The following is a 112,943-nucleotide window of genomic DNA, read 5'->3' as shown; positions in this document are numbered from 1 at the left end:
GCGTGAGATGCCGGTCATGTCTGCCTTTCGAGCGGAGGCGGGTTCAGGAGGGCTGCTCGAGCGTCTGCGACAGCTCCGACAGCAGGTCGTCGATCTGCGGTTCGACGAGACGCTCGACGGCGTCGCCGATGCGCTCCCGCTGAGCGACGAGGGCGAAGCAGAGGCTGGTGCCGACCGACTGCGCGTGGTCGTCGGCCAGCGCGACTTCCCGACGCAGCGCCTCCTTGGCCTCGTCGGAGTACTCGACGGGGTCGACCGTGCGGGACCCGGCAGGAGGCGCGTCCTCCTCTGCGAGACCGGCCAGCGTGAACAGGAACGGCTGAGCGGGGTCGGGTTCGGGGTCGACGTCGAGTCCCTCGAACTCGGGGTCGAGACCGACGTCGGGGCGGTAGCCGACGTCGACGACGCCGTCGGCCTCGCGACGCAGCTCCCGGTCGACGAGTGGCAGGTTGCGGGCCGTGTAGATCTCGACCTCGTCGTCGACGATGTGACGCAGCCGGTTCAGCAGCGCGTGCTGGACGGCGTGCGGCACGTCGCGGTCGAAACCGGCGGCGACGGCGACGGGCGACCCGAAGCAGAGTCGGCACACGCGGGTGCGCCCGCGGGCCGTGCCGATGCGCCAGCGGGGCAGCCAGCGCAGCCAGGCGTCGACGGCGCTCTGCACGCGCCCCTCGATCGATTCCGCCATGCCCCGAATCTACGGGCATCGGGCGGTGATAACCGCGTACCCCCGGGCGATTCACCGGGTCGGGGCCCGGGTGCCGTCAGTCGACGGTGACGAAGTCGATCAGTCGCTCGACGGGGCCGAGCAGAGCGGGTTCGAGGTCGGCGAAGGTCCGCACCCGCCCGAGGATCCGCTGCCAGGCGGCGGCGATGTCGGCCTGGTCGTCGTGCGGCCAGCCGAGCGCGTCGCAGATGCCGTGCTTCCATTCGATCGAGCGGGGCACCGCGGGCCACTCGGCGAGACCGACGCGCGCGGGTCTGACCGCCTGCCAGACGTCGACGAACGGGTGCCCGACGACGAGCACGCCCGCCCCCGACGGCCCCGCCATGACGGAGTCGGCGATCCGGCTCTCCTTCGAGCCGGCGACGAGGTGGTCGACCAGCACGCCCACCCGCCGGGTGGGCGACGGACGGAACTCCGCGAGCACCTCGGCCAGGTGGTCGACGCCCTCGAGGTACTCGACGACGACGCCCTCGATCCGCAGATCGGAGCCCCACACCTTCTCGACCAGCTCGGCGTCGTGACGTCCTTCGACGAAGATCCGGCTCTCGCGGGCGACCCGGGCACGGGCCCCGTCGACGGCGAACGATCCCGACGCGGTGCGTGCCCGGCCGGCCGGCGCCGCCCGCGGCACCCGCAGCGCCACGGGCGCGCCGTCGATCAGGAACGATCCCGACAGCGGGAACGCCCGCACGCGGCCCTTCCAGTCCTCCAGCTCGACCAGGCCCGCCGAGACCCGCACGACGGCCCCGGTGAAGCCGCTCGCGGAGTCCTCGACGACCAGATCGCGGACGGCGTCGGTCGGCGTCGCGACCGGCCGCTTCGAGCGCTTCCAGTCGCCGCTCAGCACGTCGTCTCCGTATCGGTCGTCAGTCACGGGGCGATGGACCTCTCTGCGGTGGTTCGGGTCGGGTTCGGGGTTGCGGTCTCGGTGATGGCTGGTAGGGGCGAGGCGGGCTCTTCGACGCCCCGGCCTCGTCGGACCGGCGACGCTCGCCGGGCCGCGGCGAGGTGCGACCCACGGGGGACGCGGCCTTCGCCCCGACCGCGCGGGGCTGAGCCGCGCGGGCCTGAGCCGCGCGGGGCTGAGCCGCGCGGGCCAAAGCATCTCGGGACGGAGCGTCACGAGGGGGCCCGTCTCGAGGGGGTGACCGGCGTGAGGCTCCCTGCGCCGCGCCTCCGGCGGCGCGTGCGGGAGTCGACCGCGCGGCCGTCGTTCCCGTCTGCGCCGATCGCCGCGGCGGAGCGAATCCGCCGGTGAGCACCCAGGTGAGCCAGACGAGCATCCCCACGACGTAGACGACGGACACCGCGAGCGGGATCCACCAGGCGGCGACGGCACCACCGGACTGGCCGACGAGTGCCACGACGATCAGCGCGGCGACGAACCAGAGCCCGGCCGCCGTGCCTCGGGCGAGGTGGCTGGCGAGTCGACGGCGCAGCTCACGGCGTCGGGACTCGTGCTTCCAGTAGGAGGCGCGGGGCACGAGCAGGTGCCGTGCGGGCGTCCAGGCGAGCGCGGCGGCCGAGACCAGATACGCGATCAGGATCACGACGGCGACCGCGACGGCGACCAGGAGGAGGTCCGACCTGCTCGCGAACGCCGCCCCGGCACCGTCCGTCGTGCGGATGACGACGACGCGCAGGGGCAGCCACGTCGCCGCGACGGCCACGACGACGGCGAGACCCATGACCGCCACCCCGACCGGGGCGGCGGGTCGGATCCACCGGGGCACGCTCATCGGTCGCCGTCGCGCTCGTGCCGACGCGCAGGCACCTGCTCGATCACGGCGGCTCCCCCGTCGACGGCGATGCTCGTGCCGCCGGTCGTCAGGCCTGAGCGCGCTCGAGCACCAGCTCGCGCACGCGGGCCGCGTCGGCCTGGCCCTTCATGGCCTTCATCACCGCGCCGATGACGGCGCCGGCAGCCTGCACCTTGCCGTCGCGGATCTTCGCGAGGACGTCGGGCTGACCGGCCAGGGCCTCGTCGATCGCCGCGATGAGCGCGCCGTCGTCGGAGACGACCTTGAGCCCGCGCTTCTCGACGACCTCCCCGGGTGCGCCCTCGCCCGCCACGACGCCTTCGAGCACCTGACGCGCGAGGCGATCGGTCAGATCGCCCGACTCGACGAGCGCGATGAGCTCGCTGACGTGCAGCGGGGACACGAGGGTCGACGGTTCGACGCCTCGGGCGTTCGCCAGACGGGCGATCTCGCCCGTCCACCACTTGCGGGCCGCCTGCGGGGAGGCGCCGGCCTGGACGGTCTCGACGAGTTCGGTCAGCATGCCCGAGTTCACGACGTCCTGGAACTCGAGGTCGGCGAAGCCCCATTCGGCCTTCAGCCGGCGACGGAGGGCCACCGGGGCCTCGGGCAGGGCGAGCCGGAGCTCTTCGATCAGCTCGCGGGGAGGCACGACGGGCAGCAGGTCGGGCTCGGGGAAGTAGCGGTAGTCGTCGGCGTCGCTCTTCGGACGACCCGCCGACGTGCGACCGGTGTCTTCGTGCCAGTGGCGGGTCTCCTGGGTGATGGTGCCGCCCGAGGCGAGGATGGCGGCCTGCCGCTGGATCTCGTAGCGCACCGCGCGCTCGACCGAACGGAACGAGTTGACGTTCTTTGTCTCGGTGCGGGTGCCGAGCTTCTCCTGGCCGTGGGGGCGCAGCGAGACGTTCGCGTCGCAGCGCAGGTTGCCGCGCTCCATGCGCGCCTCGCTGACACCGAGCGAGCGCACGATGTCTCGGATGGTCGACACGTACGCGGCGCCGAGCTCGGGGCCCAGCGCGCCCGCGCCGATGATGGGCTTGGTCACGATCTCGACGAGCGGGATGCCGGCGCGGTTGTAGTCGACCAGCGAGTACTCGGCGCCCTGGATGCGCCCGGTCGAACCGCCGACGTGCGTCAGCTTGCCGGCGTCCTCCTCCATGTGGGCCCGCTCGATCGGGATCCGGAAGACGGTGCCGTCGGGCAGCTCGACCTCGACCTCGCCTTCGTAGGCGATCGGCTCGTCGAACTGGCTGACCTGGTAGTTCTTGGGGTTGTCGGGGTAGAAGTAGTTCTTCCGGGCGAAGCGCGAGCTCTCGGCGATCGAGCAGCCCAGGGCGAGCCCGAGGCTGATCGAGTAGCGGACGGCCTGCTCGTTCACGACGGGCAGCGAGCCCGGCAGGCCGAGGTCGACCGGGGTCACATTGGTGTTCGGGGCACCGCCGAAGAAGTTCGGGGCGTCCGAGAACATCTTCGTCTTCGTGGCGAGCTCGACGTGCACCTCGAAGCCGAGCACGACCTCGAACCTCTGCAGCGCCTCGTCGTAGTCCATCAGGTCTGCCTTGGCCATCAGATGACTCCCTCGGTGGCGGCGTGCTGTTCGGTGCTGCTGAGATCGGGTGCCTGCGAGATGAGGGTGCGTCCCCAGCTCTGCTCGAGCAGCTGCTCGAGTGCGGCGCCGTAGGTGTAGAGGCGGGCGTCCTCGCGGGCCGGAGCCATGAACTGCAACCCGACGGGCAGACCGTCTTCGGCGGCGAGCCCCATGGGGATCGTGATGCCGGGGATTCCTGCGAGGTTCGCCGGGATCGTCGTGATGTCGTTCAGGTACATCGCCAGCGGGTCGTCGATCTTCGAGCCGAGCGGGAACGCCGTGGTCGGAGCGGACGGCGACACGAGCACGTCGACCTCGGCGAACGCCTTCGCGAAGTCGCGCTGCACGAGGGTCCGGACCTTCTGGGCGCTGCCGTAGTAGGCGTCGTAGTACCCCGCGCTCAGCGCGTAGGTGCCGAGGATGATGCGGCGCTTCACCTCGGGGCCGAAGCCGGCCTCGCGGGTCGCGGCCATGACGTCCTCGACGGTGCCGCCGCCCTCGGGCACGACGCGCATGCCGAAGCGGACGGAGTCGAACTTGGCGAGGTTGCTCGAGGCCTCGGCCGGCAGGATGAGGTAGTAGGCGCTGATCGCGTATTCGAAGCTCGGCGCCGAGATCTCGACGATCTCCGCACCCGCCGCCGTGAGCAGATCGAGGGCCTCGGTGAAGCGCGTCTTGACCCCGCCCTGGAACCCCTCGCCGTTCAGCTCCTTGACGACGCCGATGCGGACGCCCTTCAGGGCGCCGCCGGCGAGACCGGCGCGAGCGGCGTCGGTGAACGACGGCCATTCGTCACGGAGCGAGGTGGAGTCGCGCGGGTCGTGGCCCTTGATGACGTCGTGCAGCAGGGCGGAGTCGAGCACGGTGCGGCTGACCGGACCGACCTGATCGAGCGAGCTGGCGAGAGCGATGGCGCCGTACCGGCTGACGGAGCCGTAGGTGGGCTTGACGCCCACGGTGCCGGTGACGGCGCCCGGCTGACGGATGGAGCCGCCGGTGTCGCTGCCGAGAGCGAGGGGCGCCTCGAAGGCGGCGACGGCCGCGGCCGAGCCGCCGCCCGAGCCACCGGGGATGCGGTCGAGCGACCACGGGTTGTGCGTCGGGCCGTACGCCGAGAACTCGGTCGACGAGCCCATCGCGAACTCGTCCATGTTCGTCTTGCCGAGCGGCACGAGATCCGCGGCGCGGAGCTTCTTGACGACCGTGGCGTCGTAGGGCGGCACCCAGCCCTCGAGGATGCGGCTGCCCGAGGTCGACGGCATGTCGATGGTGCAGAGGACGTCCTTGACGGCGATCGGCACACCGGCCAGCGGCCCGAGGGGCTCGCCGGCGGCGCGACGGCGGTCGACGTCGGCGGCCGTGGCGAGGGCGGCGTCGCTGACGTGCAGGAAGGCGTGGACGTCGCCGTCGACCGCGGCGATGCGGTCGAGGTGCGCCTGCGTGGCCTCCACGGACGAGACCTCGCCGGAGCCGAGCTTGACGGAGAGGTCGGCCGCGCTGAGGCGGATGAGGCTTGCGGTGTCGGTCATCTCTACTGCTCTTCTCCGAGGATGGCGCTCACTCTGAAGCGCGAGCCGTCGTGGTCGGGGGCGCCGGACAGCGCCTGCTCGGCCGTGAGCGTCTCGCCCACGACATCGGGGCGGAAGACGTTCTCGAGCGGGATGGGGTGGCTCGTCGCGGGGACGTCGTCGGTGGCGACCTCGGCCACCTTCGCGACGTTGTCGACGATCTGCCCGAGCTCTCGGGTCATCGTGTCGATCTCGTCGGCGGTGAGGGCGATTCGGGCGAGACCGGCGAGGTGCTCGACCTGCTCGCGCGTGATGTCAGACATGGTGCTCCGTCACAGGGATCGTGTGGGGGTACTGCGCTTGGGGGTCGCCGTCGATTCTACGGGGAGGCTCCGACCGAGGAGGCGCGGTGCGAGTCGACCCGCGCCTCCTGCGCCTTCTCAGTCGCGGGCGTAGAGATCCTGCGGGCGCACGAGCGTGATGTCGGGGAGCACCGGGCCTCCGGTGCCCGGGGTGCGTTCGTCGGAGTCGACGAGGTCGCCGCGACCGAGCCCGATCAGGGCGATGCTGCGGAGCGACTCGGTGCCGGGGCGCAGGTAGTCGTTGTGCCCGAGCGCCGCGGCGAGGGCCTCTCCGGTCACGCCGTCGAGGCCTCCCCCGGTGTGCAGCATCACCGCGCCGAACCCGGGCGACCCGGGGTCGGCGCCGAAGACGCCGCTGCCGGCCACCGGGTCGAAGCTGCCCGCCGCCGCGTAGACGTCGCTGCCGTGCACGGCGAGCTGGGTCGACGTCTCGACGACGCTTCCGGGCGAGCCCAGCAGCACGAGCGAGTCGACGATGGTCCGCCCGGACGACAGCGCGAGGGTCGCGGTCGTCGAACCGTACGAGTGCGCGACCACGGTGACCCTCGCGGGGTGCGCCGAGCGTGCGGCGTCGAGCCCGGCGAGCGAGTCCACCAGGTGCCCGGCGCCGACCCGGGCGAGGTCGAGCGAGTACACGTTGGTCAGATCGGGCGTGCGGTAGCCCATCCACGCGACGACGGCGGTCGAGGGGGCGTCGGCGGCCGCCCGTCCGGATGGCAGGCCCGCCCAGCTCGACTGCTCGTCGTAGAGCCCACCGGCCGTGATCGACCAGTCGACGACCTGACCGGTCACCCCGTAGAGCATCCCCGGCACCAGGATGCTGACGTCGTCGGCCGCGTCGAGATCCCCGATCGACACGGCGACCCGACCCGGCATGACCGTGTCGAGCAGGACGAGCTGCCGGTCGGCCGCTCCGCTGGTGCGATCGGCGAGGGCCTCGCCGACGGCGGCGAGCATCGCGGCGCGGGCGACGTCGTCAGGGCCGGCCTCGCCGCTCGCGAGACGGTCGTCCACGGCCGCCACGGCCTCGCTCAGGAAGACCCGGTTCGCTCCGTCGCGCACGCCGTAGGGCACCCCCTCGAGGTTGCCCACGAGACCGGGTGCCAGCGCGATGAGCTCGTTCCGTCGCGACGGGTCGAGGGCTCCCCACCAGTCGCCGACGACGTCGGCTTCGACGTCGGCGGTCACCGCGGCCGACAGTGCGCTGACGTCGTCTCCCGCGGAGTCCAGGTGCGAAGCGAACGACCGCACGGACTCCGAGGAGGCGCGGGTCAGCTCACCGAGGCAACCCGCCCCGTCGACGCCCTCGGTCGTCTCTCCACCGCACGCCAGGGCGACCGCGTCGGCGGACTCCCCCGCCTCGGGTCCCGCCCAGGCCGGAACCCGTGCTGGCACGGTCGCGCTCGCGGAGACGAGAGCGGTCTCGACCTCGGCGTGAGCCGTCGACACGGCCTCGGACGGCACGACCGATGTCGCCGGTGCATCGATCGCTCCGAGGAGGTGGATCGATGCGGAAAGGATTGCTGTAGCGAGGAACAGCACGTCGGGTCTTCCCCCTCGAGGCACACCTGTACCCCGAACCCCCTACAGCCCGAAGACGATGTGCGCTCATATCGTAGGGGGAGCCGATGACGCCCCACCAGATGCGCTACGCCTCGATGTCGGTATCGTCCCCCGTTTCGGGCTCGGCCAGCCCCGTCGGGCCCTCCTTAAGGAGGACATGGAACTGCGCTGCGTCGATGATGCGGACGCCGAGGGCCTCCGCCTTCGTCAGCTTCGAACCGGCCCCCGGCCCGGCGGCGACGAAGTCGGTCTTCTTGCTGACGCTGTTGCCCGCCTTGCCGCCGGCGGCGAGGATGGCCTCCTGGGCGCCCTCTCGACTGAACCCCTCGAGACTCCCGGTGGCGACGACCGTCAGCCCGGAGAGCACCCCGCCGGCCGTCTCGGCAGCCCCCGGCCCCGGATGCCCGGGCGTGGCGAACTGCACACCAGCGGCGGCCCACCGGTCGATGATCTCGACGTGCCAGTCGACGGAGAACCAGTCGATCAGGGCGTCGGCGATGATGCCGCCGACGCCGTCGACGGCCGCCAGCTCGTCGCGGTCGGCGGATCGGATGGCGTCGAGCGAGCCGAAGTGGTTCGCGAGGGCTCGTGCGGCCACCGGACCGACGTGGCGGATGCTGAGACCCACGAGGATGCGCCAGAGCGGGCTCGTCTTCGCCTTGTCGAGGTTGCCGAGCATCTCGAGGGCGCTCTTGGACGGGACGGACGTCTCGTCGCCCGAGAACCCGTCGGCGTCGGGGTCGAACGGGCCGTCCCGCTTCGTCCGCCGACGCCGGAACGGCGTCACCAGCTTGGGAGCCCCGTCGGCCTCGAGCTTCTGCATGCCGGTCTCGGAATCGCGGACGACGACCCTCACCGGGAAGATGTCGGCCATCGTGAGGTCGAACAGCCCCGCCTCGGTGCGGAGCGGCGGCTCGGCGGGCTCCACGGGCTGGGTCAGCGCCGCGGCGGCGACCTCGCCGAGCCCCTCGACGTCGAGCGACCCCCGCGACGCGATGTGCTCGACCCGACCGCGCACCTGCGCGGGGCAGCTCTGGGCATTGGGGCAGCGGAGGTCGATGTCGCCCTCTTTGGCGGGTCGGAGCGGTGTGCCGCACTCGGGGCAGTCGGTCGGCATGACGAACTCGCGCTCCGTGCCGTCCCGAAGCTCGATGACCGGCCCCAGCACCTCGGGGATGACGTCGCCGGCCTTGCGCAGCACGACGGTGTCGCCGATCAGCACGCCCTTGGCCTTGACGACCTGCTGGTTGTGCAGTGTCGCCTGCCGCACCTCGCTACCGGCCACCTCGACCTTCTCCATGACGGCGAACGGCGTCGCCCGACCGGTGCGCCCCACGCTGACGACGATGTCGAGCAGAGTCGTGTTGACCTCTTCGGGCGGGTACTTGAACGCGGTGGCCCATCGTGGCGCACGACTCGTCGAGCCCAGCTCTTCGTGCAGCGCCAGGTCGTCGACCTTGATCACGATGCCGTCGATCTGGTGCTCGACCGACGCGCGCCTCACTCCGTAGTCGTGGATGAACGCCTGCACGTCGGCGACCGTGTCGAACACCCGATGGTGCGTCGAGATGGGCAGACCCCAGCCACCCAGCAGCTCGTAGACCTCCGACTGCGAACGCACCTCGGTGGCGCGTTCGAGGTCGCCGACCGGCCACGCGCCGATGCCGTGCACCAGCATCCGCAGGCGACGGAGGCGGGCGTGCATCAGCTCGCGCTTCTCGGGGCTCTTGCCCTCCTCCTTCTGACGGAGCGACCCGGCGGCCGCGTTGCGGGGATTGGCGAAGACCCGCTCGCCTGCCTCGCGCTGCTGCGCGTTCAACTCGTCGAACTGGCTGACGGGGAAGAAGATCTCGCCGCGCACCTCGACCAGGGGCGGGTGACCCGTGCCCGACAGGCGCTCGGGGATCGAGCCCATCACGAGCACGTTGCCCGTGACGTCCTCGCCGACGACGCCGTCGCCGCGGGTGGCGGCGGTGACGAGCACGCCGTTCTCGTAGCGGAGGTTGATGGCGAGACCGTCGATCTTCAGCTCGGTCAGGAACCGGACGCGCTCGGACCCCGAGTCGCGCTGCACCTTCGCGGCCCACTCGGCCAGCTCGTCGTCGCTGAAGACGTTGTCGAGGCTGAGCATGCGCTCGGCGTGCTCGACCGGGGCGAACTGCGTGGTCTCGGCCCGGCCGCCGACGGTCTGCGTGGGGCTGTCGTCTTTCTGGAGCTCGGGGTGCGCCCGCTCGATCGCGTCGAGCCTCCGCACCAGGGCGTCGTACTCGGAGTCCGACACCGTCGAAGCGTTCGACTCGTAGTACTGGTCGCGGAGATCGAGGATCTGTGCGGTGAGGCCCTCGGCCTCGTCACGTGCCTCGGCGAGGTCGGCGGGAACGGCGTCGCTGTCGCTCATGGCCCGGTGCTCAGGCGACGACGGCCGGGACCGGCACGGCGCTGACCGTGCGGTCGATGGTGCACTGGCCGAGCACCCGGGTGCCGACGTAGACGACGGCGGTCTGCCCGGGGGCGACTCCGTTGAGGGGTTCGCGAGGTGTGATCACGAGTTCAGTCTTACCCTCGACCACCGACACCCGCGCGACTGCGGGCACGGGGTCGGCGTGCGCGCGGATCTGCACATCGCAGTCGAACGCGGTGGTCGGGTCGACCGGCGGCAGACCGGCCCAGGTGAACGAGCCGCCTGCGATCTCCGCGATGTCGAGGGCCTCCTTCGGCCCGACCACGACGGTGTTGTCGACCGGACGCACCTCGAGCACGAACCGGGGCTTGCCGTCGTCCGCCGGGAACCCGATGTTGAGCCCCTTGCGCTGACCGACGGTGAAGGCGTGCGCGCCCTCGTGGCTGCCGATGACGGTACCGCTGCGGTCGAGGATCTCGCCCGTCTCGGCCCCGACCCGGTCGGCCAGCCAGCCGCGGGTGTCGCCGTCGGGGATGAAGCAGATGTCGTGGCTGTCGGGCTTCGTGGCGACGCTGAAGCCGCGCTCGGCGGCCTCGGCGCGCACCTCGGCCTTCGACGGCGTCGCCCCGAGCGGGAACATCGAGTGCGCCAGCTGCTCGGTCGTCAGCACCCCGAGCACGTACGACTGGTCTTTGGCCCACGCGGAGGCGCGGTGCAGCTCGCGATTGCCCTGGTCGTCGGTGAGGATGGTCGCGTAGTGCCCCGTGCAGACCGCGTCGAAGCCGAGGGCGAGCGCCTTCTCGAGCAGGGCGGCGAACTTGATGCGCTCGTTGCAGCGCATACAGGGGTTCGGGGTGCGGCCCGCCGTGTACTCGGCGACGAAGTCGTCGACGACGTCGAGCTTGAACCGCTCGCTGAAGTCCCAGACGTAGTAGGGGATGCCGATCTTGTTGGCCGCCCGTTGCGCGTCCATGCTGTCTTCGATGGTGCAGCAGCCGCGGCTGCCCGTCCGCAGGGTGCCCGGCATCCGGCTGAGCGCCAGGTGGACCCCCACGACGTCGTGACCGGCCTCGACGGCCCTCGCTGCGGCGACCGCCGAGTCGACGCCGCCACTCATCGCTGCAAGAACCTTCATCCGACAAGTGTACGCAGCGGACGGGCCCCCGCCGGGGCGGAGCTAGTCTGGCCGACGACATGACCGACTCCGCGCCCGACTTCAGCATGCGGTCGGTGGCTCTGGCCGCCTTCCTCCCCGCGGCCCTGTTCGCGATCGGCGAGGGCGCCATCATCCCGATCATCCCCGTCGTCGCGAGCGGACTCGGCGCCTCCCTGCCGTTCGCCGCGTTCGTCGCCGCGCTCATCCTCGTGGGCGAGCTGATCGGCGACATCCCGAGCGGCTGGCTGGTCTCGCGGGTCGGCGAGCGCAGCAGCATGATCGGCGCCTCCCTGGTCAGCATCGGCGGGCTGGTGACCTGCCTCCTCGCCCCGAACGAGGTCGTCCTGGCGATCGGCGTGCTGGTGATCGGTCTGGCGACCGCGGTGTTCGCCCTGGCTCGGCACGCGTTCATGACGAGCTTCGTGCCCGTAGCCATCCGCGCCCGCGCCCTGTCGAGCCTCGGCGGCGTCTTCCGGCTGGGCTACTTCGTGGGGCCGTTCCTCTCGGCGGGGGTGATCGAGCTCACCGGCAGCGTGCAGTCCGCGTTCGTGGTGCACATCGTCGGCTGCCTCGGGGCGGCCGTGTCGCTGCTCGTCCTGCGCGATCCGGCGGCCGCGTTCGGCGAGCGCCCCGACGCGCGTCGGGCCTCCGACGAGCCCGATCTCGTCGCCCTCGAGCGCCAGGGGCTCTTCGCGACGCTCTGGCGACACCGCGGGGTGCTGGTCAAGCTCGGCAGCGGTGCGGCGCTGATCGGGGCCATGCGCTCCGGCAGGCAGGTGATGCTCCCCCTGTGGGCCGTCAGCATCGGACTCGGGGCGTCCGAGACGGCGATCATCATCGGCGTCGCGGGCGCGGTGGACTTCGCGCTCTTCTACACGAGCGGTCAGATCATGGACCGTTTCGGCCGCCTCTGGAGCGCCGTGCCCTGCATGGTGGGCCTGGGGGTCTCGTACCTGGCCCTCTCGCTGACCCACGACCTCGACGCCCGGGTGGGGTGGTTCGTCGCCGTCGCGGTCTTCATGTCGCTCGCCAACGGGGTGGGCAGCGGCATCCTCATGACCCTGGGCGCCGATCTCGCCGACGAGCGCGACCCTGCGCCGTTCCTCGGCGCCTGGCGCTTCACGGGCGACGCGGGCAGCGCCGGTGCGCCCCTGCTGATCTCGGCCGTGACGGCCCTCGTCTCGATCTCGGTGGCCAGCGGCGTGATGGGCGTGCTCGGGCTGATCGGCGCGGCGATCCTGGTGCGCTACGTGCCCCGGTACTCGCCGCACGTCCCCCGCTCGCAGCGGTAGCGCCTCCTGCCCGTCCGGGGCCGGCAGGCGATCGCGTTCCCGTCGAGCGGCTCGCTACACTGACCCTGCCGCGGGAGTGGTGGAATTGGCAGACACGCAGGATTTAGGTTCCTGTGCTTTCGAGCGTGAGGGTTCAAGTCCCTTCTCCCGCACTCGACCCGACCGGAGAACAACCCGATGCTGCCCCTCGTCTCCATCCCCTGGCTCGACCCCGAGTACCTCCTCTCGGCGTTCGGCCCGTGGGCCGTGCTCGGCGTCTGCGTCCTGGTCTTCGCCGAGACCGGACTGCTCATCGGGTTCCTGTTCCCGGGCGACACCCTGCTGATCATCACGGGCATCCTGGCGGCCACGAACCCGGGCGCCCTCGGCATGCCGATCTGGCTGATCGCGATCCTCATCAGCATCGCCGCCTTCGCGGGGGGCGAGCTCGGCTATCTGATCGGACACAAGGTCGGGCCCCGCATCTTCGAGCGGAAGGAGAGCGGTCTCTTCAGCGTCGCGAACGTGAACCGCACGAACGCCTTCTTCGAGCGGTTCGGCCCGATGGCCGTCATCATCGCGCGGTTCGTGCCGGTCGTCCGCACCTTCGCGCCGATCATGGCGGGCGTCGGCCACATGAGCTATCGCCGCTACTCGCTCTTCAACGCGATCGGGGCGGTCGTCTGGGGAATGGGCATCACCCTGCTGGGCTTCGGCATCGGGCACATCCCCCCGATCGCGGACTTCGTCAGCTCGTACATCGATCTGATCCTGCTCGGCGCGGTGCTGGCCACCGTCATCCCGATCGCGATCCACTACCTCCACGGCGTGCGCCAGGCCAAGAAGGCCGGGCCGACCGGCGGATCCGACGACGTCGACCTGTCCGGCGCGTCCGAGGTCTCGGGCACGCCTCACCAGGGCTGACGCCGAGGAGGCGCGGGTCGACTCAGTCCGCCAGCGCCGCCACGTAGGGCGCGATCGCCCGGAACGCCCTCGCGCGGTGACTGACCGCGTTCTTCTCGTCGGTCGTCAGCTCGGCCGCGCTCCGGGTCTCGCCGTCGGGGCGGAAGACCGGATCGTAGCCGTGTCCGTTCGAGCCGACCCGCGCCTCCAACAGGGTCCCCCGCCACTCCCCCGACTCGACGTGCTCGGACGCCTCCTCGCCGGGTACGACGAGCGCGGCCGCGCACGAGAACCAGACGGAGCGGTCGTCGTGGGCCGAGACCTCGCGGAGCAGCTTGTCGATGTTGTCGTCGGCGTCTCGGGTGCCGGCGTAGCGCGCCGAGTGGATGCCCGGTGCGCCGTCGAGGGCGGCGGCCGAGATGCCGCTGTCGTCGGCGAGCGCGGGGAGCCCGGTGTGCTCGGCGGCCGCCCGCGCCTTGATCAGCGCGTTGGCCACGAAGCTGTCGCCGTCTTCGACGGGCTCCGGTCCGTCGTAGGCGACCAGCTCGACGCCCGGCGCCGTCTCGGCCAGCAGCAGTCGGAGCTCGGCCACCTTGCCCTGGTTGTGCGTGGCGATGACGACCTTCGTCACTTGCCGAGCACCTCGAGCTGGATGCGCGTGAGATCGGCGGCGCCCGCGACGGCGAGGTCGAGCAGCTCGCCCAGCTCGCGACGATCGAAGGGCGCGCCCTCGGCCGTGCCCTGCACCTCGACGAAGAGACCGCTGCCCGTGACCACGACGTTCATGTCGGTCTCGGCGCGGACGTCCTCGACGTAGGCGAGATCGAGCATCGGCTCGCCGTCGATGATGCCGACGGACACGGCCGAGACGCTGTCGGTCAGGGGCGAGGCCTTCTGCGCGATGAACTTCTTCTCGCGACCCCATTCGATGGCCTGCGCGAGAGCCACGTAGGCGCCCGTGATCGCCGCGGTGCGGGTGCCGCCGTCGGCCTGCAGCACGTCGCAGTCGAGCACGATCGTGTTCTCGCCCAGGGCCTTCGTGTCGACGACCGCGCGCAGGCTGCGACCGATCAGACGGGAGATCTCGTGGGTGCGACCGCCGATCTTGCCCTTGACGCTCTCGCGGTCGTTGCGCGAGTTGGTGGCCCGCGGCAGCATCGAGTACTCGGCGGTCACCCAGCCCTTGCCCTTGCCCGTGAGCCACCGGGGGACGCCGTTCGTGAACGACGCGGTGCAGAGCACCTTCGTGTCGCCGAACGAGACCAGCGCACTGCCCTCGGCCTGCGAGCTCCAGCCCTTCTCGATGGTGACGGTGCGGAGGTCGTCGACCCGTCGACCGTCGGCGCGGACGATCGTGCTGGTGCTGGTGCTGGTGGTCGTGTCGTCGCTCATGCTGTTCTCCTCGGGCCGGTGCTCGGCCCCTGCTCGGTCGTGCGGGAAGGTCGTGGGGGGAGGTCGATCGCGCCGGTCTCGAGATGGCCGACCCGGGATATCTCGGGCCCCAGGAAGCGCTTGGCGAGACGGAGGAACGACCCCTGGTCGTCGCCGGTCGCCTCGAACTCGTAGCGGGGCACGCTGCCCGCCGGGGCCTCGAGGTCGTGGTCGACGAGGGTGCGGTAGACGTCGGCGGCCGTCTCGTCGGCGCTCGAGACCAGATGGACGTCGGGCCCCATCACGTACTGGATGGCCGCGGACATCAGGGGGTAGTGGGTGCAGCCGAGCACGAGGGTGTCGACCCGGGCGTCGCGGAGCGGGGCGAGGTACTGCTCGGCGACGGCCCGCAGCTCGGCGCTCGAGGTGTCGCCCGCCTCGACGAACTCGACGAACCGGGGGCACGCCCGGGTGAAGAGCTCGAGGTCGGCCGCCGCCGCGAAGGCGTCCTCGTAGGCGCGCGAGTTGATGGTCCCCTCGGTGCCGATCACGCCGATGCGTCTCGCCCTGGTCTGCTTGACCGCCGACCGGACGGCGGGCTGGATGACCTCGACGACCGGGATGCCCCGGCCGATCGTGTAGCGCTCGCGAGCGTCTCGGAGGACGGCTGCCGACGCGGTGTTGCACGCGATGACCAGCAGCTTGACGCCCTGCTCGACGAGGTCGTCCATGACGGCGAGGGCGTACTCGCGCACCGTCGCGATCGGCTTCGGTCCGTAGGGCGAGTGGACGGTGTCGCCGACGTAGAGGATGGACTCGCGGGGCAGCTGGTCGATGATGGCCCGGGACACCGTCAGCCCCCCGACCCCGCTGTCGAAGACTCCGATGGGTGCGTCCGTCACGGTCGCCCAGCCTACCCGGCTCGTGCGGTCCGCCCGGCTCGCGCGGCCTAGGCTGAGTCCGTGACCAGTGCACTGCTGACCGACCGGTACGAGCTGACGATGGTCGAGGCCGCGCTCCGCGCCGGCACCGCCCACCGCGACAGCGTCTTCGAGGTGTTCGCCCGTCGCCTCCCCGAGGGGCGCCGCTACGGCGTCGTGGCCGGGACGGGCAGGTTCCTCGACGAGCTGACCCGCTTCCGATTCGGCGACGCCGAGCTGTCCTGGCTCCGCGACGAGCGCATCGTCGACGGCGCCACGATCGACTGGCTCGCCGACTACCGGTTCTCGGGCGACGTGCACGGCTACGCCGAGGGCGAGGTCTATCTGCCCGGCTCGCCGATCCTGGTGGTCGAATCGACCTTCGCCGAGGGCGTCCTGCTCGAGACGCTCGCGCTCAGCGTCTTCAACTACGACTCGGCGGTGGCCGGTGCCGCAGCGCGGATGGTGGCCGCAGCCGACGGTCGCCCCCTCGCCGAGATGGGCTCGCGACGCACCGGCGAGCGCAGCGCCGTGGCCGCCGCCCGAGCCGCCTACATCGCGGGATTCGACGCCACGAGCAACCTCGAGGCCGGTCGCACCTGGGGCGTCCCCACCATGGGGACGGCCGCGCACGCCTTCACCCTGCTGCACGACAGCGAGGAGGAGGCCTTCCGAGCGCAGGTCGCCACCCTCGGCTCGGGCACGACTCTGCTCGTCGACACCTACGACATCGAGAAGGCGGTCCGCACAGCCGTCGAGGTCGCGGGCACGGGCCTCGGCGCCGTGCGCATCGACAGCGGCGACCTGCCCTCGCTCGTGGCGCAGGTGCGTCGTCAGCTCGACGGCCTCGGGGCCACCGGCACCCGCATCACGGTCACCAACGACCTCGACGAGTACACGATCGCCGCCCTGCGAGCCGCGCCCGTCGACAGCTACGGAGTCGGCACGTCGGTGGTCTCCGGGTCCGGGCATCCGGCCGCGGGGATGGTCTACAAGCTCGTCGCCCGCCGGGGCGGCGACGGCGCGTGGCTCTCCGTCGCGAAGAAGTCGGCGGACAAGGCGAGCGTCGGCGGCCGGAAGGCTCCCGTGCGGGTGCTGTCCGGCGGCGTCGCCACCACCGAGCTCGTCCGCGTGGGCGACCACGAGACCGCCGACGGTGAACGCGCCCTGCTCGTCCCGCTGGTCACGGGCGGCGTCGTCGACGAGCGCTTCATGGGTCACGCCGGTGTCCAGCGAGCACGCGAGCACAGGCGCACCGCGGTTTCCGAGCTGCCTGCCGGCGCATTCCGCCTCGGTCGCGGCGAACCCGTCATCCCGACCGTCTACGCCTGATCGGGCGAGGGGTGCCCGGGCGCCACGATCAGGTGGTGCGCGGTTCTACTCTTTCGTCATCTTCTCGTAGATGTCGCGGCACGTCGGGCAGACCGGGAACTTCTCCGGGTCGCGACCCGGGGTCCACTTCTTGCCGCAGAGCGCCTTGACGGGCTTGCCGCTCAGGGCGGACTCCATGATCTTTTCCTTCTTGACGTAGTGCGAGAAGCGCTCGTGATCGCCCGGGTCGATGTTCTCCTCGTTGAGGAGCTTCTCGAGCTCGCGATCGAGGACGTCGAGGCCACCGCCGGTTTCCGTGTTGCTCATGCCGACCATGGTACGACGCCGGGCCGTACCCGCGTCGAGCGGCTGTCCCTCGGATCGCGCCGTCAGCTGCGGAGAGCGGAGGCCAGCAGCTCGGGCGCGCGCCTCGTGAACACGCGGGAGCCGACGACGACCCCGACGATCAGCACGACCAGACCCACCGCGATACCGGACACCATCGACCACGGACCCGCCGACGTGTCGCCGCCGAAGAGGTCGAGGGCCGCGAAGCAGAGCGCGGGGACGGCCGAGACGAGCGCCCCGCCGATCATCAGCGTCTGGGCGAGCACCGACGACGAGCCGCTCGACTGGGGCTGCTGGAACGGATCGTCGTGCGGACGCACGGTCGCGTAGGGCATGGCCGCCGACATGACGCTGGAGAGGCCGAGTCCGCTGAGCAGCAGGGCGGACCCGATCCCGATCTCCGACCAGAGGGCGCGCCAGTCGCCGAAGGCCCAGACCGCGACGGCGGAGCCGATGACGACGAGAGGGATGCCGATGAGGAGGGGCGGCGCGAGTCGACCGATCCGGTCGGACGACCCCTTCGTGTCGGCGGCCACGTGCAGCCACAGCGCCGTGCTGTCGTAGGCGACGTCGTTGTGCGGCAGGAACCCGACGATCAGGCACATCAGCGGCACCGGGACGAGCGCCAGCCAGTTCCAGCTCACGCCCGCGATGCCCAGCGGGATCACGAGCAGAGGGATGATCGGGATGACGACGAGGGACATCCGGTAACGCGCGTCGCGCATCCAGTACGTCAGGCTCCGGGCGGCCACCGCGCCGATCGGCGTGGCCGGCACGAACTCGAACCATCCGAGACCGCTCGTGTCGTCGTCGAGCTCGGGTTCGGGCCGATCGACGAACGCTCGGGCGACGAGCCCGCGCCAGGCGCACCAGAGCCCCGCCAGCGAGGCCGCCGCGATGAGCGCATCGAACACGACCCGTGCGGTGTCGCCCTCGGCGGCGTGCCCGGGCAGTGCGAGGGCCGCTCCGAACGGCGTCCAGGCGAGGATCCCGGCCAGCACGCCGGTGGGTGCGGAGCCCGTCCAGGAGGCGCGGACCAGATCGACGATCAACGGCACGACGAGCAGGGCCACGAGGACTCCCCCGCCCAGGAGGAACTGCCGCGACCGACGCGAGGTGAGCACGACGGTGTTGAGAGTGGACGAGACCAGCGATAGCAGGAAGGCCGTCGCACCCGCGGCGACGGCGGCCACCACGGCGACGGACGCCGACGCCCCGGTGCCCTCCCAGGCACGGACGTACCCGGGCGACAGCACGACGAGCGCGAAGGCGGGGAGCCCGACGAGGGCACCGAGCGCCAGCCCTGCGGCGGCGGCCGGCTCAGGCGTGCCGACGAGGGCGAGCCGGCGCGGATCGGCCCAGGGCGGGCGCACCCGTGCGAACGGCACCACGAAGTAACCCACCAGGAGCAGCGAGCCCCCACCGACGACGAGGGCCCGGACGTCGTCGAGCGACGAACCGCGGAGCCCGCCGGCCAGAGCCGAGAGCGCAGAGGACGAGAGGAGGACGACGAGGACCGAGACGACGGCGGCGAGCAGCGCACGCGGACCGAAGCGCACCGTGTTGGCGATCGTCTGGAGCCTCAGTCGGAGAAGCTCTGCAACCATTCCATGCCCTCCGTGACGGCCCGACCGCCGGCCAGTTCGACGAACGTCTGCTCGAGTGAGCGCCCGGCACGGACCTCGTCGACCGTCCCGCTGGCCAGCACGTGACCGTCGACGATGACGGCGACGCTGTCGCAGATGCGCTCGACGAGATCCATGCTGTGGCTCGACAGGACGACGGTGCCCCCGCCCGCCACGTAGCGCTGCAGCACGTCGGTCACGGTCTGCGCCGACACCGGGTCGACCGACTCGAAGGGCTCGTCCAGGACGAGCACCCGCGGCGAATGGATGATGGCGGCCGCGATGGCGAGCTTCTTCGTCATGCCGACCGAGTAGTCGCTGACGAGCCGTCCGAGTGCGTCCTGCAGGCCGAAGGCCGTTGCGAGGTCCGATGTGCGCTTGCGCGCCGTCGATCCGTCGAGCCCCCGCAGAGTCGCCGAGTAGTAGAGGAGCTGAGCCCCCGTCAGACGGTCGAAGAGTCGGAGCCGGTCGGGCAGCACGCCGAGGGCGCGCTTCGCTGCGGCCGGATCGGACCAGACGTCGCTGCCGAGCACGCTGACGCTGCCCTCGTCGGGGCGCAGCAGACCGGTGACGATCGACAGGGTCGTGGTCTTGCCGGCACCGTTCGGGCCGACGATGCCGTAGAACGAGCCCGCTCTCACCTCGAGATCGATGCCGTCGACGGCGGTCGTGGCGCCGTAGCGCTTCACGAGACCCGAGATCGACAGGACGACCGGCGCCTCGACGGCCTCCGAGGAGGCGCGGGTCGCCTCGTCGACGACGGGAGCCTCCTGCGCATCGGTCCCGTCGACGGCGACGACCGTGTCGACGTCGGACTCGGAACCGGTCGCCTCGTCGCGGGTGCCGACGACGGGCTCGGGCCCGGTCGCCTCGTCTCGAGTGCCGACGACTGCGTCGGCGTCAGCCCGCACCGCGGTCGTCTCGTCGTCTTCGGAGGCCTCCACGGTCTCGTCGGACTCGACGGCCTCCACGGTGTCCGTGGCCTCGTCGGTGTCGGTGTCGGTGTCCTGGTCGGTGTCGGTGGCCTTGTCGGCCTCCAGGGTCTCGTCCGTCTCGGCGACGAGCTCAGCCTCATCACCGGCGACGTCGTCGTCCGCGACGGTGGTCGCGTCCTCCTGCGCCTGAACGGCTGCAGCCTCGCGTGCGGCGAGCTCCTCGGCGGCCGCGCGGGCGGCCGCCTCGGCGGCCCGTGCGCGGGCGTTCGCGGCCCGGGTCGCGGCCGCCTTCTTCGCGGCGGCGGAGCGATCGGCCGCAGAGCGTGGCGTCGCGGGGCGACGCGGAGCACGACCACCTGATCGGACGGTCGGCGTCGGCGCCACCGCTTCGTCGCCCCCGCGGCCGGTCTCGATGCCGTCGCCGTCCATGTCGTCCCCCTGAATCGCAGTCCCCGTCGTGGTGTCCGTCCGGCCGTCGTCCGAGTCGCCCGAACGGGGCGAGTCGTCGGCGCGCTCGTCGCCCTGTTCGTCGTCCGTCGTCACAGCCATCGGTCAACCGTACCAACGCGCGTGGACCGGCACGGCCTACCGGGGCGCATCACGAATGGGAAACGAAGAGGGTGCGGACACTACCGCCAGAAGCGCCCCCCGCGATAGACTCCCCAGGCACAACGACGTGTCCAGATCGAGACCCCGCGGTGAACACCGCTCGAACACGAGACGGACCCGAGCCAGAGACGGCCGGGATCCTCCGCCGGGTCACCCAGAGAGTCGGCTCGCCCGACCTCGCCCCTGTGAGGAGACAAGACGTGAGCAGAACCGACTCGACAGCACCCCAGCAGGTCGTCATCCTGGCCGCCGGCCTCGGAAGCCGCCTCGGCCGTTCGCTGCCCAAGGCGCTCACGGAACTCAACGACGGCCGCACCATCATGCGTCAGCAGTTCGACAACATCCACGAGGCCTTCGGCCCCGAAGCACGGATCACCGTCGTCGTCGGCTACAAGTTCGAGCACATCGTCGAGGCGTTCCCCTCGGCCGCGTTCGTCTACAACGAGCAGTACGACCAGACCAACACGTCCAAGAGCCTGCTGCGCGCCCTCCGGGCCAGCGCCTCCGGCGGTGTCCTCTGGATGAACGGCGACGTCGTCTTCGACCCCGAGGCGCTCCGCCGCGCCGCACGCCAGGTCCGCGCCGATCAGTCGTTCGTCACCGTCAACACCTCGAAGGTCTCCGACGAGGAGGTCAAGTACACGACCGACGCCGAGGGCTTCATCGCCCAGCTCTCCAAGCAGGTCGTCGGCGGTCTCGGCGAGGCAGTCGGGATCAACTACGTCTCCCGCGCCGACAAGGCCGTCCTGATGCGTCAGCTGAACAAGGTCGACAACCAGGACTACTTCGAGCGTGGCATCGAACTGGCGATCGAGCAGGACGGGCTACTCTTTGAGCCCGTGGACATCTCCGACCTCTACGCCGTCGAGGTCGACTTCGCCGAAGACCTGGAGCGCGCGAACCTCTTCGTCTGATCGACGCAGGTCTGAGGTCGGTGTCCTGATCGACGAAGGACACCCGTGAGCCAAGCCATGATCGAACGTCCGCCGCGCAGCGCCTTCACGCGGTACCGGCAGACGTTGTGGCTCTTGACCACCCGCGACCTCCGTGTCCGCTACTCCACCTCGGCTCTCGGTTACATCTGGTCGATCCTCGATCCGCTGGTCATGGCCGGCATCTACTTCTTCGTCTTCACGGTCGTCTTCGAGCGCGACGTCGGAGAAGACCCCTACATCGTCTTCCTGCTCAGCGGACTCCTGGCCTGGATGTGGTTCAACGGAGCGGTCTCCGACAGCACGAGGGCGTTCATCCGCGAGTCCAAGCTCGTCCGATCGACCAAGATCCCTCGCACCATCTGGGTGAACAGGCTCGTCGCCTCCAAGGGCATCGAGTTCCTCCTGAGCCTGCCGGTCCTCGCGCTGTTCGCCATCGTGGCCAAGGCCGAGCTGCACTGGCAGGTGGTCTACTTCCCCCTGGCCATCGTGATGCAGGCGATCCTGGTCACCGGTGTCGGCCTCATCGTCGCCCCGCTCGTGGTCTTCTTCCGCGATCTCGAGAGGGCCACGAAACTCGCACTCCGGTTCCTCTTCTACGCCTCGCCGATCATCTACGGGACTCAGAACCTCCCCGAGAGCCTCCACCTCCTCGCGGCCTTCAACCCGCTGAGCGGCATATTCGGCTTGTACCGCGCGGCGTTCTTCCCCGACCAGCTGGACCTGCTCGAGGTGCTCGTCGGGGCCGGCATGAGCATCCTCATCCTCGGCATCGGCCTGGTCGTCTTCCGGGCGAGCGAGCGCGCAGTCCTGAAGGAGATCTGACATGCCCGCCCCCAGCGCGACTCGACAGCCCGGCGATCCCGTCATCCGCGTCGAGGGAGTCGGAATACGATTCCGGCGCAACCGCCGCGGTCGTCGCTCCTTCAAGGACCTGTTCGCCGACAGCAGCCGCCGCTCCCGTCCCGGCGAGTTCTGGGCTCTGAGAGACGTCTCCTTCGACGTGCACGCCGGCGAGGCCATCGGTGTCGTGGGCCGGAACGGCCAAGGCAAGTCGACCCTCCTGAAGCTGGTCGCCGAAGTCATCCTGCCCGACACGGGGACGGTCGCGGTCGAGGGCGGGGTCGCACCCCTGATCGAGATCACCGGAGGCTTCGTCGCCGACCTGACGGTGCGCGACAACGTCTACCTGACGGCCGGGCTGCACGGCATGACACGTGCGGAGATCGACGCGCGGTTCGACGAGATCATCGACTTCGCCGAGATCGCCGCCTTCGTCGACACGCCCTACAAGCACCTGTCGAGCGGCATGAAGGTACGCATCGCCTTCGCGGTCATCTCCCGACTCGAGGAGCCCGTCATCCTCGTCGACGAGGTGCTCGCCGTCGGAGACAAGGCCTTCCGCGAGAAGTGCTACCGCCGCATCGAGGAGATGCTGGCCGCCGGGCGGACGCTCTTCCTCGTCTCGCACAACGAGCGCGACCTCACGCGGTTCTGCACCCGCGGGCTGTATCTCGACAAGGGCGCACTGGTCTTCGACGGCCCACTCGCCGAAGCACTGTCCCGCTACAACTCGGATCATCCTCCCCGGCCCGCGGCGTAAGGTCGAGCGATGCGCCCGAAGCACGATCCCTCGTCCCCCGTGACCCCCGTCGTCCCCGTCGTCCCCGCCCAGGGGACGGAGGTCGAGTCGGGTCGTGACGAATCCGGCGAGGTGTTCGCCGAGTCGCCGTGGCTCCAGCGCCTCGATCGTCTCCTGGCCATCCAGCGACCCGTCGTCGTACGGCACGTCCGGACACTGCGTCGTCGTCACAAGAAGGCGACCCCCGAGAAGCTCATCCGGATCCTCGAGCGCGAGTACCTGACCGCCGTCACGACCGGTGGCGCCGCGGTGGGCGCGAGCGCCGTCATCCCGGGTGTCGGTTGGGGCGTCTCGTTGGCGTTGTCGGGTGTCGAGACCGCGGGGTTCCTCGAAGCCAGCGCCCTCTTCGCCCAGTCGGTCACCGAGGTGCACGGCATCGCCATCACCGATCCCGACCGAGCCCGTGCCCTCGTCATGGCGATGATGATGGGGGCTCCCGGGGCGAGCCTGGTCCGTCAGTTCGCCGGCGAGGCCCTCGGGACGGCGCCGGCGCGATCCGCCTTCTGGGGCGAGCTCGTCACGCAGAAGCTGCCCAAGGCCGCCATCAGCGGTCTCACCGACTCGGTCCGCAAGTCGTTCGTCCGTCGGTTCGCCGCATCGCAGACCGCCACGGTGATCGGGCGGGCCGTCCCGTTCGGCATCGGCGCCGTGGTGGGCGGCACGGGCAACCACCTCCTCGGACGGAAGGTCGTGATGAGCGCGCGCGACGCCTTCGGCCCCGCACCGCAGTTCTTCGCAGCAGACCTCGACGCCTGAGACCCCCGGGGCCGTCCGCTCCCGTCATCTCGCCGCTGGCCCATCGCGACCCTCCACAGGAGGACGCCGTCCACAGGCTGGAGGGGCTGACGTCGGTCGCGCTCCTTACCGTGGGGCCATGACCAGTACAGCCACCGCCTACGCAGTCCCCTTCCACGTCGATCGGTCGAAGGCCCCCAGGGTCCATCGTCTGGTCAATGTGGCGGACGAGCCCGTCCTCGGCATCAGGGTCACCCTCCTCGGGTGCGGGTTGCTCGTCCCCGTCGCCACGAACAGGCTCGACCCCGGCGACGCCCTGTCGGTCAGCGTCATCGCCTCCGAGCTCACGCAGAACTCCATCGCGGTGGTCCGCTGGTTCCGGCCGACGCGAGAGGAGTTCCTCTGGCGGTTCAGCTTCTGATCGCCGACCCCGGGTTCAGCTCGTCCGCCGCGCGGTGCGCTCCTTCACGTAGTCGGCAGCCGTGAAGGTCTCGAGCACGGGCGGGAGGTGCTCCGCGGTCATCCCGGTGACCAGCACCGAAGGGTCGACACCGACCACGACGGCCAGTCTCACGATCGTGTGGAGCACGGGGTTGCCGATCCCGCGCTCGATCTTGCCGTAGTTCGAGACGTTCATTCCCGCCAGGTGCGCCAACTCGTCCTGAGTGAGCCCCAGCCTCTGGCGTTCCTCCCGGACTCGGTCTCCGAAGATGCGGGCGGCGGTCGACGTCGGCTCAGGCATACCTCATGGATACGCGATGCAGCGATCTCTATCCAGATGCTGAATACATCACGCATTCATCCACAGGCGCCTGGTGCCTGGCGACTCGTTCCCGTGATCAGGAGTCGATGTCGCCGTCAGAGTCGTCCTGCGCGGGGCGGACGGAGTCGGCGTCGACGGGATGCGTCGCCGCGTACTCGTCCCGCAGCGCGACGAGGCGGGCGACCGCGGCCTCGAATCGCTGCGTCGCCATGCCGGGCGTCGTGTCACCGAAGTGATGCGTGACCCAGTGGTCCAGCCTGCCCCGCGCCTCCGGATCCGCCTGCACGCGATCGACGAGCTCGGCGACATCGCCGGCACCGGCCGCCGTGAGCCATTCCGCATCGCCGAGATACCCTCGCTCGTCGACGTCCGCCTCGGGCGACACGGGGCGCGTCACGACGAGGGGCTTGCCGGTCGCCAGCCGGTCGTACACCATGGCCGAGATGTCGGTGATGGCGACGTCGGCCACGACGAGCTGCCAGCCGAGCTCGGACCCCGAATCGTAGACGTGCTGCGCCGATGGATCGGCGAGGTTCGCGGCGGCGATCGCCTTCACGATGGTCTCGTGCGCCCGCCGGTAGTCGCGGTCGACCACTCCGCTCCGAGGGTGCGGTCGGTAGACGATCCGATGACGGCCGGTCGAGATCAGCGCCGACACGAGGGCCACGCCGTGCGATGCGATCGAGCCGTAAGCGGCCGACGACCGATCGCCCTCCCAGGTCGGGGCGTACAGCACGACGGTCTTGCCGTCGGCCTCGAACGGCACGACACCGGCCACGTGGTCGGCCTGGGGGCGGCCGATCGGCACGGCGCGCTTCTCGAGGTCGTAGTCCCAGAGTTTGGCGGAGAGCCGGTCGAGTGCGGCGTCGCCGGCGACGAAGGCGTAGTCGTAGGCCTTGAACTGGTTCGTCGTCATGTACATCTTGTCGCTCTCGCCGTGATTCACGAAGACGTGCCACATGCGGCCGTAGCGCATCATCTGGAAGTTCTTCGCGTTCTGGTTCACGTAGAGCGTGAGCGCGAGGGGCTGGGAGGCGACGAACGTCTCGAGGTCGGCGACCTGACGGGCGTAGACCACGGGCACCGGCGACTCGGCGAGCAGCTCGACCGTGGCACCGGGAGACCGCGCCACGATGGCGACGGGATAGCGCTCGTTCAGACGCGCCAGGGGGCCGTACCACTGGCGGATCTGGTACATGTTCACGGACGTGTCGGCGAAGTAGACGGCCACCCGCACCGTGCCGTCGAGCGGGGCCCGCCCTGCTGCGTCGGTCCGTTCGAGTGCTCGGCGGCTGCGACGGGACTTCGCGAGTCGACCGACGAGACTCCAGGCGAGCGTGAGGTCACGGGTCAATGCCACAGGGTCGATCTCCGTTCGAGGGGCGACGGCGGAACGCCTCCGCCGTCGTTCCAGGCTAGATGACCGGCGGTCGACCAGCCCTCGTCATGCGCCCGACCGTTACCCAACCGATGGACCGACGGCCGCCGGGGCGGCTGCGCCATCCCTCGGCCCAGCCGGCGAACCACGGCCTCAGCTTCGACGGCGTCCGTCCCCAGCGCAGCAGCTGGACGGCCGTCCACGACGCCACGTAGACGGGGACGAGGGGCCACGGCAGGTTGCGCTTGGCGAGCCAGACCCGGTTGCGGGCGTTCAGACGGTAGTACTCGCCATGACGGGTCGGGTCGATGGCGGGGTGATGGGCAACGAGACCACCCTCGTAGTGCGCTCGGCGCCCCTGGGCCCAGACCCTCCAGGCGAGCTCGATGCCCTCGTGCGCGTAGAAGTAGGGCTCTCCCCATCCGTCGCAGGCGTCGAAGACGTCGCGGGGCAGGAGCGTCGCGCCCTCCCAGACCGAGAAGACGTCGCCCGAGGTACGGGGATCGCCCTTCCGCAGTCGCGGGATCCACCGGCGGGGGTTGGCCGCCCCCTGGGCGTCCATCACCCGGGGCTGCAGCAGGCCGATGCCCCGATCACTCTCGAGGATCGCGACCGCGTCGGCCAGGAAGCGGGTCGACGGCAACGACGCGTCGTCGTCGAGGAAGAACACGTACTCGCCGGTCACGACATCGGCGCCGCGGTTCCGACCCGCGGGGATGCCCACGTTGTCGCCCAGCTCGAGGGTGCGCACGCCCGACGGGACATCGCCGGGGCCGCTCCCGTTGCCGACGCAGACGATGTCGAGCTCGACGCCCTCCTGAGCGAGCAGACTCGCCAGACCCGCCTCGAGCTCGGCCGGGCGCCGCCCCTGCGTGAGGCTCACGACCCCGATGCGCGGCAGCCCGGACCCGGTCAGGAGCGCACCCGCTTCGACGCCATGATCGCGACGAAGTGCCCGACGAGGGCGAGCAGAGCCAGCGGCACGAGCACCGAGAGGAGCACACGGTCGGCGATCGGCTGGCCGACGACCAATCCGACGAGTGACACCGCGAAGGCGAGGATGGTCAGCTCGACGGAGTGGTACAGACGATGGAACGGCAGGAAGCGGGCGGCGCCGCGCAGGCGCGAGAGGAGGCGGCTGCTGGGCGCGCTCACCCCACCCCGTTTGTCTTCGAGTCGGGTCAGGCCGGCGTGGGCCCGTGCGACGTGCACCATGTCGTTCAGCGCCTTGTTCAGCACGATGACGAGGGCCAGAGCGAAGCCGAGCGTGGTCCACAGGTAGTCGCCGGGAGCGTCGAAGGGGTACCCGGCCGCGCGGATGCCGAGGGCGACGGGGATGAGGGCCTCGGTGGAGTAATGGCCCACCTTGTCGAGGAACACACCCGCGGGCGAGCTGGTCCGCCGCCAGCGGGCGACCTCGCCGTCGCTGCAGTCGATCAGCATCTGCAGCTGCCCGAGCACGAGCGCCAGAGCGGCGCCCCCGACCCCGGGGACGAGGAGGGCGGCGGCGGTGGCCCACCCGGTGAGGATCATGAGCCCGGTGACGCCGTTCGCCGTGACGCTCGTCTTGAGCAGCATCCAGGTGAGGTACGGCGACAGGTCGCGGAGGTAGAGCGACGCCGTCCAGTGCTCGGCGTTCGCCCTGCTGCGGACCTCGGGCGGCTGGGCGACCCGACGCAGTTCGGCGATCGACGAGGGTCTCGTGGGCGGGGCGGTCATCGGATCGCCTATCTTCCGGTATGTGCGGTGATGTTCTTCGTCAGGCTCGAGAAACCGAAGACGAATCCGAAGCCCCAGCCGAAGTGGATGGAAGGCAAGACTACGAGAAACCACAACCTGGTCCGCACGCTCTCGCCTCGCGCCGCCAGCAGGGCGGCGGCGACGACGAACAGCAGGTAGACGCCGGGTGCCGCGAGGCCGAGGGATGCCCAGGCGAGAGGACTGCCCACGACCGCGGCCGCGAGACCCACGAGACCGAGCAGCAGACCGAGCAGCACGCTGATCACCATCACCGGCGGCACCAGATAGCGGACGGTGTTGGCCTTGGGGAACCGGCGCGCCAGTTCGCCGCGCCAGAGACCGGTGGCGACGAACTGGCGGACGAGCTTCCGGATGCTCGGCCGCGGTCGGTAGGTGACCACGAGGTCGGGGGTGAACCAGACGGTGCCGCCGGTCGCGCGCAACCTGCGGTTGAGCTCCCAGTCCTGACCGCGCTTGATGCCCTCGTCGAAGAGCCCCACCTCGATCAGGCGCGAGCGCAGGAACACCCCGAGGTACGCGGTCTCGGTCGGCCCCTCGACTCCCCCGACATGGTGGGGCGTGCCTCCGAGCCCGACGCGGCTGCCGTACGCCCGCGCCACCGCCTTCTCGAAGGGGGTGCGCCCCTCGGCCTTCATGATCCCGCCCACGTTGTCGGCGCCGCTGCGCTGCAGGGCCGCGACGGCGAGACGGGTGTAGTCGGTCGGCAGCACCGAATGCGCGTCGACGCGGACGGTCACCGGATGGACGGAGGCACGGATCGCCACGTTCAGACCGGCCGGCGTCGAGCCGACCGGGTTGGCCAGACTGCGGATGCGGGGGTCGGCCGCCGACATCTCGGCCACGACGTCGTTCGTCCGGTCGACGCTCGGCCCGAGGGCCAGGAGGATCTCGAAGGGGCCCTGGTAGTCCTGCGCGACGAGACTCTCGACGGCGGAGCGGATGTCGCGCTCCTCGTTCAGCACGGGCATGACGTACGAGACACCCGGCAGAGGAGTCTCGAGCGGTGTCATGTCGGTCGGGCCTCGGGTTCTCGCGGCGCACGGGGCGCGGTGGGTCGTGTCGGATGCCCCGACGATCGACAGCGAGCCTATCAACAGCGATGGGCGGGCCGCGGCGACACTCGCCACGACCCGCCCTCAGGAGGAGACCCCCTGCTGCTAGGTGGTGAGAGTGTCGAGGGACACCTTCGCGGTGCCCTCCTGCCCGTCTCGGACGTAGGTCAGCTCGGCGTCGCTGCCCCCTCCCAGGAATCGCACCTGCGCGGTCAGATCGGTGCGGTCGCTGATCGGGACGCCGTTGAACTCGGTCACGACGTCGCCTTGACGGAGCCCGGCAGACTGGGCCGCGCCTCCTTGGCTGATCTGGACGATGAGGGCCCCGACCTGCGTGGCGGCCGAGTCGCTCGTCGCGTCGTCGACGCTGGCGCCGAGCAGACCGTGCGAGGCGGAACCGGAGTCGCGGATCTCACCCGCCACGCGCTTCACGAGATTCGACGGGATCGAGAATCCGACGCCGATGCTGCCGGAGGACTCGCCAGAGCTCGCGATGGCGACGTTCAGCCCGATCAGTTCGCCGTCGGAGTCGAGGAGCGCACCGCCCGAGTTGCCGGGGTTGATCGAGGCGTCCGTCTGGATGACCGGCAGCGAGATGACGCTGCTGGCCGGAGCCTGCTGCGCACCGTCGCCGTTGTTGAACGAGAACGGGCCCTGGCCGTTGTTGTCGTTCGAGTCGCCCTGATCGGACCCGTCGGACGGAGCCGCGGACGACTGCACCGTGATGCTGCGGTTCAGTGTCGAGACGATGCCGTCGGTGACCGTGTTCGAGAGCCCGAGGGGCGCACCGATCGCGACGGCGGTGTCGCCGACGTTGAGCTTCGAGGAGTCCGCGAACTCGATGGGGGTCAGACCGGTCGCGTCGACCTTGAGGACGGCGAGGTCGACGACGGGATCGAGTCCGACGACCTCGGCGGGCAGGATGCTGCCGTCGCTCATCGTCACGCTGACGGAGCCGGACGCGCTCGCCCCGTCGAGGGTGACGACGTGCGTGTTGGTCACGATGTACCCGTCGTCGGAGAGGATGACCCCCGAACCCGTTCCGCCGGAGGAGCCCGACGCGACGTTGATCGTCACGACGGACTTCGTGGCCTTCGCCGCGACGGCCGTCACCACGGTGGCGTCGTCGTAGTCGTTGACGGTCAGGTCCCGAGAGGGTCCGGCCGCGGTCGACGCGCCCGCGCCTCCATCGGCCACGGATCCGCCGATCACCCCGCCCAGGGCACCGCCCGCGACGAGTCCGACGGCCAGCGTCGCCGCCAGCACGCCGACCCCGCGGTTCCGCTTCGTCTTCTGCGCGGGTGCCGGCGCCTGCCAGGTGCTCGTGTCGTAGGGGTTCTGCGCGGCGTACGCACCGTGGTGCCCGTACTGCTGCGTGGGGGTGCCGTCGGCACCGGCCTGCGCGTAGCCGCCCTGCGCGTAGCCGGCCTGACCGGCGTAGCCGTGCTGATTCCCGTCGTTCTGCTGGGCCCCGTAGGCCTGCTGGGCCCCGTAGGCCTGGGGTGATGCGTGACCCTGCTGGCCCGGAGTGGGCTGCTGGGCACCGTAGGGCGATTGACCACCGTAGGGCGACTGACCGCCGTAGGACTGCTCAGGGTAGCCGGGCGCCGAGTAGCTGCCGGGCGCGGCGTAGCTGCCCGGTGCCGAGTAGCTGCCGGGCGCCGAGTAGCTGCCGGGCGCCGAGTAGCCGCCAGGTGCCTGGTCTCCGTCGGGGGCTGCACCGCCGTCGGGGAGCCGAGGGGCCCCGTACGTCACCTCGTCACCGCCGGCGGTCGAGCCGTCGCGGCCCGTCGAGTCGTCTCGGGCCGCCTCGCCGTCGTGGGGTCCACGCGTCGTGTCGTCGGCGTCGTCTGCGCCCCGGGGGTTCTCGTTCATCAGCGGATGCTCCTTTCAAGCGTCATCAGCCTGGTCCGTCCACCTGTGCAGAGCATTCGGCGAACCTGTGCGCGGGCTGCACGCCCGATAAGCGACGCCTGGATCCGACTCTAGGTCGCCGCCCCGTCATGCAGCACGCCGAGGGCTACGGTGAGGGACCATGACCTCACCGACACCGTGGCAGCGGACGGCCCGCGGCGCCATGCTCCTCGACGATGCGGGCCGACTGTCGCCCACGATCTTCGCCGAGATGTCCGCACTGGCCGCGTCCACCGGCGCCGTCAACCTCGGACAGGGCTTCCCCGACGAGGACCCTCCGGAGGCGGTGCTCACCGCCGCGAGGGACGCCCTGACGAGCGGGCTCAACCAGTACCCGCCGGGCCGCGGCATGCCGACCCTGCTCGAGGCGGTGGCCGAGCACCAGTCGCGCTTCTACGGAATCGACCTCGACCCGGAGCGCGAGGTCCTCGTGACCGCCGGCGCGACCGAGGCGCTGGCCGCGACGGTGCTCGCCCTCGTCGACGCGGGCGACGAGGTCGTCACCCTCGAGCCGTTCTACGACGCCTACGGCGCGGTGATCGGACTCGCCGGCGGCAGGCACCGCACGGTCCCCCTGCGGGGTCCCGACTTCCGGGTCGACCCCCTCGAACTGCGGGCGGCGTTCTCGCCGCGGACCCGCCTCGTGATCGTCAACGACCCCCACAACCCCACCGGCACCCTGCTCGACGACGAGACGCGTCGGGCCGTGGTCGCCCTCGCCCACCAGTTCGACGCGATCATCGTGACCGACGAGGTGTACGAGCACCTCGTCTTCGACGATGTCCCTCACGTGCCCATCTCGACCCTCCCCGGTGCGGCCGAACGCACGCTCACGATCTCGAGCGGCGGCAAGACCTTCAACGCGACGGGATGGAAGATCGGCTGGTTGTCCGGGCCCGCCGAGCTCGTCTCCCAGGTGATGAGCGTCAAGCAGTTCCTGACCTTCGTCAACGGCTCCGTCTTCCAGCCCGCGATCGCCGCCGGGCTGCGACTCCCCCGCGACCACTTCGACCGGCTCGCCGCCGATCTGCAGCACAAGCGCGACCTCCTCGCCGGCGGACTCTCGACGGCGGGCTTCGAGGTCTCCCCCTCGCGGGGCTCGTACTTCGTCGTCGCCGACGCCGCCCCGCTGGGCTTCGACGACGCGGCGTCGTTCTGCCGGGCGCTGCCCGGCATCGCGGGCGTGGTCGGCGTGCCGGTCAGCGCCTTCTGCCACCCCGCCCTGGCGGACGAGTACTCGTCACTCGTCCGCTTCGCGTTCTGCAAGCGAGTCGAGGTCATCGACGAGGCCACCCGCCGCCTCGCTGCGCTCCGCCTCTGACGACAACTCGCCCCGCACTCCTCGGGTGATCACGTGCACCGCCAGGGCGGCACCGGCCCGCTCGGCCCAGAGCTCGGGATGGGCGATGGACTCCTCCGCGCCTCCTGCGAGCTCGGACAGGGCGATGGAGACCGACTGATCGGCGACGCCGTCGGCGATGGAGCCCGCCACGACGAGCACCGGGACGTCGGCCCACCCCGCGATCGATGCGACGACCGAGACCACCTTGCCCTCGGCGGTCTGCTCGTCGAGGCGCCCCTCGCCCGTGACGACGACATCGGCGCGGGTCATGAGCGACGGGAGGTCCACGAGGTCAGCCACGACCTCGGCTCCCGGGACGAGCGCGGCCCCCCAGACCAGCAGACCGAAGCCCGTCCCGCCCGCCGCCCCGGCCCCCGGGGTCTCGGGATCGACGTCGACGAGCTGGGCGAAGCGACGCAGACCCTCGTCGAGTGCGAGCACGTCGTCGCCCGTGGCGCCCTTCTGCGGCCCGTACACGGCGGCGGCGCCCCGCGGACCGACGAGCGGGTTGCGGACGTCCGCGAGCACCGTGACCCCTCGGGGCGGCAGCGCTCGGAGCCCGCTCAGGTCGATGCGGACCGCGGCCGTCAGCCCGTGGGCCCCGTCGGGCACGGCGTCTCCGACGGAGTCGAGGAGACGCGCCCCCAGTTCGACGAGCAGCCCCGCGCCGCCGTCGGTGGAAGCGCTGCCCCCGAGACCGATGACCACTCTCGTGGCCCCCGCGTCCAGTGCCGCGACGATGACCCGCCCGAGCCCGCGCGTATGCGCGTCGTAGGGACGAGGCGCCTCCAGGAGGACGAGCCCGCTGGCCGCCGCCAGCTCGACGACCGCCGTACCGTCGGGCAGCAGGAGCCAGGGCGCCCGCACGATCCGGTCGTCAGGGCCGGGCACATCGGTCTCACGGCGGACGGACCCGGGGACGGCCGCCTCGAAGGCATCGAGCGTTCCCTCGCCCCCATCGGCCAGAGGCGCCTCGATGAGCACGTCGTCCGGGCGGACCCGGAGCCAGCCCCGCGCCACGGCGGAGGCGATGACGGCTGCGCCGGCCGACCCCTTGAACGAATCGGGAGCGACGACGACTCGGAGGTTCGGCATGAGGTCAGAATGACATGCGCAGTGACGAGTGCGGAACCTCGAGAGACGAGACACGCATGGCGGGAAACGAGAAAAGCCCTGGTCGATGACCAGGGCTTTTCTTTCTTCTGTTGCGGGGGCAGGATTTGAACCTACGACCTCTGGGTTATGAGCCCAGCGAGCTACCGAACTGCTCCACCCCGCGGCACAAGAAGAAACACTAGCACGCGTTTCACGGTCCGTCCAATCGCGATCAGTCCAGGCCTCCGGGAGACGACGAGACCCCCTCCGGAAGCACCGGAGGGGGTCTCATCGATCGATGGTGCGAGTGCTATTCGCCGCTCGCTGCGACCGCGTCCTCGAGGGCGGTCTGCAGACGGGCGTCCGCCTCCGCCGCCGCGACGAGGTCGTTGTCGGCGTACGCCGCGGCCCGGTCGTCGAGAGCGGACTGCGCGTCGGCCAGAGCCTGGTCGAGCGCCGGGTTGTCCGTTCCCGAGCCGGCGTCAGGAGCCGTGGTCGGAGCCGGGGTCTCGGTGTCGCCGCCCGTGTCACCACCATCGGTCGCGCCGTCGTCGGTCGCACCGTCGTCGGCCGCCGGGTCGGTCGTCGGCACGCCGTTGTCACCGGCTGTCGCACCGGAGTTCCCGCCGAACAGCTCGTCCAAGGCGCCGTCGAGGGTGTCCTCGAAGGCGATCTGGTCACCGAACGAGACCAGGATCCGCTGCAGCACGGGGTACGAGGTCTCCGACGTCGACTTCACGTAGATCGGCTGAACGTACAGGAGACCGCCGCCCACGGGGAGCGTGAGCAGGTTGCCTCGGACGACGCTCGTGTCACCGCGGGTGAGCAGAGCCAGCTGGTTCGCCACGGCGGTGTCCGTGTTGAAGTTGTTCTGCACCTGCCCCGGGCCGGGGAGGGTGTCCGTTCGCGGGAGGGTCAGCAGGGTCAGATCGCCGTAGCTGTCGGCGACCTCCCCCGGTGTCGACCCCGCATCGGCGTTCGCCGCGAGATACCCGGTCAGGACGTTCCGGGCGTTCTCACCCGACTGCTGGGGGATGTACGTCGAGTAGATCGAGAAGGCCGGATCTTGATCGGGCAGCTGCAGCGTCAGGTAGTACGGCGGCTGCAGGGGCGGCGTCGTCGCGGTGCTCGTCGGCTCGTTCGGCGTGACCCACGCGTCGTCGCTCGAGTAGAACGAGTCGGAGTCGGTGACGTGATACGTGCCGAGGATGGCGCGCTGCACCTTGAACATGTCCTGCGGGTAGCGGACGTGCTGCATCAGATCGACGGACATGTCGGCCAGCGGCGTCAGCGTCGAGGGGAAGATCTTCTGCCAGGTCTGGAGCATCGGGTCTTCGGTGTCCCAGGCGTAGAGGTTCACCGATCCGTCGTAGGCGTCGACCGTGGCCTTCACCGAGTTGCGGATGTAGTTGATCTCGTTCGAGGCGTACGTCGGGCGCTCGGTGTAGGTGTCGGCGATCGCGTCGCTGAGCGCCTGAGGCTTCGAGTACGGGTAGTCGCGCGTCGTCGTGTAGCCGTCGACGATCCACACGACCTTGCCGTCGACCACGGCCGGGTAGGGCGCGCTGTCGATGGTCAGGTACGGGGCGACCTTCTGGACGCGCTCGGACGGGTCGCGGTCGTAGAGAATCTGCGATTCGTTGTTCACGGCGTCCGACAGGAAGATCTGCTCGGACTGGAACTTGATCGCGTAGATCAGCTTCTTGAAGGGGTTGTCGAGCTTCGGCCCGCCGTCACCGTCGAAGGTGGTCGTCTGGTTCGTCCCGTTGTCGTTGCTGCCCGACGGGTAATCGAGCTCGATGTCGTTGTCCCCGTTGCCGCCGACGATGGAGTACGCCGGCGACTGCTGACCGAAGTAGATCCGCGGCTCGTACTCGTCGGCGTCGCCGAGCGCACCCGTCACGGGAATGCCCGACTCGAGGAACACGGGCTGACCGTCGGCGGAGCGCTGGTTGCCGTAGGCGGCGACCACGCCGTAACCGTGCGTGTAGACGAAGGTCGTGTTGTAGGGCGTCGCCGATGCGCCGAGCTGATCGGTGTTCAGCTCGCGGACCGCGATGACGGTGTCTTGCGTGTTGCCGTCGATCGTGTACCGGTCGACCGACAGCTGCTCGGGGAAGCTGTAGTACTGGCGGTACTGCTGGAGCTGCGCGAAAGCGTCGGTGACGAGAGCGGGGTCGATGATGCGGATGTTGGCGGTCGTCACCGCATCGCCGGCGAGTGCACCGGCCTCGGCGTCGGACTGGGCGTCGTAAGTCTCTTCTTCGACATCGGCCACCCCGTAGGCCTCGCGGGTCGCATCGATGTTGTTCTCGATGAACGGCGCCTCGACCGTGCGCTCGCTAGGCTCGACCTGGAAGCGCTGGACGATCCAGGGGTAGATGCCGCCCACGATGATGCTCGCGATGATCAATGCCGCGGTGCCGATGACCGGCAGACGCCAGCGGCCGATGATGGCCGTCACGATGAAGAGCACGGCCACAATCGCCGCGGCGAGCGCGAGGATCTGCTTGCCGGGGATGCCGGCGGCGTCATCGGCGTAGGTGACACCGGTGAGGAGCTTGTTGGCGCCCTGCGTGAGGGTCGCGTACTGGTCGAGCCAGAGGCTCACGCCCTGGAGGAGCAGGTAGACGGCTGCGGTGATGGCGAGCTGGATGCGCGCGACCTTCGAGATGCGGACCTCGCGCCCCGTGAAGCGCAGCGCGCCGTAGAGGTAGCTCGTCGCGACGGCGGCGAGACCGGAGATCAGGACGACCGCCGACGCGAACCCGGCCGCGCCCTGGTAGAAGGGCAGCGAGAAGACGTAGAAGCCGACGTCGAGGCCGAACTTCGGGTCCGTCGTACCGAAGGGCGTGCGGTTGAGCCACTGGAGCGCGACCTGCCAGCTGGTCGACGACGCGATGCCGGCGAACAGCCCGAGGACGATCGGCACGCCGATCACGACGACTCGACGCAGCGGCTCGATGACCTGCTGGTAGCGGTCGAGCTGGGAGTTGAGCTTGGCGTACACCGGCCGGAAGCGGAACGCGATCTCGATGCTGACGTAGACCGGGATGGCCATGGCCAGGAACCCGATGAAGAACATCACCGCCGAGGCGATCCACTGGGTGGTCAGCACGTTCGCGAACCCGAGCTGGTCGAACCACATGTAGTCGGTCAGCAGGGACGAGAAGATGAAGAACGCGATGACCAGAGCGGCGAGGATCGCCACCGTGACCAGGACGGGCAATCGGGGCGAACGGCGTGCGGATCGCGACGATGCTGGTGACGTCAAGTGTGTGCTCCTGGCTCAGGGGTACGTGGAGGGGCCATCCTACGGGCCGCACCTGACCGTTCAACCCTCGACCGCCGACCTATGACCCGGCTGGGTGGCCGCCCTCAGCCCGCCGTGCAGGTCGGAAGCGACGCCGTGTCGCCGTCGTCCGCCACGGTCTCGAGCACCGTCACGGCGTCGTCGAGCGTCGTCACCGAGTACACGTCGAGCCCGTCGGGCACGTTGCCCACGACCTCGTCGCAGTTGTCGGCCGGTGCGAGGAACACGCTCGCCCCGGCGTCCCGGGCGCCGTAGAGCTTCTGACGGATCCCGCCGATCGGGCCCACCTGGCCCGAGGCGGTGATCGTGCCCGTCCCCGCGACCTGCTCGCCGCCGTTCAGCTCGCCGGGGGTCGTCTTGTCGATGATGCCGAGTGCGAACATCATGCCGGCGCTCGGACCGCCCACCTGGTCGAGCTTCAGCGACACGTCGAAGGGGAAGTCGTAGTCGACGCTGACGCCGACCCCGAGCAGGGCCGTGCGCTGCACCTCCTGAGGGGTCACCTCCGTCGTGATCGACGTGCCGGACCTCTCGACGACGACCGTGGCGGCCTCGTCCACGCCGTTCTCGGCCACGAGCCGCCGGAGCGTGTCGACGTCGCCGTCCGCCTCGAGGCTGGTGCCGTTGACGCTGATGACGACGTCGCCCTCTTCCAGCACGCCCTCGGCCGGGCCGCCGGCGGAGACCTGGCTGATCGTGACCCTGCTGGGCACCGTGTAGCCGTCGTGGATCATGGCCGCGGCGATGGCGGACTTCTGCGAGTTCTGCATGTCGACCGTGTTCTGCTCGTCGACCTGCTCGTTCGTCACCCCCGAGGGGTAGATCGCCTCGACCGGGACGACGGCCCGGCTCGGGTCGAACCAGGCGGACACGACCTCGACCCAGCTGGGCCGGACCGACTCGTTGCCCTGGACGCTCACGGTGAGGAGGTCGAGCGTGCCGGCGGTGGGGTAGGTCTCGGCGCCCGTCACGGTGATCAGCGGCTGGTCGGCGCCTTCGTACTCGGCGCTGCCGAGGGTGTCGAACACCGGGCCCGGCTGCTCGATGAGATAGGGCGACGGCAGGAACGTGAGCACCAGACCGGAGACGAGAGCCACCCCCAGCAGCGACCAGCCGACCCGGCCGGGACGGCGCCGGGACAGGGAGGCGCGGGTCGGGGGTGAGAAGAAGGCCACGACGGTCCTTTCGATGTTCGCCACGGGCGGAGCGGGGAGCCCGGGGCGGGCGCCGAATTCGAGGTTGTTCCGATGGCCAGCAGTTAGCGTAGTTCGTATGACCGATGATTCGCAGCGCGGGCCGGAGGACGAGTTCCGCGAGATGCTGCGCCAGTTCCTGTCCGGTGATTCCGAGATCGACCCGGCCCAGCTCGCCGGTGTGGCGGGCCTGCCCGACGACCCGGCGTTCATGGCCCGGCTGATGAGCCAGCTGCAGAACGCCGTCGACAGCAGCGGTGACGGGATCGACTGGAAGGTCGCCACCGAGCAGGCCGTCGCCGCCGGCAGTCGATCGGCCGTCGAGACGCCCGCCGCCGACCGGGCCGCTCTCGAGCAGGCGTTCCACGTCGCCGCCCTGTGGCTCGACGACGTCACGTTCGTCTCCGAGCTGACGGTGGCGCCGCGACTGGTGACCCGGGCCGAGTGGTCGCGTCTCACCATGCCGGTGTGGAGTCAGCTCGCCGAGCCGGTCGCATCGTCCATCGCCGACTCGCTGACGGGCGTGCTGAGAGATCAGGCCCCGGAGGAGATGCAGTCGCTGCTGGCCGGTGCCAGCCAGGTGATGCGCAGCGTCGGCGGCACGCTCTTCGCCATGCAGCTCGGTCAGGTGGTGGGTCAGCTCTCGCTCGAGGTCGTCTCGGGCGGCGACGTCGGCATCCCGCTGCTCGACGACCAGCAGGCCGCGATCCTGCCGCAGAACGTCGCCGCGTTCGGCGAGGGCCTCGACATCGAGACCGACCAGATCCAGATCTACCTCGCCGTCCGCGAGCTGGCGCACGCCCGCCTGTTCCGCCACGCCCGGTGGCTGCGCCTCCACCTCATCTCGTCGATCCGCGAATTCGCCCAGGGCATCAGCATCGACACCGAGCGCCTCGAGGCGCTGGCCGTCGACTTCGACCCGTCCAGCCCTGACGAGCTCCGGGACGCGATGGCCAGCGGCGCTCTGATCCCGCCGAAGTCCGACGAGCAGCTCGCCGCGCTCGCCCGCCTCGAGACGATGCTCGCCTTGATCGAGGGCTGGGTCGACGTCGTCACGGCCGAGGCCACGGCACGACTGCCGAGATCGGGCGCCATCGCCGAGACGGTCCGTCGTCGTCGCGCGGCCGGTGGCCCCGCCGAGTCCGCGTTCTCGACCCTCGTTGGTCTCGAGCTGCGCCCGAGGCGACTGCGCGAGGCCGCGGCCATGTGGTCGGCGATCACCGAGGCCGTGGGTGCCGAACGCCGCGACTCGCTGTGGTCGCACCCCGACATCGTGCCCTCCAGCGAGGACATCGACGACCCGCAGGGTCTGATCGCTCGACTGACCGACGCCGAGCCGGCTCTGGACGACGTCGACCGCGCGATCGCGGAGCTCCTCGACGACACGTCCGGCGATCGGCCGCACGAGGGGGGCGACGGCGCCGCCGGAGAACCCGGGTCCTCCCCCGAGCGCTGAATCGGACGAGGGGCCGGGGCGCCTGTGGACAACCGCGTCGACCACCGTGTCGGCGACCATGATCGTCGGATGTCCCGCCCTCTCCGCTTCCCCCCGCACACCGCCGTCGTCTGGCGGGACCCCTCGACTCTGCAGATCGGCGTGGAACGCGCGTACGTCGTCCTCCATGACGTGACGGCGTTCGACGAGACCTTCGTCTGGGCTGTGGCGCACGGACTGGGTGACGGCGGCGTCGACGCGATCCTGGCCCAGACCGGGGGCGACCGACTCGACGCCGCACGCCTCGTGGCACGGCTCGAGCCCGCCCTCGACCGCCGACCGACGCAGGCTCCGCCCGCCTTCGCCGTGCTCCTCGCCGGCAGCGGACCCTTGGCCGACGACATCGGGAGGCTGCTGCAGTCGGAGGGCCTGCCGGTGCACACCGCGGTCCACACCGTCGGTGCGGTGCGACTCGACCCTCGGAGCCCACCCGCCGTCGGCGTGCTGGTGGGCGGCCCGGCCCCCGACCCCGTGACGGCGTCGGACTGGATGCGGGGCGATCTCCCCCATCTCCTCGTCCGGACGGGCGACCGCTCCGTGCGCATCGGCCCTCTCGTCGTGCCGGGGCTGACCGCCTGCGCTCGATGCCTCCACCTCACGGCCGGCGACGCCGATTCGGCCTGGCCCGCGATAGCGGGTCAGCTCAGCACACGACCCGTGGCTCGACCCAGACCACTCGTCCTCCGGGAGGCGGCGGCCGCGGCCGCGCGACGACTCCTCGACTCGGAGCCGCTCGTGGTGGGCGGCCGCCGGGCCGATGCCGGCTCCGCCGGCGCCGTCCTGCGCATCGACCTCGAGACGGGTCGGATCACGACGATGTCGACTCGGCCGCATTCCGACTGCGGATGCGCAGTTCTTCCAGGAACCTGCTCGGCTGACGCGCGCCTCCTCGGCCCTGCCCGGTCTGACTCCACGACAGACGGAGGCGTTCGCGGGCGCGGGTGACCCCGACGTAGAGCAGGCGGCGCTCCTCGTCGACGGCCTCGGGGTTCTGGGCGTAGCTGATCGGCACGAGCCCCTCGCTGAGACCGACGAGGTAGACGCTCCGCCACTCGAGGCCCTTCGCGGAGTGCAGGGTCGCGAGGGTGACCGAGGGCATGGTCGGCTCGTGCTGGCCCGCCTGCCGCGCCAGGAGCTCGTCGACGAATGCGCGGAGGGTCGTGTCGGCGGGCGAGGCCTCGGCCAGGCCCATCAGGGCGTTCAAGGACTCCCACCGATCGCGGATGGCGCCGCGCTGCTCGGGGGCCTCCTGGGTCCAACCGAGCGACCGGAGGACGTCGCTGACGGTCTTGAAGAGCGGCTCGCCCACGATGCTGACGGCGGCGCCCTTCAGCATCATCAGCGCCTCCTTGACCTCGCGGAGCTCGAAGAACCTCGTCGCGCCGTGGATCCGGGTCGAGACGCCGACGTCGGCGAGTGCCCGCTCGATCGCCGCGGCCTGGACGTTGACCCGGTACAGCACCGCGATCTCCTCCGGAGCGACACCCGAACGGATCTCGTCGGCGATCGTCTGCGCCACGCCGCGGGCCTCGGCGGAGTCGCTCGGGTACTCGACGACCGGAGGGACGGGACCGGTGGTCTCGACGGCGGGATGCAGGTGGAGCGCGCCGGGTCGCCCTCGCATCAGCTGGTTGGCGGTGTCGACGATCTGACGCGACGAGCGGTAGTTCTGCTCGAGACGGACCACGGTGGCGTCGTCGTAGCGCGAGCCGAAGCCGAGCAGGTAGTCGGCCGACGCGCCCGCGAACGAGTAGATCGTCTGACTGGCGTCGCCCACCACGCACAGGTCGTTGCGGTCGCCGAGCCAGAGCTCGAGGAGCTCCTGCTGCAGCGGCGAGACGTCCTGGTACTCGTCGACCACGAAGAACCGGTACTGCTCTCGGACCTGCTGCGCGACGCGCGCTTCGAGCTGGAGCATGCCGACCGTGGCGAGCAGGACGTCCTCGAAGTCGAGCTGCCGCCGTTCGTCTTTGATGTCCTCGTAGGCCGCGTGCAGGTCGAGTGCGCGTTCGGGGCTCACGTTCTGCGGCAGCGACCGCTGGGGCAGCGCCTGAGCGTACGACTCGAGCGTGAGACGGGAGACCTTGCGCCATTCGATCTCGCCCGCCATGTCGCGGAGAGACGCCGTGTCGAGCTTCAGCCCCAGCCGCTCGGCCGCGTGCGCGATCAGCTTGCCCTTGCCGTCGATCAGGCGCGGCATCTGACCGCCCATCGTCTGCGGCCAGAAGTACGACAGCTGCGACAGCGCCGACGCGTGGAAGGTGCGCGCCGACACTCCCCCGGCGCCCAGCGCCCGGAGACGACCGCGGAGCTCGGCGGCGGCCCGCGAGGTGAAGGTCAGCGCCATGACGCGGTTCGGCGCGTAGACCCCGGTCGCGACGCCGTAGGCGATCCGGTGCGTGATCGCACGGGTCTTGCCCGTTCCGGCGCCCGCGAGCAGGCAGACCGGACCGAGCAGCCGACGGGCCGCCTCCCGCTGCTGCTCGTCGAGCCCGGCGATGAGTTCGGCGGCCTCGGTCACTGGTCGATCTCGCCGCCGAACCAGTCCTCGATGATGGCGCGGGCGATCGATGTGCGGCCGGGCAGGATGACCTCGCCGAGACTCGCGGCGAGCTCGGCGCGACTGAACCAGCGCAGCTCGAGGATCTCCGCGCCGTCGGGTTCGAGGACGCCGGGGTCGTCGACGTCGACCCGGGCGCGGAACCCCAGCATCAGACTGGCCGGGAACGGCCAGGGCTGCGATCCGAGGTACACGGGGTCGACGACCTTCACGCCGGACTCCTCGAAGATCTCGCGCTGCACGGCCTGCTCGAGCGACTCGCCGGGCTCGACGAAGCCCGCGAGCAGCGAGTAGCGGTTGTTCTCCCAGAGGGCGTTCGACCCGAGCAGGAGGCGGTCGTCGGCGTCCGTGACGGCCACGATGATCGCGGGGTCCGTCCGGGGGAAGACCTCGTGGCCGTTCTCGGGGTCGCGACGGACCCACCCGGCCTTGTCGCTGACGAGCTCGCGACCGCTGCGCGGCGAGAAGCGGTGCGAGTCGTGCCAGTTGGCCACGGCGACCGCCTCGACCGCCAGACCCGCGTCGCGGGCGCTCAGCGCGCTGCCGAAGGCCCGGAGGCTGCCCCAGGACGCCTCGTCGGGCTCCAGCGCACGCGCCTGGTCGTCGCCGAGCAGCGCCGCCACGAGCGGGGTGCCGACGGGTTCGGCCGCGTCGGCCGCCTGCGACAGTCCGAGGTAGACGTAGTCGTCGGCCGTGGGGACGTCACCGGCCGGGAGCAGAGCGAGGCGGTCTTCGGAGGCCATCAGCGTGCGCCCGCGCCAGAGGGGCAGGACGCGGGTGTCTTCCGAAGCCAGGAGGTCGGACACGGCGCCGGCGCGATCACGCGTCAGGTAGTCGCGATCGACCTGGTGCCGGGCGAGCGGGAGACGGTCCGTCAGAGGCGAGGACATCGAACGACCAATCATCACGGTTTGACAGCGTGGCGAACGACGGGGCACCACACCGGGCGGCCTACCCTGAGGGCATGGCCAGATCTCATCTCACTCTAGCCGCGTTGGCCACGGCGGCAGTCGCCGACCTGGACGTCTCCGCGGCCGCCCCGTACGGCTCCCCGACCGGCGGCGACTACGACTCGGCGCTGCTGAACGGGCGCCTGGGCGAGCACTGGATCATCCGCGTGCCCCGCTCGCAGCGGGCCGAGGCCCGCCAGTCGGCCGACCTCGTCTCCCTTCGCGCCCTGAGCGCCGGCGTCCGCGGTCGTCTGCCTTTCGCCGTCCCCCAGTACCGCGGTCAGGCGCCCCTCGGTCGCACCCGGGGCATCGTCTACGACTTCATCGCCGGCGAGCACGTCCCCGCCTCCCGGGTCACCCCCGATTCGGGTCTGCCCGCGGTCGTCGGCCGGGGCATCGCGGCCATCCACTCCCTGCCGACCAGCTTCGTCACGGACGCGGGTCTGACCAGCCACACGCCGTTCGAGGCGATGCGGTCGACGGCGTCGCTGGTCGACCGGGCGGCCTCGACGCGCCTCCTGCCGGCCGCCCTGCTCGAACGGTGGGAGGCGGCGATCCAGGATCACCTGCTCTGGCAGTTCCAGCCCACGGTCGTCAACGGCGCACTCGACGCCGGGTCGATCCTGGTCTCGGGCGGCGACGTCACCGGCGTCCTCGGCTGGCACGAGCTGCACGTCGGCGACCCCGCACGCGATCTCGCCTGGTTGCTCGGCACGCCGTCGTCGGTGGACGAGGCGTTCGACGCCTACAACGCCGAGCGCGGCTCGAGCGACCACCAGCTGCGCCACCGGGCGACCCTCTATCACGAGCTCGAACTCGCGAAGTGGCTGCTGCACGGCACGAGCACGAAGAGCACCGAGGTGGTCGACGACGCCGTCGAGCTGATGGGCGGCCTGGTCGACTCGCTGCAACTCGACCGGAGCGGCGCGATCGGCGCCGGTCAGACGGCAGCCCTCGACATCGACGGCGTCGAGAAGCTGCTGTCGACCACGGAACGGCGTCACGGCTGAGGGCTGACTCCTCTCTCGACGCGACCCCAGAGGTCGAGCAGCTCGGCCCGGTCGGCGATGTGCTCCGGCCGGAGGACCCGGTCGTCGGCCACGAAGTAGAACGCCGCGTCGATCTGCTCGGTGGGGATGCCCCGGTACGCGGCGTAGGCCTCGCGGTAGAGGGCCAGCTGCAGCTGCTTGAGCTCGAGGTCGTCGGCGTCGACCGGTGAACGCCCGGTCTTCCAGTCGACGACCTCGAAGCGGTCGCCGCGCGCGAAGACGGCGTCGATCTTGCAGATGACCGTGCGGCCGGCGAGCGGCAGGTGCACCTCGAGCTCGACGTCGACGGGCTCGAGGGCCGCCCAGTCGGAGCGCTCGAAGGTCGCCTGCAGTTCGGCCAGCCGACGCGCGTCGTCCGGGTCGACCACACCCCGCGTCCCGCCGACCTGCTCGTCGTCCAGGTCGGTCTCGACGGCGAATGCGTCGAGCACCTCGACCCGCCCCGTGGGCCGGTACCGGGACTCGACCCACTCGTGGAACAGGGTGCCGAGACGCGTGGCCCGGTAGGGGCGCTCGGGCAGGGGCCGCCGCAGCGCTGCTGCCACCGAGGCCGGGTCGTCAACGTAGTCCTTGAAGCGGGACGCCGGGATCCGCTGCGGCAGATCGAGCAGACCCGCCCCCGCTCGTGCGGCGTCGCGCTCGAGCAGGAGGAGGTCGATGTCGGCGGCCCAGAGGAGGGGCGCGCGGTCCGCATCGGTCTGCTGCTCGCCCGCCCGCCGATCTGTCGGTTCGACCGTCTCGACCGTCTCGACCGTCTCGACCGTCTCGACCGTCTCGGCATGAGCCCGTCGTGCCGCGATGAGCCGACCGACCCGACCGGCGGCCTCTTCGACCGCTGCGCGGCGCGCCCCCAGGGGATCCCCCGGCCAGGGCAGCTCGCGGGTGGCCTCGGCCAATGGATTCTCGTCGTCCTCCGGCGCCTCGGGAACACTCTCGGAATCGACGAGACCCGCGGCCGCGAGGTCGGTCAGGTACCGACTCGGCTTCCGGGGTTTGACGGTCGACGACCAGAACGAGCCGCTCAGGAGGAGCTCGTCTTTGGCCCGGGTGAACGCGACGTAGGCCAGTCGGCGCTCTTCGCCCTCGTGACGCGCGACGAGTTCGGTCTTGAACTCGCTCAGCCGGCGGTCGAAGTCCTTCTGGTCGTCGACCCCGCGCCACCCGAGCTCGGGGAGTTCGGCCGCGTCGCCGCGGAACTCGTACGGCAGCTCTCCGAAGCCGAGCCAGCCCACGCCCGCACGCGACGTGCCGGGGAACTCGCCCTCGACGAGGCGCGGCACTCCGACGACGTCCCATTCGAGGCCCTTGGAACCGTGCACGGTCAGAAGCTGCACGGTGCCGCGTTCGCCCGCCTCCGTTCGCGGGCCCATGTCGTCGCGGCGCTCTGCCGCCGTCAGCCAGGCGAGGAAGCCACCGAGCGAGGCGCCGTCGTCGGTGGCGACGTAGCCCGAGAGCTCGTCGTCGAACGCCTGCAGCCAGGCACCGCCCGACCCTGCACCCGTGGCCGCTGCCACCTCGACGTCGAGGAGCATCTCCTGCTGCACGACCGTGACGAGGTCGACGAGATCGAGACCCGTCCGACCGCGGAGGAACGCCAGCTGGGCGCCGAGACGGCGCAGCCTGTCGAGACCCGCGGGGCTGAACGCCTCGAGCTGCCGGTGCGCGAGAGGCGCGGTCGCGACGAAGTCGAGGGCGTCGACGATGGAGCCGTGCTCGCCGACCGCGACCGACGCACGGAACCCGGCGGTGACCTCGTCGGAGAGCGCCTGCTGGGCGTGGTCGTGCGAGAAGAGCCACGACGACACCCCCCGGAGCGCGGCGATGTCGTGGACGCCCACCCGCCATCGGGCACCCGCCATCAGGCGGATGAGCTCGGACCCCGCCGCAGGGTCGTGCAGAACCCGCAGGCACGCCACGAGGTCGACGACCTCGGGCCGCTGCAGCAGACCGCCGACTCCCAGCACGTGGTACGGCACGCCCCGGGCGGCCAGCGCCTCGACGAAGACCGGCATCGTCTTCTTCGACCGGAACAGCAATGCGGCGGTGCGTCGTGCCGGTCGCCCGTCGACCACGGTCGGGATCGCGAGCCGGCCGGCGAACCACTCGGCGACCCGGGCGGCCTCCTCGGGCAGGGTCTGCTCGTAGGCGACCTCGACCGCACCGCGCGGGGCCGACGGACGGGGCCGCAACGTCCCCACGAGGTCGTCGCCGGAGGTCGCCAGGTCGGCCACCACCCGGTTGGCCGCGTCGAGGACGGTCGAGGCGTTCCGCCAGCTCGTCGACAGGCTGTAGCGGGTGCCCTCGGCCGCGTCGAAGTCGACGGGGAACCGCCCGAGGTTCGCGGCGCTCGCCCCCCGGAACCCGTAGATCGACTGATGCGGGTCGCCGACCGCCATCACCCCCGTGCCCCGGAAGAGCCTCGAGAGCAGGCGCGTCTGCACGACGCTGGTGTCTTGATACTCGTCGAGCAGCACGACCCGGAACCGGTCGCGCAGCTCCGAGACGACATCGGGCGCCGTCTCGCAGACCTCGAGAGCGAGGGCCACCTGGTCGGAGTACTCGACGAATCCCCGTCGGGCCTTCTCGTCGGCGAAGGCGTCGGCGAGCTCGAGCAGGGGCGGGAGCGCCGACACGGCCCCGACGGCATCGGTGACGGACTTGTAGGCGCTGCCCTTCGTCGAGGGCAGACCGGCGAGGTCGAGGAACCGCTCGGCGAGGGCGGCGACCGGCTCCGCCGACGTGACGTTCTCGCTGAGCGCGTGACTGAGTCGCAGCACGGCCTCCGTGAGGGAGTCGACGCTGCGACCGAGACCCGCCAGCCGGTCGTCTCTGCTCGCGACGACGAGTGATCTGGCGAGCTGCCAGGCCGAGGCGTCGCCGAGCACCTGCGACTCGCTCTCCCGGCCGACGCGGAGGGCGTTGTCGCGGAAGATCCCGTTCGCGAAGGCGTTGTAGGTCGAGACCGTGGGCAGGTCGAACGGATCGAGAGCATCGCCGAGGAGCCCGGCCGCGTCGAGCTGCGAGATCCGCCGCTCGATCCGCTCGCCCAGCTCGCCGGCGGCCTTCCGGGTGAAGGTGAGCCCGAGCACCTCGGACACGCGGACGTGCCCGTTCGCCAGCAGCCAGACGACCCGGTTGGCCATGGTCTCGGTCTTGCCGCTGCCGGCTCCCGCGACGACCAGCGCGGGCGTCAGCGGCGCCTCGATGACGGCCTGCTGCTCGGGCGTCGGCGGGGGCAGTTCGAGCACGTGCGCCAGTTCGAGGGCGGACATCGGCGCCGCAGCCGAGGAGGCGCTGGTCGGCAGGCTCATCCGCTGACCTCTCCGACGACGTGGATGGTGCACGAGCCGCCGTGGCGCCCGGTGCAGTGGTCGTCGAGTCGCGCCAGGAAGACCGGCCCCACCATCTGCTCTGCGGCCGTGCGCACCCGATCGCGGAACAGCTGGAGGGTCTCGTCGTCGAAGGGGGCCTGCGACGGCTCGCGATAGAGCTTGCCGCGGACGCCGGACGACACGATGACGAGCTTCGCACCGCCGGGCGGTGTGCCGTCCGGGACCGCCTCGATCGCCCCGTCGGCCAGTGCCACCTGGTAACTGCCCAGCTGCGGGTGCTCGGCCACCGCGGCAGCCGAGGTGGGGGCCGATCGACCGGTCTTGAGGTCGACGATGACCGCGGCCCCGTCGCGGGTCCGCTCGACGCGGTCGATCGCACCCCGGAGTCTCGCCGCCCCGATGTCGAGCTCGAAGGTCGACTCCGCGCCGATCAGCTCGGCGCCGCTCGCCTCGAAGTCGCGGAGGTACGACGCGAGACTCTCGGTCATCGTGCGCGCACGTCTCTTCTCGGCCTCGTCGATCCATGGCGCCTCGAACTGCAGCTCGCTCCAGCGGGCCTCGACCGCCGCCCAGAGCGATTCGACGTCGCTGTCGACGGCGTGCTCCATGACGTCGTGCAGCACCGTGCCGAGACCCATGGCGGAGTTCGGGGCCGACCCTCCGAAGCGGTCGACGAACCAATGCAGAGGGCACTCCTCGAAGGCGCCGAGCTGCGACGGCGATACGGGGACGCGTACCTCGGGGTCGTCGAGATCGGCGAGCGGGGCCGTGGTGGTCGCGGCCGCCAGTCCGTACCACTGGGCCGGGTCGGCACCGGCCACCTCCGCCTCCGCCAGTCGGGCGAGACCAACGGCGGCGGCCTCGGCCCGGGCGCCCCTGGGCGAGTCGACGAGGGCGTGCCGCAGATGCCCGACGAGCCCCCGGAGCGACAGCGGATGCCCGGCGGGTGCCGTGGGGGTGCCGTCGGGCAGCAGCCGATGGAAGACCGATGGCCCCTCGTCATCGTTCTCGGTGCTCGAGAGCACGACCTGACGGGTCGCCCGGGACACGGTGAGCGCGAACATGCGGAGTTCGTCGGAGAGGACCGCCGCCCGATCGTCGACGGCCGACGTCGGCGCCGACTCGCCGCGCGACGCGTCGACGAGATCGTCGGGCCCGAGCAGTGCCCCGCGGAGTCGGAGGTTGGGCCACACCCCGTCTTGCAGGCGGGCGGCCACGACGACGTCGACCTCGAGACCGACGGCGCCCGACGGAGAGCAGACCAGCACGGACTCGACGGAGGTCTGGGGCGACAGGGTGTCGTCAGGGACCTCCGCGTCGAGCAGCGAGTCGAGGAATCCGATCGCGTCGGCCTCCGGGGTCCGCTCGACGAACCGCTTGGCCGCTGTGAAGAGCGCCACGACGCCGTCGAGATGGCGGTCGGCCTCGGCGGACACGATGCCGCGCCCCGCGGACTGCGCCGACCACTGGGCCGCGAGGCCGCTGCGCTCCCACAGGCCCCAGAACACCTCCTCGATGCTGGCGCCGCCTGCCGCGGCCCGCCGCGCCGCGTCGAGGCTGGCGGCGAAGCGACCGGCGCGCGCGGCGAAGCGAGAGTCGATCGTCACGAAGCGCCCCGGCCCGTCGAGAGCCTCGACGAGCAGCGCATCGGCGGAGCGCGTGCCGCCGGCGGACAGCTCGTCGGCACGGAGCGCCAATCGGAGGCGGCGCACCGCGAGCGCGTCGAGCCCGGCCAACGGCCCGGTCAGGAGGTCGGTGGCGATCTCCGGGGTGAGCCGGTCTCGACCCACGGCGACGGACGCGGCCGCGATGAGGTGGCGGGCGGCGTGCTCGTCGCGGACGGCGCGACCGGCGATGGAGGTGCGGGTCGGCACCTCGGCTGCCTGCAGGCCCCGGGCGACGGAGGCGACCTGGCCACCGCTCCGCACGATCACCATCATCCGCGACCAGGGCACGCCCCTCACCAAGTGGTGCTCGCGCAGCAGACGCGCGACCGACGAGATCTCGTGGGCTGGGCTGTCGGCCCGCACGGTCACGATCGGCGGGACGTCACCGGCGGGGTCGCCGACGCCGACGGCTCTCTCGGAACCCGCCACTGCGGCGTGCTGGCGCCCCGCACCCGCCGTGCCGATGCGCCCGGTCACCCGGGACACGAGGTCGCGGAGCACGGGGTCGTGCCGGTGGGCCGTCGACAGGAAGATGGTCTCGACGACCTCGACGCCGAGCCGTGGGCCGAGCCGACCCAGGATGTCGGGGCTGCCGCCACGGAAGGCGTTCGTCGACAGGTCGGGGTCGCCGAACGCGATGACGGCGACGCCCCGTCGGACGAGTGCCCGGAGGAGCGAGACGGTCGACTCGGTCGCCTCGTGGGCGTCTTCGACGAGCACCAGCTCGAGCCCCTCGACCACGGGCGCGGTCTCGCCGCGGTCGAGGGCGGCCACCGCGTAGGCGACGAGCTCGGCGGAGTCGAGATGCCGACCGGAGAGACCGTCGACCACCCGGTGGTACTCGTCGAGCAGGTCCGCCACCGACGCCCACTCGGGCCGAGGGCGGCGAGACGCCAGGGTACGGAGGTCGTCGGGCGACAGGCCCTGCTCGGTGGCGCGCATGAACATCTCGCGGAGCTCGGTGCGGAAGCCGCGCAGCCGCCGGACCTGCGGGCCGAGGTGCTCGGGCCACCGCGGGCCGGTGCCGTCGGCCTCGTGCCCTTCGAGCAGCTCGCGGACGATGGAATCCTGATCGCCGCCGGTGAGCAGGGTGGGCGGCTCGGCGCCGGCGAGGAGCGCCGAGTGGCCGACCACGTCGAATGCCAGCGACGAGATCGTCCGTGCCATCGGCCCCGGTGTCGGGACGCCGAGTCGGGCGGCGATGACGTCGCGGAGGCGCGTGGCCGTCGATCGCGCCGGTGTCAGCACCAGCACCGACCGGGGACCGTGCCCGCGGCCCTCGACCCGATCGACGAGCGTCTCGATCAGCGTGGTGGTCTTGCCCGTGCCGGGGGCCCCGATCACAGCGGCGGATACGCCCTCGGGCAGACCGACGACGCGGGCCTGGGACTCGTCGAGGCGCAGCGGCGAGGAGGCGCGGCGCTGCTCGACGGGGAGGCGGAAGCCGGTGGTCACCATGTCGTCGACGCTACTGGCTGCCGCCGACACTCGGGTCGAGCGCTTGCGCCGACAGTGAACGCGCCGCCGACGGTCGACGCCGTCGGATATCGTGACGTCGTGGACATCAGAATCGGCATCACCAACAGCCCCCGTGAGATCAGCTTCGAGACGTCGCAGAGCGCGGCCGAGGTCGAGAAGGTCGTCGCCGACGCTCTCGACGGCGGCAAGTCGTACGTGACGCTCGCCGACGCGAAGGGCAAGACCTACCTCGTCCCGACGGCGTCGCTCGCCTACGTCGAGGTCGGCTCGGAGGAGAGCCGCCGGGTCGGCTTCGTCGGCTGACGATGGAGCTCCTCTTCGTCGTGCTCGGCGGGGTCATCGTCGGCCTCCTCGCGCACTTCGTCCTCCCCGGGCGCGACACGCGCGGCGTCGCACTGGCTCCGGCCGTGGGCGCCGCCGTCGCGGCCGTCGTCTGGGAGGGCCTGACCTGGCTCGGCTGGCCCGCCGACGGCGGATGGATCTGGGTCGTGTCGCTCGTGGCCCCCGCCGTGGTCTCGGCGGTCGTCTGCCGGGTGACCACCCGCTCGCGGCGGGCGCACGACGACGCTCTCGTGGCGCGCCTCGTCGGCTGACCCCGCCGACGCACGGCGGCCCGAGGATGTCAGCGGGCCGTCAGCCGAACAGGCCGTCAGGCCGTCAGGCCCAGGGCGTCCATCCGGCGCGTGTGAGCTGCGATGAGCTCCGTGAAGACGGGTTCGAGACGCTCGTCGTCCGCTGATTCGTGCGACGCCGAGATCGCGGCCCGAGCCACGAGCAGGGTGTCGCCGACCAGACGACGACCCCAGAGCGCCAGACGGGATGCCAGTCGCGGGTCGGTCTCGATCGACGCCGACAGGACGTCCGCCACGGTCTCCGCGTCGTCGCCGGCCTCGAGCACGGCGACGATGCGATCCCGCTGATCGTTCGAGAGACCCGCTGCGAGACGGACGAACACGTCGTCGAGCAGACCGGCGCAGACGTAGTGCGCCAGCATGGTCTCGAACCACGTCGACCCCGTCGTGCGACGGCGGAACTCGTCGATGGCCGCGACGTGGGGCTCCATCGAGCCGGCGGGGTCGCTGCCGATGCGCTCGATCTCGGCGACGAGACCGCGGTGTCGGTCGAGCGTCGCCCCGGCGACGCGGGCGGTGACGGCCTGAGCGCCGACCGACGGTGCCGAGCCGGCGGCACGGCCGAGGGCCTCGGAGAGCGCGAGCTGCAGGTAGGCGGCCTGCCCGAGGTAGACCTCGAGATCGGGGGTGAAAGCGCCGAGCTCGACCCGGTTGACGGGGAGCTGCTTCGCAGAGGGTCGGGGCCACTGCAGCGTGGGAACCACGCGCTTCGACCCTCGGCCCATCCATGACACCACGCCGACAGCTTACGGGGTCCGGAGGCCCGCTCGGAGCGACGGGCTAAACTCGCTGCATCCGCCTATATGAGACAGGGCAACAACAGTGACTTTCACAGACCTCTCGATCGACCAGGACATGGTCGACGCACTGGCCGCGAAGGGGATCGTCGAACCGTTCCCCATCCAGACCCAGACGATCCCGCTCGCACTCGCCGGCCAGGACATCATCGGCCAGGCCAAGACCGGCACCGGCAAGACCCTCGGCTTCGGCCTCCCGATCGCCCAGCGCATCGGACTCGACCCCACCCCCGGCGTCAAGGTGCTCGTCGTCGTCCCCACCCGCGAGCTGTGCGTCCAGGTCGCCGAAGACCTCGAGGTCGCCACCTCGAACCGCTCGACGAAGGTCGTCAGCATCTACGGCGGCAAGGCCTACGAGGGCCAGGTCGAGCAGCTGAAGGCCGGGGCGCAGATCGTGGTCGGCACCCCCGGGCGCCTCCTCGACCTGGCCGGCCAGCGCCTCCTCGATCTCAAGGGCGTCCAGGAGGTCGTCCTCGACGAGGCCGACAAGATGCTCGACCTCGGGTTCCTGAGCGACATCGAGAAGATCTTCCAGCAGGTCCCCGAGACGCGGCACACGATGCTGTTCTCGGCCACCATGCCCGGCCCGATCGTGGCGCTGGCCCGCCGGTTCATGAACCGCCCGATCCACATCCGCGCGACGGACCCCGACGAGGGCCTGACGCAGGCGAACATCAAGCACGTCGTCTACCGCGCGCACTCGCTCGACAAGGACGAGGTCATCGCGCGCATCCTGCAGTCCGAGGGCCGCGGCAAGACCGTCGTCTTCACCCGCACCAAGCGTGCGGCCGCCAAGCTCGTCGAAGAGCTCAACGACCGCGGCTTCAACGCCGCCGCCGTGCACGGCGACCTGAACCAGGAGCAGCGCGAGCGGGCCATGGCCGCCTTCAAGGCGGGCAAGAAGGACATCCTCATCGCGACCGACGTCGCGGCCCGCGGCATCGACGTCAACGACGTCACGCATGTGATCAACCACACCGTGCCCGACGACCACGACACCTACCTGCACCGCGCCGGTCGCACCGGCCGCGCCGGCAAGACGGGCATCGCCGTCACGTTCGTCGACTGGGACGACCTGCACAAGTGGGCGCTCATCAACCGCGCACTCGACATGGGGCAGCCCGAGCCCGTCGAGACCTACTCGTCGAGCCCCCACCTGTTCACCGACCTCGACATCCCCGCCGGCACCAAGGGCCGCCTGCGCAGCGCACCCAAGGCCGCCGTCGAGGGCGGGGCCTCCGCCCCCCGCGAACGCAACCCCGGGTCGCGAGGCCGTTCGCGTGGTCGTGACGACGATGCCGGTCGCTCGTCGGGGCGTCAGGGCTCGGGTCGCGGGGCCACCACTCCGCCCACGAGCGCGTCGGTCGGATCCGCCTCGTCCGAGAACTCCGGCGAGGGCGGCGAGCCCCGCCGTCGCAGTCGCCGCCGTCGTCCCAGCGGCGACGCACCCGCCCAGGGCTGAGCCCCACGGCCGACGCCGCACCCGACACGACCCCCTCGCCCACCAGGGCCAGGGGGTCGTCTCACGTGACGCCCCTCGACCCCACCCACCAGCCCCACCGCTGTGCAAATCGCGACCAGAAGGCCGCGGGCCCTTTCAGCGACCCGGCGAACGGCGTGTCGCGGGCGATCGGTCGGGTTCGGCACGCCCAGCTCCCGCAGCCCGGTCGGGTCCGGCACGCCCAGCTCCCGCAGCCCGCTCGGGTCCGGCACACCGGACTCCCGCAGCCCGGTCGGGTTCGGCACGTCACCAGACCAGACCCGACCCGCGCCTCCTCAGCCGACGATCGGCGTCCAGCCCGTGGCCGCCGCGACGATCCGTTCGAACTGCCGGGGGTCGGTGCTGTTCTCGCCCAAGCGGTTCGGCTTGCCCTCGCCGTGGTAGTCGCTCGAGCCGGTGACGATCAGGTCGTGCTGCGCGGCCAGCTCGCGGAGACGAGCGGCGCCGGCGGGGGTGTTCTCGCGATGGTCGATCTCGACGCCCATCAGACCGGCGTCGACGAGCGCCGCGAAGCCCTTCTCCGAGACGTTGGGCTCGCGACCGTGCGTCGCCGGGTGCGCGATCACGGGGACGCCGCCCGCATCGCGGATCAACCGCACCCCGACGAGCGGGCTGGGGGCCTCGTGCGGCTCGTAGTAGCCGGAGCGCCAGTGCAGGATGCCGGCGAACGCGGCGCTGCGGTCGGGGGCGAAGCCCCGGGCGACGAGGGCGTCGGCGATGTGCGGACGGCCGAGCGTGGCACCGTTCGTCGACTGGTCGAGGACGTCCTGCCAGCTGATGTCGTAGTCGGCCGAGATCCTCTCGACGATCCGCTCGGCCCGGTGCAGGCGGCTGTCGCGCAGTCGAGCGGTCTCGGCGACGAGGGCCGGGTCGGTCGGGTCGAAGAGGTAGCCCAGCATGTGCACGCTGTTCAGCCCGAAGCGCGTGCTCAGCTCCATGCCGGGGACGAGCGTGACGCCCGTGCCGGCGACCGCCCGAGTCGCCTCGGCCCAGCCGGCCGTCGAGTCGTGGTCGGTGAGGGCGATGGTGCCGAGCCCCGCCGCCGATGCAGCCCGCACGAGCTCTGCGGGGGTCTCCGTCCCGTCGGAGACGCTGCTGTGCGTGTGCAGGTCGATCGGTCGTGACGGCATCCCCTCATCGTAGGCGTCGTCGCCTATGCTCGGTCGGGCCATGATCCGTCGTCTCGTCGCCCTCGTCCTCGTGCTCGCCGCCGCTGCAGCGCTGCTGCTCGCCATCTGGCCTCAGGCCCTCGACCTGCAGAGGAGCTGGCCGGCGACGCAGGTCGTGTCGTTCCGCATCGTGGCGGCGGGCGTCGCCCTCGTCGCGGCCGTCGTCCTGCTCGTGGTCGGGCTCTTCGCCCGTCGCATCCGCTCGGTGACCGCCTCCATCGCGGTGCTCGCGCTCGTCGCCGGCGCCGTCTCGACCGGTGTGCTCGCCTCGCGCGGCATCGGTCGCGACGACTTCACCGACGCGCTCGAATCCGACGTGACCGTCCTGTCGTGGAACACCCTCGGCGGTGCGCCCGGCGCCGAGGCGATCGCCGCTCTGGCCGTCGAGGTCGGCGCCGACGTGGTCGCCCTGCCCGAGACCGACGCCGAGACCGCGAAGGCCGTCGCCGACGCCATGAACGCGGCGGGTCTCCCGATGGCCGGCTTCACCTCCAGCTACGACGACGTGGCGACCGCGAAGCCGACGTCTCTGCTCGTGGCGACCGCCCTGGGCGAGTACACCGTCGCCACGGCCGACGACGGCACGTCGATCACCACGACGCCCGGCATGCCCAGCATCGTCGCGACCCCGGTCGACGAGGCCTCGCCCGTCATCGTCGCGGCCCACCCCGTCGCCCCGCTCCGCGACACGATGGACACGTGGCGCGACGGGCTCGACGTGCTCGCCGACGCGTGCGCCTCGGGCAACGTGATCATGGCCGGCGACTTCAACGCGACCGTCGACCACATGAGCGGGCTGGGCCGTGAAGGAGGCGCGCTCGGCACGTGCCGCGACGCTGCGGTGGGCACGGCGAACGGTGGCGTCGGCACCTGGCCTACCGATCTCAGCCCGCTGCTCGGCACCCCGATCGACCACGTGATGGCCACCCGACACTGGCTCGCCACCGGGTTCCGGGTGGTGACCGACCTCGATGAGGCCGGCAGCGACCACCGCCCGGTCGTCGCGCAGCTCAGCCGCACCGGGGCCTGAGCACCCGGCGGGACGTCGCGCAGGCCGATCCGGATCGCGAGAGAATGGGTGCCATGGCTGAACAGAAGGCACCCCGCGCGACCACGAACCGCTCCACGACCCCCGGCTCCGACACCTTCAAGGACTACATCTCGTCGAACTGGGCCGAGAGGCCGAGCGATCTCCCCGAGCCGCGTGAGCAGGCGCCGTTCGCGGCCGCTCGCCGCGAGGCCCTGTCGGCGAAGCACCCCGGCAAGCGGCTCGTCGTGCCCGCCGGGCGCGCCAAGGTCCGCTCCAACGACTGCGACTACCCGTTCCGTGCGCACTCGGGCTTCTCCCACCTGACCGGGTGGGGTTCCGACACGGTGCCGGGGTCGGTGCTCGTGCTCGAACCCGTCGACGGCGGGCACGATGCGACGCTGTACTTCCGGGCGAGCGCGGGCCGCGACTCCGACGAGTTCTACGCGAACCCCGAGATCGGCGAGTTCTGGATCGGGCCTCGCCCGTCGCTCTCGCAGGTCGGCGCCGACCTCGGACTCGCGACCCGCGACCTGGCCGAGTTCGACGCGGTGCTCAGCGTCGTCGACGGTGACACTCTGCTGCTGCGCGAGGCCGACCCCGAACTGACGGGACGTGTCGACGAGATCGACGCCGCACGCCGCTCCGACTCCCCCGCCGCCGCCGAGGCCGAGCCCTCGGCAGCCGACGACATCCGCGACCTCGCACGCGACCTCAGCGAGCTGCGACTGGTCAAGGACGCCTACGAGATCGCCCAGATGCGCGAAGCCGTCGACCTCACCGGTCGCGGGTTCACGGACGTCGTGAGCGACTTCGACGAGATCCTCGCGCATCCTCGGGGCGAGCGTCTGGTCGAGGGCACCTTCAACCGCAGGGCACGCGCCGACGGCAACACGGTCGGCTACGACACCATCGCGGCATCGGGCGATCACGCCTGCGTCCTGCACTGGACCCGCAACGACGGGGCCGTCCGTGACGGCGACCTCATCCTCATCGACGCCGGCATCGAGCTCGACAGCCTCTACACGGCCGACATCACACGCACCCTGCCGGTGTCGGGTCGCTTCACCGACGTGCAGCGCCTGGTCTACGAGGCCGTGCTCGAGGCGGCCGACGCGGCCTTCGCGATCGTTCGCCCCGGCATCCGGTTCCGCGAGATCCACGCCGAGGCCATGCGGGTCATCGCCGAGCGCACCGCCGAGTGGGGGTTCCTGCCCGTCAGCGCGGCCGAGTCGCTCGAGCCCGACCACCAGTACCACCGCCGGTACATGGTGCACGGCACCAGCCACCACCTGGGCATCGACGTGCACGACTGCGCTGCCGCGCGCCGTGACCTGTACCTCGAGGGGGTGCTCGAGCCGGGAATGGTGTTCACCATCGAACCCGGGCTCTACTTCCAGCCCGACGACCTGAGCGTGCCCGAGGAGTTCCGCGGCATCGGAGTCCGCATCGAGGACGACATCGTCGTCACGGCCGACGGCGCCGAGAACCTCTCGGTGGGCATCCCCCGCACCGTCGCCGACGTCGAGGCCTGGGTCGCCCGAGGCTGACCCGTCCGACGAGGGGCCCGCGCGATCCGCATCAGCGGTCGCCCGGGCCCTTCGTCGCGTGAGCGGCTCGTCGCGTGAGCGGCTCGTCGTACGGCCGGCCGGTCGTCCGACCGGGACTACGACCGCGGCGTCGAGCGCCCGTCCGCCGGGCCGTCGACCTCACCATCGCCGTCGGCCTCGCCGTCGGGGCCCTCGTCCGAACCGGATCGACGTCGACTCGTCGCGATGACGACGACGACCGCGACCAGGGCGAGGACGACGATCCCGACGCCGAGTCCGATCGCCAGGCCGAGCCCGTCGCCGTCGTCGGCCGCGTCGGACGACTGGTCGGTCGCCTCGGCGGCGGAGCCCGTCTCAGGAGCGACGGTCGCATCGGCGCCCGCCGCCGGGTCGGTCGTGGCCGCCGCATCCGGTTCGTCGCCGTCGGGCCCGCTGACGGCCGGGTCGTCGGTCGGGTCGCTCGTCGACGGGTCGCAGACGGGCCGCTCGGCGGCGCCCGCGGAGGCTTCGACCCCCGCCGGCGGCTGGTAGCTGAACGACCGCGAGTCCGACACCGTGTGCCCGTCGGCCGAGACGGCCTGGTAGGTCATCGTGTACTCCCCGGCGGCGCCGAGTGCGACGCCGGTGCTGAGGACGGGCCCGGCGGTCGTCGAGCAGCCGTCCTCGAAGTGCCGTCCGGAGGCGTCGGTCACCTCGAGCACGTTGGACGACCCCGTCCCCGAGAGATCGAGCACGACGTCGCTGAAGGTGACCGACGCCTCCCCGAGCTCCGTGGCGACCACGGCCCCCTGCTCCGGGCTGCTCGAGAGCACGTAGTCGTGCGCCGAGGCCCCCGTCGCCGGCACGAGCACGGCCAGTCCGACGAGACCGACGAGGCCCGCGAGGCCGCCGAGGCCGACGAGGCCGCCGGATGCGCCGGCGCCGCCGGCGAGACGGGAGCGCCCTGTGGCGACGACGCTGCGCGAGCGGCCCGTCACGAGGTCGACCCGCCCGAGCTGCGCCCGCCCCGGCCGCCCGCTGCGGGGCGACGCGTCAGCGCGACGACGCTGACGACGAGGGCGACGGCCCCGAACGCGAGCCCGCCGATGCCGAAGGCGACGCCCGCGGTCGACGACGCGTCGGAGTCGCCGGACGCGCTGACGGCCGCGTCGTCGGACGAGGCGTCGGACGAGGCGTCGGCCCCCTCGCCGACCGCGTGGCTGTCGGAGTGCCCCTCGTCGGGCGGCGTGTCGTTCACGTACAGGGTCGGTGCCGGGTGCTCGGGCTCCTCACCGGAGGCGGGCGTGGGCTCGTCCCAGTCGACGACGCTGCCGTCGCTGTACTCCTGGTGCGACGGGAGCAGGATCGAGCCGGTGTCGGGCACGGCCCCGGCGGAGATCACGAACTGCTGGAACTGCCCGGGGGCGATCTGAGCACCCTCGTCGGCCGTCCACGTCACCGTCACCGGAGCCGTCGTGACGGTCGCCCCGTCGATGTCGACCGGCTCGGGCAGAGCACCCGTGGCGACCTCGGTCGACCACCCGGGGACGGGCTCGTACGAGACGGAGGTGAAGGGCGTGTCGGTGGGCAGGTCGACGACGAACCGGACGGTGCCCGCGTCGGCGGACTCGTTCGGCACCTTGAAGGTGAGCGTCGAGTACGAACCGGCTTCGGCCTGTCCGGGCTCGACGTGGACGTGGGCGGAGGCGGCGAGCGGCGCCGCGAGGGAGAGGAGCGCGGCGGCGCCCAGCACGCCGCCGGCCCGGAGGGCGAGAGTGGTCTTCTTCACGAGTGGTGGTCCCTTGTTCTCGGCTGCGCGGAGCACGGCCGGTGTCTGATGATCGGCGTCGGCCGAGGGCACGGCGCCGTCCCGCCGCCGGGTTCGGCGACGGTCGGAGTCAGACGGGACGAGGCGGACCCCGGTGCGGACTCGCGGTGAGGAAGCGCAGGAGCCGGCCCCGTCGGAGAGGCGGGACGACGGCGTTCAGGAGGCGCGCCTCCGGAACGGGGACGACTCCGTCTCCGAGGACCCGCCCGGCGGCGACGGCCCGACGCGAGGCCGCCCGCAGCGCCGTCCGCATCGCCCGGTGACCGCGGACCATGGCCGCCACCGTGACGACGGCGGCCAGCGCATGCGCGAGCCACATCGCCGACGTGCTCATCGCGGCCTCGGGCGCCGCCGTCGCACCCGCTGCCGCGCGGACGGTCAGGATCAGGGGCGAGTGGTGCCCGCCCGACGCGCCGAGCCCCGTGGTCGCGGTCGAGCCGAGGGAGAAGAGGATGTGGAACGCGAACTGGCTGAGCACCACGGATGCGGCGAGGCGGGGTGTGGAGACCCGCCGACCGGCGAGCGCCACGCAGACCGGCAGCGCGAAGGCGAGAGCGAGTCCGACCCCGAGGAGGCCCGGCTCGGCACCGCCGCCGGCCACGTGCGAGAAGGCGGCGACGACGACGGAGAGACCGGCGGTCAGCCAGCCGCGGTGGAACCGCATCCGTCGTGCGTCCATCAGCGCTTCTGGTCGGGGCGTGCGAGGACCTCGTGGGCGCGCGACGACACCTCGGGGTCGACGACGATCTGGTAGCTCGTGGCGAGCACCTGGTGGGTCGAGGTGAAGTCGCGACGACGACGGCTGATGGCGAAGCTCGCGATGCCGTAGAGCATGCCGAAGCCCGCGCCGATCAGGGCGGCGGCGACGACGGTGGTGATCGTCACGGTCGTCGGCGAGAAGACGAGCATCACGAGACCGAAGAAGACCCCCAGCCACAGACCGGTCACCGCGCCGGCCAGGGCCGCCCGGCCGTAGGTCAGCCGGCCGGTGACCCGCTCGACCGTGGTGAGGTCGTTGCCGATGATGGCGAGCTGCTTGATCGGGAAGTCGGCGTGCGACAGGCGCTCGACGACGGCCTGCGCCTCGGGGTAGCTGGCGTACGTGCCGAGGACGTCGCCCCGCGGGACCGTGGGCACCGGACGGGTGCGTCGGCCCAGGGGGCTCTGATTCGTCATGGCCCCATTAAACACGGGGCGCCTGTCTCGACGGACTAAATTGGTCGTGTGAGCGCCAACAGAGTCTTCATCGCCCGTCTCGCCGGGTGCTCCGTCTTCGACCCCGCCGGCGACAAGGTCGGCAAGGTCCGCGACGTCCTGGTCGTCTACCGTCGCGACGAGCCCCCTCGGGTGGTCGGACTGATCGTCGAGGTGCCCGGCAAACGCCGCGTCTTCGTCGGCATCGGCCGGGTCACGAGCATCGGCTCGGGTCAGATCATCACCAACGGACTCATCACCCTGCGCCGCTTCGAGCAGCGCGGCGGCGAGACCCGGGTCATCGCCGAGATGCTCGGTCGCAAGGTGACCCTGCGTCGCGACGGCGGCCGGGCCACCATCGAGGACGTCGCGATGGACGAGGTATCCGAGGGCGACTGGGAGATCGGCCAGCTGTTCCTCCGCAAGCCGAAGTCGACGCCGTCGCCGTTCGGCAAGGGGCCCACGACCTTCGCCTCCTGGCAGGACGTCCGAGAGGAGAACGCCGACGGAGAGGCGCAGAGCGCCGAGCACCTGATCGCCGCGTACTCCGACCTGGTGCCCGCCGACCTCGCGAACACCCTGCTCGAGCTCACCCCCGAGCGCCGGCACGAGGTCGCGGCCGAGCTCTCCGACGACCGCCTCGCCGACGTGCTCGAAGAGCTGCCCGAGACCGAGCAGATCGACATCTTCGGTCAGCTCGACGACCACCGCGCGGCGGGCGTGCTCGACCAGATGCAGCCCGACGACGCGGCCGACCTCATCGCGCAGCTCAGCGAAGAGCGCAAAGAGCAGCTGCTGGGCCTCATGGAGCCCGACGAGGCCGACGACGTGCGGATGCTGCTGAGCTACGACGCCGACACGGCGGGCGGTCTGATGACCACCGAGCCGGTGATCGTCTCCGCCGACGCCACCGTCGCCGAGGGGCTCGCCCTGATCCGTCGGCACGAGCTCGCGCCGGCCCTCGGCGCCGCGGTGTGCGTCACGCTGCCGCCCTACGAGCCGCCCACCGGCAGGTTCCTCGGCATGGTGCACTTCCAGCGGATGCTGCGCTACCCGCCGAACGAACGGCTCGGCACGCTGCTCGACCAGCAGCTCGAACCCGTGCGCGTCGATGCCACGGCCCTCGAGGTCACGCGGGTCATGGCGACCTACAACCTCGTCTCGGTGCCGGTCGTCGACGCCGCCCACCGCCTGGTCGGGGTGGTGACCATCGACGACGTCCTCGACCATGTGCTCCCCGACGACTGGCGCAGCCAGGATCCGGGTCAGCCCCTGAACCGCAACCGGCCGCGCCCGCGGCGCGCACCCGTCAACACGCCCGCGAGGAGGACCCCCGGTGGCACGCGATAACCGCAGCACGGTCCGGCTCGATGCGCCGAAGGGGCTCCGCACCCGGGTGCTCCCGGGTCGTCGCGGCCCGGGTCGCGACCGGTTCGGTCGCGCGACCGAGTCCGTCGCGCGCGGGATGGGCACGCCGTACTTCCTGATCGCGCTGACGCTGTTCTGCGTCGCGTGGATGATCTTCAACACCATCGCCCCCGAGGCCTGGCGCTTCGACAGCGCCGCCATCGGCTTCACGGCCCTGACGCTCATCCTCTCGCTGCAGGCCTCATACGCGGCGCCGCTCATCCTGCTGGCACAGAACCGTCAGGACGACCGCGACCGGGTGCAGTTCGAACAGGACCGTCAGCGCGCCGAGCGCAACCTCGCCGACACCGAGTACCTGGCCCGCGAGGTCGTCGCGCTCCGCATCGCCATGCGCGACATGGCGAGCAAGGACTTCATCCGCGCCGAGCTCCGTTCGATGCTCGACGAGCTCGACCGACGCGACGCTGACGAGTCCGACACGACCCGCGCCTCCTCGGCCCCGGCTCGTCGCGAGCAGCGGCACGACACGAGGCACGACGGACACCGTGGCTGACGACGACACGAGGTCCGGTCCGCTGGTCGAGGGCGTCCGACGCGCGCTGGGTCGCGTGCTCGACCCCGAGATCCGCAAACCCGTCACCGAGCTCGACATGATCGGAGACGTCTCCGTCGACCGAGGAGGCGCGGCGAGGGTGACCGTGAAGCTCACCATCGTCGGCTGCCCCGCCGCCGACACCATCGAACGCGACGTGCGCGCGGCCACCGCGTCCGTGGCCGGCGTCACGGCGGTCGACGTCGATGTGACGGTCATGACCCGCGACGAGCGGCGCGCCCTCACCGAGAAGCTGCGCGCCGGCCGGGCCGCGAGGGGTATGCAGTTCGGGCCCGAGACGCTCACCCGCGTCTACGCCGTGACCAGCGGCAAGGGCGGGGTCGGCAAGTCGACGGTCACCGCGAACCTCGCGGTGTCGCTGGCCGCCCGGGGGCTCGCCGTCGGCATCGTCGACGCCGACGTCTACGGATTCAGCATCCCCGGCCTCCTGGGTCTCGTCGGCGACGACGGAGCATCGGTCAAGCCGACGCAGGTCGACGACATGATCCTGCCGCCCGTCGCCCATGGGGTGAAGGTGATCTCGATCGGCATGTTCGTCGACGACGCGTCGACCGCCGTGGCGTGGCGCGGGCCCATGCTGCACCGGACGATCCAGCAGTTCCTCACCGACGTCTACTTCGGGGATCTCGACGTGCTGCTGCTCGACCTGCCCCCGGGCACCGGCGACGTCGCGATCTCGGTCGGGCAGCTGCTGCCCCACGCCGAGGTGCTCGTCGTGACGACACCGCAGCCCGCGGCGGCCGACGTGGCCGAGCGCAGCGGTGTGGTCGCGCGCCAGACCGGCCAGCGCCTCCTCGGCGTCGTCGAGAACATGGCCGGTCTCCCCCAGGCCGACGGTTCCGTGCTCGAGCTGTTCGGCTCGGGCGGCGGCGCCGAGACGGCCCGCCGGCTGTCGACCGGGCAGGACGAGCCGGTGACAGTCCTCGCGAGCGTGCCGCTGAGTCTGGCCCTGCGCGAGGGCGGCGACGCGGGCACGCCCGTCGTGCTCGCCGCCCCCTCCGACCCCGCGGCACGGGCCATCGAGGCCCTCGCCGACCGGCTCGCGGTGCGCGAACGCGGACTCGCCGGGCGGAAGCTCGGCCTCAGCGTCGGCTGAGCCGCCCTCGCCCCGGGCGACCCCGGGCATGCGAGAGGGGCGCCTCGCGATGCGAGACGCCCCTCGGCGGTGGCCGTCGCGAGTGGCGACGGCGGCGGACCTAGCTCCAGCGGGTGTAGGTCTTGGTGGGGATCGCGTGGAAGCCGTCGCGAGCGACGGAGACGATCGACCCGGTGATGCCGACGACGGCGGCGATGGCGAGGACGATGATTCCGGTCAACATGGTGTTTCTCTTTCTTGGCGCGATGCGTCGCGCGGTCTGGTGGTGCGGACACGACGCGGTTCGACGTCGTGCGTGATGGGTGGAGCCGCCGTGCATCCGACGGACACCCGAGCCTCGGGACCAGGTCGACCGAGGGGCCGGAGCGCATGGGGTCGCTCCGAGGACTCCTCTATTCTGCGCCTTGCAAAGACGTAGAACAATCTCACGTTGCTACCGGAACACCGTAGATTGTCTACATGGACGTCAAGAGACTCGAACTGCTCCGAGAGCTGGCAGAACGGGGCAGCATCGCCGCCGTGGCGCGGGCCACGCACCGCACCCCGTCAGCGGTGTCGCAGCAGCTGAAGATCCTCGAGAAGGAGGCCGGCGTGGCGCTCACCGAGCGCATCGGGCGCGGCGTCGTCCTCACCGGCTCGGGGCGCGTGCTGGCCCAGACCGCCACCGACGTCGCCGTCGCGCTCGAGCGGGCCCAGGCGGTCTGGGCCGACTTCATCGCGACCCCCCAAGGAGAGGTCACCCTCGCGACCTTCCCCACGGGAGGCCAGATGCTGCTGCCCGGTCTGCTGCGGACCGTCGCCGAGACGCCGGGTCTCGTCGTCGTGGCCACGGACCACGACCCGTCCATCCGCGAGTTCGCCGACCTGGCGGGCGACCACGACGTCGTCGTCGCCCACGCGTCCGAGAGCCGCTCCTGGCGGGGGCGCGGCCTCGTCAACGTCCCCCTGCTCACCGAGCCGCTCGACATCGCCCTCCCCGCCGACCACCGCCTGGCGGGCCGGGCCTCGCTCTCCCCCTCCGACCTCGAGGGCGAGAGCTGGATCGGGGTGCCGAGCGGCTTCCCGTTCGAGTGGGTCTACACCGAGATCGAGCGAGTCACCGGCAGCCCCGTGCGCATCTCGCAGCGCTTCAGCGACACGAAGGTCACCGAGTCGCTGGTGGGTGCGGGTCTCGGCATCGCCGTGCTGCCCCGATTCACCGCGAAGGAGGCGCGGGACGACATGGTCCTGCTGCCTCTCGAGAACATCCGGGCCGTCCGCTACGTCTCGGCGCTGATGCGCCGCGACCGGGCCGAGAGGCCGAGCGTCCGTCGCGTGGTCGACGCGCTCCGCGCCGAGGCGACACGGGTCGCCGGCCTGCACGGGGGTGTCTGAGCGCAGGCGCAGAGACGAGCGGCCTAGGTGGCCTCGGAGTCGTAGGGCGCGACCTCGCCGGCGGCCAGCGGCACGGAGCGCGGCGCCGGGCCGCGGGAGGGCAGACCCGCGGCGACCGCCCCGGCCGTCGCCATGGCTGCGGGGGTCACGGACGTGGCGCCCCCGCTCGGCGGATCGAGGAGCGCATCGCGGATGATGCGGCGGGGGTCGTACTGCCGAGGGTCGAGCTTCTGCCACTCGACCTCGTCGAATTCGGGGCCCATCTCGCTGCGCATGCGCTCTTTGGCGCCGTTGGCCATGTTCTTGACCGACTTGACGAGCTGAGCGAGCTTCGACGCGTAGACGGGCAGACGATCGGGCCCGAGCAGGAAGACGGCCAGCACACCCACGATGAGCAGCTTGTCGAACGTCAGACCGGAGAGGGACACGCAAGCAGACTAACCGGTGCCGCCGGGGGCCACCCCCTAGAGTTGGCCTTTCGAGGAGTGGGTGTGTCGCAAATAGAGTCAAGCTGGAAATTCGCCGAAGAGCTCGTCACCGAGAGCGGTCCGCTCGCAGAGGCTCGTCAGCACTCGCTCGAGGTCGGGGTCGAACCGGTCTCCCCCGCCGTCGGCGCGCAGCTCGCGGTCGTCGCGGCCGCATCGGGTGCGAAGAACATCATCGAGATCGGAACCGGCGTCGGCGTCAGCGGTCTGTGGCTGCTGCACGGCGCACCCCGGGCGACCCTCACGTCGATCGACCGCGAGGTCGACCACCAGCAGGCCGCCCGCGACGCTTACCTCGGCGCCGGCGTGCCGGTGAACAGGTTCCGTCTCATCACCGGCCGGGCCTCCGAGGTGCTGCCGCGGATGAACGAGAACTCATACGACATCGTCTTCGTCGACGCCGACCCTGGCTCCGTCATCGAGTACGTCGAGCACGGTCTGCGCCTCGCCCGCCCGGGCGGACTCGTGCTGGTCGCCCACGCGCTCTGGCACGGCTCGGTCGCGAACCCCGCCCGACGGGATGCCACGACGACGCAGTTCCGCACGCTGCTGACCGAGGTCTCGACCTCCCCCGCGGTGATCAGCTCGCTGTCGACGGCCGGCGACGGACTCCTGCAGCTCGTCAAGCTCTGAACGACGGAGCAGCCCCGCCGATCGGTGATCGGCGGGGCTGCTCGCGATGGTGCTGGGAAGGTGGCCGACTAAGCGCCGACGACGCTCGCGAGGGCGTCGTGGAGCTCTTTGGCTTCGTCGTCGTTGACCGACACCACGAGGCGTCCCCCACCCTCGAGCGGAACACGCACGATGATGAGACGACCCTCCTTCACGGCTTCCATAGGTCCGTCGCCGGTCCTCGGCTTCATGGCTGCCATCAGATAGTCCCCTTTCGCAAAGATGCTCGTCCTATTATCCGTGATTTGTACGCCCGCACCTAAACGCGCTTCCGTCGTCGGCCGATCACGGCGGCGTCCAGTCGTAGCCGTCGACCCACCAGCTGTAGTACAGCCAGGCGAACTGCCCGGCGACGAAGACCAGCAGCAGCCCCACGCGCCAGACGCGCGAACGGGGCACCGCGAGGATGCCCAGCAGCGGGAAGAGCGGCATCAGCAGTCGCCAGGTGCTCGACTGCGGGAAGAACACGGCGAGCAGATAGAGCGCGTAGGCGACTCCCCAGAGGCGCAGGTCGACTCCGATCCGGCGCCCCCACGGCCCCAGCAGGAGCACGGCGAGACCCAGCACGGCGAGCACGAACAGCGCCCCGACGGGGAACCCGCCGCTCATCCGCGACCAGAAGGCGGCCCCCTCGAACCAGGCGGAGAAGGGCACCAGCGGCCCGTACCCCACGTAGGGCGCCCGCCATGCCAGCTCGGTGGCCGTGTAGGCGTCCGGCCGCCCCGTGACGACGCCCGCCACGATCAGCCAGCCGACGCCGAGCACCGCGGTGGTCACCGCCGACACCGAGACGGCGATCATCTCGCGGCGCGGGAACGGGTCGCGGGCTCGCGTGGACCATCGGTGGACGGCGTGCAGTCCGATCGCGAGGGCGAGAGCGAGGGCGCCCGGTCGCGTGAACGACAGCGCGGCCACGAGGGGCAGCATCGGCAGGTACTGACGACGCACCAGCAGGAGGAGGCAGGCGCAGAGCAGCAGCAGGAACATCGACTCGGCGTAGGCCACCTGCAGCAGCGGCGAGAGGGGCGAGAAGCAGAACAGCGCGACCGTGAAGAGCGCCGTGCCCTCGGGCAGCACGTGCCGCATCAGTCGGTGCAGCAGCAGGGCCGTGCCGGCGGCGCAGAGGACCGAGACGAACACGGCGAGCGGTGCGAACGGCACCCCGGTCAGCTCGGTCAGGGCACGGACCGTGAACGGGTACACCGGCATGAAGGCCCACGCGCTCTCGCCGACGTTCCCGGTCGAGGTGATCGGCAGGGTCGTCGGGTAGCCGACCGCCGAGATGATGTAGTACCAGTGGCCATCCCAGATGGTGGCGAAGCTCGCGTAGTCCGGGCTCGGCAGCGTCCACGCGTTGGGCCCCTGCACCCGCGCGAAGCCGAGCAGGAGAGCGGTGCTGACGACGCGGGAGGCGACGAAGACGACGAGCACCCGCGCCCACCAGGGGGTGAGACGGTAGCGGACGACCAGCGCGCGACGAGCTCGGCGCCGACCCGCGCCTCCTTCGCCCGCCGAGGAGGCGCGGGTCGCGTCTCCGACGGTCAGGCCGTCAGCCACGCCCGCAGTCCGCGTTCGTTGTCGACGATCTGCTCGAGCGGCACCCGCTCGTCGTCGTGGTGGGCGAGGAGCGGGTCGCCGGGGCCGTAGTTCACGGCGGGCACGCCGAGGGCGGAGAAGCGCGCGACGTCCGTCCAGCCGTACTTCGGCTTCGCCTCACCGCCGACCGCGGCCAGGAACTGCGCGGCCAACGGGGCGTCGAGCCCGGGTCGAGCCCCTTCGGCGAGGTCGACGACCACGACGTCGAAGCCGGCGAACAGCTCGCGCACATGGGCGACGGCCTCGTCGCCGGAGCGGCTGGGGGCGAAGCGGTAGTTGACGGTGACGACGCACTCGTCGGGGATGACGTTGCCGGCGACACCGCCCGCGATGCCGACCGCGTTCAGCCCCTCGCGGTAGACGAGGCCGTCGACCTCGACCTCGCGGGCCTCGTACGCGGCGAGCAGGTCGAGGATGGGGGCCGCGCGGTGGATGGCGTTGTCGCCGATCCACGAACGGGCGCTGTGCGACCGGCGACCCGTGGTGCGGATCTCCGCCCGGAGGTTGCCGTTGCAGCCGCCCTCGATCTCGCTGCGCGTGGGCTCGCCGAGGATGGCGAAGTCGGCCTGGAGCAGCTCTGGGCGGGTGCGGACGAGGCGGCCCAGGCCGTTGAGGGAGTCGGAGACCTCCTCGTGGTCGTACCAGACCCAGGTCACGTCGACGTTGGGCTCGGTCAGCTCGACGGCCAGCCGCAGGTGCACGGCGCAGCCGGCCTTCATGTCGACGGTGCCGCGACCCCAGAGGAACTCGACGCCGTCTTCGGTCTCGTAGCGGGTCGGCAGGTTGTCGTTCAGGGGCACGGTGTCGATGTGCCCCGCCACCACGACGCGCTGCGCCCGACCCAGGCTCGTGCGGGCGACGATCGCGTCGCCGTCGCGCACCACCTCGAGATGATCGTGCCCCGCCAGGGTCTCGGCGATCGCGTCGGCGATGCGACCCTCGTCGCCGGAGACGGACTCGATGTCGCAGAGCTGGCGGGTGACGTCGACGGCGGACACGCTGAGGTCGATCTTCGGCATGGCCCCGAGTGTACGGGGGCCGACGGAGCGCCTGCTGCGGTCGTCGCACCCCGTGACCGCACGGGGTCGGGCCGATACGGTTGACCTCATGACTTCCGACGACACCGCCGCCACCCACGCCTACGGTGACGGGCTGGCGACCGTCTCCGCCGACGGCACGACGCTCGACACCTGGTTCCCCTCCCCCTCGCTCGGCCGCCTGCCCGCCGACCGCGACCCCGCACTCGTCCCGGCCGAGATCGCCGACGCCGCCGGGCCCGACGCCCGCCGCGCCGTCGATCTCGTGCCGGTGACCGTCGAGATCGAGCTGAGCGCGCCTCCTGCGTCCACCTCCGACGCGTACCTGCGCCTGCACCTGCTCAGCCACCTGCTGGTCAAGCCGAACACGGTCAACCTCGACGGCGTCTTCGGGCACCTGCCGATCGTCACGTGGACGAACGCCGGCCCGGTGCACCCCGACGACTTCGCCCGCCTCCGCCCCGCCCTGCAGCGCGCCGGCATCGCGACCACCGGCATCGACAAGTTCCCCCGCATGCTCGACTACGTCTCGCCCGACCGGGTCCGCATCGCCGACGCCTCGCGCGTCCGCCTCGGCGCGTACCTCGCCCCCGGCACGACCGTCATGCACGAGGGCTTCGTCAACTTCAACGCCGGCACCCTCGGCACGTCGATGGTCGAGGGCCGCGTCTCGCAGGGCGTCGTCGTCGGCGACGGATCCGACATCGGCGGCGGCGCCTCCATCATGGGCACCCTGTCGGGAGGAGGCGCGCAACGCGTCACGATCGGCGAGCGCGCGCTGCTCGGCGCGAACAGCGGCATCGGCATCTCGATCGGCGACGACACCGTGGTCGAGGCGGGGCTCTACGTCACCGCCGGCACCAAGGTGGTCGTCGTCGGCGGCACGACGTCGTCGGACGGCTCGACCCAGACCGTCAAGGCCGTCGAGCTCTCGGGGCGGCCCGGTCTGCTGTTCCGCCGCAACTCGCTGACGGGCGCCGTCGAGGTGCTGCCGCGCAAGGGCCACGGCATCACGCTGAACTCGCAGCTGCACGCCTAGCGGCTGCTGCTGCTGCGACGGCAGTCGCTACCGCTGCGGCTGCGGCTGCTGTCGCTGTCGCTGCTGCGGCTGCTGACAGCACGACGCCCCGGCTTCGACGCGACACCCACGAGATGCGGGTGCGGCGCCGACGCCGGGGCGTCGTGTTCGCGGCGACCGATGCGCGGTCAGCGCTGGGGCCAGTCGCGCTGGGTCTCGCCCAGGTACAGCTGCTGCGGGCGGCCGATCTTGGTCGTGGCGTCGGCGTTCATCTCGCGCCAGTGGGCGATCCAGCCCGGCAGACGCCCGATCGCGAAGAGCACCGTGAACATGCGGGGCGGGAACCCCATGGCCTTGTAGATGACCCCGGTGTAGAAGTCGACGTTCGGGTAGAGCCTGCGCTCGGCGAAGTAGTCGTCGGCGAGGGCGATGCCCTCCAGCTCCATCGCGATGTCGAGCAGGTCGTCTTTGACGCCGAGGGCGGCGAGGACCTCGTTCGCGCTCTCTTTGACGAGCTTCGCGCGCGGGTCGTAGTTCTTGTAGACCCGGTGGCCGAAGCCCATGAGCTTGACGCCCTCTTCTTTGTTCTTCACCCGCTCGACGAAGCGCTCGACGCCCTGGCCGCTGGCCTTGATGTCGGCCAGCATCGACAGCACGGCCTCGTTCGCCCCGCCGTGCAGGGGGCCGTAGAGGGCGCTGATGCCGGCGGAGATCGACGAGAACATGTTGGCCTGCGTCGAGCCGACGAGTCGCACGGTCGACGTCGACGCGTTCTGCTCGTGGTCTTCGTGCAGGATGAGGAGGCGCTCGAGCGCCTTCGAGAGGACGGGGTTCACCTCGTACGGCTCGGCCATCGTGCCGAAGTTCAGCTTGAGGAAGTTGTCGACGAAGCTGAGCGAGTTGTCTGGGTAGAGGAACGCCTGACCGAGGCTCTTCTTGTGCGCGTACGCGGCGATCACCGGCAGCTTCGCCAGCAGACGGATCGTCTGCAGCTCGACCTGCTCGGGGTCGGAGGTGCTCATCGAGCCCTCGTAGAACGTGCCGAGGGCGCCGACCGCGCTCGAGAGCACGGACATCGGGTGAGCCGAATGCGGCAGTGCGTCGAAGAACCGACGGAGGTCTTCGTGCAGCAGCGTGTGGCGGCGGATGCGGGCGTCGAAGCCCGCCAGCTCGTCGGGGGTGGGCAGTTCGCCGTAGATGAGCAGCCAGGCGGTCTCGAGGTAGGTCGAGTTCGCGGCGATCTGCTCGATCGGATAGCCCCGGTAGCGCAGGATGCCCTGATCACCGTCGATGTAGGTGATCTTGCTGCGGGCGGTCGAGGTGTTCACGAACCCGTTGTCGAGGGTGGTGAAACCGGTCTGCTTGGTGAACGTCGAGATGTCGATCGACGAGGCACCTTCGGTGCTCGGGACGATCGGGAACTCGGCTGTTCCCCCCGGGAACTGCAGCGTGGCCTTCTGGGCGTCGTTGGCAGTGTCAGTCACTCCGCCAGCCTAGCGGTCAGTGCTCGAGGCGCTCCACGGCGGCGGCGATGCGCTCGTCGGTCGTCGTCAGGGCCACGCGGACGTGCCGCCCGCCCTCGGCGCCGTAGAACGAGCCGGGCGCCACGAGGATGCCCCGCTCGGCCAGCCAGGCGGCGCTCTGCCAGGCGTCTTCGTCGCGGGTGACCCAGAGGTAGAGACCGGCCTCGCTGTGATCGATGCGGAAACCGGCGCCCTCGAGGGCCGGCGCCAGGGCTGCGCGTCGCGCGCGGTAGAGCGCCTTCTGCTCGGCCACGTGCGCCTCGTCTCCGAGCGCCACGCGCATGGCCTCCTGGACGGGAGCCGGCGGCATGAGACCCGCGTGCTTGCGGACGGCGAGCAGCTGGGCGATGACGGCGGGGTCGCCGGCCACGAAGCCCGCCCGGTACCCCGCCAGGTTCGACTGCTTGCTGAGCGAGTAGACGCTGACGACCCCGTCGAGCCGGTCGCCGACCACACGGGGGTCGAGGATGCACGGCGTGGGTCGCGTGGCCCACTCGCCCTCCCAGCCGAGCTCGGCGTAGCACTCGTCGCCGGCGATCACGGCGCCGAGTTCGCGGGCACGGGCCACCGCGGCGGCGAGCCGCTCGACGTCGAGGACGGAGCCGTCGGGGTTGCCGGGGCTGTTGAGCCAGACGAGACGGGTCGACTCGGGCCATGACGCGGGATCGTCGGAGGCGACGGCGTCGGCGCCCACGAGCGCGGCGCCGAGCGCGTAGGTCGGGTAGGCGTTCGCCGGATGCACGATCGTGTCGCCGGGGCCCAGGCCGAGCCAGAGGGCCATCCCCGCGATCAGCTCTTTCGACCCGATCGTCGGGAGCACGGCGTCGGTGTCAAGACCCGTGACTCCGCGTCGCCGGGCGTACCACTCGACGATCGCCTCACGCAGGGCGGGTGTGCCCGCGACCTGCGGATAGGAGTGCGCGTCGGTGGCGGCCGTCAGAGCGTCGCGGACGACGACCGGGGTCGGATCGACCGGCGACCCGACCGAGAGGTCGACGATCGAACCGGGGTGCGCCCGTGCCGTCGTCGCGAGCTCGGAGAGGGAGTCCCACGGGAAGTCGGGGAGATCGAGCGCCACGACGGACTCGTCAGCCCTGGGGCGGGAGGACGGCGATGACGGGGTGGTCTTTCGCGATGACGCCGACCTTGGCCGCGCCGCCGGGCGAGCCGATCTCGTCGAAGAACTCGACGTTGGCCTTGTAGTAGTCGGCCCACTTGTCGGGGAGGTCGTCTTCGTAGTAGATGGCCTCGACGGGGCAGACGGGCTCGCACGCACCGCAGTCGACGCATTCGTCGGGGTGGATGTAGAGCGAACGCTCGCCCTCGTAGATGCAGTCGACGGGGCATTCGTCGATGCAGGCTCGGTCTTTGACATCCACACAGGGAAGTGCGATCACATACGTCACGTCTCGGGTGTTCCCTTCGCGTCGGGCAAGGCGTTCATCTTATCGCGGCCCCGCTGCACGTTGGCTCCCCCGTCGAGGAAGGGCCACGCGAGCACGACCGTGGCGATCAGCACCGGGCCGAACGTCCAGAGGTAGCCGGCGGGATTCGCCGGGACGAGCGCCGAGCCGCCGGCACCGGGCTGGGAGAGCAGCGCGGTGACCCCGAGCAGTCCGAGCGCGACGGCCGCCACGACGGTGCGCGACCGGAAGACCTGGCGGAAGCCGACGAGGAGGGCGAGCGCCATGATCAGCGAGAGCACGAGACCGGTGGGCACCACCGCGCCGCCGATCGACGTCGTGCCCTGATGCGCGACCGTGCCGATAGCGCCGAAAACGGCGCCCGCCGCGACGGACAGCAGATACGTGCCGATCTTGCCTCCGAGACTCATGTCGCTCAGCTCGGAGGTGTTCGCCGGGAGCGGCGCGAGCTCGTCGGGGTCCGCCACGAAGCGGAACGACTCGGTCGACGCCAGGCGGTCGACCCGGCCGTGCGGGTAGCGGATGCCCGCTCCGCCGCCGGGCAGGTCGACGACCTCGAGCTGCGTGCGGTACCCACGGAGCGCGGCCACGACCCGGGGCGCCACGGGTCGGACGTCCATCGTCACGACCGAGGGGTCGTCTCGCAGGGCCTCGGCCTCGACGCCGGTCGCCTCGTCGGCGCCCGCGACGATGGCGAAGTAGGGCACACCCGCCAGGCGGGCGGCTCGGACGGCGGCCCGGTTCGCACGGACGTGGTCGGGGTGGTGGTAGCCGCCGTCGTCGTCGTACGAGACGACGACCGTGGGCCGGACGGCGTCGACGACGGCGGAGAGATCGGACACGATCTCACCGAACTCGGCCGCGCAGAAGGCGGCCGGGTGGAGGTCGTCGGTCGGACCGGCGACGCCGTCGGAGCGCCACACCATGCCGCTGTCGCGGTAGACGCGGGGCTCGAGACCGGGTGTCCGCGCGCCGACGTCGCCGAGGAACCGGTGGTCGCGCACGCCGAGCTCGCGGAGCGCCGCGGCGATCTCGCCCTCTCGGTGGACCGCCAGCGCGGCCTCGTCGTCGCGCAGTCGTGCGAGGTCGTCGGGGATCACCTCTCCGAGCTCTCCGCGCGTGCAGGACACGACGGTGACGCTCGCACCCGCGTCGACCAGGGTCGCGAGGGTGCCCCCCGTCGTGATCGTCTCGTCGTCGGGGTGGGCGTGCACGACGAGCACCCGTTCGACCCGGGGGGCCGCTGAGCCGGTGCCGTCGCCACCAGGCGTGCCGAAGTAAGTCATCACTGGACAGGATAGGCCGCCCGGCACTATGGTCGGTCCTCGTCAGCCGACCCTTAGCAAGGTTAGCCTAACCAAACCACCCCGTGCGGTCGAGTCCCGACCGCCCCAGGCGCCGCCGATGCCGCCCGTACGCCGCCGACCCGAAGGCCCCATCAGTGCTCGCCAACTACCTCATCGGACTCCGAGAGGGCCTCGAGGCCTCGCTCGTCGTCGGCATCCTCGTCGCCTACGTCGTCAAGGTCGATCGCCGGGACGTCCTCCCCCGGCTGTGGCTCGGCGTCACGGCCGCCGTCGTGCTGTCGCTCGGCGTCGGCGCCGTCCTCACCTTCGGCGCCTACGGCCTGACCTTCCAGGCGCAGGAGATCATCGGCGGCGGGCTCTCGCTCGTCGCCGTCGGCTTCGTCACCTGGATGGTCTTCTGGATGGCCCGCACGGCGCGGAGCATGAAGCACGAGCTGCAGTCGGGTCTCGACCGGGCGCTCGAGGGCGGCGCCTGGGCGATCGTCGCACTCGGCTTCCTGTCGGTCGGTCGCGAGGGCATCGAGACGGCCCTCTTCGTCTGGGCCGCGGTGCAGTCGACCGGCGGGGGGCCCGTGCCCCTGCTCGGCGCCCTGCTCGGGATCCTCAGCGCGGTCGCGATCGGCGTCGCCATCCACCGCGGTGTGATGACCATCGACCTCCGGCGGTTCTTCACCGTGACCGGGTACTTCCTGGTGGTGGTCGCGGCCGGGGTGCTCGCCTACGGGATCGGAGACCTGCAAGAGGCCGGCGTGCTGCCGGGCCGCACCTCCACGGCGTTCGACGTCAGTTCGGCCGTGCCGCCGACGAGCCCCCAGGGCGTGCTGCTGCAGGGTCTCGTGAACTTCACCCCGACCCCGAGCTGGCTGCAGCTCGGCGGCTGGCTCGTCTACCTCGCCGTCGTCGTCCCGCTCGTCGCACGCGCCACGAGGAGGCGCGGGCCGACCCGTCCCGCCGCCTCCGGATCCGAGTCCACCACTCTCACCCCCCGCACCGCAGGAGCCCACGAATGACCGCTCTCCCCGCCCGCCTCGTCCACCCTCTCGGCGTCGCCTCCGGCCTCGCCGTGGTCGTGCTGGCCCTCACCGGCTGCGTCGCGAACACGCCGGCCGGCTCGTCCGCGGCCACCGCCGTGACCGTCGACGGGTCCGACGACGGCTGCGTGCTGTCGACGACCTCGGTGCCGAGCGGCCCCGTCACGTTCACGATGACGAACACGGGAAGCGACAACAGCGAGTTCGAGCTGCTCGCCGACGACGGCCTGCGGATCATCAGCGAGAAGGAGAACATCGGGCCGGGGACATCCGGCTCGATGACCGTGTCGGTGCCCGCGGGCGACTACTACACCGCGTGCGTCCCGGGTCTCGTCGGCGAGGGCGTCCGCGCGACGTTCACCGTCACCGACTCGGGCAGCGCCGTCGAGCCGACCGGCTCGGAGAAGGAGCGCATCGACGCGGCGGCCGCCGCCTACGTCGGCTACGTGAAGGACCAGACCGGGCAGCTCGTCGCGGCGACGGACGAGTTCCTGGCCGCGTACACCTCCGGTGACGACGACCGGGCGCGCGCTCTCTACCCGACCGCCCGGGCGCACTACGAGCGCATCGAGCCGGTCGCCGAGTCGTTCGGCGACCTGGACCCGAAGATCGACTTCCGAGAGGCCGACGTCGAGCCCGGCACCGAGTGGACCGGCTGGCACCGCATCGAGAAGGACCTCTGGCAGCCGTCTGCCGACGCGAACGGCGGCGCGGCGTACGTCGCCCTGACACCCGCCGAGCGCCAGCGGTTCGCCGACCTGCTGACCGGCGACACCGCCGACCTCTACGACGAGGTGACGGCCGACGACTTCTCGGTCGGCATCGACACGATCGCGAACGGGGCGGTCGGCCTGATGGACGAGGTCGCCACCGGCAAGATCACCGGCGAGGAGGAGATCTGGTCGCACACCGACCTCTACGACTTCCAGGGCAACCTCGAGGGGGCCCGTGTCGCCTTCGACGGCGTCCGCGACATCGTCGACGAGGAGGACCCGGAGCTCGCGACCTCGATCGACGACGAGATGACCTCGGTCGAGACCCTGCTGGCCGGCTACGGGAGCCTCGACTCGGGCTACCCGGCCTACACCGAGCTGACCGACGCCGACAAGAAGAAGCTGTCGGACGCCGTCAACGCGCTCAGCGAGCCGCTCAGCCGGCTGACCGCGGCCCTGGTCTCCTGACGGTGGCCCGCAGCGTGGGCGGGACTGACGGCGCCCGAGAGACGGGCGGCGCCGCCGAGCGACCGGGGCTGTCGCGACGGGGCCTGCTCGGACTCGTCGGCACGGGCGTCGGCGCCGGCGTGCTCGGTCTCGGCGTCGGGATCGGAGCCGACCGCGCGGTCGTCGCGCACACCGCGGGCGGCTCGGGCGCGGCGGCGACGTACCCGTTCTTCGGACCGCATCAGTCGGGCGTCACCACCGCCGCGCAGGACCGCCTGCACTTCGCGGCGTTCGACGTCTCGGACGGCACCACGCGCGCCGAGCTGGTCGAGCTGCTGAAGGACTGGAGCTACGCCGCGTCGAGACTGACCGCCGGGTTGGACGTGAGTCCGACGGGGGCGACGGGCGGGTCGCTCGCCGCGCCTCCTGACGACACCGGCGAGGCCCTCGGCCTGCCCGCGGCCGGGCTCACCGTGACCATCGGCTTCGGCCCGACGCTCTTCACCACCGCCACGGGCGTCGACCGCTTCGGGCTGGCCTCGCGACGCCCTGCGGCGCTGATCGACCTGCCGCACTTCTCGGGCGATCAGCTGATCGAGGCGGCCAGCAGCGGCGACCTCTGCGTGCAGGCGTGCAGCGACGACCCCCAGGTGGCCGTGCACGCGATCCGCAACCTGTCGCGGATCGCCTTCGGCCGCGCCTCCCTCCGCTGGTCGCAGCTCGGCTTCGGCCGCACCTCGTCGACGACCCGCGGGCAGACCACTCCGCGCAACCTGTTCGGCTTCAAGGACGGCACCGCGAACGTCAAGGCCGAGGACACCGGGGCCGTCGCCGACGGCGTCTGGGCGACCGAGGGCGACGGCGCCGCCTGGATGGCGGGCGGGTCGTACCTCGTCGCCCGGAAGATCCGGATGACGATCGAGACCTGGGACCGCGCCTCCCTCGCCGAGCAGCAGACCGTCGTCGGCCGTGACAAGGGCGAGGGGGCCCCGCTGTCGGGCGGATCGGAGTTCACCGCACCCGACTTCGCCGCCGCGGCCTCGACCGGCGGGCCGGCCATCGCGCCCGACTCGCACGTCGCGCTCGCCCACCCGCAGAACAACGACGGGGCCACCCTGCTGCGGCGCGGCTACAACTTCGTCGACGGCAACGACGAGCTCGGACGCCTCGACGCGGGGCTGTTCTTCATCTGCTTCAACCGCGACAGCCGGAGGCAGTTCGTGCCGATCCAGCAGTCGCTCGCCCGCAGCGATCGCATGAACGAGTACGTCAAGCACGTCGGCTCGGCGATCTTCGCGGTGCCGCCGGGCGCGTCGGAGAACGGCTGGGTCGGCGAGACGCTCTTCGCCTGACGCCGCCGGGTCGGGGCGGCCGGCGCGGCGCGGACGCCCGCGAGTGCGGAGGTCAGACGGGGGTGACGACGTAGGTCGCCGTCGAGACCCCGTCGGTGTCGGTCGACACGGTGAGCACGACGCGGTACGCCGGGCCCGTGAATGTGCCGAAGCCGCTGTCCGCGTCGGAGTCCACCCCGCTGGCCGTGTAGCCGGCCTGCTCGAGCTGCTGCTGCGCGACGGTGAAGCGGTCGGCGCCCGAGACGGTGATCTGAGCCACCCAGCCGGATCCCTCGGGCCCGGCGCCGCCCCCGCGCACGGTGCCCTCGACGAGCGGGACCTCGGCGGGGAACGACTCGGGGAGCGTGCCGTCCGTCGTGATGCCGGCTCCGCCGAGCGCCTCGCCCGCGGCGTCTTCGACGGCCTGCTGCACGGTGCCGGTGAGGCCCTCGACGCTGCTGTCGATCGCGCCGCCGACGATGTTGTCGATCGGCGAGCCCGAACCGCACGCGGTGAGGCCGGCGCCGAGACCGAAGACGAGGGTCAGAGCGGCGACGGGGCGGATGAGGGACTTCGAACGGATCGGCACCCGGAGAGGGTAGCGGCCGTCTCTGGACGTGGGCGTGGAACGTGCGGGGCACGCAGCGAGGGGCGGCGAAGCGCAGCGGGGTGGATACGCGAGAGGCGGCCCGCACTGCTGCGGGCCGCCTCTCGGTCTGGCGGTGATTCGGTGGTGCTACGCGTTCTGCTTCTTGAGACGAGCGGTGCTGCGCTGGCGAGCCGACGCGTCGAGCTCGACCTTGCGGATGCGGATGGCGTCGGGGGTGACCTCGACGCACTCGTCGTCACCGGCGAACTCGAGCGACTCCTCGAGCGAGAGGACGCGCGAGGGCGTCATCGACTCGAAGTTGTCGGCCGTCGACTGACGCATGTTGGTCAGCTTCTTCTCTTTGGTGATGTTGACGTCCATGTCGTCGGCGCGCGAGTTCTCGCCCACGACCATGCCCTCGTAGACCTCTTCGGTCGGCTGCACGAAGAAGGTCATGCGCTCTTGCAGGTTCTGGATCGCGAACGGCGTGACGACACCCGAGCGGTCGGCGATGATCGAGCCGTTGGTACGGGTCGAGATCTCGCCGGCCCAGGGGCCGTAGCCGTGGCTGATGCCGTTGGCGATGCCGGTGCCGCGCGTGTCGGTGAGGAACTGCGTGCGGAAGCCGATCAGGCCACGCGACGGGACGATGAACTCCATGCGGACCCAGCCCGAACCGTGGTTCGCCATGTTCTCCATGCGGCCCTTGCGGGCGGCCATCAGCTGGGTGATCGCACCGAGGTACTCGTCGGGCACGTCGACGGTCATGTGCTCGAACGGCTCCTGGAGCTTGCCGTTCTCGTCGCGACGGGTGACCACCTGCGGCTTGCCGACGGTGAGCTCGAAGCCCTCGCGTCGCATCTGCTCGACGAGGATGGCGAGTGCGAGCTCGCCTCGACCCTGGACCTCCCACGCGTCGGGGCGTCCGATGTCGACGACCTTGAGGCTGACGTTACCGATCAGCTCTCGGTCGAGACGGTCTTTGACCATGCGCGCGGTCAGCTTGTGACCCTTGACCTTGCCGATCAGCGGCGACGTGTTCGTGCCGATGGTCATCGAGATCGCGGGGTCGTCGACCGTGATGGTCGGCAGCGGCCGGACGTCGTCGGGGTCGGAGAGGGTCTCGCCGATGGTGATGGTGTCGAAGCCGGCGACGGCGACGATGTCGCCGGGGCCCGCGGACTCGGCGGGGTAGCGCTGCAGGGCCTTGGTGATGAGCAGCTCGGTGATGCGGGCGTTGACCGTGGTGCCGTCTTGCTTGACCCAGGCGACGGTCTGGCCCTTCTTCAGGGTGCCGTGGAACACGCGGAGGAGCGCGAGACGACCGAGGAACGGCGACGCGTCGAGGTTGGTCACGTGCGCCTGCAGGGGGTGCTCGTCGTCGTAGGTCGGCGCCGGCACGTGCGTGAGGATGGCGTCGAACAGCGGCTCGAGGTCGGCGTTGTCGGGCAGCGAGCCGTCGGCCGGCTTGTTGATCGACGCTGCGCCGTTACGACCCGAGGCGTAGACCACGGGCACGTTGAGGATCGCGTCGAGGTCGAGGTCTTCGACCTCTTCGCTCAGGTCGCTGGCGAGACCGAGGAGGAGGTCCTGCGACTCGGCCACGACCTCGTCGATGCGGGCGTCGGGGCGGTCGGTCTTGTTGACCAGCAGGATGACGGGGAGCTTGGCCGCGAGGGCCTTGCGGAGCACGAAGCGGGTCTGGGGCAGGGGCCCCTCGGACGCGTCGACGAGCAGCACGACGCCGTCGACCATCGAGAGGCCGCGCTCGACCTCACCGCCGAAGTCGGCGTGGCCGGGGGTGTCGATCACATTGATGGTGATCGGGCCGTCGGCCGCGTGAGCACCGTTGTAGAGCACCGCGGTGTTCTTCGCGAGGATCGTGATGCCCTTCTCGCGCTCGAGCTCGTTCGAGTCCATCATTCGGTCTTCGGTGTCGAAGTGGGCGTCGAACGAGTTGGTCTGCTTGAGCATGGCGTCGACGAGAGTCGTCTTGCCGTGGTCGACGTGGGCCACGATCGCCACGTTGCGCAGGTCGCTGCGGATGGCAGTCGCCATGGATGAATTCCTTACGAGAAGCGGAGGGGGAGGTGCACGGGACAGAGCCCGGCGACGACAGTCTACGGCACGTGGTAAAGGGCCCCTCCCCCGCCCCTGTCGGAACGGTGGAGAGGCCCCTGACGAGGAGGCGCGGGTCGACTACCGGCCGAACTCGAAGTTCGCGCCGGGGATCGCCTCGAGCAGCTCGCGGGTGTACTGCTGCGCCGGGTTCGCGAAGATCTCGTCGGTGGTGCCGGCCTCGACGATGCGTCCCTTCTGCATGACGCAGACGTTGTCCGCGATGAGGCGGACCACGGCCAGGTCGTGCGTGATGAAGAGGTAGGTGAGCCCCAGCTCCGTCTGCAGGTCGGTGAGCAGGTCGAGCACCTGGCCCTGCACCAGCACGTCGAGCGCGGAGACGGCCTCGTCGAGCACGATCACGTCGGGCTTGAGCGCGAGCGCCCGGGCGACGGCGATGCGCTGACGCTGACCGCCCGAGAGCTCGCCCGGGTAGCGGTTGACCATCGAGACGGGCAGCGACACCTGGTCGAGCAGCTCGTGCACACGCTGCTGGCGGCTCTTGCGGTCGCCGATGCCGTGGGTGACGAGCGGTTCGGCGATCGTGTTGCCGACGCTGTACATCGGGTCGAGCGAGCCGTAGGGGTCTTGGAAGACGGGCTGCACCCGACGACGGAAGTCGAAGAGCTCCTTGCCCTTCAGGGCCCCGACGCTCTTCCCGTCGATGGCGACGGTGCCCGAGGTGATGGACTCGAGCTGGAGGACCAGCTTGGCCACGGTGGACTTGCCCGAGCCGGACTCGCCCACCAGCGCCATCGTCGTGCCGCGCGGGATCGAGAACGAGACGTCGTCGACGGCCCGCAGCTCGGTCGTCTTGAAGCCGCCCTGACGGATCTTGTACAGCTTGGTGAGGTTCTCGACCTGGATGTACGACGCGTTCCGCTTGCCGAGCTCTTCGCGCTGGTGCGCGCGCTTCATCAGCTCGGCGTCGTCGGCGCCCTCGTCGGAGATCTCGACGTCGTTGGTGTGCGTCGGCGCGATGCTCGACTGGATGCGCTGGCTGGCGAGGCTCGGAGCCGCGGCCACGAGACGCTGCGTGTACGGGTGCTGCGGGTTCGCCAGGATCTCCTTCGACGGCCCCGACTCGACGACCTGGCCCTTGTACATGACGACGAGCTTCTCGGCGCGTTCGGCCGCGAGACCGAGGTCGTGCGTGATGAAGAGCACCGAGGTGCCGTAGTCGCGCGTCAGGGTCTCGAGGTGGTCGAGGATCCGCCGCTGCACGGTGACGTCGAGCGCGGACGTCGGCTCGTCGGCGATCAGCAGCTTCGGGCGCGACGAGAGGCCGATCCCGATCAGCACACGCTGGCGCATGCCGCCCGAGAACTGGTGAGGGAACTGCTTCAGACGCTGGTCGGCGTCGCCGAGCCCCGCCTCCTTCAGCACCTCGATCGCGCGATCGCGCACCGCCTGCTTGCCGGTGGCCACGCCGTTGGCGCGGATGGCCTCCTCGACCTGGAAGCCGATGCTCCAGACCGGGTTGAGGTTCGACATCGGGTCCTGGGGCACGTAGCCGATGTCGCGACCGCGGATGGCCTGCATCTCGGCGGGCGTCGCCTTCGTGAGGTCCTTGCCCTCGAAGAGGATCTGCCCCCCGGTGACCTCGCCGGCGCCCGGCAGCAGGTCGATGATCGACGTGGCCGTGGTCGACTTGCCCGAGCCGGACTCGCCCACGATCGCGAGACGTTCGCCCGGCATCATCGTGAAGTCCACGCCGCGGACGGCGTCGACGTAGCCCGACTGGGTCTTGAACCCGATCTTCAGGCCCTTGATCTCGAGCAGAGGGGTCGCCGCGGGGGCGGTGCTCGCCGACTCGGGACGGGTGGAGGTGGAGGTCATCGACGGGCCCTCGCCTTCGGGTCGAGGGCGTCGCGCACGACGTCGCCCATCATGAGGAACGACAGCACGGTCACCGAGAGGGCGGCCGCCGGCCAGATCAGGGGCATCGGGGCGACCCGCAGGGAGGCGCGGGCGGCGTTGATGTCGTTGCCCCACGACATCACGGTGCCGGGCAGGCCGATCCCGAGGAACGACAGGGTGGCCTCGGCGACGATGAACGTGCCGAGCGAGACCGTCGCCACGACGATCACGGGAGTGATCGCGTTGGGGATGACGTGCCTGACCAGGATGCGGAAGCGCGAGACGCCGAGCGCGGCGGAGGCCATGACGTAGTCGCTGCTCTTGGCGCCGAGCACCGAGCCGCGCATGATGCGGGCGATCTGCGGCCAGGCGAAGAGCGACAGCACGAGAGCGACCGTCAGCGGGGTGCGCGACGGCAGGACCGACATGAGCACGATGGCGCCGAGCACGGTGGGGATGGCGAAGAAGATGTCGCCGAGACGCGAGACGAGCGCGTCGAGCCAGCCGCCGTAGTAGCCGGCGAGCGAGCCGATGACGATGCCCACCAGGGTCACGAGGACCGTGGCCAGCAGGCCCACGGTCAACGAGGCCCGGGTGCCGTAGACGACACGGGCGTAGACGTCGAGCCCCTGCAGCGTGAAGCCCATCGGGTGCCCGGACTCGGCCGGTCCGTTGCTGTCGGGGAGGCTGGCGCCGGAGGTCGGCGAGGTGCTCGTGAAGAGCTGCGGGAACAGCGCCACGACGATCACGAACAGGATCAGCACCGCGGAGATCCAGAACAGGGGGCGCGTCTTCATGGCGTCCCACGCGTCGTTCCAGCTGGAGCGGGGCTTCTCGGTCTCGTCGACGGCGTCGACGGCCTTCAGCGGGGTCTCGTCGAGCGGGGCGACGTAGTGGTCGGGCGACAGGCCCGGTGTCGTGTTACTTGGCATAGCGGATCCTCGGGTCGAGAACGGCGTAGAGCAGGTCGACGAGCAGGTTGGCCAGCATGAAGATGATGACCATCACCGCGACGAACGACACGACGGTCGGCCCCTCGCCGAGCTGGATGGCCCGGTAGACGGTGCCACCGACGCCCTGGATGTTGAAGATTCCCTCGGTGACGATCGCACCGACCATCAGCGATCCGATGTCGACGCCGAGGTAGGTGATGACGGGCACGAGCGAGTTGCGGAGGATGTGCACCCCGACGACCCGTCGACGGGTGAGGCCCTTCGCCGTCGCCGTGCGCACGAAGTCTGCGCTCATGTTCTCGGCGACGGAGGCGCGGGTGAGTCGGACGATGTACGCGAACGACACCGAGGCGAGCACGATCGCGGGCAGCACCAGCTCGCTCCACGGAGCCTGCGAGCTGACGGTGGTCCGGAAGAGGGCCAGCTGGATGCCGAAGACGTACTGCAGGACGAAACCGATGACGAACGTCGGCACGGAGATGAGCAGCAGCGAGACCACGAGGGCGCTGTTGTCGAAGATCTTGCCCTTGCGGAGGCCGGCGTAGAGGCCGACGACGATCCCGGCGATCGATTCGAACAGGAGAGCGAGCATGGCGAGACGGAACGTGATCGGGAACGCCCGGACGAGCTCGTCGATGACGGGGCGACCGGAGAACGTCGTGCCCAGGTCACCCGTGAACAGACCGCCGATGTAGAGCAGGTACTGCACGATGAACGGCTTGTCGAGGTTGTACTGCGCCCGGATGGCCTCGATGACGGCGGGGCTCGGCTGCTTCTCGCCGAACAGGGCGGCGATCGGGTCGCCCGGGAGGGCGAACACCATGAAGTAGATGAGGAAGGTCGCCCCGAAGAAGACGGGAATCAGCTGGAGGAGGCGCCGGCCGGTGTACCAGAGCATCAGGCCGCCTCGATTTTCTGCGCGTGCATGGATGTCGCAATCATGGAGAGAGAGTGGTGGACGCCCACCGAGGGGCCCGGAGCAGGATAACCCGCCCGGACCCCTCGGCAGTTCTGAACGAGGCCGGAGCCTCTATCGGATGCGTTCCTTACTGCTTGGTGACCTCGTAGAACAACGGGACGGAGTTCCAGCCGAACTGGACGTTCTCGACCGTGTCGGCCCACACGCCGGTCACGTTCGAGTACCACAGCGGGATGACGGGGAGGTCGGTGAGCAGGACCTCCTGCGCCTCCTGGAACTTCGCGTTGGCGTCCTCGACGGAGGTCGAGGCGGCGCCCTCGCTCAGGAGACCGTCGAACTCGTCGCTCGTGTAACGGCCGTAGTTCGAACCGGCACCGGTCTGGTACAGCGGCGCGAGGAAGTTGAACAGCGACGGGTAGTCGGCCTGCCATCCGGAACGGAAGGCGCCGGTCATGGCGTCGTTGTCCTCCTGGTCGAGGAGCTCGGCGAACGTGGGCTTCGGCTCTCCGGCCGCCTTGATGCCCAGCGTGTCGGCGATGCTGTTCGTCGCGGCGTCGACCCAGTTCTGGTGTCCGCCGTCGGAGTTGTAGGCGATGGTGAAGGTGGTGTCGCCGTAGGGGGCGATCTCTTCGGCCTGAGCCCAGAGCTCCTTGGCGCGGTCGGCGTCGTAGTCGAGCACGTCCGAGCCGTCGAGGTCTTCGGAGTAGCCGTCGATGACGGGCGACGTGAAGTCCTTGGCGGGGGTGCGGGTGCCCTGGAAGATGACGTCGGTGATGTCGCCGCGGTTGATCGCGAGCGAGATCGCCGCACGACGCAGCTTGCCCTCTTCGGTCGTGCCGTCGAAGTGCTCGAGGTACTGCGGGATGGTGATCGACTGGAAGATCGCGGCCGGCTGGTTCGCGAAGCGCTCCGGGAAGTCGCTCTCGTACGAGGCGAACTGGGTGTCCGGCACCTGGTCGAGGATGTCGAGGTTGCCCGAGAGCACGTCGGAGTACGCGGCGTCCTGCGTCGTGTAGAACGTGATGGTCAGGCCGCCGTTGACGGGCGTGCGCGGACCGTCGTAGTCCTCGTTGGTGACGAGCTTGATGTCCTGGTTGTGAGTCCAGGCGTCGGCGCTCTCGAGCTTGTAGGGGCCGTTGCCGACGGGGCTCTCGCCGAAGGCGTCGACGTCGTCGTAGAACGACTCGGGCAGCGGCGAGAACGCCGAGTAGCCGAGACGCAGGGGCCAGTCGGCCTCGGGGGCGTTCAGCATGACCGTGAACTCGGTGTCGCTGACGACCTCGAGCGAGAGGTCGCTGTCGGCCTCGGCGTCGTAGCCCTCGATGTTGTCGAAGAAGTACGAGGCGCTCTGCGCGTTGCTGATCTGCGCGGCCCAGTTCCAGGCCTTCGTGAAGGACTCGGAGGTGACGGGGGTGCCGTCGGTGAAGGTCTGGCCCTCCTTGAGCTTGACGGTCCAGAGCTGGTTGTCGTCGGACTCGATGGACTCGGCGACGTCCATCTCGGTGGCGCCCTCGGCGTCGTACGAGACGAGGCCGGCGAAGATCGAGTCGATGATCTTCCCGCCACCGGTCTCGGTGGTGTTCGACGGGACCAGCGGGTTCTGCGGCTCGCTGCCGTTCGTGGTGATGATGGCGTCGGCGTTGCCCGAGGGAGCGGCGTCGCCCGAGTCACCGCCGTTCGAGCAGCCGGTGAGGACGAGTGCTGCCGCCCCCACGACGGCGACGGACCCGAGGCCCATGCGCGTCTTCTTCAATGTTCCTCCTGATGCAAGAAAGGACGCAGCACGACTCCCCATGAGTCGTGCCACGTTGGATGAAGACGACCCTAGGCACCTCTTTCAGGCTTCTCCAAACCTCAGGGCGAACGGTTACACGACGGAAACCAATTCGATGGATCGTTGCGCCGACGCACGGATCGTTGCGTCAAGCCCCTCATCTGCGCAGGTTTCCGTTGCGAGAAATCAGACACGTGGCAGGTATTATCCGGCCATGCCTCTCGAACCGGCGGTCGACCTGCCCAGCCGCTCGCGCCTCCGGGTCGAGATCGCGATCGTGCTCGGGCTGTCGCTCGGCGCCTCCGCCGTGTACTCGCTCGTGTCGATCGTCAACCGCCTCACCCAGCCCACGAGCCTGTCGCAGCAGACCGCGACCCTCAACTCGTCGCTCAGCGATCGCGCCGTGTTCGACCTCGTCTACCAGGTGCTCGCCGTGGTCGTCGACCTCGTGCCCGTCGCGCTGGTCGCCTACCTGCTCTGGCAGGGCCGCCGCCCTCACCTGGCGCGCCTCGGCGTCGACTTCTCGCGCAGCGGACGCGATGTGCTCGGCGGCCTGGGGCTCGCCCTCGCGATCGGAGTCCCCGGCATCGGCCTGTACCTGGTCGGCAAGGCTCTCGACCTGACGGTGACGGTCGTGCCCACGGACCTCGGCGAGCACTGGTGGACCGTCCCGGTGCTGGTGCTCTCCGCGCTCCGGGCGGGACTCACGGAGGAGGTCATCGTCGTGGCCTACCTCTTCGCGCGCCTGACCGATCTCCGCTGGCGCCCGTGGACGATCATCGTCGCGGCCGCCCTGCTGCGCGGCACGTACCACCTCTATCAGGGGTTCGGCGCGTTCGTCGGCAACGTGGTGATGGGCCTGGTGTTCGGATGGCTGTACGCCCGGTTCGGGCGCATCCTGCCGCTCGTGGTGGCACACGTCGTGATGGACTCGGCGGTCTTCATCGGCTACCCGTGGGCGGCGGCGACGTTCCCCGCGTTCTTCGGACTTCCCTCCTGACGGCCGACGCCCGGGTCCGAGCGGCGAGCTCGGACCCGGGCGCAGGTCGGTCGGATCAGGCGAAGGCCTCGACCGGCGGGCAGGCGCAGAACAGGTTGCGATCGCCCCACGCCTGGTCGATGCGCCGGACCGGCGGCCAGTACTTCGCGCGCTTGAGCGAGTCGACCGGGTAGACGGCCTCGACGCGGCTGTAACCGGCCGTCCACTCGCCCGAGATGACGGACTCGGCCGTGTGGGGGGCGGCCCGCAGCGGGCTGTCCTCGACGGCGTGCCGACCCGCCGAGATCTCGTCGGCCTCGTGCTTGATCGCGATCATGGCGTCGACGAACCGGTCGATCTCGGCGAGGTCCTCGCTCTCGGTGGGTTCGACCATCAGCGTGCCCGCCACGGGGAACGACATCGTCGGCGAGTGGAACCCGTAGTCGACGAGTCGCTTGGCGACGTCGTCGACGGTCACGCCGGTCGCGTCGCGGAGCGGGCGGAGGTCGAGGATGCACTCGTGCGCGACGAGCCCGCCCTCACCCGAGTACAGCACCGGGTAGTGCTCACGCAGTCGCACGGCGACGTAGTTCGCCGCGAGCACCGCCGCGCCGGTGGCCTGCACGAGCCCCTCGTCGCCCATCATGCGGATGTAGGCCCAGCTGATCGGCAGGATGCTCGGCGAACCGTACGGGGCGCTCGACACCGGGACGCCGGCATGGGCCGGTCGCTCCCCCGGGGCCGCCGCGGCCGCCCCGGTGCGTCGGTCGGCCTGCTGCGCCATCGGGTGGCCGGGCAGGAACGGCGCGAGGTGCGCCTTGGCCGCGACCGGTCCGACACCGGGCCCGCCGCCGCCGTGCGGGATGCAGAACGTCTTGTGCAGGTTCAGGTGCGAGACGTCGCCGCCGAACTCGCCGAACTTGGCGAACCCGAGCAGGGCGTTGAGGTTCGCGCCGTCGACGTAGACCTGGCCGCCCGCCTCGTGGACGGCGTCGGTGATGTCGCGGATGTCGTGCTCGTACACGCCGTGGGTCGACGGGTAGGTGATCATCAGCGCCGCGAGATCGGCGGCGTGGGCCGCGACCTGCTTCCGCAGATCGTCGAGGTCGACGTTGCCCCGGTCGTCGCAGGCGACGACGACGACCCTCATGCCGGCGAGCACCGCACTCGCCGCGTTGGTGCCGTGGGCGCTCTGCGGGATGAGGCACACCGTGCGCGCTGCATCGCCGTTCGCGAGGTGGTACCCGCGGATCGCCAGCAGACCCGCGAGCTCGCCCTGGCTGCCCGCGTTGGGCTGCAGCGACACCGTGTCGTAACCGGTCAGATCGGCCAGCCAGCCCTCGAGCTGACCGACGAGGTCGAGGTAGCCCTCGACGTCCTCCGCCGGCGCGAACGGGTGCACCGAGGCGAACTCGGGCCAGGTCACGGCCGCCATCTCGGTGGCCGCGTTGAGCTTCATGGTGCAGCTGCCGAGCGGGATCATTCCGCGGTCGAGGGCGTAGTCCTTGTCGGCGAGGTGCTTGAGGTACCGCATCATGCTGGTCTCGCTGCGGTGGGTGCGGAAGACCGGGTGGGTGAGGTAGTCGCTCGTCCGCAGCAGCGCCTCCGGGAGTCCGGACGGGCCGTCGCCGCCCTTTCCGGGGGGCATCTCGACGCCCAGCACCTCGGCGACCGCGACGACGTCGTCGCGCGTGGCCGTCTCGTCGAACGACAGCCGGATGCAGTCGGCGTCGACGGCGTGCACGAGGTAGCCGCGCCCGCGGGCCGCGGCCACGAGCTCGGCGGACCGGCCCGGCACGAAGACCTGCAGCGTGTCGAAGAACGTGTCGTTCTCGAGCTCGAGATCGGAGGCGGCGATGGCCTCGGCGAGGTCGGCCGTGTGAGCGTGCACCCGCGACGCGATGTGCCGCAGCCCCCAGGGGCCGTGGTAGACGGCGTACATCGAGGCCATCACGGCCAGCAGCACCTGGGCGGTGCAGATGTTCGACGTGGCCTTCTCGCGACGGATGTGCTGCTCTCGGGTCTGCAGGCTCAGCCGGTAGGCCGGCCGCCCGTCGACGTCTTGCGACACCCCGACCAGGCGCCCGGGCAGCTGCCGCTCGAGACCGGTGCGGACCGCCATGTAGCCCGCGTGCGGACCACCGAAGCCCATGGGCACGCCGAAGCGCTGACTCGTCCCGACGGCGACGTCGGCCCCGAACTCGCCGGGAGGGGTCAGGAGGGTGAGCGCGAGCAGATCGGCAGCGACGACGACGAGACCGCCGTGGGCGTGACTGGCCTCGGTGATCGCCGCGAGGTCGTGCACGGCGCCGGTCGCCGCGGGGTACTGCACGAACAGCCCGAACGACTCGGGCACCTCGGCCGGGTCGGCGCCCGTCAGATCGAGCTCGACCAGCTCGATGCCGACGGCCGCGGCACGACCGGCGAGCAGCGCCTTGGTCTGCGGGAACGCGTCGGCATCGACGACGAACACGTCGCTCTTCGCCTTCGAGGCGCGGCGGGCGAGCAGCATGCCCTCGACCACGGCCGTGCCCTCGTCGAGCATGGAGGCGTTGGCGGTGGTCAGACCGGTGAGCTCGGAGACCATCGTCTGGAAGTTGATCAGCGCCTCGAGCCGCCCCTGCGAGATCTCGGGCTGGTAGGGCGTGTAGGCCGTGTACCAGCTCGGGTTCTCGAGGACGTTGCGCTGGATGACCGCGGGTGTGACGGTGTCGTAGTAACCGAGCCCCAGGAGCGTGCGGGAGGGGCGGTTGCGGTCGGCGAGTCGTCTCAGCTCGGCCAGCGCCTCCGTCTCGCCCACCGGTGCGGGCAGCGTGCCGCCCGCGTCGGCCGACGTGTGGATGCTGTCGGGGACGGCGGCCCGGACGAGCGATTCGACGCTGTCGTGCCCGACGACGGCGAGCATCGCGGCCTGATCGGACGGCGTCGTGCCGATGTGGCGGTCGACGAATCCGCCGGCCGCACGACCGGCCCAGTCTCCGAACACCGACCCGGAGGTCGTCTCGCCGGTCATTCGGCCGTGAGGGCGACGTACTCGTCGCGCGAGAGGAGGCCGACGCGGTCGGTCGACGCCAGGGTGATCTTGATGAGCCAGCCGTCGCCGAACGGGTCGCTGTTGACCAGATCGGGGCTGTCGACGACGGCGTCGTTGATCTCGAGCACCGTGCCGAGCGCGGGGGCGAAGAGCTCGCCCACGGACTTCGTCGACTCGATCTCGCCGACGACGGTGCCGGACTCTACCTCGGTGCCCGCGGACGGCAGGTCGACGTAGACGACGTCGCCGAGCTTCTCGGCCGCGTAGTCGGTGATGCCCACGGTGGCGGTGTCGCCGTCGATGAGCAGCCATTCGTGCTCGGCGGTGTAGTGCAGCGAGGTGAGGTCGGTCATGCCGAGGCCTTTCGAGAGGGGGTGAGGTGCGGGGCGCGCGGGCAGTCGGCCCGCGGGAGGGTCAGGAGCGCTTGTAGAAGGGCAGGGGCACGACGGTCGCCGGGATCGGCGTCCCCCGCACGTCGACGGCGAGGGCCGGGCCGCGGTCGACCACGTCGGGGTCGACGAAGGCCATGGCGACGGGGTGGCCCAGGGTCGGCGAGAGCGCGCCGCTCGTGATCTCGCCCACGACGGTGCCGTCGTCGGTGACCACGGGGTAGCCCGCTCGGGCCGCTCGACGACCCGGCAGGGTCAGACCCACCAGCACACGGGCGCCGGGCGCCGGGTCGACACCGGAGCGGCCGACGAAGTCCTTCGAGGTGTCGACCACGCGGCCGAGACCCGCCTGGGCGGGGCGCACGTCGCGACCGAGCTCGTGGCCGTAGAGCGGCATGCCCGCCTCGAGTCGCAGCGTGTCGCGGCTGGCGAGACCGGCGGGGACGACGCCCCGGGGTGCTCCCGCCTCGGCGAGCGCCGTCCAGAGGTCGGCGGCGGACTCGGGCGCGAGGTACAGCTCGAAGCCGTCTTCGCCGGTGTAGCCGGTGCGGGCGATCAGGACGGGGGCGTCGTCGAAGGTGCCCTGCAGCACCCGGTAGTACCGGAGCGTCGAGAGCGGCGCGTCGGGCTGGAGACGGTCGCCGCTGATGAGCGCGTCGAGGACGCCCTCCGCCTCGGGACCCTGGATCGCGACGAGAGCGGTGTCGTCGCTCTCGTCGTCGACCGTGACGTCGAAGCCGGAGGCGCGGGTCGCGAGAGCGCCGAACGCGGCCTCCCGGTTGCCCGCGTTGGCCACGACGAGGTAGTCGTGCTCGTCGAGCCGGTAGACGACGAGATCGTCGACGATCCCGCCGTCGTCGGCGAGGAGCAGCGAGTACTTCGCCCGACCGACGGCGATCGTCGAGAGGGTGCCCGCCAGCGCCTGGTCGAGGAACACGCCGGCGTCGGGTCCGACCACGGCGATCTCGGCCATGTGCGAGAGGTCGAAGAGACCCGCCGCGGTGCGGACGGCGTGGTGCTCGGCGAGATCCGAGCTGTAGCGCACGGGCATCTGCCACCCGGCGAAGTCGGTGAACGAGGCGCCCGCGGCGACGTGGATCTCGTGGAGCGGGCTGAAGCGCTCGTCGTCGACGTCGGCCGGGTCGGCGTCGACGAGGTCGGCGTCCGCCAGCTCGGCATCGACGAGGTCGGCGTCGGTGGGGCCCGGGGCGGCGGGCAGGTTCGAGGCTGCGTCGGACATCTGACTCCTGAGGACGGCCCGGCCTCGAGCTGTCTCGACCGGGAGCATGCCGTGCAGCGCCTGCACGACGGGGGTGGGCCCCGCCCGACCGGAGTCGTGCGGGGCTCCCCCTCTGTCATGGGCCTGAGAGCTTCGCCGACGCGGGTCGACTTTCACCGTGGGCGAGGAGTCGCCGAGAGGCGCTCCTGCTTTTCAGAGTGGCCAGTCCGTCGCGGTACGCGTACCTGAGAGATTGGCGGGGAGCTTGCTCCTTCGGTGCCCGGTCGGCGCATGTGATGCGCACCGGAGCTCTCCCGCGACGTGTTCGTGGCCCGATGTTCGGTTGTGGCGCTCAGCCTACAGCCGGCGTGTGACGAGCAGGTTTCGGGGTCGAGACGCTCAGGCGCCGGCGGGCCGATCGGTCGCCGCGGTCTCGTCGGCCTGGTGCGCGGCCACGAGCTCGCGGACGTCGTCGGCGAGCTGCGCGACGCCCTCCGGCAGCATCTCGAAGCCCTCGGGGTTGCCGGGGTTCACGACCAGTCCCGTCTGCGGCGGGATGGCCTGGACGAGCTCGGCGGCGTGGATCGTCGCGGAGTGCGCCGCCACCTCTCTCACCTGGTCGCCGATCATGTCGGCGTGCGTGAAGGCGGCGAGCATGGGCGTGCCCTCGCGATCGAAGAGCACGGGCTGCAGCTCGTTCAGCGACTCCTCCGCCTGGACGGCGGTGGGGACGACGATCTCGGCGTTCACGAACTCGGCGAGCACGGAATTCATGTCGCCCTCGCCCGCCTGGCCCTTGGCGATGGCCTGCTCGAGTGCGGTCGGTTCACGGTTCTCTGAAGCGGTCATCGGTCCACCTTGCCCGAAGAACCTCCGTAACGACTCCGTGACGGTATCCTGACCCTCGAAGCCTGCCACCGTGGCGGCCCGTCATCCCTCGAGGAGCCCTCGTGCCCCGTATGGCCGCCCCCCTGCTCGTCAGCAGCATCGCTCTCGTCCTCGCCCTCGCCGGGTGCGCCACCCCGACGTCCGAGCCCGGCGCCGCCGAGACCTCCGGGCTCGCCACGACGGGCGCCGACGCGTCGAGCACGCCGATCCCGACGACCACTCCCCCCGCCCCGGCCACTGCGCCGACGCGAGAGGCCCCGCCGGCCTGGGACGCCTGCGTCGACGCCGTCGCGGCCGAGTACCCCGACGTCCCGTTCCTCGACGACGTGTGGAGCTACGAGGACGACGACGTCCGCGACTCGGCCACCGGCGCGGTCGTCGAGGTGCGCTACGGCCACACCGCCGACGGGCGCATCGAGGCCGCCTTCAGCTGCGAGGTCTCGGGCACCCCGGAGTCCCCCGTCGTCGAGGGCGTCTACCCGGTCGACATCTGACCCGCTGACGGCAGCGTCCGACCGCCGGCGGCATCCGACTGCGGTCGCACGCCCACGACGACCGTCGTCTCGTGCTCGACGTCGTACTCGCTGTGCGCATCGAGACCGCTTGCGGTCAGGAGGTCCACGGCGGCGGCGGCCTGAGCCGCGCTCGTCTCGATCAGCAGAGACCCCGCGGGGCGGAGCCAGACCCGCGCCTCCTGGGCGATCCGGCGGTGCAGATCGAGACCGTCGCGTCCGCCGTCGAGTGCGCTGACCCGCTCGTGGAGGCGCGCCTCGGGCGGCAGGGTCGCGAGCGCTCCGGTCGGCACGTACGGCGCATTGGCCGTCAGGACGTCGACGGCACCTCGGAGCCGGGCGGGCACGGCGTCGAAGAGATCGCCGACGACCACGTCGCAGCCCGGCGGGAGGTTCGCGCGGGCGCACCCGACGGCCACCGGATCGAGGTCGGACGCGACGAGCGAGAGACCGGGATGGTCGCGCAGGAGGACGGCGGCCACGGCCCCCACCCCGCAGCAGAGGTCGAGCGCGACGGCCGGTCGCCCCCGGGGCACCAGGGCCGACGCCCGGCGGGCCAGCGCGGTCGTCCGCCGGCGGGGCACGAAGACACCGGGCGCGACGGCGAGCCGCAGGCCGTCGAACTCGGCCCAACCGAGGACCTGCTCCAGGGGTTCGCCGGCGACGCGTCGGCGCACGAGCCCCTCGAGGACGCCGGGGTCGACCGGGCGGGCTCGGTCGGCGGGGTCGACTCGGTCGACAGGGTCGGCAGGGTCGACGGCCGCCTCGGTCAGCAGCGCCGCCTCCTCCTCGGCGAAGACGCAGCCGGCGTCCCGGAGGCGCGCCACCAGCAGGCGCATCGCCTCGGCCTCGGTCATGGCCCCAGGCTACGACCGTGCGACCGCGTGGCCCGTGTCACGGCGGTGTCGGGGGCGCCGCGTAGGGTGGCTGGACCGAGGCACCCAGGCACTGAGGAGACCATGAAGCCGCTGACCGAGTCCGACATCCGCGAGTCGTTCGTCAACGCCCAGCCCGGCGACCTGGACCGCCTGCCGATCCCGGGGCTGCACGAGATGCTGTGGTCCGAACGGGAGTTCCTGGGGTGGCGCGACCCGCAGGCCCATCACCGCGGCTACATCGTCCACTGGATGGCCGACCGCCCCGTCGGGCTCGTCGTCCGTTCGTCGACCTCGTCGCTGCGCCCCGGCATCGCCGCGATGTGCTCGCTCTGCCACTCGCCGCAGCCGGCGACGCAGGTGCGGCTCTTCACCGCTCCGAAAGCCGGCGAGGCGGGCCTGAACGGCAGCACGCTCGGCACCTACATCTGCGAGGACCTCGCCTGCTCGCTGCTCATCCGCGTCGCACCGCCGCACCTGAACCCGCCCGAGCAGATCGAGCGTCGCGCCGCCGGGCTGAGCGACCGCGTGCAGGGCTTCACCGCCACCGTGATGAAGACCGCCTGAGGCGGCGCCTCCGGCCGTCCCGCCCTCATCCCCGACCCATCCCCCACGAAAGCGAGCAGTCATGTCCGTCGTCAAGATCAACGCCATCCACGTCCCCGAGGGGTCCGGCTCCGAGCTCGAGTCGCGTTTCGCCGCGCGCAAGCACTCGGTCGACGGCGCCGAGGGCTTCGAGGGCTTCCAGCTGCTGCGCCCGGTCAAGGGCGACGACCGCTACTTCGTCGTGACCACCTGGCGCAGCGAAGACGACTTCCTGGCCTGGGCGGCGAACGGCGCCAAGGCCGCGCACGCTCGCCCCGAGGGGTCGGGCGGCGCCCCGCGGGGTCCCGTCGCGACCGGTGCCGACCTGCTCGAGTTCGAGGTCGTCGAGCTGTAAGGGAGTTGGGCGACACCGGTGTCGGCACCGGGCGAGCCGGACGTCGGCACGACCGTCGACGCCCGCCTCGGCCTCGTCCCCGGATGGCCTGTCTCGACGTCGAACCACCGGTGTCGCGTCTGCCAGTCATCTCCAGGGTTCACGCGTAGCCTGCCGCCCAGTCGTCGACCCGCCCGCGGTCCGATGCGAGAGGCCCGATCGTCATGAAGAAGTCAGCACGCTGGATCCCCGCCGCCGCGATCCCCGTGGCCGTCATCGCCGCCGGCATCGTCGTCCCTTCGATGGCGGCCAGCGCCGACGTCGATCTGCCCGACAAGACCCCTCAGCAGGTGCTGGCACTCGCGGCGGGCAGCTCGGGCGTGGCCTTCTCGGGCACGGTCGAGCAGACGTCCGACCTCGGGTTGCCCGACATCCCCTCGTCCCTGCAGGGCGGCTCGTCGACCGGCGAGTCGACCTCGGATGCGCTCGAGATGCTGACCGGCAGCCACACCGCCCAGGTCTTCGTCGACGGTGAGGCGCGACAGCGCGTGCAGGTGGTCGACGACCTCTCCGAGCGCGACGTCATCCGGGATGGCCGCGACCTGTGGTCGTACGACTCGACCTCGAAAGACGCCACGCACACCACGCTGCCCGACGCGTCGTCCCGCGACCTGCCCGACACCCTGGCCGACGGCACGGCCGTGCCGCAGACACCGTCCGAGCTCGCCGACGCCGTCCTCGACGCCGTGGGCGACACCACGACGGTCACCAGCTCCGACGACGTGTCCGTCGCCGGTCGCGACGCGTACCGGGTCGTCCTGACCCCCGACGACGCCGACACGCTCGTCGCCCGGGCGACCCTCACCGTCGACGCCGAGACGGGTGTGCCGCTGGCCGTGACCGTCGACGCGCGGGGGCAGGACGACCCGGCCATCTCGGTGGCCCTGACCTCCGTGTCGTTCGAGACCCCCGCCTCCTCGGTCTTCGAGTTCACTCCCCCGGCCGACGCGACCGTGACCGAGGTCGCCGCGCCCGCCGAGGGCCGGGAGGCGCACGGCGGCGAGCACGCCGAGCCCGTGGTGATCGGCTCGGGCTGGTCGACCGTGGTGGGTCTCGACGGCGCGACGTCGGTCGCCGGGTCCGCCCCCGCCGACGGATCGGCCTCGGGCGGCGACCAGGGCGACCGGTCGGCCCTGCTCGACCAGGTGATGACCCGGGTCGACGGCGGCCGGGTGCTGCAGACCTCCCTCGTCTCGGTCTACCTCAGCGACGACGGGCGCGTCTTCGTGGGCGCCGTCGACGCCGAGACCCTGCAGGCGGCGGTCGCGTCGGCACCCGCCGAGTGACGCCGCTCGCGTGACCCCCGCACCCCCATCGGCCGCATCGGCGGCGCCGCTGGCCATCGAGACGTCGTCGCTGACGAAGTCGTTCGGTCGGCAGCAGGCCGTCGCCGACGTCGATCTCGCCGTGCCGGCGGGCAGCGTCTACGGCTTCCTGGGGCCGAACGGCTCAGGCAAGACCAGCACGATCCGGATGCTCCTCGGGCTGACGTCGGCGACGAGCGGCGACATCAGGGTGCTCGGCGGTGCGATGCCCGACCGTGCCCGCGACGTACTGCCCCGGGTGGGCGCCCTGGTCGAGGGACCGGCCTTCTATCCGTTCCTCTCGGGGCGGGCGAACCTGCACCGGCTCGACTCGGCCGACCGCACGGCGCCCGCGGCGACCCGCACCGCCCGGGTCGACGCAGCGCTCGATCGGGTGGGCCTCGGGCACGCCGCGTCGAAGAAGGCGCACGCGTACTCGCTCGGCATGAAGCAGCGCCTCGGCATCGCCAACGCCCTGCTCATGCCCCGTGATCTGCTGGTGCTCGACGAGCCGAGCAACGGGCTCGACCCGCAGGGCACCCGCGAGGTCCGCACCCTGATCCGCTCGCTGGCCGACGAGGGGACGACCGTCTTCGTGTCGAGCCACCTGCTGGCCGAGGTCGAGCAGATGTGCACCCACATCGGGGTCATGAGCGCGGGTCGGCTGCTCACCCAGGGCACCCTCGACGATCTCCGCGCGATCGGCACGCACCGGGTGAGGCTGCTCACCCCCGATCCCGACGATGCGCGCGTCGTGCTCCGTCGACTCGGACTCGCCCCGGAGGCGCGGGTGCGGCCGACCGACCGGCCCGAGTCGACGGCCGCCGAGCTGGTCGAGGCCGACCTCGTCGGCGACGGGCCGTCGCCGGAGGCCGTCGTGGCAGCGCTCGTCGCCGCCGACGTGCGGGTGCGCGGCTTCGAGGTCACCGGCGCCAGCCTGGAGGAGCGCTTCGTCGATCTGACCGGGGAGGGCTTCGATGTCGCCGGCTGAACCCGTACCCGCCCCGCAGGCGGACGGCCTCCGCCGCCGCGGGACGGGGCTGTCCCTGCTCCGCAGCGAGGTCGTCGTGCTCTTCGGACGGGTGCGGACGATCGCCCTGCTCGGCGCCCTGGCGCTCATCCCCGTCCTCCTGGCGATCGCCGTGCGGGTGACGACCGACGACGCGTCCGGCGGCTCCTCCGGAGGCCCGGCGTTCCTCGGCGACATCACGCGGAACGGCCTCTTCGTGTCGTTGACCGCCCTGACCGTGGCGATCCCGCTGTTCCTCCCCCTGACCGTCGGCGTCGTCGCGGGAGACACGATCGCGGGCGAGGCGGGTCTCGGCACCCTGCGGTACCTGCTGGTCTCGCCGGTGGGCCGGGTGCGCCTCCTGCTCGTCAAGTTCGCCGGAGCCGCGCTCTTCTGCCTGGCCGGCACCCTCGTGCTCGTGGTGTTCGGGGCCATCGCGGGCGCCGCGCTGTTCCCGGTCGGACCGGTGACCCTGCTCTCGGGCCAGACGATCGGCTACGGCGACTACGCGCTGCGGATGCTGATGATGGCGCTGTACGTCACCCTCTCGCTGCTCGGGCTGAGCGCCGTCGGGCTCTTCATCTCGACGCTCACGAGCGTGCCGGTGGGTGCCATGGCCGCCACCATCGTGCTCTCGACGGTGGCGCAGATCGTCGACGCGCTGCCGCAGCTGGACTTCCTCGACCCGTGGCTGTTCACGCACTACTGGCTGGGCTTCGCGGACCTCCTGCGCGACCCGGTGTCGTGGGCGAACTTCGCCGACAACGCCCTGCTGCAGGGCGGCTACATCCTCGTCTTCAGCGCCCTGGCCTTCGGCAGGTTCACCACGAAGGACATCCTGAGCTGAACCGACCCGGGGGCGCTGAGGTCAGACGCCGAGGGCTCCGGTCGGCAGCAGCGCGTGGACTCCCCACGTCTGATTCGCGACCTGGGTCACCCGCAGGTCGACGACGGCGCTCGAGAGGGCCAGGGCGGTCGCCCGGTCGACGTCGAGCAGGGTCGCCAGCCACGTGACCATGGCATCGAGGGCATCACCGGTGGCGACGTCGAGATCGGCGTCGAAGCCGAACGTGATGCGCCCCGCGGGGGTCTCGGCGTGGATCGACGGGACGGGGCGGTCATCGACCAGGTCGAGCCGCACCTCCGTCGTCACCGGGCACTCGATCGCCGTGCCCCCGACCTCGCCGTCGCCCTGGGCGGCGTGCCCGTCGCCGAGGTAGACGAGGGCGTCGGCGACCTGCACGGGCAGGTAGAGCGTCGAACCCGCGACGAGCTCACGGCAGTCGATGTTGCCGCCGGCCGCAGCCCGAGGCGGGGTCGTCGAGTGCTCCCCCGGCTCCGCCGGTGCGACGCCGGTCACTCCGAGGAACGGCGCGAGAGGCACCTGCCAGCCCCGGCTCTCGACCGCGACGCCCGCGTCGGCGTCGATCTCCCAGAGCAGCCACGCCGGCGCGACGTCGGCGAGACCGAGACGGGTGGTGACAGGAGTCTCGCGACCGCCGGCGACCGTCCAGCCCCACTCGCCGGGCCGCACGTCGTCGAAGTGCACTGCGAGCGTCTGGCCGGGCCGCGCACCGCGGACGGCGATCGGACCCGTGAGAGCGTGCCCCCGCGCCTCGGCGAAGAGCCGCGGTCGCGCCTCGCCCGGCACGGTCTGCCGTTCGAGGTGCCCCGACGCGTCGAGCGACCCGACCACCACCGTGTCTCCGGCGTCGACGGCGAGGACGGGGCGGTGGTCGCGCGAGTAGACGTCGTTCGTGGTCTCGGACGTCGGGTCGAGCCGATGCCGGGTCACGACGCGCCCCCGTCGGTCGGCGCGAGGCCCGCGCCTGCGACGCCCGCGCCCGCGACGCCCACGCCCGCGGCGGCCGGCGTGTCGACGACGGGCGTGTTCGAGGCCGCGGCCGACGCGACGACCGGCGGCGTGGCCCGCAGCTCGTCCACGACCGACGCCGGCACGGTGCGACTGAGGTACCCGATGCGCGATTCGCGCACGTGCCACCCCATCCGCTCGGCCGCCCGGTCGGGGTCGCCGGCGTCGATGGCCGACAGGATGACGCGGTGGTCGGGCCAGAGCCTTTTGCCCCGCGAGAACGTGTCGAGGGCGTAGAGCCACTCGATCTTGCGCGACAGCTGACGCAGCAGGGTGGCGAGCGTGCTGCTGCCGCTCAGCTCGGCCACGCCGAAGTGGAACCGCTCGTTGAGCCCGACCAGCCGGTCGAGATCGTCGTCGGCGACCGCCTGGTCGCCGTCGGCCAGGATGCGCTCGAGCGACCGGCGGGTGCGCCACCAGTCCTCCGGCGGCGCATCGACGGTGAACAGCGCCCGCGCCCGCGTGGCGGCCCGGCGGGCGGTGGCGATCTCGAGCGCCTCGCGCACGGCGAAGAGGTCGTCGGCCTCGTCGACGGGGATCTCCGCGACCCGCGATCCGACGTTGGGCGTCGACTCGACGAAGCCCTCGGCCTCGAGACCCCGGAGGGCCTCGCGCACCGGTACCCGCGAGACCCCGTGACGATCGGCCAGCGAGGCCTCGGTGATGCGGGTGCCCGGCTGCAGCGCCCCGGTCACGATCTCGCGTCGCACGGCGTCGAGCAGACTCACCGGCGGCGACGAGGGCTCGACCGTCGCATCGGGCCCCGGAGCCGAGGAGGCGCGGGTCGTCTCGTCAGGACGATCGGGTCGGTCAGACGGCCAGGCTGGCACCGGGTATCGCTCCTAGCAGTTCATGGGTGTACTCGTCGCGGGGCGAGAGGAACACGTCGTCGACGCTGCCGCGCTCGACGATGCCGCCCCGGCGCATCACGACCACACTATGGGCGATCTGCCGCACGACGGCGAGGTCGTGCGTGATGAACAGGTAGCTGAGCCCCAGCCGGGTCTGCAGATCGGCGAGCAGATCGAGGATCTGCTCCTGCACGAGCACGTCGAGGGCCGAGACGGCCTCGTCGCAGATCAGCAGCTCGGGCTCGAGGGCGAGGGCCCGGGCGATCGCGACCCGCTGACGCTGACCGCCGGACAGCTCGTTGGGTCGGCTCTGGGCGACCGACCTCGGCAGGGCGACCTGGTCGAGCAGCTCGGCCACGCGCCTCCTGCGGGTCGACCGGTCGCCGACCCCGAAGATGCGGAGCGGCTCGTCGATCAGCCGCTCGACCGGGTAGGTGGGGTCGAGCGAGCCGTACGGGTCCTGGAAGACGGGCTGCACCCGGCGTCGCAGGGCGCGACGGGCCGCCCCGCGACTGGCGGTGATGCTCTCGCCGTCGACGAGGGCCGTCCCGCTGGTCGCGGGCTCGATGCCGAGCACCATGCGGGCCAGCGTCGTCTTGCCCGACCCCGACTCGCCGACCACGGCGGTGGTCGTGCCTCGCGGCACCGCGAACGAGATGCCGTCGACGGCCCGCACGGTCTCGCCGCGGCGACCGCGCAGGCGGTACTCCTTGACCAGGTCGGTGACGGTGAGGATGTCGTCCGCGGCGGTCGGAGCGTCGTCTCCGATGGGCTCGTCCGCCCTGAGCGCGGCGGCCGCGGCGACCGTCGGGGCGGCCGCGACCAGTCGCTTCGTGTACTCGTGCTGCGGGTCGAGCAGGATCTGCCGCGGCGTCCCGGTCTCGACGACGCGGCCCTCGAGCATCACGACGATGCGGTCGGTGCGATCGGCCGCGACCCCGAGGTCGTGCGTGATGAACAGCAGCGACGTGCCGTGGGCGTCGACGAGCGTCTGCAGATGGTCGAGGATGGTGCGCTGCACCGTGACGTCGAGGGCCGAGGTCGGCTCGTCGGCGATCAGCAGCTCGGGGCGACGGGCGAGCGCGACGGCGATCAGCACGCGCTGCCGCATCCCACCCGAGAACTCGTGCGGGTACTGACCCGACCGGCGGGCCGCGTCGGGGATGCCGGCTTCGGTCATCAGCTCGACGACGCGATCGGCCACGGCCGCCCGCCCCCGGGCCCCGCCCGCCCGCAGCCCGTCGGCGATCTGGGCCCCGACGGTCATCGAGGGGTTCAGGTTGGTCGAGGGGTCCTGCGGCACGAGACCGATCCGGGCGCCGCGCACCGACCGCATCCGCGCCTCCCCGGCGGTCGTCAGCTCGTCGTCGCCCAGGCGGATCGTGCCGCCCGTGATCCGCCCTGCACCCGGCAGCAGGCTCAGCACGGCCGCGACGACGGTCGACTTGCCCGAGCCCGACTGCCCGACGATGGCGACGCGCTCGCCGCGGGCCACGTCGAGATCGACGCCGTGCACGACGGGCCGGTCGCCGAACGACACCTGCAGATCGCGGACGCTCAGGAGGGGCGCGCCGGCGGACGCGTCGGTGGTCGTCGTCGAGACGGTGCGGTCAGCGTCCTGCGGCATAGGCCTGTGCTCCTCGGGGGTTGGCGGCGGCGGACAGCACGCCCGTCGCGGGGTCTCGGGTGACGCTCGACAGGCGGCCGAGCGACCAGTCGCCGGCCCGGGTGACGCGGTGTCCGCGCGACTCGAGGTCGGCGATCACGTCGTCGCCGAGGCGGTCCTCGACGACCACGCCGCCCGGGGTCCAGGTGCGCGGCCAGAACGAGCCGGGGAACGACGTGGTGTGCAGAGCGGGGGCGTCGATGGCCTGCTGGGGCGTGTACCCGCCGACGATCGTGCGCAGCAGGTAGAGCAGCTGCCACTGGTCCTGCTGGTCGCCGCCGGGTGAGCCGAGCGCGACGACCGGCCGACCGTCGCGCAGCACGAGGGTCGGGGTGAGGGTGGTGCGCGGTCGGCGACCGGGCTCGAGCGTCGACGCGGTGCCCTCGTCGAGCCAGGCCATCTGCAGACGGCTGCCGAGGCAGAAGCCGAGGGCGGGGATCGTCGGTGACGACTGCAGCCAGCCGCCCGACGGCGTCGCCGAGACGATGTTGCCCCACCGGTCGACGACGTCGATGTGGCAGGTGTCGCCGCGGGTCGCCCCCGTGGCGTCGACGACGGGCTCGGCGGAGGCCGCGGCGACGGGGTCGTCGTCGGCGGGCGTCTCGGCGAACGACCCGACGGTCGGCTCGCCGACGCCGGCGACGGCCCCGGCCGCCTCGTCGTCGGTCCGGAGCGCTGCGAGCGGCCGAGCGCCCGCGACGAGGTCGCCCGGTCGCAGCTCGAGCGAGGCCCGCGCGCCGATGAGCGCACGCCGCGCCTCCGCGTACTCCGACGAGAGCAGGGCGTCGAGGGGCACGTCGTGGTCGCCGTAGTAGGCCTCGCGATCGGCCATGGCGAGCTTCTGCGCCTCGACGATCGTGTGCGCGCCGTCGGCGGTCGACGGGTCGAGCAGGTCGTCGGGAAGCGGGTCGAGCAGTGCGAGCACCTGGAGCAGCGCCGGGCCCTGCCCCCAGGCGCCGGTCTTGGCGACGGTGTGCCCGCGGAACTCCACGGTCGCCGCCGGCTCGAACCCGGCGCGGAACGCCGAGAGGTCCGAGGCGCGGATCACCCCGGCGTGATCGGTGCCCGACGAGTGACGGTGCGGGCGGCGGACGAACTCGTCGATCGAGCGGGCGACGAGCCCCTCGGCCCACTCCGTCCGGGCCGCCTCGATGCGGTCCGCGCGATCCCGGCGGGCGTCGTCGGTGACCGGCGCCGCGCCTCCTCGGCTCGTGTCGACCGCCGCGTCGGCGGACCCGCCGGCGGCGATCAGCCCCTCGAGGACGGCGGCGTAGGCCGGGTTCGTGACGAGGTCGCCGGGCTCGGGCGGGCGCCCGTCGACGAGCCAGCGGTCGGCCGAGGTGGGCCAGTGCTCGGTGAAGAGCTCGCCGACCGCGCCGATCGTCTCGGTGACGCGGGCGGTGATCGGGTGACCGTCGCGGGCGTAGCCGATGGCGTAGGCGAGCACGTCGCCGAGCTCCCATGTGCCGTGGTCGCGCAGCAGCAGCAGCCACGCGTCGACCGCACCGGGCACGGCCGCGGCGAGCGCCCCCGCTCCCGGCACGAGGTCGAGGCCCTCGGCGCGGTAGTGCTCGACGGTTGCTGCGGCCGGCGCGGGCCCCTGACCCATCAGCACGGTCGGGGCGCCCGGGGCGTCGGCGGTGGCGAAGACGGCCGTCAGGTCGCCGCCCGGTCCGTTGAGATGGGGTTCGACGACGTGCAGCACGAAGGCGCCGGCGACGGCGGCGTCGAACGCGTTGCCGCCGCGTTCGAGCACGGCCTGGGCCGAGGCGGTCGCGAGCCAGTGGGTGCTGGCCGTCATGCCGAAGGTGCCGACCAGATCGGGGCGGGTGGTGAACGCCGGAGGCGCGGTGTAGGTCACTGGGGTCAGTTCCGTTCGCTGGAGGTCGGGTCGAGCGCATCGCGCAGCGCGTCGCCGAAGAGGTTGAAGCCGAGGCAGATCGCGGCGATCGCGAGACCGGGCACCACGGCGGCGGTGGGCGCCCGCCCGAGGTACTGCTGCGCGTCGCTGAGCATGATGCCCAGACTGGCCGTCGGCGGCTGGATGCCGAGTCCGAGGAACGACAGCAGCGCCTCGCCGATGACCGCGACCGGCATGATGACCGTGGCCTGCACGATGATCGCCGAGACGCAGTTCGGCAGCACGTGGGTGAAGATCACCCGGAGGCCGGTGGCGTCCATCGTGCGGGCGCCGAGCACGAAGTCGGTCGACGCGATGCGCATCGTCTCGCCGCGCACCACGCGGATCATCGTCGGGATCTGCGCGATGCCGAGGGCGACGACCGCGTTGCCGAGACTCGGGCCGCTGATCGCGGCGAGCGCCACCGCGATGATCAGGAACGGGAACGCGAGCATGACGTCGGTCAGGCGCCCGATGACGCCGTCGAGCCAGCGCCAGTAGCCGGCGAGCAGCCCGAGGGGCGTGCCGACGACCACGGCGAGCAGCACGCTGAGGACGCCGACGACGAGCGAGACCCGGATGCCGTAGAGCATGCGCGAGAGGATGTCGCGGCCGAGGTCGTCGGTGCCGAGCAGGTAGCCGACCGTGCCGGGCTGCTGGAACGGCGCGGCGAAGTTGACCTCGGTGGGGCCGTGCGGGGCGATCAGCGGCGCGAGGACGCCGAGGAGGAGCACCACGAGCAGCATGACGCCGCCGGCGACGCCGAGACGGTTGCGTCTCAGCTGACCCCAGACGCGGCCTCGGGCGGAGCCCAGCTCGGCCTGGATCGGGATGACGGTCATCAGGAGGCTCCTCCGACTCGGATGCGCGGGTTCAGGACGCTGTACAGCACGTCGACGACGAGGTTGATCACGATGTAGCCGAGGGTGATGACGAGCACGACGGCCTGGACGACGGGGTAGTCGCGGGTGAAGACCGAGTCGAGGGTGAGCTTGCCGAAGCCCGGCAGCGCGAAGATGCACTCGGTGACGACAGCCCCCGAGATGAGACCGCCGAGCTGCAGCCCGACGATGGTGACGACCACGATCATCGAGTTGCGGAGGCCGTAGCGCATCAGCACGCGCCCCCGGCCGAGGCCCTTCGCCCGGGCGGTGCGGACGTAGTCGGTCTTCATCGTCTCGATCATCGAGGCCCGGGTCTGCCGCATGATCACCGCGGCGAGCGACGTGCCGAGGATGAGGGCCGGCAGGGTCAGATGGACGAGGGCCTGGAACGGATCGACCGACACGGGCACGTAGCCGGAGGCGGGGAACAGCCCCAGCCCGACCGCGAGCCAGAGGATGGCGAGGATGCCGAGCCAGAAGTTCGGCACGCTGAGACCGACCAGGGCGGCCGCGTTGGCCATCCACTCGGGCCAGCGGCCGCGGTACCGCTCGGCGATCACGCCGAGCGCCACCCCGACGATCACGGCGACGACGATCGCGTAGAGCGAGAGCCAGAGCGTGACCGGCAGGGTCGCGGCGATCAGCTCGGTCACCGGCGTGCCGGTGCGGGTCGACTCGCCGAAGTCGCCGGTGAGGAAGTTGCCGACGAATCGGAGGTACTGGACCACGAGCGAGTCGTCGAGTCCGAGGTCGGTGCGGATGGCCGCGACGCGCTCGGGCGATGCCTCCTCACCCGCCAGGGCGAGGGCCGGGTCGCCCGGCAGCTGCCGGACGCCGACGAACACGACGATCGAGGCGAGCACCAGGGTCAGCACGGACTGCCACAGGCGGGTGAGGAGGTAGCGGGCCATCGGGTCAGTCCGCCTCGACGAAGGCGGCGTTGCTGAGGCGGACCACGCCGTCGGCGAAGGTGGAGACGCCGGCGATCTCGTTCGACAGCGCGGTCAGGCTGCGGACCCGGTAGAGGTAGATGATCGGGTCGTCCTCCTGCACCTGGGCGACGGCCTGACCGTAGAGGTCGGCGCGCTCGTCGACGTCGTTGGTCGCGGCGGCACGGGTCAGCAGGTCGTCGACCTCCTCCGAGCTGTAGCCGCTGTAGTTGTTGCCGCCACCCGTCGACAGGAAGTTGTACGTGTTGCCGTGCGGGTCGACGCGGCCCGACCAGCCGAGCTGCAGCGCCTCGAAGTCGCCTCGGGTCTGCACGTCGAGCAGGGTCGAGTACTCGACCGGCGTGATCGTCAGCTCGAAGCCGCCCTCGGCCACCTGGGCCTGCAGCGCCTGGGCGAACCGCACGGTGTCGGCGTTGTTGCTCACCTGCATGTCAATCGCGTACGGCGTCTCGACGCCGGCGTCCTCCAGCATCTGACGGGCGGCCTCCGGGTCGTACTCGGGGCAGGCGTCGCTGGCGTCGGTGGCGAACGGGCTGTCGGGCGAGATCGGCGAGCAGGCGGGGTCGTAGAGACCGCCGAAGATCGACGAGACGAGCGACTCGCGGTCGATCGACATCGACAGGGCCTGCCGCACCGTCGCGTCGGAGGCGAGCGGGGTGTCGATCTGCGCGGGGTCGGTGCCGACGCCGTCCTGGTTGCCGATGTTAACCGTCAGCCCCTGGTAGCCCAGCGAGCCGACCTCGAGCACGGTGAGCGCGTCGTCCGCCTTGAGCGACTCGACGTCCTGGGTCGACATCGAGTCGGCGACCTGCACGTCGCCGGACTGCAGATTGGCCGCCCGGATGCTCGCGTCGGTGATGATGCGGTAGGTGATGGAGTCGAAGTGGACGTTCTCGGCGTCGTAGTAGAGCGGGTCGCGCTCGACCGTGATCGAGGTCTGCGGCACCCGGTCGGCGAACTTGAACGGACCGACGCAGACCGGGGCGTCGCCGAAGTCGTCGCCCTGCGCCTCGAGGGCCGTGGGCGACATGATCATGCCGGCGCGGTCGGCCAGCGCGGCGGTCAGGGGCGCGAAGGGCTCGGAGTACTCGATCTCGACCTCGTCGTCGCCGACAGCCGTGATGCCCGTGATCGGCCCGAGCTCGCTGCGGCGCGACGAGTCCTCCTTGTCGAGGGCGCGCTGCAGCGTCGTCACGACGGCGTCGGCGTCGAGGGGCGTGCCGTCGGCGAAGACGGCGTCGGTGCGGACGGGGAAGCTCACCGTCAGTCCGTCGTCGGAGACCGTGGGCAGCTCGGTGGCGAGCATGGGCACGATCTGACCCTCGGCGTCGATGTCGTAGAGCTTCTGGCACATCGTCTCCATGACGTACCGGGTGTAGAGGGACGACGAGGTCGTCGGGTCGAGCCGGTCGGGCTCGGCCGAGAGGGCCATCACGAGGTCGCCGCCCTCGACGATCGTCTGGTCGCCGATGGCCGCGGTCGAGACGTCGTCGCGGGTCTCGTCGGAGCTGTCGGTGGTCTGGACGGCCTGGCAGCCGGTCACGGCGAGGGCCAGACCGAGGGCGGCCGCGGGCAGCGCGAGCACCCGGCGGCGGGAGTACGGGGAGCGGGACATGCGTGATCCAATGCTCGGGGTCGGGGCGGAGTGGATTGAATACAATCAGCCCCGATGACGCCCCTTCGTATACATCTTGTTACGACCGTGTAAAACGTCTCGGACCCGAGGAGGCGCGGGCTGACACCCCGAGACCCGCCAAGCTGGGATCGATAACAGGCCAACAACCCGTCGCATCCGCTTGCATTAAAGGCGTGTGGTCTTCCCCGAACCAGACAGGTCGTGCTAGAACTGGGAGCGCACACAGTCATGTGCGCTCATCGTCAAGGAGGACGACCGATGTCTCGATCCCATCGACCCACCCATCCGCTCCCGATCTCGCGGAGGCGGCTCGGCGTCGCCACCGGGGCGTTCGTGCTGACGGCGGCGCTCTGCGGAGGGCTCGCGCCGGCCGTCCCGGCATCGGCGGCCTCGGCGGACGACTCGACCCGCGCCTCCCGGGTCGCGGTCGCGAACCCCGGCTTCGAGTCCGGCCTGTCGGGCTGGGTCTCGAAGGGGAAGGGCACGGCCGCGCTCGAGACCGGCGGCCACGACTCCCCCACGCGCCTGACCCACCACCTGCCCTCGGCCGGTCAGGCGACGACGACCCAGAAGGTCAAGAAGGTCGCCCGCGGCTGGTGGACGTTCTCGGCCTGGGTGAAGAGCGGTGGCACGGCCGGGTCGAGCACGCTCTCGCTGACCGGCTGCGGCCAGGGCTCGAGCAAGGACGCCGCGGGCACGACGGTCGTCCCCTCGACCGAGTCCGACGACGGCTGGCTGCACCTCTCGGTGTCAGCCGAGGTCACCCACAGCCAGTGCACGCTGACCCTCACGACGGCGGGCGACGCCGGCTCGTGGGCGAGCATCGACGACGTCACGTTCACGCCGGGCCGGGTCACGCGGGAGATCCGCGGAGCCGACCTGTCGGGTCTGCCCCGCAACGAGGACAAGGGCGCGGTCTACCTCGACGCGCAGGGCCGACCGACCGACGCCGTCGAGCAGATCTCGGCGGCCGGGGCCAACATGGCGCGGCTGAAGGTCTGGGTCGACCCGACCGACGGCTACAACGACCAGGACGACGTGGTCGCCATGGCGAAGCGCATCGAGGCCTCGGGCATGGAGCTGCTCGTCGACTTCCACTACTCGGACCGCTGGACGGATCCGGGTGCGCAGACGATGCCGAAGGCCTGGGTCGGGCTGTCCGCACCCGAGGTCGCGACGCGGATCCACGACCACACGCGCAGCGTGCTCGACGCGCTGGCGGCCGAGGGCATCACGGCCGACGCCGTGCAGGTCGGCAACGAGATCAACCCCGGCATGGTGTGGCCGCTCGGCCAGACCTGGGACGTCGACCCGAGCGACGGGGTGAGCGGGGCCCAGTGGGACAACCTCGCGATGTTCCTCTCCGCAGGGTCCGCCGCCGTGCGCGAGGTGTCGCCCGACACCGACGTCGTGCTGCACCTCACGAACATCAACAACGGCATCGACGGGCTGACCTGGTGGTTCGACCAGGCCACCGCGCGCGGCGTCGACTTCGACGTGATCGGCCTGTCGTACTACTCGTACTGGCACGGCAGCCTCAGCGACCTGCAGCAGGCCGTGACGGTGCTGACCGCGCGGTACGACCGCGACGCCCTCGTCGTCGAGACCTCGTACCCCTGGACCCTCGCCGACGACCCCGACCACACCTGGGAGAACGTCGTCGCGCAGGCCTCGATGCTGACGGCCGGCTACCCCGCGACCCCCGCCGGTCAGGCCGCGAACTTCCGTGCCGTGCAGGACGTCGTGGCCTCCGCCCCCGGCGGGCGCGGCACCGGCGTCGTCGCGTGGGAGCCCGCGTGGACGGCCGTCGACGGCGCCGGCTGGGACCCGGACGACCCGACCTCGGGCAACGCCTGGGAGAACCAGGCCATGTGGGACTTCGACGGACGCCCGCTGCCGGCCCTCGACGAGTACGCCGCCGACTGACGTCGGCCGCCGACGGCCTCGAGGAGGCGCGGTGCGCGATCGCGTGCACCGCGCCTCCTCGGCCGCTCCCGGCGGCGACCCTCTCGGGCGGTCGTCGTCCGCTTCGCGAGAGCCCGGGTCGCCCGCCCCGTGGCTGACAGCGTCCCCGGCGTGCGTGGGGCATGATCGAGAGACCCTGAGACTCGATTGGACCAGTTGTGACCACCAGCGACGAAGTCGACCTGATCATCGACGCGTGGGCGCGGGTGCGACCCGACATCGACTTCGCCCCGCTCGACGTGTTCTCGCGGCTGCGGCGCATCTCGCGGCGGCTCGACCGTCTGCGCGCCGAGGCGTTCCGGCACGCCGACCTCGAGATCTGGGAGTTCGACGTGCTGTCCACGCTGCGACGAGCGGGCGATCCGTTCCAGCTGTCGCCGAAGGACCTCGTCGCGGCGACGATGGTCACGAGCGGCACGATGACGAACCGGCTCGACCGCCTGATGGAGCGAGAGCTCGTCGAGCGGCACTCCGACCCGCGCGACGGCCGCGCCGCGCTGATCCGCATCACACCCGCCGGCGTCGAGCGCGTCGACGCGGCGATGAGCCTGCTGGTCCAGGTCGAGCGGGCCCCGCTGGACTCCCTCTCGGCGCATCAGCAGGCCGAGCTCGCCGAGCTGCTGCGCGTGCTCGGGGCCGAGTTCGCCTGAGGCGCTCAGGCGCGTCTCCCGGGTGCGCGGCGCTTCGGCACCGCGTCGCGTGCATCGCACCGCGTCACGCCGAGGTGCGATGCTCACGGCGCGGTGCGGCGAGGTGTGGCGCCGTGCGGCCAGGTCAGTCGCGGGCGGGCGTGAACGCCGAGCTGGGGAGGTCCTTCTCGCCGTCGACGATGGCGCGGACGATGCGCGCGGCGACGTCGTCGGGCTCGAGCGCCGCACCGAAGGCGGGCGCGGTGCCGTCGACGGCGCGGGTCGCGAGCCCCGTGTCGGTGTGACCGGGTCGCGCGTCGAGCACGCGGACGCCCCGGCGGCGGTACTCGCGGGAGGCGGCGGAGACGAACGCCGCCAGCCCCGCCTTCGAGGCGGAGTACGCCGCCATGCCGGCTGTCGGCGACTCGCTGACCACGCCGCTGATCGTGACGACGAAGGGCTCGCGCCCGGCGGCGGCCGACTCGGCGAGCGCCTGCGACGCGTCGCGCAGCGCCCGGATCGGGCCGAGCATGTTGGTCTCCACGAGCTCGGCGAGCGTGTCGTCGGACACCTCGTCGGCCGGCCCGAAGGCGACGACGCCGGCTGCGACGACGACGCCGTCGAGACGACCGTGCGCCTGGAGCGCGGCGGCGACCAGCGACGCGGCGCCCTGCTCGGTGCGGAGATCGGCGAGGTAGGCGTCCGGGCCCGACAGCGAGTCGGGGCGGCGTGCGGCGCGAACCACGCGCGCTCCCTCGTCCTCCAGCATGGCGGCGATCCGCGAGCCGAGCCCGCCGGAGGCGCCGAGGACGAGCACGACGGCGTCGTTCAGATCGGTCATGGCCGGAGCCTACGCCGGGGTGACACCATGGAGGCGCGGGTCGACACCGGCCCTGCCGTCGCCGCCGAGAGGAGTCCCGTGACGAACGATCCGACGCGGATGCGCGACCAGCCCGCGCTCCGCACCTCGACCGGCACCGAGTGGCTCGTGATCGGGCTCGTGCTCGCCGGCATCAGCGTCGCCGTCCTGCTCTTCCAGGATCATGCGACGTCCGACGTGGTGGCCGCCGTCGTCGTCGCGCTCTACGTGGCCATGCTGGTCGTCCGCGTCACCGTGAGGCCGCGGCGCCCGCGCGTCACCGCGCTCGCCGTGCTGCTGGCGCTCATCCCGGTCGTCACCATCGCCGAGCTGCTCGCTCTGATCGTGCTCTGATCCGGTCTCTCCCGGTGCTGCGGCGGGTTCCCGTCCTCCGCGGCGGGTCAGCGCCGACCCGCCGTCGATGACGGGAACCCGCCGAAGCAGTAGCGGAGGCTCGAGCGTCACGCCGGGCGGCTCAGCGCTGACCCGCCGCCAGTGACGGGAACCCGCCGAAGCAGCAGCGGAGGCCCGAGCGGCACGCCGGGCGGGTACGTAGCATCGAGTGATGACCCCCGCAGCGCATCACGAGAACCAGTTCATCGCCGTCCTGCAGGGCGGCCCCTTCGACGGTCAGGAGCACGAGATCGACGTGGTCGACGGATCGATCCAGGACACCCTCTCGCTGCCGCAGACCGACACCGAGGTGCTGGCGAACTACAGCCGGGAGGACTCCCGGGTCGACGACGACGGTGTGGAGCGCATCGACTTCCGGTTCATCGAGGACACCTACAGCTGAGCCGAGCCCGCCGCGGGTCGCGTGGCCCTCAGACGGCGCTGAGCGCGAGCTCTCCGCGGCTCGCACCTTCGGCGCCGAAGACGAGTCGGCGGTTCGCGACCTTCTCGCTGAAGAACCGGTCGTGACTGACGACGACCACCGCCCCCGGGAAGTGGACGAGCGCGCGCTCCATCACCTGGGTGCTCGCCATGTCGAGGTGGTTGGTCGGCTCGTCGAGCAGCAGCACGGACGCCCCCGACAGCAGGCACTGGGCCATGGCGACGCGGGCCCGCTGGCCGCCCGACAGCGCGCCGATGCGCTGCTGCAGGTCGGCGTCCGAGAACTGGAACATCGCGAGGAACCGACCCACCGACTTCTTGGTGGCTCGCAGGGCGAGGCTGTCGGGCATCGCGTTCACCGAGTGGGTGACCGTGTCGGCGTCGTCGAGGTCGGCGAGCACCTGGTTGTACGAGACGACCTTCGCGCCGCCGGCCCAGTCGATGCGCCCGTGGTCGGCCTTCTCCTCGCCGGTCAGCACGCGCAGCAGCGTGCTCTTCCCGCTGCCGTTCGCGCCCACGACGACGAGCCGATGCCCGCGGCGGATCTCGAGATCGAGATCGTCGAACAGGACCTTGTCTCCGTAGGACTTCCCGAGACCGTCGATGCGGCAGAGGACGTCCTTGACGTGCAGACCGCCGTAGATCTCGGTGATGATCTGGTCGACGGGGCGCGGGGTGCGCTGCTTCTTGATCTTCGCCAGGTCTTTCGTGAGCCCGCCCGCGCCTCCGGACTTGGCGTTCTTCGCCGCCTTCGCGGCCTCGCGGCGGTCGCTGATGCCCTCCGACTCGAATGCGAGCAGCTCGGACTCGTGCGCGAACTGCTGCTCGAGGTTCTTCAAGCGGAACTGCTTCTGCACGACGTACTCGCCGAAGTCGCCGGGGTACTCGTGCAGGTGGAAGTTCTCGACCTCGACGATGCGGGTGACCACCTGGTCGAGGAACCGCCGATCGTGCGACACGACGATCGCGGCCCCGCGGAAGTCGCGGAACCACTGCTCGAGCCACTCGACCCCCGCGACGTCGAGGAAGTTCGTGGGCTCGTCGAGCAGCAGCACGTCGGGCTGCTGCAGCAGGATCTTGGCCAGGGCCGCCCGGTTGCGCCAGCCGCCGCTCAACGAGTCGATCGGCGTGGTGCGGTGCGCCGGGTCGAAGCCGAGCACCGTGAGCGCGGTGTCGATGCGCCGGGGGTACTCCCACCCGTCGAGGCGGTCCATCTCGGCGAAGAGCTCGGACTGCCGATCGATCAGCCGGGTCAGCTCGTCACCCTGCGCAGGGTCCATCGCGGCGACGGCGATGGCCGAGTCGATGTCGGCCAGCTCGGTCTCCATCGCGCGGATGTCGTCGAAGAGCCCCTCGAGCACCTCGGTGACCGTCGCGGTGCCGTCGAGCTCGCTGAACTGCGAGAAGTAGCCGAGCCTGGTGCCGTCGTCGACGACGACGGTGCCCTCGTCGGGCTGCACCTGATCGAGCACGAGCTTCAGCAGCGTCGACTTGCCCGACCCGTTGCGCCCGATCAGCCCCACCCGGTCGCCCGTCTCGAGACGGAAGAACGCCTCGCGCAGCACGGGTCGGTTCTCGAAGCGGACGGTGACGTCGTTCAGACGGATCAAGCTCATGCCCACCAGTCTCGCAGCCGCCGTCGGAACACCCGCGCCCCGACCGGTGTTGACCCCTCTGGAGTCACGCCCACCTCACCTGTGGAGGGACGGCTCCGAACAGGAGGCATGATGTCGAACGACTACCGGAAAGACCCCGACGCCCTCGCCCGGCTCACCCCGACGCAGCGTCGCGTCACGCAGGACGGCGGCACCGAGCCCGCGTTCCGCAACGAGTTCTGGGACTCCACCGACGCGGGCATCTACGTCGATCTCGTCTCGGGCGAACCCCTCTTCGTCTCGGGCGAACCCCTCTTCGCCTCGGTCGACAAGTTCGACAGCCGGAGCGGCTGGCCGAGCTTCACCCGCCCGATCGACGCCGAGAACGTCGTCGAGAAGCGCGAGGGGATGTTCTTCCTGCGGCGCACCGAGGTACGGTCGGCAGCGGGCGACAGCCACCTCGGTCACGTCTTCGCCGACGGCCCCACGGCGACCGGCGGCCTCCGTTACTGCATCAACTCGGCGGCTCTCCGCTTCGTCCCATACAGCTCTCTCGAAACCGAAGGATACGGTGCCTACATGACGCTCTTCTCCCCCGAATCCACTCCCGCGCCCAGCGGCACCACCGAGACGGCGATCCTCGCCGGCGGCTGCTTCTGGGGCGCCCAGCAGCTGCTCCGCCGTCGGCCCGGCATCGTCTCGACCCGCGTCGGCTACTCGGGCGGCAGCGTGAAGAACGCGACGTACCGCAACCACGCCGGTCACGCCGAGGCCGTCGAGATCGTCTTCGACCCGGGTCTGACCTCGTACCGCGAGATCCTCGAGTTCTTCTTCCAGATCCACGACCCGTCGACGAAGGACCGCCAGGGCAACGACGTGGGCGACAGCTACCGTTCGGCGATCTTCTTCACGACCGACGAGCAGCGCGCCACGGCCCTCGACACCATCGCCGACGTCGACGCCTCGGGCATCTGGCCCGGCAAGGTCGTCACCGAGGTCGCCCCGGCCGGCGACTTCTGGGAGGCCGAGGAAGAGCACCAGGACTACCTCGAGAAGGACCCGTTCGGCTACACCTGCCACTTCATCCGTCCGGGCTGGGTGCTGCCGAAGCGCGACCAGGCGGTCGCCGCGGGCTGACCCGTGACCTGCAGGAGGCGCGGTGCCGGTCGATCCGGCAC

101 protein-coding genes, 2 tRNA genes, 2 pseudogenes and 1 riboswitch (1 of these 106 only partly in view) are annotated in these 112,943 nt (G+C 71.3%); of the genes and pseudogenes, 40 read left to right on the top strand and 65 right to left on the bottom strand.

Annotation, left to right across the window (positions count from 1 at the left end):
• The 10 genes from ACZ6JE_RS01295 to mnmA form a co-directional block, all read right to left on the bottom strand.
• Window positions 1-18: the beginning of a DUF3054 domain-containing protein gene (locus tag ACZ6JE_RS01295; protein WP_463464475.1), read on the bottom strand. 393 nt of this gene lie to the left of the window's left edge; the window shows 18 of its 411 coding nt (coding positions 1-18); the start codon lies at window positions 16-18; its stop codon lies off the left edge, out of view.
• A 25-nt stretch (window positions 19-43) separates the two neighbouring features.
• Window positions 44-688, bottom strand: coding sequence for a spermidine/putrescine ABC transporter substrate-binding protein (locus ACZ6JE_RS01290; RefSeq protein ID WP_320478678.1), 645 nt, complete (start codon window positions 686-688; stop codon window positions 44-46).
• A 76-nt stretch (window positions 689-764) separates the two neighbouring features.
• Window positions 765-1,601: a DUF3097 domain-containing protein gene (locus tag ACZ6JE_RS01285; protein WP_243215221.1), complete on the bottom strand. Its 837-nt coding sequence runs from the start codon at window positions 1,599-1,601 to the stop codon at window positions 765-767.
• A complete protein-coding gene (locus tag ACZ6JE_RS01280; protein ID WP_464317986.1) occupies window positions 1,594-2,466 on the bottom strand; it encodes a hypothetical protein in 873 nt (290 codons plus the stop codon). The genes ACZ6JE_RS01285 and ACZ6JE_RS01280 overlap by 8 nt, the downstream gene beginning before the upstream one ends.
• An 88-nt stretch (window positions 2,467-2,554) precedes the next feature.
• On the bottom strand, window positions 2,555-4,054 hold the full coding sequence (gene gatB, locus ACZ6JE_RS01275) for an Asp-tRNA(Asn)/Glu-tRNA(Gln) amidotransferase subunit GatB (RefSeq protein WP_192059847.1): 1,500 nt from the start codon (window positions 4,052-4,054) through the stop codon (window positions 2,555-2,557).
• The gene (gatA, locus tag ACZ6JE_RS01270) at window positions 4,054-5,604 is read right to left on the bottom strand and encodes an Asp-tRNA(Asn)/Glu-tRNA(Gln) amidotransferase subunit GatA (RefSeq protein ID WP_192059845.1); all 1,551 of its coding nucleotides are present in this window, start codon (window positions 5,602-5,604) and stop codon (window positions 4,054-4,056) included. Before gatA ends, gatB begins: the two co-directional genes overlap by 1 nt.
• A gap of 2 nt (window positions 5,605-5,606) precedes the next feature.
• The gene (gene gatC, locus ACZ6JE_RS01265; RefSeq protein ID WP_055794582.1) at window positions 5,607-5,906 is read right to left on the bottom strand and encodes an Asp-tRNA(Asn)/Glu-tRNA(Gln) amidotransferase subunit GatC; all 300 of its coding nucleotides are present in this window, start codon (window positions 5,904-5,906) and stop codon (window positions 5,607-5,609) included.
• Window positions 5,907-6,023: 117 nt separating this feature from the next.
• Window positions 6,024-7,409, bottom strand: a complete 1,386-nt coding sequence (locus tag ACZ6JE_RS01260) for an alpha/beta hydrolase (RefSeq protein ID WP_464317985.1) — start codon at window positions 7,407-7,409, stop codon at window positions 6,024-6,026.
• A 184-nt stretch (window positions 7,410-7,593) separates the two neighbouring features.
• On the bottom strand, window positions 7,594-9,906 hold the full coding sequence (gene ligA / locus ACZ6JE_RS01255; RefSeq protein ID WP_464317984.1) for an NAD-dependent DNA ligase LigA: 2,313 nt from the start codon (window positions 9,904-9,906) through the stop codon (window positions 7,594-7,596).
• A 10-nt stretch (window positions 9,907-9,916) separates the two neighbouring features.
• Complete coding sequence (gene mnmA, locus ACZ6JE_RS01250; RefSeq protein WP_192059839.1) at window positions 9,917-11,044, bottom strand: tRNA 2-thiouridine(34) synthase MnmA; 1,128 nt, start codon at window positions 11,042-11,044, stop codon at window positions 9,917-9,919.
• Window positions 11,045-11,103: 59 nt separating this feature from the next.
• Between mnmA and ACZ6JE_RS01245 the strand changes: the two genes are divergently transcribed.
• From ACZ6JE_RS01245 to ACZ6JE_RS01235, 3 genes are all read left to right on the top strand, one after another.
• Window positions 11,104-12,357, top strand: a complete 1,254-nt coding sequence (locus ACZ6JE_RS01245) for an MFS transporter (protein WP_464317983.1) — start codon at window positions 11,104-11,106, stop codon at window positions 12,355-12,357.
• 70 nt (window positions 12,358-12,427) lie between these two features.
• A tRNA-Leu gene (locus tag ACZ6JE_RS01240) sits at window positions 12,428-12,509 on the top strand.
• 25 nt (window positions 12,510-12,534) lie between these two features.
• Window positions 12,535-13,260, top strand: a complete 726-nt coding sequence (locus tag ACZ6JE_RS01235) for a DedA family protein (protein ID WP_464317982.1) — start codon at window positions 12,535-12,537, stop codon at window positions 13,258-13,260.
• Window positions 13,261-13,282: 22 nt separating this feature from the next.
• Here the strand turns inward: ACZ6JE_RS01235 and rdgB are convergent, their stop codons facing one another.
• The 3 genes from rdgB to murI are packed head-to-tail and all read right to left on the bottom strand — an operon-like array spanning window position 13,283 to window position 15,512.
• A complete protein-coding gene (gene rdgB, locus ACZ6JE_RS01230) occupies window positions 13,283-13,870 on the bottom strand; it encodes an RdgB/HAM1 family non-canonical purine NTP pyrophosphatase (RefSeq protein WP_192059832.1) in 588 nt (195 codons plus the stop codon).
• On the bottom strand, window positions 13,867-14,631 hold the full coding sequence (gene rph / locus ACZ6JE_RS01225; protein WP_320478673.1) for a ribonuclease PH: 765 nt from the start codon (window positions 14,629-14,631) through the stop codon (window positions 13,867-13,869). Before rph ends, rdgB begins: the two co-directional genes overlap by 4 nt.
• Window positions 14,628-15,512: a glutamate racemase gene (murI, locus tag ACZ6JE_RS01220; protein WP_192059828.1), complete on the bottom strand. Its 885-nt coding sequence runs from the start codon at window positions 15,510-15,512 to the stop codon at window positions 14,628-14,630. The genes rph and murI overlap by 4 nt, the downstream gene beginning before the upstream one ends.
• Window positions 15,513-15,572: 60 nt before the next feature.
• On the opposite strand from murI, the gene ACZ6JE_RS01215 reads away from it, so the two are divergent.
• Entirely contained in the window at window positions 15,573-16,862 is a 1,290-nt protein-coding gene (locus tag ACZ6JE_RS01215; protein WP_464317981.1) for a nicotinate phosphoribosyltransferase, read from the top strand.
• Window positions 16,863-16,907: 45 nt separating this feature from the next.
• Here the strand turns inward: ACZ6JE_RS01215 and ACZ6JE_RS01210 are convergent, their stop codons facing one another.
• The 3 genes from ACZ6JE_RS01210 to ACZ6JE_RS01200 all read right to left on the bottom strand — a co-directional run bounded on the left by ACZ6JE_RS01210 (window position 16,908) and on the right by ACZ6JE_RS01200 (window position 20,298).
• Window positions 16,908-17,168, bottom strand: a complete 261-nt coding sequence (locus ACZ6JE_RS01210) for a DUF3039 domain-containing protein (RefSeq protein WP_464317980.1) — start codon at window positions 17,166-17,168, stop codon at window positions 16,908-16,910.
• A 62-nt stretch (window positions 17,169-17,230) separates the two neighbouring features.
• The gene (locus tag ACZ6JE_RS01205; protein ID WP_464317979.1) at window positions 17,231-18,796 is read right to left on the bottom strand and encodes an ABC transporter permease; all 1,566 of its coding nucleotides are present in this window, start codon (window positions 18,794-18,796) and stop codon (window positions 17,231-17,233) included.
• Entirely contained in the window at window positions 18,772-20,298 is a 1,527-nt protein-coding gene (locus tag ACZ6JE_RS01200; RefSeq protein ID WP_464317978.1) for an ABC transporter ATP-binding protein, read from the bottom strand. The genes ACZ6JE_RS01205 and ACZ6JE_RS01200 overlap by 25 nt, the downstream gene beginning before the upstream one ends.
• Before the next feature lie 260 nt (window positions 20,299-20,558).
• On the opposite strand from ACZ6JE_RS01200, the gene ACZ6JE_RS01195 reads away from it, so the two are divergent.
• From ACZ6JE_RS01195 to ACZ6JE_RS01175, 5 genes are all read left to right on the top strand, one after another.
• A complete protein-coding gene (locus tag ACZ6JE_RS01195; protein WP_192059820.1) occupies window positions 20,559-21,272 on the top strand; it encodes a phosphocholine cytidylyltransferase family protein in 714 nt (237 codons plus the stop codon).
• 57 nt (window positions 21,273-21,329) lie between these two features.
• Window positions 21,330-22,115: an ABC transporter permease gene (locus ACZ6JE_RS01190; protein WP_192060190.1), complete on the top strand. Its 786-nt coding sequence runs from the start codon at window positions 21,330-21,332 to the stop codon at window positions 22,113-22,115.
• 1 nt (window position 22,116) lies between these two features.
• Window positions 22,117-22,893, top strand: coding sequence for an ABC transporter ATP-binding protein (locus ACZ6JE_RS01185; protein ID WP_192059818.1), 777 nt, complete (start codon window positions 22,117-22,119; stop codon window positions 22,891-22,893).
• A gap of 9 nt (window positions 22,894-22,902) precedes the next feature.
• Window positions 22,903-23,688: a hypothetical protein gene (locus tag ACZ6JE_RS01180; protein ID WP_192059816.1), complete on the top strand. Its 786-nt coding sequence runs from the start codon at window positions 22,903-22,905 to the stop codon at window positions 23,686-23,688.
• A gap of 118 nt (window positions 23,689-23,806) precedes the next feature.
• Complete coding sequence (locus ACZ6JE_RS01175; RefSeq protein ID WP_192059814.1) at window positions 23,807-24,088, top strand: hypothetical protein; 282 nt, start codon at window positions 23,807-23,809, stop codon at window positions 24,086-24,088.
• A 15-nt stretch (window positions 24,089-24,103) separates the two neighbouring features.
• Here the strand turns inward: ACZ6JE_RS01175 and ACZ6JE_RS01170 are convergent, their stop codons facing one another.
• The 6 genes from ACZ6JE_RS01170 to ACZ6JE_RS01145 all read right to left on the bottom strand — a co-directional run bounded on the left by ACZ6JE_RS01170 (window position 24,104) and on the right by ACZ6JE_RS01145 (window position 30,496).
• Window positions 24,104-24,409, bottom strand: a complete 306-nt coding sequence (locus ACZ6JE_RS01170) for a helix-turn-helix domain-containing protein (RefSeq protein ID WP_192059812.1) — start codon at window positions 24,407-24,409, stop codon at window positions 24,104-24,106.
• Window positions 24,410-24,506: 97 nt separating this feature from the next.
• Entirely contained in the window at window positions 24,507-25,790 is a 1,284-nt protein-coding gene (locus ACZ6JE_RS01165; protein WP_464317977.1) for a CDP-glycerol glycerophosphotransferase family protein, read from the bottom strand.
• 55 nt (window positions 25,791-25,845) lie between these two features.
• Window positions 25,846-26,724: a glycosyltransferase family 2 protein gene (locus tag ACZ6JE_RS01160; protein ID WP_192060188.1), complete on the bottom strand. Its 879-nt coding sequence runs from the start codon at window positions 26,722-26,724 to the stop codon at window positions 25,846-25,848.
• Complete coding sequence (locus ACZ6JE_RS01155) at window positions 26,721-27,527, bottom strand: CDP-alcohol phosphatidyltransferase family protein (protein WP_192059811.1); 807 nt, start codon at window positions 27,525-27,527, stop codon at window positions 26,721-26,723. The genes ACZ6JE_RS01160 and ACZ6JE_RS01155 overlap by 4 nt, the downstream gene beginning before the upstream one ends.
• A gap of 8 nt (window positions 27,528-27,535) precedes the next feature.
• Window positions 27,536-28,579: a glycosyltransferase family 2 protein gene (locus ACZ6JE_RS01150; RefSeq protein WP_243214502.1), complete on the bottom strand. Its 1,044-nt coding sequence runs from the start codon at window positions 28,577-28,579 to the stop codon at window positions 27,536-27,538.
• A 147-nt stretch (window positions 28,580-28,726) separates the two neighbouring features.
• On the bottom strand, window positions 28,727-30,496 hold the full coding sequence (locus ACZ6JE_RS01145; protein WP_464317976.1) for a S1C family serine protease: 1,770 nt from the start codon (window positions 30,494-30,496) through the stop codon (window positions 28,727-28,729).
• Between the two features lie 160 nt (window positions 30,497-30,656).
• On the opposite strand from ACZ6JE_RS01145, the gene ACZ6JE_RS01140 reads away from it, so the two are divergent.
• The gene (locus ACZ6JE_RS01140; protein WP_464317975.1) at window positions 30,657-31,856 is read left to right on the top strand and encodes an aminotransferase class I/II-fold pyridoxal phosphate-dependent enzyme; all 1,200 of its coding nucleotides are present in this window, start codon (window positions 30,657-30,659) and stop codon (window positions 31,854-31,856) included.
• Here the strand turns inward: ACZ6JE_RS01140 and ACZ6JE_RS01135 are convergent.
• The 4 genes from ACZ6JE_RS01135 to ACZ6JE_RS01120 all read right to left on the bottom strand — a co-directional run bounded on the left by ACZ6JE_RS01135 (window position 31,776) and on the right by ACZ6JE_RS01120 (window position 37,460).
• A complete protein-coding gene (locus ACZ6JE_RS01135) occupies window positions 31,776-32,972 on the bottom strand; it encodes a glycerate kinase (protein ID WP_464317974.1) in 1,197 nt (398 codons plus the stop codon). The genes ACZ6JE_RS01140 and ACZ6JE_RS01135 overlap by 81 nt on opposite strands.
• A 110-nt stretch (window positions 32,973-33,082) precedes the next feature.
• A tRNA-Met gene (locus ACZ6JE_RS01130) sits at window positions 33,083-33,156 on the bottom strand.
• Window positions 33,157-33,282: 126 nt separating this feature from the next.
• Entirely contained in the window at window positions 33,283-36,246 is a 2,964-nt protein-coding gene (locus tag ACZ6JE_RS01125; protein WP_192059800.1) for a UPF0182 family membrane protein, read from the bottom strand.
• A gap of 104 nt (window positions 36,247-36,350) precedes the next feature.
• On the bottom strand, window positions 36,351-37,460 hold the full coding sequence (locus ACZ6JE_RS01120) for a YlbL family protein (RefSeq protein ID WP_320476985.1): 1,110 nt from the start codon (window positions 37,458-37,460) through the stop codon (window positions 36,351-36,353).
• Window positions 37,461-37,557: 97 nt separating this feature from the next.
• Here ACZ6JE_RS01120 and ACZ6JE_RS01115 point away from each other — a divergent pair, with 97 nt between their 5' ends.
• Together ACZ6JE_RS01115 and ACZ6JE_RS01110 are read left to right on the top strand one after the other, a co-directional pair.
• On the top strand, window positions 37,558-38,934 hold the full coding sequence (locus ACZ6JE_RS01115) for a zinc-dependent metalloprotease (RefSeq protein WP_192059798.1): 1,377 nt from the start codon (window positions 37,558-37,560) through the stop codon (window positions 38,932-38,934).
• 69 nt (window positions 38,935-39,003) lie between these two features.
• Window positions 39,004-39,852: pseudogene (locus ACZ6JE_RS01110) on the top strand (TOMM precursor leader peptide-binding protein); the annotation flags it as partial.
• Here the strand turns inward: ACZ6JE_RS01110 and ACZ6JE_RS01105 are convergent.
• The gene (locus ACZ6JE_RS01105; RefSeq protein WP_243214490.1) at window positions 39,782-41,494 is read right to left on the bottom strand and encodes an ATP-dependent helicase; all 1,713 of its coding nucleotides are present in this window, start codon (window positions 41,492-41,494) and stop codon (window positions 39,782-39,784) included. The pseudogene ACZ6JE_RS01110 and the gene ACZ6JE_RS01105 sit on opposite strands and share 71 nt — an antisense overlap.
• A complete protein-coding gene (gene nudC / locus ACZ6JE_RS01100) occupies window positions 41,491-42,423 on the bottom strand; it encodes an NAD(+) diphosphatase (RefSeq protein ID WP_464317973.1) in 933 nt (310 codons plus the stop codon). Before nudC ends, ACZ6JE_RS01105 begins: the two co-directional genes overlap by 4 nt.
• 74 nt (window positions 42,424-42,497) lie before the next feature.
• On the opposite strand from nudC, the gene ACZ6JE_RS01095 reads away from it, so the two are divergent.
• Window positions 42,498-43,493 carry a phosphotransferase gene (locus tag ACZ6JE_RS01095; RefSeq protein WP_243214485.1) on the top strand — a complete coding sequence of 332 codons (996 nt, stop codon included), beginning with the start codon at window positions 42,498-42,500 and terminating at the stop codon, window positions 43,491-43,493.
• Here ACZ6JE_RS01095 and ACZ6JE_RS01090 read toward each other — a convergent pair.
• Entirely contained in the window at window positions 43,484-46,843 is a 3,360-nt protein-coding gene (locus ACZ6JE_RS01090) for a UvrD-helicase domain-containing protein (protein WP_464317972.1), read from the bottom strand. The genes ACZ6JE_RS01095 and ACZ6JE_RS01090 overlap by 10 nt on opposite strands.
• A complete protein-coding gene (locus ACZ6JE_RS01085; RefSeq protein ID WP_464317971.1) occupies window positions 46,840-49,989 on the bottom strand; it encodes an ATP-dependent helicase in 3,150 nt (1,049 codons plus the stop codon). Before ACZ6JE_RS01085 ends, ACZ6JE_RS01090 begins: the two co-directional genes overlap by 4 nt.
• Window positions 49,990-50,088: 99 nt before the next feature.
• Between ACZ6JE_RS01085 and ACZ6JE_RS01080 the strand changes: the two genes are divergently transcribed.
• Complete coding sequence (locus ACZ6JE_RS01080) at window positions 50,089-50,313, top strand: DUF3107 domain-containing protein (RefSeq protein WP_192059787.1); 225 nt, start codon at window positions 50,089-50,091, stop codon at window positions 50,311-50,313.
• Window positions 50,314-50,315: 2 nt separating this feature from the next.
• Window positions 50,316-50,603 carry a hypothetical protein gene (locus tag ACZ6JE_RS01075; RefSeq protein WP_243214477.1) on the top strand — a complete coding sequence of 96 codons (288 nt, stop codon included), beginning with the start codon at window positions 50,316-50,318 and terminating at the stop codon, window positions 50,601-50,603.
• Window positions 50,604-50,659: 56 nt separating this feature from the next.
• On the opposite strand, the gene ACZ6JE_RS01070 is transcribed toward ACZ6JE_RS01075, so the two are convergent.
• Window positions 50,660-51,346 (bottom strand): ferritin-like fold-containing protein, encoded by a 687-nt coding sequence (locus ACZ6JE_RS01070; protein WP_243214474.1) that lies wholly within the window; start codon window positions 51,344-51,346, stop codon window positions 50,660-50,662.
• Between the two features lie 118 nt (window positions 51,347-51,464).
• On the opposite strand from ACZ6JE_RS01070, the gene ACZ6JE_RS01065 reads away from it, so the two are divergent.
• Window positions 51,465-52,901 (top strand): DEAD/DEAH box helicase, encoded by a 1,437-nt coding sequence (locus ACZ6JE_RS01065; protein ID WP_243214470.1) that lies wholly within the window; start codon window positions 51,465-51,467, stop codon window positions 52,899-52,901.
• Between the two features lie 314 nt (window positions 52,902-53,215).
• Here the strand turns inward: ACZ6JE_RS01065 and ACZ6JE_RS01060 are convergent, their stop codons facing one another.
• A complete protein-coding gene (locus ACZ6JE_RS01060; protein WP_192059781.1) occupies window positions 53,216-54,070 on the bottom strand; it encodes a PHP domain-containing protein in 855 nt (284 codons plus the stop codon).
• A 40-nt stretch (window positions 54,071-54,110) separates the two neighbouring features.
• Here ACZ6JE_RS01060 and ACZ6JE_RS01055 point away from each other — a divergent pair, with 40 nt between their 5' ends.
• Together ACZ6JE_RS01055 and ACZ6JE_RS01050 are read left to right on the top strand one after the other, a co-directional pair.
• Window positions 54,111-55,139, top strand: coding sequence for an endonuclease/exonuclease/phosphatase family protein (locus ACZ6JE_RS01055; protein ID WP_464317970.1), 1,029 nt, complete (start codon window positions 54,111-54,113; stop codon window positions 55,137-55,139).
• A 53-nt stretch (window positions 55,140-55,192) separates the two neighbouring features.
• The gene (locus tag ACZ6JE_RS01050; RefSeq protein ID WP_464317969.1) at window positions 55,193-56,686 is read left to right on the top strand and encodes an aminopeptidase P family protein; all 1,494 of its coding nucleotides are present in this window, start codon (window positions 55,193-55,195) and stop codon (window positions 56,684-56,686) included.
• A gap of 116 nt (window positions 56,687-56,802) precedes the next feature.
• Here ACZ6JE_RS01050 and ACZ6JE_RS01045 read toward each other — a convergent pair whose 3' ends face one another.
• From ACZ6JE_RS01045 to ACZ6JE_RS01030, 4 genes are all read right to left on the bottom strand, one after another.
• Window positions 56,803-57,663, bottom strand: coding sequence for a copper resistance CopC family protein (locus tag ACZ6JE_RS01045; protein WP_464317968.1), 861 nt, complete (start codon window positions 57,661-57,663; stop codon window positions 56,803-56,805).
• Window positions 57,660-58,454: a YcnI family copper-binding membrane protein gene (locus tag ACZ6JE_RS01040; RefSeq protein WP_464317967.1), complete on the bottom strand. Its 795-nt coding sequence runs from the start codon at window positions 58,452-58,454 to the stop codon at window positions 57,660-57,662. The genes ACZ6JE_RS01045 and ACZ6JE_RS01040 overlap by 4 nt, the downstream gene beginning before the upstream one ends.
• 109 nt (window positions 58,455-58,563) lie before the next feature.
• Window positions 58,564-59,172 carry a hypothetical protein gene (locus ACZ6JE_RS01035; RefSeq protein ID WP_243214653.1) on the bottom strand — a complete coding sequence of 203 codons (609 nt, stop codon included), beginning with the start codon at window positions 59,170-59,172 and terminating at the stop codon, window positions 58,564-58,566.
• Complete coding sequence (locus ACZ6JE_RS01030; protein ID WP_192059768.1) at window positions 59,172-59,669, bottom strand: YflT domain-containing protein; 498 nt, start codon at window positions 59,667-59,669, stop codon at window positions 59,172-59,174. Before ACZ6JE_RS01030 ends, ACZ6JE_RS01035 begins: the two co-directional genes overlap by 1 nt.
• Window positions 59,670-59,717: 48 nt before the next feature.
• Between ACZ6JE_RS01030 and ACZ6JE_RS01025 the strand changes: the two genes are divergently transcribed.
• From ACZ6JE_RS01025 to ACZ6JE_RS01015, 3 genes are read left to right on the top strand one after another with little or no spacing between them, the layout of a single operon-like run.
• The gene (locus ACZ6JE_RS01025) at window positions 59,718-61,037 is read left to right on the top strand and encodes a magnesium transporter MgtE N-terminal domain-containing protein (RefSeq protein WP_192059766.1); all 1,320 of its coding nucleotides are present in this window, start codon (window positions 59,718-59,720) and stop codon (window positions 61,035-61,037) included.
• Window positions 61,024-61,608, top strand: a complete 585-nt coding sequence (locus ACZ6JE_RS01020; protein ID WP_192059763.1) for a DUF1003 domain-containing protein — start codon at window positions 61,024-61,026, stop codon at window positions 61,606-61,608. Before ACZ6JE_RS01025 ends, ACZ6JE_RS01020 begins: the two co-directional genes overlap by 14 nt.
• Entirely contained in the window at window positions 61,601-62,764 is a 1,164-nt protein-coding gene (locus ACZ6JE_RS01015; protein WP_243214652.1) for an Mrp/NBP35 family ATP-binding protein, read from the top strand. The genes ACZ6JE_RS01020 and ACZ6JE_RS01015 overlap by 8 nt, the downstream gene beginning before the upstream one ends.
• Window positions 62,765-62,864: 100 nt before the next feature.
• Here ACZ6JE_RS01015 and ACZ6JE_RS01010 read toward each other — a convergent pair whose 3' ends face one another.
• Window positions 62,865-62,987: a hypothetical protein gene (locus ACZ6JE_RS01010; protein ID WP_255354969.1), complete on the bottom strand. Its 123-nt coding sequence runs from the start codon at window positions 62,985-62,987 to the stop codon at window positions 62,865-62,867.
• Between the two features lie 236 nt (window positions 62,988-63,223).
• Between ACZ6JE_RS01010 and ACZ6JE_RS01005 the strand changes: the two genes are divergently transcribed.
• Entirely contained in the window at window positions 63,224-64,138 is a 915-nt protein-coding gene (locus tag ACZ6JE_RS01005; protein WP_192059759.1) for a LysR family transcriptional regulator, read from the top strand.
• Between the two features lie 23 nt (window positions 64,139-64,161).
• Here ACZ6JE_RS01005 and ACZ6JE_RS01000 read toward each other — a convergent pair whose 3' ends face one another.
• Window positions 64,162-64,566: a Sec-independent protein translocase family protein gene (locus ACZ6JE_RS01000; RefSeq protein ID WP_192059757.1), complete on the bottom strand. Its 405-nt coding sequence runs from the start codon at window positions 64,564-64,566 to the stop codon at window positions 64,162-64,164.
• A 63-nt stretch (window positions 64,567-64,629) separates the two neighbouring features.
• Between ACZ6JE_RS01000 and ACZ6JE_RS00995 the strand changes: the two genes are divergently transcribed.
• Window positions 64,630-65,256, top strand: a complete 627-nt coding sequence (locus ACZ6JE_RS00995) for an O-methyltransferase (RefSeq protein WP_320478650.1) — start codon at window positions 64,630-64,632, stop codon at window positions 65,254-65,256.
• 68 nt (window positions 65,257-65,324) lie between these two features.
• Here ACZ6JE_RS00995 and ACZ6JE_RS00990 read toward each other — a convergent pair whose 3' ends face one another.
• From ACZ6JE_RS00990 to dapE, 3 genes are all read right to left on the bottom strand, one after another.
• Entirely contained in the window at window positions 65,325-65,495 is a 171-nt protein-coding gene (locus ACZ6JE_RS00990) for a DUF3117 domain-containing protein (protein ID WP_192059753.1), read from the bottom strand.
• A gap of 85 nt (window positions 65,496-65,580) precedes the next feature.
• Window positions 65,581-66,852 carry a hypothetical protein gene (locus ACZ6JE_RS00985; RefSeq protein ID WP_320478649.1) on the bottom strand — a complete coding sequence of 424 codons (1,272 nt, stop codon included), beginning with the start codon at window positions 66,850-66,852 and terminating at the stop codon, window positions 65,581-65,583.
• Window positions 66,837-67,910, bottom strand: a complete 1,074-nt coding sequence (gene dapE / locus ACZ6JE_RS00980; protein WP_464317966.1) for a succinyl-diaminopimelate desuccinylase — start codon at window positions 67,908-67,910, stop codon at window positions 66,837-66,839. Before dapE ends, ACZ6JE_RS00985 begins: the two co-directional genes overlap by 16 nt.
• 88 nt (window positions 67,911-67,998) lie before the next feature.
• Here dapE and dapD point away from each other — a divergent pair, with 88 nt between their 5' ends.
• Window positions 67,999-68,967: a 2,3,4,5-tetrahydropyridine-2,6-dicarboxylate N-succinyltransferase gene (gene dapD, locus ACZ6JE_RS00975; RefSeq protein WP_464317965.1), complete on the top strand. Its 969-nt coding sequence runs from the start codon at window positions 67,999-68,001 to the stop codon at window positions 68,965-68,967.
• A 167-nt stretch (window positions 68,968-69,134) separates the two neighbouring features.
• On the opposite strand, the gene ACZ6JE_RS00970 is transcribed toward dapD, so the two are convergent.
• From ACZ6JE_RS00970 to ACZ6JE_RS00955, 4 genes are read right to left on the bottom strand one after another with little or no spacing between them, the layout of a single operon-like run.
• A complete protein-coding gene (locus ACZ6JE_RS00970; RefSeq protein ID WP_192059746.1) occupies window positions 69,135-70,430 on the bottom strand; it encodes a citrate synthase in 1,296 nt (431 codons plus the stop codon).
• Window positions 70,431-70,446: 16 nt separating this feature from the next.
• Complete coding sequence (dapC, locus tag ACZ6JE_RS00965) at window positions 70,447-71,547, bottom strand: succinyldiaminopimelate transaminase (protein ID WP_192059744.1); 1,101 nt, start codon at window positions 71,545-71,547, stop codon at window positions 70,447-70,449.
• Window positions 71,548-71,557: 10 nt separating this feature from the next.
• Window positions 71,558-71,875, bottom strand: coding sequence for a ferredoxin (gene fdxA, locus ACZ6JE_RS00960; RefSeq protein ID WP_192059742.1), 318 nt, complete (start codon window positions 71,873-71,875; stop codon window positions 71,558-71,560).
• Window positions 71,872-73,179, bottom strand: coding sequence for a PIG-L family deacetylase (locus tag ACZ6JE_RS00955; protein ID WP_192059740.1), 1,308 nt, complete (start codon window positions 73,177-73,179; stop codon window positions 71,872-71,874). The genes fdxA and ACZ6JE_RS00955 overlap by 4 nt, the downstream gene beginning before the upstream one ends.
• 155 nt (window positions 73,180-73,334) lie before the next feature.
• Here ACZ6JE_RS00955 and efeU point away from each other — a divergent pair, with 155 nt between their 5' ends.
• The 3 genes from efeU to efeB are packed head-to-tail and all read left to right on the top strand — an operon-like array spanning window position 73,335 to window position 76,743.
• Complete coding sequence (gene efeU, locus ACZ6JE_RS00950) at window positions 73,335-74,210, top strand: iron uptake transporter permease EfeU (RefSeq protein WP_192059737.1); 876 nt, start codon at window positions 73,335-73,337, stop codon at window positions 74,208-74,210.
• Window positions 74,207-75,412 carry an iron uptake system protein EfeO gene (efeO, locus tag ACZ6JE_RS00945; RefSeq protein WP_464317964.1) on the top strand — a complete coding sequence of 402 codons (1,206 nt, stop codon included), beginning with the start codon at window positions 74,207-74,209 and terminating at the stop codon, window positions 75,410-75,412. Before efeU ends, efeO begins: the two co-directional genes overlap by 4 nt.
• Before the next feature lie 14 nt (window positions 75,413-75,426).
• Window positions 75,427-76,743, top strand: coding sequence for an iron uptake transporter deferrochelatase/peroxidase subunit (gene efeB / locus ACZ6JE_RS00940; protein WP_464317963.1), 1,317 nt, complete (start codon window positions 75,427-75,429; stop codon window positions 76,741-76,743).
• Between the two features lie 52 nt (window positions 76,744-76,795).
• Here the strand turns inward: efeB and ACZ6JE_RS00935 are convergent, their stop codons facing one another.
• The 6 genes from ACZ6JE_RS00935 to ACZ6JE_RS00910 form a co-directional block, all read right to left on the bottom strand.
• A complete protein-coding gene (locus tag ACZ6JE_RS00935) occupies window positions 76,796-77,311 on the bottom strand; it encodes a hypothetical protein (protein WP_243214643.1) in 516 nt (171 codons plus the stop codon).
• 147 nt (window positions 77,312-77,458) lie between these two features.
• Entirely contained in the window at window positions 77,459-79,369 is a 1,911-nt protein-coding gene (gene typA / locus ACZ6JE_RS00930) for a translational GTPase TypA (RefSeq protein WP_192059729.1), read from the bottom strand.
• 141 nt (window positions 79,370-79,510) lie between these two features.
• The gene (locus ACZ6JE_RS00925) at window positions 79,511-81,268 is read right to left on the bottom strand and encodes a dipeptide ABC transporter ATP-binding protein (protein WP_464317962.1); all 1,758 of its coding nucleotides are present in this window, start codon (window positions 81,266-81,268) and stop codon (window positions 79,511-79,513) included.
• The gene (locus ACZ6JE_RS00920) at window positions 81,265-82,221 is read right to left on the bottom strand and encodes an ABC transporter permease (protein ID WP_192059725.1); all 957 of its coding nucleotides are present in this window, start codon (window positions 82,219-82,221) and stop codon (window positions 81,265-81,267) included. Before ACZ6JE_RS00920 ends, ACZ6JE_RS00925 begins: the two co-directional genes overlap by 4 nt.
• Window positions 82,211-83,140 (bottom strand): ABC transporter permease, encoded by a 930-nt coding sequence (locus ACZ6JE_RS00915; protein WP_055794476.1) that lies wholly within the window; start codon window positions 83,138-83,140, stop codon window positions 82,211-82,213. Before ACZ6JE_RS00915 ends, ACZ6JE_RS00920 begins: the two co-directional genes overlap by 11 nt.
• A 148-nt stretch (window positions 83,141-83,288) precedes the next feature.
• On the bottom strand, window positions 83,289-84,914 hold the full coding sequence (locus ACZ6JE_RS00910; protein WP_464317961.1) for a peptide ABC transporter substrate-binding protein: 1,626 nt from the start codon (window positions 84,912-84,914) through the stop codon (window positions 83,289-83,291).
• A gap of 235 nt (window positions 84,915-85,149) precedes the next feature.
• Here ACZ6JE_RS00910 and ACZ6JE_RS00905 point away from each other — a divergent pair, with 235 nt between their 5' ends.
• The gene (locus ACZ6JE_RS00905) at window positions 85,150-85,935 is read left to right on the top strand and encodes a CPBP family intramembrane glutamic endopeptidase (RefSeq protein ID WP_464317960.1); all 786 of its coding nucleotides are present in this window, start codon (window positions 85,150-85,152) and stop codon (window positions 85,933-85,935) included.
• Window positions 85,936-85,990: 55 nt separating this feature from the next.
• Here the strand turns inward: ACZ6JE_RS00905 and gcvP are convergent, their stop codons facing one another.
• The 4 genes from gcvP to ACZ6JE_RS00885 form a co-directional block, all read right to left on the bottom strand.
• Window positions 85,991-88,819, bottom strand: a complete 2,829-nt coding sequence (gene gcvP / locus ACZ6JE_RS00900) for an aminomethyl-transferring glycine dehydrogenase (RefSeq protein ID WP_464318172.1) — start codon at window positions 88,817-88,819, stop codon at window positions 85,991-85,993.
• 104 nt (window positions 88,820-88,923) lie between these two features.
• Window positions 88,924-89,301, bottom strand: coding sequence for a glycine cleavage system protein GcvH (gene gcvH, locus ACZ6JE_RS00895; RefSeq protein ID WP_192059716.1), 378 nt, complete (start codon window positions 89,299-89,301; stop codon window positions 88,924-88,926).
• A gap of 61 nt (window positions 89,302-89,362) precedes the next feature.
• Window positions 89,363-90,577, bottom strand: coding sequence for a glycine cleavage system aminomethyltransferase GcvT (gene gcvT, locus ACZ6JE_RS00890; protein ID WP_320478642.1), 1,215 nt, complete (start codon window positions 90,575-90,577; stop codon window positions 89,363-89,365).
• Between the two features lie 202 nt (window positions 90,578-90,779).
• A riboswitch (glycine riboswitch) is annotated at window positions 90,780-90,883 on the bottom strand.
• A 72-nt stretch (window positions 90,884-90,955) separates the two neighbouring features.
• The gene (locus tag ACZ6JE_RS00885; RefSeq protein WP_192059712.1) at window positions 90,956-91,405 is read right to left on the bottom strand and encodes an SseB family protein; all 450 of its coding nucleotides are present in this window, start codon (window positions 91,403-91,405) and stop codon (window positions 90,956-90,958) included.
• Window positions 91,406-91,506: 101 nt separating this feature from the next.
• Here ACZ6JE_RS00885 and ACZ6JE_RS00880 point away from each other — a divergent pair, with 101 nt between their 5' ends.
• Window positions 91,507-91,938 (top strand): hypothetical protein, encoded by a 432-nt coding sequence (locus tag ACZ6JE_RS00880; RefSeq protein WP_192059710.1) that lies wholly within the window; start codon window positions 91,507-91,509, stop codon window positions 91,936-91,938.
• Here the strand turns inward: ACZ6JE_RS00880 and ACZ6JE_RS00875 are convergent.
• A complete protein-coding gene (locus ACZ6JE_RS00875; RefSeq protein WP_464317959.1) occupies window positions 91,920-92,813 on the bottom strand; it encodes a putative protein N(5)-glutamine methyltransferase in 894 nt (297 codons plus the stop codon). The two genes, ACZ6JE_RS00880 and ACZ6JE_RS00875, sit on opposite strands and share 19 nt — an antisense overlap.
• 102 nt (window positions 92,814-92,915) lie before the next feature.
• Between ACZ6JE_RS00875 and ACZ6JE_RS00870 the strand changes: the two genes are divergently transcribed.
• The 5 genes from ACZ6JE_RS00870 (at window position 92,916) to ACZ6JE_RS00850 (ending at window position 96,970) form a co-directional block, all read left to right on the top strand.
• Complete coding sequence (locus ACZ6JE_RS00870; RefSeq protein ID WP_320477006.1) at window positions 92,916-93,398, top strand: FBP domain-containing protein; 483 nt, start codon at window positions 92,916-92,918, stop codon at window positions 93,396-93,398.
• Window positions 93,399-93,459: 61 nt separating this feature from the next.
• Window positions 93,460-93,771, top strand: coding sequence for an antibiotic biosynthesis monooxygenase family protein (locus ACZ6JE_RS00865; RefSeq protein WP_464317958.1), 312 nt, complete (start codon window positions 93,460-93,462; stop codon window positions 93,769-93,771).
• A 203-nt stretch (window positions 93,772-93,974) separates the two neighbouring features.
• The gene (locus ACZ6JE_RS00860) at window positions 93,975-95,096 is read left to right on the top strand and encodes a LolA family protein (RefSeq protein WP_464317957.1); all 1,122 of its coding nucleotides are present in this window, start codon (window positions 93,975-93,977) and stop codon (window positions 95,094-95,096) included.
• A gap of 10 nt (window positions 95,097-95,106) precedes the next feature.
• Window positions 95,107-96,105, top strand: coding sequence for an ABC transporter ATP-binding protein (locus ACZ6JE_RS00855; RefSeq protein WP_464317956.1), 999 nt, complete (start codon window positions 95,107-95,109; stop codon window positions 96,103-96,105).
• Entirely contained in the window at window positions 96,092-96,970 is an 879-nt protein-coding gene (locus ACZ6JE_RS00850) for an ABC transporter permease (RefSeq protein WP_464317955.1), read from the top strand. The genes ACZ6JE_RS00855 and ACZ6JE_RS00850 overlap by 14 nt, the downstream gene beginning before the upstream one ends.
• A gap of 21 nt (window positions 96,971-96,991) precedes the next feature.
• Here ACZ6JE_RS00850 and ACZ6JE_RS00845 read toward each other — a convergent pair whose 3' ends face one another.
• The 7 genes from ACZ6JE_RS00845 to ACZ6JE_RS00815 are packed head-to-tail and all read right to left on the bottom strand — an operon-like array spanning window position 96,992 to window position 105,862.
• Window positions 96,992-97,918 carry an acetamidase/formamidase family protein gene (locus tag ACZ6JE_RS00845; RefSeq protein ID WP_464317954.1) on the bottom strand — a complete coding sequence of 309 codons (927 nt, stop codon included), beginning with the start codon at window positions 97,916-97,918 and terminating at the stop codon, window positions 96,992-96,994.
• On the bottom strand, window positions 97,915-98,826 hold the full coding sequence (locus tag ACZ6JE_RS00840; RefSeq protein WP_464317953.1) for a GntR family transcriptional regulator: 912 nt from the start codon (window positions 98,824-98,826) through the stop codon (window positions 97,915-97,917). Before ACZ6JE_RS00840 ends, ACZ6JE_RS00845 begins: the two co-directional genes overlap by 4 nt.
• Complete coding sequence (locus ACZ6JE_RS00835; protein ID WP_464317952.1) at window positions 98,807-100,474, bottom strand: dipeptide ABC transporter ATP-binding protein; 1,668 nt, start codon at window positions 100,472-100,474, stop codon at window positions 98,807-98,809. The genes ACZ6JE_RS00840 and ACZ6JE_RS00835 overlap by 20 nt, the downstream gene beginning before the upstream one ends.
• Complete coding sequence (locus ACZ6JE_RS00830) at window positions 100,458-102,374, bottom strand: gamma-glutamyltransferase family protein (protein ID WP_464317951.1); 1,917 nt, start codon at window positions 102,372-102,374, stop codon at window positions 100,458-100,460. The genes ACZ6JE_RS00835 and ACZ6JE_RS00830 overlap by 17 nt, the downstream gene beginning before the upstream one ends.
• Window positions 102,375-102,379: 5 nt before the next feature.
• Window positions 102,380-103,255, bottom strand: a complete 876-nt coding sequence (locus ACZ6JE_RS00825; protein ID WP_192059690.1) for an ABC transporter permease — start codon at window positions 103,253-103,255, stop codon at window positions 102,380-102,382.
• Window positions 103,255-104,208, bottom strand: coding sequence for an ABC transporter permease (locus ACZ6JE_RS00820; protein ID WP_464317950.1), 954 nt, complete (start codon window positions 104,206-104,208; stop codon window positions 103,255-103,257). The genes ACZ6JE_RS00825 and ACZ6JE_RS00820 overlap by 1 nt, the downstream gene beginning before the upstream one ends.
• A gap of 4 nt (window positions 104,209-104,212) precedes the next feature.
• Window positions 104,213-105,862 (bottom strand): ABC transporter substrate-binding protein, encoded by a 1,650-nt coding sequence (locus ACZ6JE_RS00815; RefSeq protein ID WP_464317949.1) that lies wholly within the window; start codon window positions 105,860-105,862, stop codon window positions 104,213-104,215.
• 279 nt (window positions 105,863-106,141) lie between these two features.
• Here ACZ6JE_RS00815 and ACZ6JE_RS00810 point away from each other — a divergent pair, with 279 nt between their 5' ends.
• Window positions 106,142-107,809, top strand: coding sequence for a glycoside hydrolase family 53 protein (locus ACZ6JE_RS00810; protein ID WP_464317948.1), 1,668 nt, complete (start codon window positions 106,142-106,144; stop codon window positions 107,807-107,809).
• A 197-nt stretch (window positions 107,810-108,006) separates the two neighbouring features.
• On the top strand, window positions 108,007-108,498 hold the full coding sequence (locus ACZ6JE_RS00805) for a MarR family winged helix-turn-helix transcriptional regulator (RefSeq protein ID WP_192059682.1): 492 nt from the start codon (window positions 108,007-108,009) through the stop codon (window positions 108,496-108,498).
• Window positions 108,499-108,622: 124 nt separating this feature from the next.
• Here ACZ6JE_RS00805 and ACZ6JE_RS00800 read toward each other — a convergent pair whose 3' ends face one another.
• Window positions 108,623-109,318 (bottom strand): SDR family NAD(P)-dependent oxidoreductase, encoded by a 696-nt coding sequence (locus tag ACZ6JE_RS00800; protein ID WP_464317947.1) that lies wholly within the window; start codon window positions 109,316-109,318, stop codon window positions 108,623-108,625.
• Window positions 109,319-109,396: 78 nt separating this feature from the next.
• Here ACZ6JE_RS00800 and ACZ6JE_RS00795 point away from each other — a divergent pair, with 78 nt between their 5' ends.
• Both ACZ6JE_RS00795 and ACZ6JE_RS00790 read left to right on the top strand, forming a co-directional pair.
• Window positions 109,397-109,690 (top strand): hypothetical protein, encoded by a 294-nt coding sequence (locus ACZ6JE_RS00795; protein WP_192059678.1) that lies wholly within the window; start codon window positions 109,397-109,399, stop codon window positions 109,688-109,690.
• Window positions 109,691-109,901: 211 nt separating this feature from the next.
• Window positions 109,902-110,132 (top strand): hypothetical protein, encoded by a 231-nt coding sequence (locus tag ACZ6JE_RS00790; RefSeq protein ID WP_243213810.1) that lies wholly within the window; start codon window positions 109,902-109,904, stop codon window positions 110,130-110,132.
• 28 nt (window positions 110,133-110,160) lie between these two features.
• On the opposite strand, the gene ACZ6JE_RS00785 is transcribed toward ACZ6JE_RS00790, so the two are convergent.
• Window positions 110,161-111,786, bottom strand: coding sequence for an ABC-F family ATP-binding cassette domain-containing protein (locus ACZ6JE_RS00785; RefSeq protein ID WP_464317946.1), 1,626 nt, complete (start codon window positions 111,784-111,786; stop codon window positions 110,161-110,163).
• 111 nt (window positions 111,787-111,897) lie between these two features.
• Between ACZ6JE_RS00785 and msrB the strand changes: the two are divergent.
• Both msrB and msrA read left to right on the top strand, forming a co-directional pair.
• A pseudogene (gene msrB / locus ACZ6JE_RS00780) lies at window positions 111,898-112,368 on the top strand (peptide-methionine (R)-S-oxide reductase MsrB); the annotation flags it as partial.
• Window positions 112,345-112,902 carry a peptide-methionine (S)-S-oxide reductase MsrA gene (msrA, locus tag ACZ6JE_RS00775; protein WP_055795496.1) on the top strand — a complete coding sequence of 186 codons (558 nt, stop codon included), beginning with the start codon at window positions 112,345-112,347 and terminating at the stop codon, window positions 112,900-112,902. The pseudogene msrB and the gene msrA, both read left to right, overlap by 24 nt.
• Window positions 112,903-112,943: the final 41 nt, after the last annotated feature.

The sequence above is a fragment of the Frigoribacterium sp. AC759 genome (assembly GCF_979256015.1).
This window is presented reverse-complemented; position numbering and strand designations above follow the sequence as displayed.

Excerpts from the sequence above, each read along its gene's own strand:
- ACZ6JE_RS01290 (WP_320478678.1), bottom strand. The coding sequence starts at position 688 with ATGGCGGAATCGATCGAGGGGCGCGTGCAGAGCGCCGTCGACGCCTGG.
- ACZ6JE_RS01280 (WP_464317986.1), bottom strand. The coding sequence starts at position 2,466 with ATGAGCGTGCCCCGGTGGATCCGACCCGCCGCCCCGGTCGGGGTGGCG.
- gatB (WP_192059847.1), bottom strand. The coding sequence starts at position 4,054 with ATGGCCAAGGCAGACCTGATGGACTACGACGAGGCGCTGCAGAGGTTC.
- gatA (WP_192059845.1), bottom strand. The coding sequence starts at position 5,604 with ATGACCGACACCGCAAGCCTCATCCGCCTCAGCGCGGCCGACCTCTCC.
- gatC (WP_055794582.1), bottom strand. The coding sequence starts at position 5,906 with ATGTCTGACATCACGCGCGAGCAGGTCGAGCACCTCGCCGGTCTCGCC.
- ligA (WP_464317984.1), bottom strand. The coding sequence starts at position 9,906 with ATGAGCGACAGCGACGCCGTTCCCGCCGACCTCGCCGAGGCACGTGAC.
- mnmA (WP_192059839.1), bottom strand. The coding sequence starts at position 11,044 with ATGAAGGTTCTTGCAGCGATGAGTGGCGGCGTCGACTCGGCGGTCGCC.
- ACZ6JE_RS01245 (WP_464317983.1), top strand. The coding sequence starts at position 11,104 with ATGACCGACTCCGCGCCCGACTTCAGCATGCGGTCGGTGGCTCTGGCC.
- ACZ6JE_RS01235 (WP_464317982.1), top strand. The coding sequence starts at position 12,535 with ATGCTGCCCCTCGTCTCCATCCCCTGGCTCGACCCCGAGTACCTCCTC.
- rph (WP_320478673.1), bottom strand. The coding sequence starts at position 14,631 with ATGAGCGACGACACGACCACCAGCACCAGCACCAGCACGATCGTCCGC.
- ACZ6JE_RS01210 (WP_464317980.1), bottom strand. The coding sequence starts at position 17,168 with ATGAGCAACACGGAAACCGGCGGTGGCCTCGACGTCCTCGATCGCGAG.
- ACZ6JE_RS01205 (WP_464317979.1), bottom strand. The coding sequence starts at position 18,796 with ATGGTTGCAGAGCTTCTCCGACTGAGGCTCCAGACGATCGCCAACACG.
- ACZ6JE_RS01200 (WP_464317978.1), bottom strand. The coding sequence starts at position 20,298 with ATGGCTGTGACGACGGACGACGAACAGGGCGACGAGCGCGCCGACGAC.
- ACZ6JE_RS01190 (WP_192060190.1), top strand. The coding sequence starts at position 21,330 with ATGATCGAACGTCCGCCGCGCAGCGCCTTCACGCGGTACCGGCAGACG.
- ACZ6JE_RS01185 (WP_192059818.1), top strand. The coding sequence starts at position 22,117 with ATGCCCGCCCCCAGCGCGACTCGACAGCCCGGCGATCCCGTCATCCGC.
- ACZ6JE_RS01180 (WP_192059816.1), top strand. The coding sequence starts at position 22,903 with ATGCGCCCGAAGCACGATCCCTCGTCCCCCGTGACCCCCGTCGTCCCC.
- ACZ6JE_RS01175 (WP_192059814.1), top strand. The coding sequence starts at position 23,807 with ATGACCAGTACAGCCACCGCCTACGCAGTCCCCTTCCACGTCGATCGG.
- ACZ6JE_RS01170 (WP_192059812.1), bottom strand. The coding sequence starts at position 24,409 with ATGCCTGAGCCGACGTCGACCGCCGCCCGCATCTTCGGAGACCGAGTC.
- ACZ6JE_RS01155 (WP_192059811.1), bottom strand. The coding sequence starts at position 27,527 with ATGACCGCCCCGCCCACGAGACCCTCGTCGATCGCCGAACTGCGTCGG.
- ACZ6JE_RS01150 (WP_243214502.1), bottom strand. The coding sequence starts at position 28,579 with ATGACACCGCTCGAGACTCCTCTGCCGGGTGTCTCGTACGTCATGCCC.
- ACZ6JE_RS01145 (WP_464317976.1), bottom strand. The coding sequence starts at position 30,496 with ATGAACGAGAACCCCCGGGGCGCAGACGACGCCGACGACACGACGCGT.
- ACZ6JE_RS01140 (WP_464317975.1), top strand. The coding sequence starts at position 30,657 with ATGACCTCACCGACACCGTGGCAGCGGACGGCCCGCGGCGCCATGCTC.
- ACZ6JE_RS01135 (WP_464317974.1), bottom strand. The coding sequence starts at position 32,972 with ATGCCGAACCTCCGAGTCGTCGTCGCTCCCGATTCGTTCAAGGGGTCG.
- ACZ6JE_RS01115 (WP_192059798.1), top strand. The coding sequence starts at position 37,558 with ATGACCGATGATTCGCAGCGCGGGCCGGAGGACGAGTTCCGCGAGATG.
- nudC (WP_464317973.1), bottom strand. The coding sequence starts at position 42,423 with ATGTCCTCGCCTCTGACGGACCGTCTCCCGCTCGCCCGGCACCAGGTC.
- ACZ6JE_RS01095 (WP_243214485.1), top strand. The coding sequence starts at position 42,498 with ATGGCCAGATCTCATCTCACTCTAGCCGCGTTGGCCACGGCGGCAGTC.
- ACZ6JE_RS01090 (WP_464317972.1), bottom strand. The coding sequence starts at position 46,843 with ATGAGCCTGCCGACCAGCGCCTCCTCGGCTGCGGCGCCGATGTCCGCC.
- ACZ6JE_RS01085 (WP_464317971.1), bottom strand. The coding sequence starts at position 49,989 with ATGGTGACCACCGGCTTCCGCCTCCCCGTCGAGCAGCGCCGCGCCTCC.
- ACZ6JE_RS01075 (WP_243214477.1), top strand. The coding sequence starts at position 50,316 with ATGGAGCTCCTCTTCGTCGTGCTCGGCGGGGTCATCGTCGGCCTCCTC.
- ACZ6JE_RS01060 (WP_192059781.1), bottom strand. The coding sequence starts at position 54,070 with ATGCCGTCACGACCGATCGACCTGCACACGCACAGCAGCGTCTCCGAC.
- ACZ6JE_RS01055 (WP_464317970.1), top strand. The coding sequence starts at position 54,111 with ATGATCCGTCGTCTCGTCGCCCTCGTCCTCGTGCTCGCCGCCGCTGCA.
- ACZ6JE_RS01050 (WP_464317969.1), top strand. The coding sequence starts at position 55,193 with ATGGCTGAACAGAAGGCACCCCGCGCGACCACGAACCGCTCCACGACC.
- ACZ6JE_RS01035 (WP_243214653.1), bottom strand. The coding sequence starts at position 59,172 with ATGGACGCACGACGGATGCGGTTCCACCGCGGCTGGCTGACCGCCGGT.
- ACZ6JE_RS01030 (WP_192059768.1), bottom strand. The coding sequence starts at position 59,669 with ATGACGAATCAGAGCCCCCTGGGCCGACGCACCCGTCCGGTGCCCACG.
- ACZ6JE_RS01010 (WP_255354969.1), bottom strand. The coding sequence starts at position 62,987 with ATGTTGACCGGAATCATCGTCCTCGCCATCGCCGCCGTCGTCGGCATC.
- ACZ6JE_RS01005 (WP_192059759.1), top strand. The coding sequence starts at position 63,224 with ATGGACGTCAAGAGACTCGAACTGCTCCGAGAGCTGGCAGAACGGGGC.
- ACZ6JE_RS00990 (WP_192059753.1), bottom strand. The coding sequence starts at position 65,495 with ATGGCAGCCATGAAGCCGAGGACCGGCGACGGACCTATGGAAGCCGTG.
- dapE (WP_464317966.1), bottom strand. The coding sequence starts at position 67,910 with ATGCCGAAGATCGACCTCAGCGTGTCCGCCGTCGACGTCACCCGCCAG.
- dapD (WP_464317965.1), top strand. The coding sequence starts at position 67,999 with ATGACTTCCGACGACACCGCCGCCACCCACGCCTACGGTGACGGGCTG.
- ACZ6JE_RS00955 (WP_192059740.1), bottom strand. The coding sequence starts at position 73,179 with ATGACTTACTTCGGCACGCCTGGTGGCGACGGCACCGGCTCAGCGGCC.
- efeO (WP_464317964.1), top strand. The coding sequence starts at position 74,207 with ATGACCGCTCTCCCCGCCCGCCTCGTCCACCCTCTCGGCGTCGCCTCC.
- typA (WP_192059729.1), bottom strand. The coding sequence starts at position 79,369 with ATGGCGACTGCCATCCGCAGCGACCTGCGCAACGTGGCGATCGTGGCC.
- ACZ6JE_RS00925 (WP_464317962.1), bottom strand. The coding sequence starts at position 81,268 with ATGACCTCCACCTCCACCCGTCCCGAGTCGGCGAGCACCGCCCCCGCG.
- ACZ6JE_RS00920 (WP_192059725.1), bottom strand. The coding sequence starts at position 82,221 with ATGCCAAGTAACACGACACCGGGCCTGTCGCCCGACCACTACGTCGCC.
- ACZ6JE_RS00915 (WP_055794476.1), bottom strand. The coding sequence starts at position 83,140 with ATGCTCTGGTACACCGGCCGGCGCCTCCTCCAGCTGATTCCCGTCTTC.
- ACZ6JE_RS00905 (WP_464317960.1), top strand. The coding sequence starts at position 85,150 with ATGCCTCTCGAACCGGCGGTCGACCTGCCCAGCCGCTCGCGCCTCCGG.
- gcvP (WP_464318172.1), bottom strand. The coding sequence starts at position 88,819 with ATGCTCGCCGTCGTCGGGCACGACAGCGTCGAATCGCTCGTCCGGGCC.
- gcvH (WP_192059716.1), bottom strand. The coding sequence starts at position 89,301 with ATGACCGACCTCACCTCGCTGCACTACACCGCCGAGCACGAATGGCTG.
- gcvT (WP_320478642.1), bottom strand. The coding sequence starts at position 90,577 with ATGTCCGACGCAGCCTCGAACCTGCCCGCCGCCCCGGGCCCCACCGAC.
- ACZ6JE_RS00885 (WP_192059712.1), bottom strand. The coding sequence starts at position 91,405 with ATGACCGCTTCAGAGAACCGTGAACCGACCGCACTCGAGCAGGCCATC.
- ACZ6JE_RS00875 (WP_464317959.1), bottom strand. The coding sequence starts at position 92,813 with ATGACCGAGGCCGAGGCGATGCGCCTGCTGGTGGCGCGCCTCCGGGAC.
- ACZ6JE_RS00870 (WP_320477006.1), top strand. The coding sequence starts at position 92,916 with ATGAAGCCGCTGACCGAGTCCGACATCCGCGAGTCGTTCGTCAACGCC.
- ACZ6JE_RS00865 (WP_464317958.1), top strand. The coding sequence starts at position 93,460 with ATGTCCGTCGTCAAGATCAACGCCATCCACGTCCCCGAGGGGTCCGGC.
- ACZ6JE_RS00860 (WP_464317957.1), top strand. The coding sequence starts at position 93,975 with ATGAAGAAGTCAGCACGCTGGATCCCCGCCGCCGCGATCCCCGTGGCC.
- ACZ6JE_RS00850 (WP_464317955.1), top strand. The coding sequence starts at position 96,092 with ATGTCGCCGGCTGAACCCGTACCCGCCCCGCAGGCGGACGGCCTCCGC.
- ACZ6JE_RS00835 (WP_464317952.1), bottom strand. The coding sequence starts at position 100,474 with ATGCCGCAGGACGCTGACCGCACCGTCTCGACGACGACCACCGACGCG.
- ACZ6JE_RS00825 (WP_192059690.1), bottom strand. The coding sequence starts at position 103,255 with ATGACCGTCATCCCGATCCAGGCCGAGCTGGGCTCCGCCCGAGGCCGC.
- ACZ6JE_RS00820 (WP_464317950.1), bottom strand. The coding sequence starts at position 104,208 with ATGGCCCGCTACCTCCTCACCCGCCTGTGGCAGTCCGTGCTGACCCTG.
- ACZ6JE_RS00815 (WP_464317949.1), bottom strand. The coding sequence starts at position 105,862 with ATGTCCCGCTCCCCGTACTCCCGCCGCCGGGTGCTCGCGCTGCCCGCG.
- ACZ6JE_RS00810 (WP_464317948.1), top strand. The coding sequence starts at position 106,142 with ATGTCTCGATCCCATCGACCCACCCATCCGCTCCCGATCTCGCGGAGG.
- ACZ6JE_RS00800 (WP_464317947.1), bottom strand. The coding sequence starts at position 109,318 with ATGACCGATCTGAACGACGCCGTCGTGCTCGTCCTCGGCGCCTCCGGC.
- ACZ6JE_RS00790 (WP_243213810.1), top strand. The coding sequence starts at position 109,902 with ATGACCCCCGCAGCGCATCACGAGAACCAGTTCATCGCCGTCCTGCAG.
- ACZ6JE_RS00785 (WP_464317946.1), bottom strand. The coding sequence starts at position 111,786 with ATGAGCTTGATCCGTCTGAACGACGTCACCGTCCGCTTCGAGAACCGA.
- msrA (WP_055795496.1), top strand. The coding sequence starts at position 112,345 with ATGACGCTCTTCTCCCCCGAATCCACTCCCGCGCCCAGCGGCACCACC.